This is a genomic window from Chryseobacterium sp. WLY505 (genome assembly GCF_030846215.1).
Classification (GTDB): domain Bacteria; phylum Bacteroidota; class Bacteroidia; order Flavobacteriales; family Weeksellaceae; genus Chryseobacterium.
In genome coordinates this window covers 1-115343 of sequence record NZ_JAVCWI010000005.1, presented here as the reverse complement: position 1 = coordinate 115343, position 115343 = coordinate 1, and the positions used below count along the sequence as shown (strand labels likewise).

Annotated in this window: 120 protein-coding genes and 1 riboswitch (1 of these 121 running past the window's edge); of the genes, 92 read left to right on the top strand and 28 right to left on the bottom strand. The window is 36.5% G+C overall.

Features of this window, described 5'->3' with window-relative positions:
- The 5 genes from RAH34_RS12565 to RAH34_RS12545 form a co-directional block, all read left to right on the top strand.
- On the top strand, window positions 1-204 hold the end of the coding sequence (locus tag RAH34_RS12565) for a response regulator transcription factor (RefSeq protein ID WP_306596365.1). Its footprint begins 471 nt before the window's first position; 204 of the gene's 675 nt are visible here — the last part of the coding sequence; the start codon falls outside the window, past its left edge; it ends in the stop codon at window positions 202-204.
- A gap of 2 nt (window positions 205-206) precedes the next feature.
- Window positions 207-1571: a HAMP domain-containing sensor histidine kinase gene (locus RAH34_RS12560; protein ID WP_306596364.1), complete on the top strand. Its 1365-nt coding sequence runs from the start codon at window positions 207-209 to the stop codon at window positions 1569-1571.
- A gap of 330 nt (window positions 1572-1901) precedes the next feature.
- Window positions 1902-3176: a TolC family protein gene (locus tag RAH34_RS12555; protein ID WP_306596363.1), complete on the top strand. Its 1275-nt coding sequence runs from the start codon at window positions 1902-1904 to the stop codon at window positions 3174-3176.
- Window positions 3177-3179: 3 nt separating this feature from the next.
- Complete coding sequence (locus RAH34_RS12550; protein WP_306596362.1) at window positions 3180-4295, top strand: efflux RND transporter periplasmic adaptor subunit; 1116 nt, start codon at window positions 3180-3182, stop codon at window positions 4293-4295.
- Window positions 4295-7393: an efflux RND transporter permease subunit gene (locus RAH34_RS12545; protein WP_306596361.1), complete on the top strand. Its 3099-nt coding sequence runs from the start codon at window positions 4295-4297 to the stop codon at window positions 7391-7393. The genes RAH34_RS12550 and RAH34_RS12545 overlap by 1 nt, the downstream gene beginning before the upstream one ends.
- Before the next feature lie 59 nt (window positions 7394-7452).
- Here the strand turns inward: RAH34_RS12545 and RAH34_RS12540 are convergent, their stop codons facing one another.
- Together RAH34_RS12540 and RAH34_RS12535 are read right to left on the bottom strand one after the other, a co-directional pair.
- Window positions 7453-8208, bottom strand: coding sequence for a DUF5995 family protein (locus RAH34_RS12540; protein ID WP_306596360.1), 756 nt, complete (start codon window positions 8206-8208; stop codon window positions 7453-7455).
- A gap of 205 nt (window positions 8209-8413) precedes the next feature.
- Window positions 8414-8668 (bottom strand): hypothetical protein, encoded by a 255-nt coding sequence (locus RAH34_RS12535; RefSeq protein WP_114819934.1) that lies wholly within the window; start codon window positions 8666-8668, stop codon window positions 8414-8416.
- A gap of 317 nt (window positions 8669-8985) precedes the next feature.
- Between RAH34_RS12535 and RAH34_RS12530 the strand changes: the two genes are divergently transcribed.
- Window positions 8986-10386, top strand: coding sequence for an MAC/perforin domain-containing protein (locus RAH34_RS12530; protein WP_306596359.1), 1401 nt, complete (start codon window positions 8986-8988; stop codon window positions 10384-10386).
- 144 nt (window positions 10387-10530) lie between these two features.
- On the opposite strand, the gene RAH34_RS12525 is transcribed toward RAH34_RS12530, so the two are convergent.
- From RAH34_RS12525 to RAH34_RS12515, 3 genes are all read right to left on the bottom strand, one after another.
- Window positions 10531-11001: a YciI family protein gene (locus RAH34_RS12525; RefSeq protein ID WP_306596358.1), complete on the bottom strand. Its 471-nt coding sequence runs from the start codon at window positions 10999-11001 to the stop codon at window positions 10531-10533.
- 127 nt (window positions 11002-11128) lie between these two features.
- A complete protein-coding gene (gene pncB, locus RAH34_RS12520) occupies window positions 11129-12307 on the bottom strand; it encodes a nicotinate phosphoribosyltransferase (RefSeq protein WP_306596357.1) in 1179 nt (392 codons plus the stop codon).
- 95 nt (window positions 12308-12402) lie between these two features.
- Window positions 12403-12879, bottom strand: a complete 477-nt coding sequence (locus tag RAH34_RS12515; RefSeq protein ID WP_114819938.1) for a Dps family protein — start codon at window positions 12877-12879, stop codon at window positions 12403-12405.
- Between the two features lie 442 nt (window positions 12880-13321).
- Here RAH34_RS12515 and rpsL point away from each other — a divergent pair, with 442 nt between their 5' ends.
- The 8 genes from rpsL to RAH34_RS12475 all read left to right on the top strand — a co-directional run bounded on the left by rpsL (window position 13322) and on the right by RAH34_RS12475 (window position 22626).
- A complete protein-coding gene (rpsL, locus tag RAH34_RS12510; RefSeq protein WP_002983146.1) occupies window positions 13322-13735 on the top strand; it encodes a 30S ribosomal protein S12 in 414 nt (137 codons plus the stop codon).
- Between the two features lie 23 nt (window positions 13736-13758).
- Window positions 13759-14235, top strand: a complete 477-nt coding sequence (gene rpsG, locus RAH34_RS12505) for a 30S ribosomal protein S7 (protein ID WP_062673583.1) — start codon at window positions 13759-13761, stop codon at window positions 14233-14235.
- Window positions 14236-14241: 6 nt separating this feature from the next.
- A complete protein-coding gene (fusA, locus tag RAH34_RS12500; protein WP_114819939.1) occupies window positions 14242-16359 on the top strand; it encodes an elongation factor G in 2118 nt (705 codons plus the stop codon).
- A gap of 16 nt (window positions 16360-16375) precedes the next feature.
- Window positions 16376-16681, top strand: a complete 306-nt coding sequence (rpsJ, locus tag RAH34_RS12495; RefSeq protein WP_002661363.1) for a 30S ribosomal protein S10 — start codon at window positions 16376-16378, stop codon at window positions 16679-16681.
- Between the two features lie 321 nt (window positions 16682-17002).
- Window positions 17003-19258 carry a TonB-dependent siderophore receptor gene (locus RAH34_RS12490; protein ID WP_114820019.1) on the top strand — a complete coding sequence of 752 codons (2256 nt, stop codon included), beginning with the start codon at window positions 17003-17005 and terminating at the stop codon, window positions 19256-19258.
- A 15-nt stretch (window positions 19259-19273) separates the two neighbouring features.
- Window positions 19274-19561: a hypothetical protein gene (locus tag RAH34_RS12485; RefSeq protein WP_306596356.1), complete on the top strand. Its 288-nt coding sequence runs from the start codon at window positions 19274-19276 to the stop codon at window positions 19559-19561.
- Between the two features lie 145 nt (window positions 19562-19706).
- Complete coding sequence (locus tag RAH34_RS12480) at window positions 19707-20204, top strand: low affinity iron permease family protein (protein ID WP_114819941.1); 498 nt, start codon at window positions 19707-19709, stop codon at window positions 20202-20204.
- Between the two features lie 142 nt (window positions 20205-20346).
- Window positions 20347-22626, top strand: a complete 2280-nt coding sequence (locus RAH34_RS12475; RefSeq protein ID WP_306596355.1) for a zinc-dependent metalloprotease — start codon at window positions 20347-20349, stop codon at window positions 22624-22626.
- A 60-nt stretch (window positions 22627-22686) separates the two neighbouring features.
- Here the strand turns inward: RAH34_RS12475 and RAH34_RS12470 are convergent, their stop codons facing one another.
- The 7 genes from RAH34_RS12470 to RAH34_RS12440 form a co-directional block, all read right to left on the bottom strand.
- Window positions 22687-25407: a hypothetical protein gene (locus RAH34_RS12470; RefSeq protein ID WP_306596354.1), complete on the bottom strand. Its 2721-nt coding sequence runs from the start codon at window positions 25405-25407 to the stop codon at window positions 22687-22689.
- Between the two features lie 76 nt (window positions 25408-25483).
- Window positions 25484-26461 (bottom strand): hypothetical protein, encoded by a 978-nt coding sequence (locus RAH34_RS12465; protein ID WP_306596353.1) that lies wholly within the window; start codon window positions 26459-26461, stop codon window positions 25484-25486.
- 242 nt (window positions 26462-26703) lie between these two features.
- A complete protein-coding gene (locus tag RAH34_RS12460) occupies window positions 26704-27126 on the bottom strand; it encodes a hypothetical protein (RefSeq protein ID WP_306596352.1) in 423 nt (140 codons plus the stop codon).
- A gap of 170 nt (window positions 27127-27296) precedes the next feature.
- Window positions 27297-28106 carry a hypothetical protein gene (locus tag RAH34_RS12455; protein WP_306596351.1) on the bottom strand — a complete coding sequence of 270 codons (810 nt, stop codon included), beginning with the start codon at window positions 28104-28106 and terminating at the stop codon, window positions 27297-27299.
- Between the two features lie 8 nt (window positions 28107-28114).
- Window positions 28115-28846, bottom strand: a complete 732-nt coding sequence (locus RAH34_RS12450; RefSeq protein ID WP_306596350.1) for an MIP/aquaporin family protein — start codon at window positions 28844-28846, stop codon at window positions 28115-28117.
- Window positions 28847-28869: 23 nt separating this feature from the next.
- Window positions 28870-30366 (bottom strand): glycerol kinase GlpK, encoded by a 1497-nt coding sequence (glpK, locus tag RAH34_RS12445; RefSeq protein ID WP_306596349.1) that lies wholly within the window; start codon window positions 30364-30366, stop codon window positions 28870-28872.
- A 10-nt stretch (window positions 30367-30376) separates the two neighbouring features.
- Window positions 30377-31975, bottom strand: coding sequence for a glycerol-3-phosphate dehydrogenase/oxidase (locus RAH34_RS12440; RefSeq protein WP_306596348.1), 1599 nt, complete (start codon window positions 31973-31975; stop codon window positions 30377-30379).
- 116 nt (window positions 31976-32091) lie between these two features.
- Between RAH34_RS12440 and RAH34_RS12435 the strand changes: the two genes are divergently transcribed.
- The 29 genes from RAH34_RS12435 to rplQ all read left to right on the top strand — a co-directional run bounded on the left by RAH34_RS12435 (window position 32092) and on the right by rplQ (window position 46909).
- Window positions 32092-32856, top strand: coding sequence for a DeoR/GlpR family DNA-binding transcription regulator (locus RAH34_RS12435; protein WP_306596347.1), 765 nt, complete (start codon window positions 32092-32094; stop codon window positions 32854-32856).
- 249 nt (window positions 32857-33105) lie between these two features.
- On the top strand, window positions 33106-33729 hold the full coding sequence (rplC, locus tag RAH34_RS12430; protein WP_047427595.1) for a 50S ribosomal protein L3: 624 nt from the start codon (window positions 33106-33108) through the stop codon (window positions 33727-33729).
- Complete coding sequence (gene rplD, locus RAH34_RS12425; protein WP_034694672.1) at window positions 33720-34349, top strand: 50S ribosomal protein L4; 630 nt, start codon at window positions 33720-33722, stop codon at window positions 34347-34349. Before rplC ends, rplD begins: the two co-directional genes overlap by 10 nt.
- Window positions 34350-34352: 3 nt before the next feature.
- Complete coding sequence (rplW, locus tag RAH34_RS12420; RefSeq protein WP_002983204.1) at window positions 34353-34643, top strand: 50S ribosomal protein L23; 291 nt, start codon at window positions 34353-34355, stop codon at window positions 34641-34643.
- A gap of 22 nt (window positions 34644-34665) precedes the next feature.
- Complete coding sequence (gene rplB / locus RAH34_RS12415; protein WP_027381305.1) at window positions 34666-35487, top strand: 50S ribosomal protein L2; 822 nt, start codon at window positions 34666-34668, stop codon at window positions 35485-35487.
- Window positions 35488-35489: 2 nt separating this feature from the next.
- Window positions 35490-35768, top strand: a complete 279-nt coding sequence (rpsS, locus tag RAH34_RS12410) for a 30S ribosomal protein S19 (protein ID WP_002983209.1) — start codon at window positions 35490-35492, stop codon at window positions 35766-35768.
- Window positions 35769-35770: 2 nt separating this feature from the next.
- Entirely contained in the window at window positions 35771-36169 is a 399-nt protein-coding gene (gene rplV, locus RAH34_RS12405; RefSeq protein ID WP_002983214.1) for a 50S ribosomal protein L22, read from the top strand.
- 7 nt (window positions 36170-36176) lie between these two features.
- Window positions 36177-36926 (top strand): 30S ribosomal protein S3, encoded by a 750-nt coding sequence (rpsC, locus tag RAH34_RS12400; protein ID WP_034694675.1) that lies wholly within the window; start codon window positions 36177-36179, stop codon window positions 36924-36926.
- 98 nt (window positions 36927-37024) lie between these two features.
- Window positions 37025-37450, top strand: a complete 426-nt coding sequence (rplP, locus tag RAH34_RS12395; protein ID WP_076596996.1) for a 50S ribosomal protein L16 — start codon at window positions 37025-37027, stop codon at window positions 37448-37450.
- Between the two features lie 12 nt (window positions 37451-37462).
- Window positions 37463-37648, top strand: a complete 186-nt coding sequence (gene rpmC, locus RAH34_RS12390) for a 50S ribosomal protein L29 (RefSeq protein WP_034694678.1) — start codon at window positions 37463-37465, stop codon at window positions 37646-37648.
- A 12-nt stretch (window positions 37649-37660) separates the two neighbouring features.
- Entirely contained in the window at window positions 37661-37915 is a 255-nt protein-coding gene (gene rpsQ, locus RAH34_RS12385; protein WP_027371715.1) for a 30S ribosomal protein S17, read from the top strand.
- A 2-nt stretch (window positions 37916-37917) separates the two neighbouring features.
- Window positions 37918-38286 (top strand): 50S ribosomal protein L14, encoded by a 369-nt coding sequence (rplN, locus tag RAH34_RS12380; RefSeq protein WP_002983226.1) that lies wholly within the window; start codon window positions 37918-37920, stop codon window positions 38284-38286.
- Between the two features lie 21 nt (window positions 38287-38307).
- On the top strand, window positions 38308-38634 hold the full coding sequence (gene rplX, locus RAH34_RS12375) for a 50S ribosomal protein L24 (protein ID WP_047427597.1): 327 nt from the start codon (window positions 38308-38310) through the stop codon (window positions 38632-38634).
- Between the two features lie 11 nt (window positions 38635-38645).
- Window positions 38646-39197 (top strand): 50S ribosomal protein L5, encoded by a 552-nt coding sequence (gene rplE, locus RAH34_RS12370; protein ID WP_034694682.1) that lies wholly within the window; start codon window positions 38646-38648, stop codon window positions 39195-39197.
- 3 nt (window positions 39198-39200) lie between these two features.
- Window positions 39201-39470 (top strand): 30S ribosomal protein S14, encoded by a 270-nt coding sequence (rpsN, locus tag RAH34_RS12365; RefSeq protein WP_002983233.1) that lies wholly within the window; start codon window positions 39201-39203, stop codon window positions 39468-39470.
- A gap of 147 nt (window positions 39471-39617) precedes the next feature.
- Window positions 39618-40016, top strand: coding sequence for a 30S ribosomal protein S8 (gene rpsH / locus RAH34_RS12360; protein WP_002983236.1), 399 nt, complete (start codon window positions 39618-39620; stop codon window positions 40014-40016).
- Window positions 40017-40033: 17 nt separating this feature from the next.
- Window positions 40034-40579, top strand: coding sequence for a 50S ribosomal protein L6 (gene rplF / locus RAH34_RS12355; protein WP_110008552.1), 546 nt, complete (start codon window positions 40034-40036; stop codon window positions 40577-40579).
- Window positions 40580-40594: 15 nt separating this feature from the next.
- Complete coding sequence (rplR, locus tag RAH34_RS12350) at window positions 40595-40948, top strand: 50S ribosomal protein L18 (protein ID WP_034694689.1); 354 nt, start codon at window positions 40595-40597, stop codon at window positions 40946-40948.
- Between the two features lie 19 nt (window positions 40949-40967).
- Window positions 40968-41489, top strand: coding sequence for a 30S ribosomal protein S5 (gene rpsE, locus RAH34_RS12345; protein WP_002983245.1), 522 nt, complete (start codon window positions 40968-40970; stop codon window positions 41487-41489).
- An 11-nt stretch (window positions 41490-41500) separates the two neighbouring features.
- Window positions 41501-41677 (top strand): 50S ribosomal protein L30, encoded by a 177-nt coding sequence (gene rpmD / locus RAH34_RS12340; protein WP_027371710.1) that lies wholly within the window; start codon window positions 41501-41503, stop codon window positions 41675-41677.
- A gap of 21 nt (window positions 41678-41698) precedes the next feature.
- The gene (gene rplO / locus RAH34_RS12335; RefSeq protein WP_114819950.1) at window positions 41699-42148 is read left to right on the top strand and encodes a 50S ribosomal protein L15; all 450 of its coding nucleotides are present in this window, start codon (window positions 41699-41701) and stop codon (window positions 42146-42148) included.
- A gap of 9 nt (window positions 42149-42157) precedes the next feature.
- A complete protein-coding gene (gene secY / locus RAH34_RS12330; protein WP_034694694.1) occupies window positions 42158-43537 on the top strand; it encodes a preprotein translocase subunit SecY in 1380 nt (459 codons plus the stop codon).
- Between the two features lie 3 nt (window positions 43538-43540).
- The gene (gene infA, locus RAH34_RS12325) at window positions 43541-43756 is read left to right on the top strand and encodes a translation initiation factor IF-1 (RefSeq protein ID WP_027381317.1); all 216 of its coding nucleotides are present in this window, start codon (window positions 43541-43543) and stop codon (window positions 43754-43756) included.
- Window positions 43757-43820: 64 nt separating this feature from the next.
- On the top strand, window positions 43821-43937 hold the full coding sequence (gene rpmJ / locus RAH34_RS12320; RefSeq protein ID WP_007839480.1) for a 50S ribosomal protein L36: 117 nt from the start codon (window positions 43821-43823) through the stop codon (window positions 43935-43937).
- Between the two features lie 7 nt (window positions 43938-43944).
- Window positions 43945-44322: a 30S ribosomal protein S13 gene (gene rpsM, locus RAH34_RS12315; protein ID WP_034694696.1), complete on the top strand. Its 378-nt coding sequence runs from the start codon at window positions 43945-43947 to the stop codon at window positions 44320-44322.
- A gap of 12 nt (window positions 44323-44334) precedes the next feature.
- Entirely contained in the window at window positions 44335-44724 is a 390-nt protein-coding gene (rpsK, locus tag RAH34_RS12310) for a 30S ribosomal protein S11 (protein ID WP_034694697.1), read from the top strand.
- Between the two features lie 19 nt (window positions 44725-44743).
- Window positions 44744-45352, top strand: a complete 609-nt coding sequence (gene rpsD, locus RAH34_RS12305) for a 30S ribosomal protein S4 (RefSeq protein WP_062673615.1) — start codon at window positions 44744-44746, stop codon at window positions 45350-45352.
- Between the two features lie 33 nt (window positions 45353-45385).
- Window positions 45386-46381: a DNA-directed RNA polymerase subunit alpha gene (locus tag RAH34_RS12300; RefSeq protein ID WP_047376582.1), complete on the top strand. Its 996-nt coding sequence runs from the start codon at window positions 45386-45388 to the stop codon at window positions 46379-46381.
- 6 nt (window positions 46382-46387) lie between these two features.
- Window positions 46388-46909, top strand: a complete 522-nt coding sequence (gene rplQ, locus RAH34_RS12295) for a 50S ribosomal protein L17 (RefSeq protein ID WP_062673619.1) — start codon at window positions 46388-46390, stop codon at window positions 46907-46909.
- Window positions 46910-47012: 103 nt separating this feature from the next.
- Here rplQ and RAH34_RS12290 read toward each other — a convergent pair whose 3' ends face one another.
- Window positions 47013-47447 (bottom strand): hypothetical protein, encoded by a 435-nt coding sequence (locus RAH34_RS12290; protein ID WP_306596346.1) that lies wholly within the window; start codon window positions 47445-47447, stop codon window positions 47013-47015.
- Window positions 47448-47535: 88 nt separating this feature from the next.
- On the opposite strand from RAH34_RS12290, the gene RAH34_RS12285 reads away from it, so the two are divergent.
- The 9 genes from RAH34_RS12285 (at window position 47536) to RAH34_RS12245 (ending at window position 55943) form a co-directional block, all read left to right on the top strand.
- Entirely contained in the window at window positions 47536-47748 is a 213-nt protein-coding gene (locus RAH34_RS12285; protein ID WP_306596345.1) for a hypothetical protein, read from the top strand.
- A 257-nt stretch (window positions 47749-48005) separates the two neighbouring features.
- The gene (locus RAH34_RS12280; RefSeq protein ID WP_114819952.1) at window positions 48006-48638 is read left to right on the top strand and encodes a response regulator transcription factor; all 633 of its coding nucleotides are present in this window, start codon (window positions 48006-48008) and stop codon (window positions 48636-48638) included.
- A gap of 4 nt (window positions 48639-48642) precedes the next feature.
- Complete coding sequence (locus RAH34_RS12275; RefSeq protein WP_114819953.1) at window positions 48643-49473, top strand: hypothetical protein; 831 nt, start codon at window positions 48643-48645, stop codon at window positions 49471-49473.
- Between the two features lie 618 nt (window positions 49474-50091).
- Window positions 50092-50880, top strand: coding sequence for a sensor histidine kinase (locus tag RAH34_RS12270; RefSeq protein WP_306596344.1), 789 nt, complete (start codon window positions 50092-50094; stop codon window positions 50878-50880).
- Window positions 50881-50951: 71 nt separating this feature from the next.
- On the top strand, window positions 50952-51281 hold the full coding sequence (locus tag RAH34_RS12265; protein WP_114819956.1) for a hypothetical protein: 330 nt from the start codon (window positions 50952-50954) through the stop codon (window positions 51279-51281).
- Window positions 51282-51306: 25 nt separating this feature from the next.
- Entirely contained in the window at window positions 51307-51798 is a 492-nt protein-coding gene (locus RAH34_RS12260; protein ID WP_114819957.1) for a hypothetical protein, read from the top strand.
- A gap of 15 nt (window positions 51799-51813) precedes the next feature.
- On the top strand, window positions 51814-53025 hold the full coding sequence (locus RAH34_RS12255; RefSeq protein WP_306596343.1) for a hypothetical protein: 1212 nt from the start codon (window positions 51814-51816) through the stop codon (window positions 53023-53025).
- Window positions 53026-53275: 250 nt separating this feature from the next.
- The gene (gene eno, locus RAH34_RS12250; protein WP_114819959.1) at window positions 53276-54568 is read left to right on the top strand and encodes a phosphopyruvate hydratase; all 1293 of its coding nucleotides are present in this window, start codon (window positions 53276-53278) and stop codon (window positions 54566-54568) included.
- 88 nt (window positions 54569-54656) lie between these two features.
- Window positions 54657-55943 (top strand): citrate synthase, encoded by a 1287-nt coding sequence (locus RAH34_RS12245; RefSeq protein ID WP_034694713.1) that lies wholly within the window; start codon window positions 54657-54659, stop codon window positions 55941-55943.
- Between the two features lie 100 nt (window positions 55944-56043).
- On the opposite strand, the gene RAH34_RS12240 is transcribed toward RAH34_RS12245, so the two are convergent.
- Window positions 56044-56208, bottom strand: coding sequence for a hypothetical protein (locus tag RAH34_RS12240; protein WP_162800874.1), 165 nt, complete (start codon window positions 56206-56208; stop codon window positions 56044-56046).
- Between the two features lie 290 nt (window positions 56209-56498).
- Between RAH34_RS12240 and RAH34_RS12235 the strand changes: the two genes are divergently transcribed.
- From RAH34_RS12235 to RAH34_RS12185, 11 genes are all read left to right on the top strand, one after another.
- Entirely contained in the window at window positions 56499-57413 is a 915-nt protein-coding gene (locus RAH34_RS12235; protein WP_306596342.1) for a dimethylarginine dimethylaminohydrolase family protein, read from the top strand.
- A 106-nt stretch (window positions 57414-57519) separates the two neighbouring features.
- On the top strand, window positions 57520-57795 hold the full coding sequence (locus RAH34_RS12230; RefSeq protein ID WP_306596341.1) for a four helix bundle protein: 276 nt from the start codon (window positions 57520-57522) through the stop codon (window positions 57793-57795).
- A 186-nt stretch (window positions 57796-57981) separates the two neighbouring features.
- Entirely contained in the window at window positions 57982-58905 is a 924-nt protein-coding gene (ctlX, locus tag RAH34_RS12225; protein ID WP_306596340.1) for a citrulline utilization hydrolase CtlX, read from the top strand.
- Between the two features lie 20 nt (window positions 58906-58925).
- Window positions 58926-59285, top strand: coding sequence for an S-adenosylmethionine decarboxylase family protein (locus tag RAH34_RS12220; RefSeq protein ID WP_306596339.1), 360 nt, complete (start codon window positions 58926-58928; stop codon window positions 59283-59285).
- A gap of 3 nt (window positions 59286-59288) precedes the next feature.
- Entirely contained in the window at window positions 59289-60749 is a 1461-nt protein-coding gene (locus RAH34_RS12215) for a DUF4178 domain-containing protein (protein ID WP_306596338.1), read from the top strand.
- Window positions 60749-60940 carry a hypothetical protein gene (locus RAH34_RS12210; protein ID WP_306596337.1) on the top strand — a complete coding sequence of 64 codons (192 nt, stop codon included), beginning with the start codon at window positions 60749-60751 and terminating at the stop codon, window positions 60938-60940. The genes RAH34_RS12215 and RAH34_RS12210 overlap by 1 nt, the downstream gene beginning before the upstream one ends.
- A 13-nt stretch (window positions 60941-60953) precedes the next feature.
- Window positions 60954-61169 carry a DUF350 domain-containing protein gene (locus RAH34_RS12205; RefSeq protein WP_045491052.1) on the top strand — a complete coding sequence of 72 codons (216 nt, stop codon included), beginning with the start codon at window positions 60954-60956 and terminating at the stop codon, window positions 61167-61169.
- Window positions 61162-62676, top strand: a complete 1515-nt coding sequence (locus tag RAH34_RS12200) for a polyamine aminopropyltransferase (RefSeq protein ID WP_306596336.1) — start codon at window positions 61162-61164, stop codon at window positions 62674-62676. The genes RAH34_RS12205 and RAH34_RS12200 overlap by 8 nt, the downstream gene beginning before the upstream one ends.
- A gap of 37 nt (window positions 62677-62713) precedes the next feature.
- Window positions 62714-64243 carry an NAD(P)/FAD-dependent oxidoreductase gene (locus RAH34_RS12195; protein WP_306596335.1) on the top strand — a complete coding sequence of 510 codons (1530 nt, stop codon included), beginning with the start codon at window positions 62714-62716 and terminating at the stop codon, window positions 64241-64243.
- Between the two features lie 4 nt (window positions 64244-64247).
- The gene (locus RAH34_RS12190; protein WP_306596334.1) at window positions 64248-65273 is read left to right on the top strand and encodes a hypothetical protein; all 1026 of its coding nucleotides are present in this window, start codon (window positions 64248-64250) and stop codon (window positions 65271-65273) included.
- Between the two features lie 27 nt (window positions 65274-65300).
- On the top strand, window positions 65301-67055 hold the full coding sequence (locus RAH34_RS12185; RefSeq protein ID WP_306596333.1) for a discoidin domain-containing protein: 1755 nt from the start codon (window positions 65301-65303) through the stop codon (window positions 67053-67055).
- A gap of 49 nt (window positions 67056-67104) precedes the next feature.
- On the opposite strand, the gene RAH34_RS12180 is transcribed toward RAH34_RS12185, so the two are convergent.
- From RAH34_RS12180 to recJ, 6 genes are all read right to left on the bottom strand, one after another.
- The gene (locus RAH34_RS12180; RefSeq protein WP_306596332.1) at window positions 67105-67965 is read right to left on the bottom strand and encodes an alpha/beta hydrolase; all 861 of its coding nucleotides are present in this window, start codon (window positions 67963-67965) and stop codon (window positions 67105-67107) included.
- Between the two features lie 79 nt (window positions 67966-68044).
- On the bottom strand, window positions 68045-70303 hold the full coding sequence (locus RAH34_RS12175) for a TonB-dependent receptor domain-containing protein (RefSeq protein WP_114819972.1): 2259 nt from the start codon (window positions 70301-70303) through the stop codon (window positions 68045-68047).
- Between the two features lie 46 nt (window positions 70304-70349).
- Window positions 70350-72611: an outer membrane beta-barrel family protein gene (locus RAH34_RS12170; RefSeq protein ID WP_306596331.1), complete on the bottom strand. Its 2262-nt coding sequence runs from the start codon at window positions 72609-72611 to the stop codon at window positions 70350-70352.
- A gap of 374 nt (window positions 72612-72985) precedes the next feature.
- Window positions 72986-73324 carry a DUF3817 domain-containing protein gene (locus RAH34_RS12165; protein WP_062673669.1) on the bottom strand — a complete coding sequence of 113 codons (339 nt, stop codon included), beginning with the start codon at window positions 73322-73324 and terminating at the stop codon, window positions 72986-72988.
- Window positions 73325-73404: 80 nt separating this feature from the next.
- A complete protein-coding gene (nadD, locus tag RAH34_RS12160) occupies window positions 73405-73989 on the bottom strand; it encodes a nicotinate (nicotinamide) nucleotide adenylyltransferase (RefSeq protein WP_306596330.1) in 585 nt (194 codons plus the stop codon).
- A 120-nt stretch (window positions 73990-74109) separates the two neighbouring features.
- Window positions 74110-75822, bottom strand: a complete 1713-nt coding sequence (gene recJ / locus RAH34_RS12155; protein WP_114819979.1) for a single-stranded-DNA-specific exonuclease RecJ — start codon at window positions 75820-75822, stop codon at window positions 74110-74112.
- 332 nt (window positions 75823-76154) lie between these two features.
- Between recJ and RAH34_RS12150 the strand changes: the two genes are divergently transcribed.
- The 3 genes from RAH34_RS12150 to RAH34_RS12140 all read left to right on the top strand — a co-directional run bounded on the left by RAH34_RS12150 (window position 76155) and on the right by RAH34_RS12140 (window position 78156).
- Window positions 76155-76967 carry a M48 family metalloprotease gene (locus RAH34_RS12150; RefSeq protein ID WP_114819989.1) on the top strand — a complete coding sequence of 271 codons (813 nt, stop codon included), beginning with the start codon at window positions 76155-76157 and terminating at the stop codon, window positions 76965-76967.
- Window positions 76968-77359: 392 nt separating this feature from the next.
- Complete coding sequence (locus tag RAH34_RS12145) at window positions 77360-77704, top strand: SDR family NAD(P)-dependent oxidoreductase (RefSeq protein WP_306596329.1); 345 nt, start codon at window positions 77360-77362, stop codon at window positions 77702-77704.
- Complete coding sequence (locus tag RAH34_RS12140; protein ID WP_306596328.1) at window positions 77653-78156, top strand: SDR family NAD(P)-dependent oxidoreductase; 504 nt, start codon at window positions 77653-77655, stop codon at window positions 78154-78156. Before RAH34_RS12145 ends, RAH34_RS12140 begins: the two co-directional genes overlap by 52 nt.
- Window positions 78157-78230: 74 nt before the next feature.
- Here RAH34_RS12140 and RAH34_RS12135 read toward each other — a convergent pair whose 3' ends face one another.
- Window positions 78231-79853 (bottom strand): ABC-F family ATP-binding cassette domain-containing protein, encoded by a 1623-nt coding sequence (locus RAH34_RS12135; protein WP_034694751.1) that lies wholly within the window; start codon window positions 79851-79853, stop codon window positions 78231-78233.
- A 121-nt stretch (window positions 79854-79974) separates the two neighbouring features.
- On the opposite strand from RAH34_RS12135, the gene smpB reads away from it, so the two are divergent.
- The 5 genes from smpB to RAH34_RS12110 all read left to right on the top strand — a co-directional run bounded on the left by smpB (window position 79975) and on the right by RAH34_RS12110 (window position 84712).
- Window positions 79975-80433 carry an SsrA-binding protein SmpB gene (gene smpB, locus RAH34_RS12130; RefSeq protein ID WP_034694839.1) on the top strand — a complete coding sequence of 153 codons (459 nt, stop codon included), beginning with the start codon at window positions 79975-79977 and terminating at the stop codon, window positions 80431-80433.
- A 77-nt stretch (window positions 80434-80510) separates the two neighbouring features.
- The gene (locus RAH34_RS12125) at window positions 80511-82022 is read left to right on the top strand and encodes an OmpA family protein (protein WP_306596327.1); all 1512 of its coding nucleotides are present in this window, start codon (window positions 80511-80513) and stop codon (window positions 82020-82022) included.
- A gap of 95 nt (window positions 82023-82117) precedes the next feature.
- Window positions 82118-82858 (top strand): YebC/PmpR family DNA-binding transcriptional regulator, encoded by a 741-nt coding sequence (locus RAH34_RS12120; protein WP_034694756.1) that lies wholly within the window; start codon window positions 82118-82120, stop codon window positions 82856-82858.
- Window positions 82859-82915: 57 nt separating this feature from the next.
- Window positions 82916-83740, top strand: a complete 825-nt coding sequence (locus RAH34_RS12115) for a UDP-2,3-diacylglucosamine diphosphatase (RefSeq protein WP_114819992.1) — start codon at window positions 82916-82918, stop codon at window positions 83738-83740.
- Window positions 83741-84712 (top strand): glycosyltransferase family protein, encoded by a 972-nt coding sequence (locus RAH34_RS12110; RefSeq protein WP_306596326.1) that lies wholly within the window; start codon window positions 83741-83743, stop codon window positions 84710-84712.
- On the opposite strand, the gene RAH34_RS12105 is transcribed toward RAH34_RS12110, so the two are convergent.
- Complete coding sequence (locus RAH34_RS12105; RefSeq protein WP_105683371.1) at window positions 84701-84991, bottom strand: GNAT family N-acetyltransferase; 291 nt, start codon at window positions 84989-84991, stop codon at window positions 84701-84703. The genes RAH34_RS12110 and RAH34_RS12105 overlap by 12 nt on opposite strands.
- Window positions 84992-85009: 18 nt before the next feature.
- Window positions 85010-85381 carry a helix-turn-helix transcriptional regulator gene (locus tag RAH34_RS12100; RefSeq protein ID WP_306596325.1) on the bottom strand — a complete coding sequence of 124 codons (372 nt, stop codon included), beginning with the start codon at window positions 85379-85381 and terminating at the stop codon, window positions 85010-85012.
- Between the two features lie 532 nt (window positions 85382-85913).
- On the opposite strand from RAH34_RS12100, the gene RAH34_RS12095 reads away from it, so the two are divergent.
- Window positions 85914-86738, top strand: a complete 825-nt coding sequence (locus RAH34_RS12095) for a GLPGLI family protein (RefSeq protein WP_306596324.1) — start codon at window positions 85914-85916, stop codon at window positions 86736-86738.
- A gap of 199 nt (window positions 86739-86937) precedes the next feature.
- Here the strand turns inward: RAH34_RS12095 and RAH34_RS12090 are convergent, their stop codons facing one another.
- Complete coding sequence (locus RAH34_RS12090; RefSeq protein ID WP_306596323.1) at window positions 86938-87156, bottom strand: hypothetical protein; 219 nt, start codon at window positions 87154-87156, stop codon at window positions 86938-86940.
- A gap of 129 nt (window positions 87157-87285) precedes the next feature.
- Between RAH34_RS12090 and RAH34_RS12085 the strand changes: the two genes are divergently transcribed.
- Window positions 87286-88167 (top strand): hypothetical protein, encoded by an 882-nt coding sequence (locus RAH34_RS12085; protein ID WP_306596322.1) that lies wholly within the window; start codon window positions 87286-87288, stop codon window positions 88165-88167.
- Window positions 88164-89012, top strand: coding sequence for a hypothetical protein (locus RAH34_RS12080; protein ID WP_306596321.1), 849 nt, complete (start codon window positions 88164-88166; stop codon window positions 89010-89012). Before RAH34_RS12085 ends, RAH34_RS12080 begins: the two co-directional genes overlap by 4 nt.
- A gap of 30 nt (window positions 89013-89042) precedes the next feature.
- Here the strand turns inward: RAH34_RS12080 and RAH34_RS12075 are convergent, their stop codons facing one another.
- On the bottom strand, window positions 89043-89792 hold the full coding sequence (locus RAH34_RS12075) for an RDD family protein (RefSeq protein WP_114819995.1): 750 nt from the start codon (window positions 89790-89792) through the stop codon (window positions 89043-89045).
- Between the two features lie 28 nt (window positions 89793-89820).
- Here RAH34_RS12075 and RAH34_RS12070 point away from each other — a divergent pair, with 28 nt between their 5' ends.
- The 8 genes from RAH34_RS12070 to RAH34_RS12035 all read left to right on the top strand — a co-directional run bounded on the left by RAH34_RS12070 (window position 89821) and on the right by RAH34_RS12035 (window position 97099).
- Window positions 89821-90804, top strand: a complete 984-nt coding sequence (locus tag RAH34_RS12070; protein WP_114819996.1) for a stage II sporulation protein M — start codon at window positions 89821-89823, stop codon at window positions 90802-90804.
- On the top strand, window positions 90788-91750 hold the full coding sequence (locus tag RAH34_RS12065; protein ID WP_306596320.1) for a DUF4013 domain-containing protein: 963 nt from the start codon (window positions 90788-90790) through the stop codon (window positions 91748-91750). Before RAH34_RS12070 ends, RAH34_RS12065 begins: the two co-directional genes overlap by 17 nt.
- Window positions 91743-92534 carry a DUF4129 domain-containing protein gene (locus RAH34_RS12060; protein ID WP_114819998.1) on the top strand — a complete coding sequence of 264 codons (792 nt, stop codon included), beginning with the start codon at window positions 91743-91745 and terminating at the stop codon, window positions 92532-92534. The genes RAH34_RS12065 and RAH34_RS12060 overlap by 8 nt, the downstream gene beginning before the upstream one ends.
- A gap of 12 nt (window positions 92535-92546) precedes the next feature.
- Entirely contained in the window at window positions 92547-93704 is a 1158-nt protein-coding gene (locus RAH34_RS12055; RefSeq protein WP_306596319.1) for a hypothetical protein, read from the top strand.
- 113 nt (window positions 93705-93817) lie between these two features.
- The gene (locus tag RAH34_RS12050; RefSeq protein ID WP_306596318.1) at window positions 93818-94849 is read left to right on the top strand and encodes a MoxR family ATPase; all 1032 of its coding nucleotides are present in this window, start codon (window positions 93818-93820) and stop codon (window positions 94847-94849) included.
- Window positions 94850-94911: 62 nt separating this feature from the next.
- A complete protein-coding gene (locus tag RAH34_RS12045; protein ID WP_306596317.1) occupies window positions 94912-95262 on the top strand; it encodes a four helix bundle protein in 351 nt (116 codons plus the stop codon).
- 67 nt (window positions 95263-95329) lie between these two features.
- A complete protein-coding gene (locus RAH34_RS12040) occupies window positions 95330-96652 on the top strand; it encodes a DUF58 domain-containing protein (RefSeq protein ID WP_306596316.1) in 1323 nt (440 codons plus the stop codon).
- 27 nt (window positions 96653-96679) lie between these two features.
- Window positions 96680-97099 carry an OsmC family protein gene (locus tag RAH34_RS12035; protein WP_002983375.1) on the top strand — a complete coding sequence of 140 codons (420 nt, stop codon included), beginning with the start codon at window positions 96680-96682 and terminating at the stop codon, window positions 97097-97099.
- Between the two features lie 76 nt (window positions 97100-97175).
- Here the strand turns inward: RAH34_RS12035 and RAH34_RS12030 are convergent, their stop codons facing one another.
- Entirely contained in the window at window positions 97176-99791 is a 2616-nt protein-coding gene (locus RAH34_RS12030) for a glucosidase (protein ID WP_306596315.1), read from the bottom strand.
- A 188-nt stretch (window positions 99792-99979) separates the two neighbouring features.
- Window positions 99980-100086: riboswitch (SAM riboswitch) on the top strand.
- A gap of 60 nt (window positions 100087-100146) precedes the next feature.
- Here RAH34_RS12030 and RAH34_RS12025 point away from each other — a divergent pair.
- The 7 genes from RAH34_RS12025 (at window position 100147) to metF (ending at window position 109754) form a co-directional block, all read left to right on the top strand.
- The gene (locus tag RAH34_RS12025; protein WP_306596314.1) at window positions 100147-101085 is read left to right on the top strand and encodes an alpha/beta fold hydrolase; all 939 of its coding nucleotides are present in this window, start codon (window positions 100147-100149) and stop codon (window positions 101083-101085) included.
- Window positions 101086-101090: 5 nt separating this feature from the next.
- A complete protein-coding gene (locus RAH34_RS12020; protein WP_306596313.1) occupies window positions 101091-102629 on the top strand; it encodes a homoserine dehydrogenase in 1539 nt (512 codons plus the stop codon).
- A 114-nt stretch (window positions 102630-102743) separates the two neighbouring features.
- Window positions 102744-103904, top strand: coding sequence for an O-succinylhomoserine sulfhydrylase (locus tag RAH34_RS12015; RefSeq protein WP_306596312.1), 1161 nt, complete (start codon window positions 102744-102746; stop codon window positions 103902-103904).
- Window positions 103905-103941: 37 nt separating this feature from the next.
- Window positions 103942-104952: a homocysteine S-methyltransferase family protein gene (locus tag RAH34_RS12010; protein ID WP_306596311.1), complete on the top strand. Its 1011-nt coding sequence runs from the start codon at window positions 103942-103944 to the stop codon at window positions 104950-104952.
- A gap of 81 nt (window positions 104953-105033) precedes the next feature.
- The gene (locus RAH34_RS12005) at window positions 105034-106125 is read left to right on the top strand and encodes a fatty acid desaturase (protein ID WP_306596310.1); all 1092 of its coding nucleotides are present in this window, start codon (window positions 105034-105036) and stop codon (window positions 106123-106125) included.
- Between the two features lies 1 nt (window position 106126).
- Window positions 106127-108787: a methionine synthase gene (gene metH, locus RAH34_RS12000; protein WP_306596309.1), complete on the top strand. Its 2661-nt coding sequence runs from the start codon at window positions 106127-106129 to the stop codon at window positions 108785-108787.
- A gap of 7 nt (window positions 108788-108794) precedes the next feature.
- The gene (gene metF / locus RAH34_RS11995; RefSeq protein ID WP_114820008.1) at window positions 108795-109754 is read left to right on the top strand and encodes a methylenetetrahydrofolate reductase [NAD(P)H]; all 960 of its coding nucleotides are present in this window, start codon (window positions 108795-108797) and stop codon (window positions 109752-109754) included.
- 51 nt (window positions 109755-109805) lie between these two features.
- Here metF and RAH34_RS11990 read toward each other — a convergent pair whose 3' ends face one another.
- Window positions 109806-110483, bottom strand: a complete 678-nt coding sequence (locus RAH34_RS11990) for a hypothetical protein (RefSeq protein ID WP_306596308.1) — start codon at window positions 110481-110483, stop codon at window positions 109806-109808.
- 71 nt (window positions 110484-110554) lie between these two features.
- Entirely contained in the window at window positions 110555-111706 is a 1152-nt protein-coding gene (locus tag RAH34_RS11985) for a hypothetical protein (protein ID WP_306596307.1), read from the bottom strand.
- A 101-nt stretch (window positions 111707-111807) separates the two neighbouring features.
- On the opposite strand from RAH34_RS11985, the gene folE reads away from it, so the two are divergent.
- The 3 genes from folE (at window position 111808) to cysS (ending at window position 114503) form a co-directional block, all read left to right on the top strand.
- Window positions 111808-112473 carry a GTP cyclohydrolase I FolE gene (gene folE / locus RAH34_RS11980; RefSeq protein WP_034694807.1) on the top strand — a complete coding sequence of 222 codons (666 nt, stop codon included), beginning with the start codon at window positions 111808-111810 and terminating at the stop codon, window positions 112471-112473.
- A gap of 6 nt (window positions 112474-112479) precedes the next feature.
- Complete coding sequence (locus RAH34_RS11975; RefSeq protein WP_306596306.1) at window positions 112480-112911, top strand: DinB family protein; 432 nt, start codon at window positions 112480-112482, stop codon at window positions 112909-112911.
- Between the two features lie 125 nt (window positions 112912-113036).
- Window positions 113037-114503, top strand: coding sequence for a cysteine--tRNA ligase (gene cysS / locus RAH34_RS11970; protein ID WP_306596305.1), 1467 nt, complete (start codon window positions 113037-113039; stop codon window positions 114501-114503).
- Window positions 114504-115343: the final 840 nt, after the last annotated feature.

Genomic DNA, 115343 nt, shown 5'->3' with positions numbered 1-115343 from the left:
TACAAATTGTTTACTTTCCTGATGGAGAATAAAAATAAAGTATTGAGCAGAACCCAGATTTTACATAAAGTATGGGGAATTGATTTCGATAATACAACGAATGTAGTGGATGTTTATATTTCCTATGTCCGTAATAAGATTGATGAGACCGAACAGAAAATTATTCATACAGTAAAAGGAACCGGATATTTGATCAAAGACTGAAAATGACGCTCAGAAACAGATTTACCCTTATTTCAAGCCTGTCATTCGGCATTGTTTCTATCATCACATCTGCGGTGATATTTTTTGCCTACTATGACAGTACCAAGATTTTTTATTTTGAAAAACTGAGAAATACGGCTCTTATCTCTGCTATTTATTATCTCGAAAAAGACGAACTCCCGAAAGACCGACATGCCCAGATCAAAAAAGAATACAATCATCTGATTCAGAATAACAGGGTAGCGGTTTATAATCAGAATAATGAAGTTACTTTTGGACATAACCTGAATGATAAGAATATAAAACTTTCCCATTTGCAGTCTGTACGAAGCAATAAAGGAATACAGTTTATGTCTGATAATCAATTCTACTACGGGATTTTTTATCCGGATAATCAGGGAGATTTTGTTGTTTTTGTGAAATCTTCCAACGATTCTTTCCAGTCGCAGATCCTGAGATTGGCTATTATCATGCTTTCGGTGCTTGTAATTGGACTGCTTGCCATCTATTTTCTGAGCAGATATCTTTCCAAGGTGGTTTATAAACCTATTTCCAATGTGGTAGAACGGATCAATAAAGTGGAGTATAATAACATTTCTACGGCAATTATTACTTCCACCAATACCAATGATGAAATTGAAGATCTCATTAAATCTTATAATAAACTGTTGGGCAGAATTTCCGAAAATGTGCTTTTACAGCAGAACTTCATCAATTATGTTTCCCATGAATTTAAAACACCCTTAGCTGCAATTTCCGGAAATCTGGAAGTGTTTGCCCAAAAAGACCGTACGCCGCAAGAATATAGAGAAGTAGCAAAAGAGTCATTGGAAAACGTGTATGAGATTGAAAATATTCTGAACAACCTTTTACTGATGTCCGGAATGACAAAGCTGGAATCTTCTCACAAACCCATGAGAGTAGATGAGCTGATCTGGAAGATTTATGAAAAACTGGAGCCCAAAGCAAAGGAAAGCCATTCATCCATTAAAATACAGCTTCAGGTAACAAAACCTGCTTTGCTGGAATTTCCGGGAAACGAAACACTTCTCTATCTGGCGTTATATAATATTGTAGAAAATGCCATCAAATATTCCTATGACAAACCTATAGTGATTATATTATCAGAAAAATACAACCAGTTGTATATTGAGGTCAGAGATGAAGGAAGAGGAATCCCGGCAGATGATCTTGTGAAAATATCTGAAACTTTCTACAGAGGAAAAAACGTAGATACTGTGAAAGGAAGTGGAATTGGCTTGTCTCTTTCAAAAAGTATCTTTGATCATCATCATATTGTAATGAAAATTGATTCTACAGTCAATGTGGGAACCAATGTCCTTCTTGAATTTCCTGTTCATTCCTGATTTTTTTCTCGCAGATTTTGCTGATTGAGCAGATTCATAATCTTAGATTAATTTAAAATCTTATTAAGAACATATTCATAATAACGAAATCTGCGTTATCTGCAAAATCTGCGCGAGAGTAAAAATATTCAATCGGAGCGGGTTTTAACCCGCTTACAAAATACAATCAAAATCCTTCGGCTTTAGCCAAAACATACCAATTCAAACACAATTCCCAGGAATAAAAAAAGTTCTAATCAAACTCTAATGTTGAACTAACCGAATTTTAATTTTCTTTACAATTCCCTCTAATATTAGACAAATAGCTTTGTGGTCTTAAAATAAGAGACTTTGAAAAAGCTATTTTTTACACTATTTTATATTCATTGTTTCAGTTTCTTTTCCGCACAGATTTCAGATACCCTGAAAATTGGAAGGAAGGAAGCTGAAACTATTTTTCTGGCTAAAAACCTTGACCTGATTGCTCAGAAGCTGGAAATTTCACAAGCTGAAGCAAGGGCAGTACAGGCGAAATACTGGCCTAATCCTACATTAAGCATCAGTGAAGTCAATCTATGGAGAACTTATGACATAGAAGAGCAGCCTGCCCTTATCGGAAACTGGGGAAAGAATACCCAGATTTCTGCGGAAATAGAACAGGTAATTCAGACTGCGGGTAAAAGACGAAAAAATATTGAACTCCAGAAAATAGAAGTGGAAGGAGAGAAGTATGAACTGCAGGAAGTTCTGCGTGAACTTAAAAAGACCCTCAGAAATACCATTACTGAAATTCTTTATAATCAGGAACAGCAGAAAATTTATCTGGGACAGATTGCTTCCATTGAAAAATTAACAGAATCCTATAATAATCAATTAAACCTCGGGAATATCAGTAAAGCTGAATATGTCCGCTTAAAAGCCCAGGAGATTGAATTCAAAAAGAAACTGGTTTCATTGAAGCAGGAAATCGAAGAGCAGCAGGTAGAACTGAAAGCTTTATTAATGCTGCCTTCTCAAACACATCTGGAGATTTCAGATTCATTTGTCATGCCCGAAAAACAACTATCAGAACTGGAAGTGAACCAATGGATAGACAAGGCAAAAGAAAACCGCCCTGATATCATGATCTCGAAAAATAAAGAGAAACATGCTGCCAAAAACCTGGAAATTCAAAATGCAATGAAAACTCCTGACGTTGTGGTTTCCATAGGGTACGACCGCGGAGGAAATATTATGAAAGACTTTATAGGATTAGGAGTTTCTATGGATCTGCCCATTTTCGACCGTAACAAAGGAAATATCCAGGAAGCTAAGCTCGAAATTGAGAAAAGTAAACTGGAGACCCGCAAAAACATGCTGAAATCCGAGAACGAAATTGTCTCTGTTTTCAGAAATTATATCAGAACACAACAGGTTTCAGAAGAGATTGATGATGATTATGAATCTACACTGGACGGTCTGCTGGTAAGCCATGAGAAGAATTTCAGACTAAGAAATATCAGCATGCTGGAGTACATGGATTTTCTGGATACCTACATCGGAAATAAAATGATCATACTGGACACTAAAAAAGAATTGAATCAATACTACGAAAACCTGCAGTATGTTGTAGGACAAGATTTATAAGATATGAACAAAAATATTACTAAATACACTGCTGCAGCTTATCTGTCTGCCCTCATCATTTTTACAGGCTGTGCCGGAAAACAGGAAAATAAGGAAGCCGAAAAAGGCTACTGCATCAGCAAAGAACTCAAAAAAGATATTAAACTGGCCAAAGCAGAAATGCTTCCCATAGAAGAAAGTATCACCCTTACAGGAGAAGTGGAAAGCAATTCTGATAAAACAGTTCCTTTTGTAAGCCTTGTAGACGGAGTGGTGATAGATACTTACTTCTCACTGGGTGATTATGTGAAAAAAGGACAAACGCTGGCAAGTGTAAAAAGTACAGCTGTGAATGAAATGCAGGATGATACTCAAACTTTACAGGCTCAGCTGGCAGTGGCGAAAAGAAAGCTGTCTTCCGTAGAAGCCATGTATAAAGATGATATTGCCTCTCAGAAAGATTTGCAGGAAGCGCGTTCTGAAGTAGCCATACTGCAATCCAATATTTCCAAGACACAGAAAAATATGCAGCTGTATTCCGCAGGAGGAAATACCATTCAGATAAAAGCTCCGGCAGACGGATACGTTATTTCAAAAAATATTTCCAAAGGAATGCCTGTTACTGCAGGAGGAGATCAGCTGTTTACGATTTCCAATCTGGATAAAGTATGGGTAATGGCCAATGTGTATGCTACCAATATGAGACACGTGTATGTAGATCAGCCGGTAGTGGTGAAAACACTTGCTTATCCTGATGACAGCTTTTCAGGAAAAATCAATAATATTTCTCAGGTTTTTAATGAAAATGAAAGAGTACTGAAGGCTAAAATCATTATGGATAATAACGGAATGAAGCTAAGGCCGGGAATGTCTGCAGATGTTGTATTGCCAGTGAATTCACAAAATAAAAGCGCCCTGGCTATTCCTGCGAAATCTTTAATCTTTGATAACAACCAAGGCTATGTAGTGGTGTATAAAAAAGACTGTGAACTGGAGATCAGACCCGTAACAGAGATTGCTTCCAACAGCCAGTATATTTATGTAGAAGGCAATTTAAAACCAGGTGAAAATATCATTGCTTCCAACGGACTATTGATTTATGAAAACCTGAAAAACCAATTAAATAATTCCACGAAGTAATGCGAAAATTTGTACAGAATATAGTTTCCTTCTCGTTAAAAAACTCACTGATTGTTCTTTTGGGAACTTTTCTTTTGCTGGCCGGAGGAATCTATTCCTATATGCATACGCCCATTGAAGCATTTCCGGATGTTACCAATACAAGGGTAAGAGTGATTACCCAGTGGCCGGGAAGAAGTGCTGAAGAAATAGAAAAATTCGTCACTTTACCCATTTCCAAGGAAATGAATGCCATTCCGAATAAAACATCGGTGCGTTCCATTTCCTTATTTGGATTGTCTGTGGTGACGGTTATTTTTGATGATCATGTGAATGATTTTTATGCCCAGCAATATGCTTCCAATAAACTCGGAAATGTAGAACTTCCAGTCGGAGCAGAATATAGTATTGAGCCTCCTTCGGGAGCTACCGGTGAAATTTACAGATATATTATTAAAAGTAAACTTCCCATCAAAGAAGTAACCGCTATTCAGGATTGGGTAGTGGAAAGAGAATTGCTTGCCGTTCCCGGAGTGGCGGATGTGGTGAGCTTTGGTGGAGAAGAGAAGACCTATGAAATAAAAATTAATCCTACGGAATTACATAATTACGACCTTTCCCCCCTGGATGTGTATGAAGCGGTTTCGAAGAGTAATATCAATGTAGGAGGTGATGTAGTGGCAAAAGGTGATCAGGCTTATGTAGTGCGGGGGATCGGTCTTTTGGAGAAAAAAGAAGATATTGAGAATATTCAGATCGAGGTCAAAGGTTCTACGCCTATTCTGGTGAAACACGTAGCGGAAGTAAAAGTTTCTGCAAAACCTAGATTGGGGCAGGTAGGATACAACAAAGAAAATGATGTTGTAGAAGGAATTGTGATCATGCTTCGAGGTGAAAACCCTAGTGAAGTCATTGCAAGACTGAAAGACAGAATAGAAGAATTAAATGGTGGAGAGCTTCCCGGTGACGTTCAGATTGTTCCGATTATCGACCGTACAGAGCTTGTGAACACAACGGTTCATACCGTTTCCAAAAACCTTATTGAAGGAGTTATTCTGGTTTCCATCATTGTATTTATTTTCCTTTACAACTGGAGAACCACTTTTATTGTAGCATCAGTGATTCCTCTGGCTTTCCTGTTTGCTATTATTATGTTGAAAATTCAGGGTCTGCCGGCCAACCTGATTTCCATGGGAGCGCTGGACTTTGGATTGCTTCTGGAAGGAACACTGGTTATTGTCGAACACGTCTTTGTCGCCCTTGAACTTAAAGCAAAAAAGATTGGACTGCGGAGATTCAATAAAATTTCAAAACTGGGAATCATCAAGAAAAGCGCAGGAAGCGTAGCAAGCTATATTTTCTTTGCCCTGTTGATTCTGATTGTTGCCCTGATGCCGATTTTCTCTTTCCAGAAAGTAGAAGGTAAAATGTTCTCACCATTAGCTTTTACACTAGGGTATGCATTATTGGGTTCATTGATTTTAAGTTTGACTTACGTTCCGGCAATGTGTAAGCTGCTGTTGACTAAAAATATTGAAGAGAAAGAAAACTTTATTTCAAGATTCTTCAGAGTTAATATTTATAGGATCTATGAATTCAGTGACCGTCACAAAAAAGGATTCATCATTGGTTTCGTTGCCTTGCTTGTTGTTTGTGGATGTAGATTTTCCAATTACGGATCCGAATTCTTACCCAAACTGAATGAAGGTGCTATCTACGTAAGAGCCACTCTTCCCAACAGTGTCAACCTGGATGAATCTGTACGATTAACTAAAGAGATGAAGGAGATTCTCATGAAATACGACGAAGTGAAATTTGTGATGACCCAGACAGGCCGTCCCAATGACGGAACCGATCCCACCGGATTCTTTAATATCGAATTTAATATTCAGCTGAAACCGGAAAATGAATGGAAGAAAAAAATATCCAAAGAAGAGCTCCTTGAAGAAATGAGAGTTTCCCTTGAAAGATTTCCAGGTATCAATTTTGGATTCAGCCAGCCGATTCAGGATAATGTGGAAGAATATGTAGCAGGAGTAAAAGCTCCGCTGGTCATTAAAATTTTTGGGAATGATCTTTTCGAACTTGAAAATTATGCCAATAAAGTAGCCAACTCTATCAGAACCGTTCCGGGAATATCGGATGTGAATGTTTTTAAAAATATAGGACTTCCGGAGTTGAGAATACAGCTTCACGATTCCAAAATGGCAAAATATGGTGTTTCCACAGCAGATGCCCAGGCAGTCATCGAAATGACGATCGGAGGGCAGGCTGCCACCAAATTTTACGAAGAAGAAAGAATGTTTGACGTAATGCTTAGGTTCGAAAAAGATTACAGAGATACGCCGGAAAAGATGGGAAACATTCTCATTCCGACTCAGGATAATAAAAAGGTTCCATTGAAAGAAATTGCAACCATTGATTATCATACCGGTCCGTCATTTATTTACCGTGAAGGAAACAGCAGATATATCGGAGTTGGATTTAATATTGAAGGACGTGATTTAGGAAGCACCATCAAAGAAGCAAAAGCCAAGGTAGATAAGGAAGTAAAGCTTCCGAAGAACCATAAAATGACCTGGGCCGGAGAGTTTGAAAGTAAAGAAAGAGCCGCAAAACAACTGGCTATGGTGGTACCGATTTCTTTAGTTCTTATTCTGATGCTGTTGTATTTCAACTTCGGAAACATCAAAGACACGCTGATTTCTTCCATTACATTGGCATTTGCGTTTATCGGAGGATTCTTATCCCTTTGGTTTACGGGAACCATCTTTGGAATTTCAGCAGGAATTGGTTTCATTATCCTTTTCGGAGTGGCCACCATTGATGGTATCGTTCTGATCGGAGTGATGAAGGAAAATCTGCAAAACAGGATGTCACTTAAAGAATCCATAGCCCAGGGAGTGAAAAGCAGAATCCGTCCTGTGGTAATGATTGCCCTGATGGGATCCATGGGGCTTCTTCCGGCAGCCATGTCAAACGGAATGGGTTCGGAAATTCAGAAACCTTTAGCCATTATGATTGTTGGCGGGCTGATCGTCTGTATGCTGCTGTCATTTACAATACTACCTATCATTTTCCATTATGCTTACCGTAAAAAGCATAAGGAAGCAATATAGTTTTTTTCATTTTGTTCATTATGAGGCCGGGATCCGTGAGGAAGATCCCGGCCTTTTTGTTATGAGTTTTTTGTAGCTTCTAAAATCTCAATATTTTTTACCACATCATTACTTTCGCAATTTTTAAGTTCTTTTAAAAGAGCAGGAGTGAGTATTTTCGGATTCAGAATTTGGGTGGCAACTTTAGCGGCTGCGTAATCAACAATACCAATCACGGATTCTTTTAAAAAATTCGGTGTATTGGAGGCAATGACTGCCGTTGCCCAGGAAGTGTCTCTTGCCTTGGAGATGGCAAAATCAAGTACAGCATTATCTTTTCCGTTAGAAAGTTTGTCAACAAGATTTACAGGATAACAGATTTTGTTTAAAGAATCCTGTACGTTCTGATTAATGGAAGCAATGACATTATTAATGTTCTCAAAATCTTTTTTTAGAGGATTTATTTTCCTGTAAGGCATAATAGAAGCGGCAGCTACGCCCAGGTCAAGATTGATGTGTGCATTCATCCCAAGGAATATATGCTGTAATATCAAAAGATTCTTGTTTTTGGTGGCTTCAAAAGCGGTATACCAGGAATTGGTGCATCTTTCTCCTTTGCTATAGCTTTCCCATGCCTGAAGATATCTTTGTGCGAAAGCAATATCAAGCAATGTCATTCTGGGATTATCTTCAAATCTTTTCTGCTGAATTCCTTTCAGAACCTGTGCGGTCATGATTCGGTAAGTACAGGCAAAATATCCAGCGGGACTCTTGTTTTCCTTACACCAGATAATAATTTCATCCAGTTTTTTCAGAACTTCCTCAATGGTTTTCATGATGGTTTTGTTTACTTGAAGATACTAAAAAAGAGGCTGTCTCAAAATTGTCATTCTGAACGAAATGTAATGTAGTGAAGAATCTCATGTAGTTGTTTATCAATAAAATTGTTCCTTCGTCAGAAATCGAAGATTCGACGTAGTCAATGACAAAAGCCAATTGTTTGACTTTTGAGACAGCCTCTTTATGTATTGTTCATTCTGATTATGGGGTGATGGTTATCGGATCAGTGATGATAATCGGATCAGGAAAAGGTTCAAGAATAAGTGGCTTGCACATCGCTGCCGGTTGGCAGGTTCCTCCCATGCATATAAAGTTAGTCATTGTGGTAGTGCCGTCAGGACATCTGATCATGCCTTCGCCATGGCATCCTCCGGGACATTCTGCCGGATACAGGGTTCCTCCGAATACATCTTTCAGCTCCGTTCTCGAAAGTTTTGTAATGTTTAATTTTTTCATGAGTTCAATTTTTAATTATGGTATTGGTTTGTTGTAACCCGCTCACAATTAATAGAGTGAGGTGAGTTGTTAATAAGCTAAAATAATTAAATTAATTCATTGGCAAAAGAAATAAGGTTTAAATTTTAAATTTTTTATATGTGTAATCAGTTGAAATGAAATAGGTTGTGTTTTAAATGATATACTTATTTCTATGTAAAGAGATATAAGTTGTTGTAGTTTTCTATTGTTAATTGTTTATTAATTCCCTTATTCATGATTTATGTCATTCTGGTTTTGAATGCAAAGAATTAAGTTTGTGCACTTAAAATAAAAATATGAAAAAACTAAGTTTCTTTTTTACCAGTATTGTTTTGCTGTTTTTAACATCCTGCTCTACTGAAGAATTTGAAAATTCTAACCAAAATGAAAACTCAAAAAAAAGCTCAGGGAGAAATTTTGCTAAATTTGCTGGTGATGGCGCTTATGACATCTTAGGATACGGTTATAACGCAACAGGAGAATATGCAAATTCAAACTCCTCAGGATATCAGGTAATTGATCTTGAAAAGTTCAAAAATGAACAGGCAGGAAGATTGATTAGTGATAATGTATTTTCTCAGGAATATCTTGAAGAATATGGAGAAAATGCAGAAGCGTATTCAAAAATGGTTTCCACAAAGGTAGGAGCAACAGCAGGATTCTCTTTATTCAAAAAGCTTATTTCGGTTACTTTTAGCTCTTCAGTGAGTAACACGACAACCAATAAATTTGATGCTAAATATATTTATGGAAGCTATAATCTTTTAATTAAACAAAGAAGATTCAGATTTAATGCAACTCCTGTTTTATTATCAGATTATTTGACTCCGGAGTTTATGAGTGATCTACAGACCAATAGCCCTGCGCAGATTGTAAACGATTATGGAACCCATGTTGCCGTAGATATTTATACAGGTGCTAAGATGGATGTTATGTTTCAGTCTGAAACAACCAATCAAAGCCGTGAAAAAGCAGCCAGAGTGGGAGTTAAAGTAGGGGTGAAAAGTATTTTTGATGCCAATGTTGATAACGACATAGATACTTCAGAATCCAATAAAAACTTTTCCAGAAAATTATCCTTTAAAACCAGAGGAGGAGATCCATCGAAGAGTTTGGTAGGAGAATTGAACCTTGATCAGACGAATCCTAAAATTAATATTTCAAGCTGGCAGAACAGCTCAACACCCACTAATGCGGTATTGGTAGAATTTGGAAGCAATGGTTTGATCCCTCTTTATGAATTTATTAAAGATCCTGTGAAGCAAGCTCAACTGAAAGCTTATATCAATCAATATTTAATTGATAATCAGGTGAGGTTAGATTATACCAATACGGCTAATCTTGTGAATGGTAATTTTGTTAGAAATCCTGCGACCAACCAGATCTTTTTTATGTTTGAAAACAAATTGAGATATATTCAAAGTCCCATGACCCTTTACGGATTATTTAATATTACCAGTGGTGAAATCGCTACAGTGAGCCCAAGTAATTTGTCAACGGTGGAACGCGGAGCAGATTTAACTCCTGATAATGATCTTAAACAGGATAATTATACCAATAAGATCTATATGAGAGAAGGTAATACTTTAAGATATATTCCCAATATTGGTATTTATAATAAATATAGATTTAATAATAATGCAGTTAAAAAAATAAATGGTACCAATGGTTATACAATAGGTAGCGATATTTTTTAATTTAAAATTAGAACTGTAAAAAGAGACTGTCACCAAAGGCAGTCTCTTTTTATTTCTCAAATGTTTGCGGATAATTATTTGAATGCAGACGGAATATTTTATGTGTTTATTCCATGAAAGAAGTTAATTCTTTTCCTGCTTTATTTAAGGATTTTCTTTCGAGATTTCATCATGATGCTTAAGATACAATGGCAACGCTGCAGAACCGTACCAAGGGAAAATTTCATAGCTGAATACACCGGCCTGAACTGCAGGATCTGTTTTTACCCATTGTTCAGCTTCTTCTTTAGATTTGGTATTGAAAATAAACATACCGCGGTAGTTTTCCTTATTCTTTTCAAGGAAAGGGCCGGCAACAACAATTTTGCCTTCATTTGCCAGCTTGCCGATATTGGCCATGTGCCCTTTCATGAGTTCGCCCATTTTGGCTTTATCTTCAATTTTAGTAGTGCCTGATGTCAGCATAACAATCGTATAGGGTTTCATCCCATATTTGTCCGCTCCTAAAGAAGTTGCCAGTTCCTGGTTATATTTAGGCTTTTCTGCTTTCTTTTCCTGAGAAAAGGAAAATGCTGATAGGAGAAGACCTGCAAGTAGTAAAGTTCTTGATTTCATCTTGTTTTATTTTGATAAATATAATAAATCCTTACAGATTTCTGAAAACTGAATTTTTAAGTGGTGATATGAAACAAAAAAACCTCGATGATTTCGAGGTTTATATGTAATTGTTCTGATGAGGTCATTAATCTTTTATTCTTAAAAATTCTTTCGCCAGTTCGATCATCTTTGGATCACCGGTATATTTACCGTGCTCATCGGAAAGTTTTACTGTAGGAATCCACTCTTTATTGGGAGCCTGTACGCCAATAAGTTTCATGACGATATTCATGGGCTTTAATCCCACATCATTCGTAAGGTTGGTGCCGATTCCGAATGAGATACCAATTTTTCCTCTGCAATAATTAGTGATTTCCTCTACTTTTTCCAGATTTAAAGCATCCGAAAAAATAATATATTTAAACATAGGATTGATGCCATTTCTTTGATAGTGGGCAATGGTTTTATCTGCAAATTCCAGAGCATCACCACTATCATGACGAACGCCATCAAAAAGCTTAGCAAATTTTTTGTCAAACTGCTGGAAGAAAACATCGGTAGTATAAGTGTCAGACAAGGCTACTCCAAGATCACCTCTGTAAACATCTACCCAGTGTTCCAGTGCCAACTCATTGGCCATCTTGAATCCATATTCAGCTGCGTGGAACATAAACCATTCATGAGCATGCGTTCCGATGGGTTTTACTCCATATTTCATAGCAAAATGAACGTTGGAACTTCCGATAAAAGTAGAGTCTTTTTTCTGGGTTAAAGCTTCCATCACCAGATTTTGTACCTTATAAGAGTGTCTTCTTCTGGTTCCGAATTCTGCAAATGTTACTCCAAGTCTGCCCAATGAATCTGCTTTTTCTATCGTTTTACTCATTACCACCTCGTTGGAATCTCTTTCCATGTGGTTCATTTCGTAATGGAGTTCGCTGATGAGTGCCAGCAGTGGAACTTCCCAAAGAATGGTTCTGTACCAAAGCCCTTCCACAATGACGGAAAGGTCTCCTCCTTCCTGGTGGATTTTTACTTCAGACGGATCATAATGATAACCTTCCAAAAAATCAAGATAGGGAAGATCTATATAAGGACATATTCTTGCCATGAACTTTTTTTCATCTTTTGTAAGTTTAAGCTCGGCCATTTTATTGACCGCTTCTCTTAAAGCAGCGTCAAACCCTTCCGGAAAGTGGTGTTTTCCCCTGTTGATAAATTCGTATTTTACAATAGAACTCGGGAATAGTTTTACCACAGCATTCTGCATGGTTATTTTATAGAAATCATTATCAAGGATAGAGTTTAATCTGACGTCGTTCATAATATGTGTAATTTTAACGCAAATATAGAAATAAAAAATAAAATCGCCTAAATGTAAGGCGATTTTTTTGAAATATTTCCATGCTTTTGACGGAGTTATTTTCCAAGATAAGAATTGTACATCCAAACTTCTTTTTCCTGCTCGGTAATATAGTCGCTCATTTGCGAATTTGTACCTTCATCTCCCGCTTGATCTGTAATATCTAAAAGTTCTCTCTGCAGATCAATTACCACTTTGAATGAACTTAGAATCTGTTCCACACTTTTAGTGCCGTCAGTTACTTCTTTACTTTCTTTAATGGTTGCCACCTTTAGGTAATCTGAATAATTATGTGCAGGAGTAGCTCCTAACGTAAGGATTCTTTCTGCAATTTCGTCAATCTTTAATACAAGGCTGTTGTATAATTCTTCAAACTTTGGGTGAAGCGTGAAGAACTGATCACCTTTAATGTTCCAGTGAGAACCTCTTGTGTTCTGGTAGAATACAGAATAGTTGGCTAACAGTACATTTAATTTTTCTGAAATGTTCTTACAGTCGGCTTCTTTAAGACCGATAATACTCGCGTTTTTCATATGTATATATTTATTTTTAAAATGAGATACAATCATCACTTCAGTTCAGTAGAGTATGAAACTTTTTTATGATGACTGATGTGTTTATCATTTGTATATCCCAAATTTACGAAATATCGTGCCGAACTCGCTTGATTATTAATAGATCATAACTATTAGAAAGTTTCTAATTATAGTTTGGTTGTATCAGATAAAAACCACAAATCCCTTTATAATTGAAATTGTATTAAATAATAAATTTCATAATTATTTAATATTCATTTTTTAAGCGGTAAGCTCTATTTCTTTTTATCACTTTCCCTCATGTATATTATGGTTCTGCGATGATACTTATGAAAAGCGTTTGATTTGAGATGTAAGTATTTGATTTTAATTTTTATATAAGTGTTTGCAGATTAAAAAAATATTACTATTTTTGCACCCTAAAATAAAAAGCAATTAAATGCCTACTATTCAACAATTAGTAAGAAAAGGAAGAGCCACGCTTGCCAAGAAGAGCAAATCGGCTGCCCTTGATTCTTGTCCACAAAGACGTGGTGTATGTACGAGAGTATATACAACTACACCGAAGAAACCTAACTCTGCACTTAGAAAAGTAGCAAGGGTAAGACTTTCTAACGGTAAAGAAGTTAATGCCTATATCCCGGGCGAAGGACACAATCTTCAGGAGCACTCGATAGTATTGGTTAGAGGCGGAAGGGTGAAAGACCTACCGGGAGTACGTTACCACATCGTAAGAGGTGCATTAGACACCGCTGGTGTAAATGGAAGAACTCAGAGAAGATCTAAGTACGGAGCTAAGAGACCTAAACCAGGACAAGCAGCTGCTGCTCCTGCAAAAGGAAAGAAAAAATAATCATTAAATAAGGTACAAAAGCAATGAGAAAGACAAAAGCGAAAAAAAGACCGTTGTTACCAGATCCGAAATTTAATGATCAATTGGTAACGAGATTCGTAAACAACTTAATGCTTGACGGTAAGAAGTCAATCGCATTCAAAATTTTCTATGATGCATTGGATATCGTAGAAACTAAAAAAGGAGATAACGAAAAAACTGCACTTGAAATCTGGAAAGATGCACTTACAAATGTAATGCCTCACGTAGAAGTACGTTCTAGAAGAGTAGGTGGAGCTAACTTCCAAATCCCTATGCCAATCAGAGCTGATAGAAAAATTTCTATGGCAATGAAATGGTTAATCAAGTATTCTAAAGCTAGAAATGATAAGTCTATGGCTTTGAAATTAGCTAACGAAGTTGTAGCTGCTTCAAGAGAAGAAGGTGCTGCTTTCAAAAAGAAATCTGATACTCACAAAATGGCGGAAGCTAACAAGGCTTTCTCACACTTCAAATTCTAATCTGAAATGGGAAGAGATCTTAAATTTACAAGAAATATTGGTATCGCTGCTCACATTGATGCAGGTAAAACTACCACTACAGAAAGGATTTTATTCTATACAGGGGTAAACCACAAAATTGGAGAGGTTCACGATGGTGCTTCTACAATGGACTGGATGGAGCAGGAAGCAGAAAGAGGTATTACTATTACTTCTGCTGCAACTACTTGTTCTTGGAACTTTCCAACAGATCAAGGAAAACCTGTTGCTGATACTAAGCCTTACCACTTCAACATTATCGATACACCGGGACACGTTGACTTCACTGTAGAGGTAAACAGATCTTTAAGAGTATTAGATGGATTGGTATTCTTATTCTCTGCAGTAGATGGAGTAGAGCCTCAGTCTGAAACAAACTGGAGACTTGCTGACAACTACAAAGTTGCAAGAATGGGATTCGTAAACAAAATGGACAGACAAGGTGCTGACTTCCTTAACGTGGTAAACCAGGTTAAAGAAATGTTAGGATCTAACGCAGTTCCAATCGTTTTACCAATCGGTGCTGAAGAAGATTTCAAAGGAGTTGTTGACTTAATTAAAAACAGAGCGATCATCTGGGATGAAGCAGGACAAGGAGCTACTTTCGAAGTAGTGCCAATTCCTGAAGATATGAAAGATGAAGTTCTTGAATATAGAGAGAAACTAGTAGAAGCTGTTTCTGAATATGACGAAACTTTGATGGAGAAATTCTTCGAAGATCCGGATTCAATTACAGAAGAAGAAATCAATGCTGCATTGAGAGCTGCTACTATCGATTTATCTATTATCCCAATGACTTGTGGTTCTTCATTCAAGAATAAAGGAGTACAGTTTATGTTGGATGCGGTATGTAAATACCTTCCTTCTCCATTGGATAAAGATGATATCAAAGGTACTGATCCAAGAACAGACGCTGAGATCACAAGAAAGCCATCTGTAGATGAGCCTTTCTCTGCTCTAGCATTTAAGATTGCTACTGACCCGTTCGTGGGAAGATTAGCATTCTTCAGAGCATATTCTGGAAGACTGGATGCTGGTTCTTATATCTTGAACACTCGTTCAGGAGATAAAGAAAGAATCTCTAGAATCTATCAGATGCACGCTAACAAGCAAAATCCAGTAGAATATATTGAAGCTGGTGATATTGGTGCAGCGGTAGGATTCAAGTCTATCAAAACTGGTGATACGATGTGTGACGAGAAAAACCCGATCATTCTTGAATCTATGGTTTTCCCTGATCCGGTAATTGGTATCGCTGTTGAGCCTAAAACTAAAGCTGACCAGGATAAAATGGGTAACGCTTTAGCTAAATTGGCAGAAGAAGATCCTACGTTTACTGTTAGAACTGACGAAGCTTCTGGACAAACGATTATCTCTGGTATGGGTGAGCTTCACTTAGATATCATTGTTGACCGTATGAAGAGAGAGTTCAAAGTTGAAGTAAACCAGGGACAACCTCAGGTAGAGTACAAAGAAAACTTAACAAAAGTTGCTCAACACAGAGAAGTTTACAAAAAACAATCTGGTGGTAAAGGTAAATTTGCTGACATTGTATTTGAACTAGGACCTGCAGACGAAGGTAAAGTTGGTTTAGAATTCATCAATGAGATCAAAGGTGGTAACGTTCCTAGAGAATTTGTTCCTGCAATTGAAAAAGGATTTAAAGCTGCAATGAAGAACGGTCCTTTGGCTGGTTTCGAAGTTGAAGGTATTAAAGTTACTCTTAAAGATGGATCTTTCCACGCGGTGGATTCTGATGCTCTTTCATTTGAAATGGCTGCTAAATTAGGATTTAAAGAAGCGGGACGTGCTGCTAAGCCAGTAATCATGGAGCCTATTATGAAACTGGAAGTTGTAACTCCGGAAGAATATATGGGTAACATCATTGGTGACCTTAACAAGAGAAGAGGTACTATCAGTGGTCAGGAAGAGAAAAATGGAGCTGTTGTAATCAAAGGTTCTGTTCCACTTTCTGAAATGTTTGGATATGTAACTACTCTAAGAACACTTTCATCAGGAAGAGCTACTTCTTCTATGGAATTAGAGAAGTACCAGGCTACTCCACAAAACGTTGCTGAAGAAATCATAGCTAAAGCAAAAGGTTAATTTTTAAATTAAAGAAATGTCACAAAGAATCAGAATAAAACTAAAATCTTACGATTACAACTTGGTAGACAAGTCTGCTGAGAAAATCGTAAAAACGGTAAAGGCTACTGGTGCTGTTGTAAACGGTCCAATTCCATTACCAACGAACAAGAGAATCTTCACAGTGTTGAGATCTCCGCACGTAAACAAGAAAGCAAGAGAGCAGTTCCAATTATCAGCTCACAAGAGACTAATGGATATCTACTCTTCTTCTTCTAAGACTGTTGATGCTCTAATGAAATTAGAACTTCCTTCAGGTGTAGACGTTGAAATTAAAGTGTGATAAATGCATACTTTGCAATGATTATACAATCCGTTCCTTTTAAGGGACGGATTTTTTTATGCACCAAATCTAACACACCAACACAAGAGTGATGGTGTGTATATCACTAAACCGGCTTTTTTTTGCATTGTAATTTCTGTAATCATAAAAGGCCTCGAATCAATAGCCTTTAATGATGCTACGGATCTGTTTGGAGATTGTAATGGGCTGTAGGATATGATTAATGATCTGATATTACTGGTTGTTTCCAGGGTGACATATGTCACACTTATTAATTTATTTAGAATTAATAAAAATAATAATTTTGCTAAAAATTATCAGATGAATAAAGTAGTATCCTTTTCTCTGCTATTATTGGGTGGGGTTCTTGCCAATGCGCAGAAAGTAAATGATTCAGTAAAACACAAGAAAATTGAAGAAGTAGAACTGTTTGGTGAGAAAAAGAAACAACCGCAAGGTCTTGATGCCATTACAAGATTGCCTTTGAAAACCAGAGATCAGATTCAGAGTATTTCAATAATCTCCCATAAAGCCATTGAGGAATTAGGAGCACTTACAGTCACTGATGTTGCCAAAAACGTTCCTGGGGTAACTTTGTTTTCAAGCTACGGCGGAGGAAACGAAAGTATGTCCATCCGGGGATATCGTGGAGTTCCGGTATTAAAAAACGGGGTTCAGCTGGATTCAGATTTCCGTACTGCAGGGATGATTACAGATATGCAGGGCGTAGAAAGTATTCAGGTGATTAAAGGATCTGCTGCAATTGGTCAGGGAATCGGAAATGGTTTGGGATCTGCAGGAGGAGTTATCAATGTTGTAACAAAAAGACCTCAGTTTGTTGATCAGACGAATGTAGGATTCCGTTACGGAAGCTGGGATTTTTACAGACCTACAGTAGATTTCCAGAGAGTATTGGATTCTCAGGGAAAAGTAGCCGTAAGATTCAACGGAGCGTACCAGAATAATAATTCATTCAGAAGCCATGTGCAGGGCGAAAGAATTTATGTAAACCCATCTGTAGCTTTCCGTCCGGATGATAAAACATTAATCAATGTGGAAATGGATTATCTTCATGATAAAAGAACACCGGACAGAGGAACCATCAACCTTGCTCCTGGAACTGTTGAAGCATTATATCACATGCCAAAAGGAAAATTTCTAGGATATACATCTGATTATTCAAAAACAGAAACTTTCAACTTTGCTACGACAATCGTTCGTAACCTTACCGATAAATTAAAAGTAAGAGCAGCTTTCGTTAATTCCGTAAGCAATACGGATTCTGAAGCTTCTTCAGTTTCATTACCGGCTGGTGAAACAAACTATAATATCAGACAGCGTACCATAGGAAAATCACAAGGAGAAGATATCAATAAAGTACTACAGCTGGACTTCATCGGAGAGCAGATAAAGACAGGATTTATCAACCATACCTTCCAGGTCGGTTTCGATTGGAGAGAAACAGAAACTTCATCCACAACTTACGAAGCTTATAAAAATTCAATTGCACCCGGGAATTTAATTACGGCACGTGCTACAAAAATTGGTAATACAACTTACACTGCCAATCCACTGGATATTTTTGATGTAGTGAACGGGAGTATTCCCAATCAACTTCCTGTAAACGTTATTTATAAAAACCTGGGAAGGTCAAACGCTGTTTTAACTCCAAGTATCGGGGCTATGGCTCAGGATGTCATGACGATCGGGAAATATGTAAAAGCCCATTTAGGACTTCGTTACAGCAGATTAAATGGCTCAGCCAATGAATCTGTAGATACGTGGAATCCTAATTTCGGATTGATCGTTTCTCCACTTCCAAATGTGAATGTATTTGGATCATATACAACAACAACTTCTTTAAGATCTTCTAACAACTTCCTGTTAGACGGGGGAAGAGTAGGACCGTCCATGACTAAACAGTGGGAAGCAGGAATTAAATCAGATTGGTTCAATGAGCGCTTAAGATTTAACGTTACTGTATTTGATATTAAAACAGACCACCTTTCATTCACTATTCTTGACGAAAATTATAACCCTGTTGTGATCGACAAACAAACAATGTATGGTCTTGCAGGAAATCTTAGAAGAAAAGGAGTTGAAGTAGAATTGATCGGAAGAATTCTACCCAACCTTCAGGTAATGTCAGGATGGGCTTATCTCGATGCGCAATATCAGGACAGCCCTGCTTACATGAACGGATCTGCACCTATGAATGCACCTAAACATACTGCAAACGGATGGTTGAATTATAAATTCAATAAAGGTACTTTATCAGGACTTGATGTAGGTGCAGGAATTTATTATGTTGGAAAAAGACCGGTTGATGAATGGACTCAGAAAACATTTACAGCGGGCCACCTGAACAGTGTGAAGCCTGGAGATAAACCTTTCGATATGCCGGAATATACAACAGTAGATGCTCAGGTCGGTTATTCTCTGAAAAATGGAATGGGATTAAGAGTATTCTTCAATAATATTTTTGACAGCGTAGGATACAGTTCTTATTTCAGAGGAGGATACATTGATCAGATTCAGCCAAGAAACTTTGCCGTGCAAGTAAATTACAAATTCTAACCCCAAAAAAATAGTATGAAAATTATCAGAACAGTATCCTTAGTATTCATTGCCATTGCTGGTTTAACTTCATGTTCCGAAGAACATTTATCCGAAGAAGAACTGAAAACAGCAAGAGAAAATATAGAAAGACATTACACAAATCCCAGAAGTATATATTCCTGGGGTAATATTTCTCCCTGGAAAGATCATTGGAATAATATCTCTTATCCAAAAACTTTTTCACCTGGACATGTAGGAAGGAGCATCATAGCAGAAGAAAAGCTAAATGTTGAAAACCGTTTTTCAGGAAAAATCAAATAACATACTATCAAACATTCATATCAATTTTAATTTAAAAACATTAGGACAATACTTTGTCTTAATGTTTTTTTGTTAGTATTTACTATTTATTATTCGCGATTCCCGTTAATTTTATACATTTAATCCATCATATAAAATGACGACCATGGGAAAAAAGAACCATAGCTTTTTTGAGAAATTTTCAAACTGGGCTGTAAAATTTACAGGAAGTCCATATGCCTTTATAGGAGCTTTTCTTATCGTAGTAGTATGGGCGGTTTCCGGACCTTTTTTTGACTATTCCGAAACCTGGCAGCTGGTAATCAATACCGGAACAACAATCATTACTTTTCTGATGGTATTCCTTATTCAGAAAGCTCAGAATAAAGACTCGAAAGCCATACAGATTAAGCTCAATGAAATTATTGCCGCTCATGAAAAAGCAAGCAACCGTATTGTGGATATTGAAGATCTTACAGAAGCGGAACTGGATCAGCTTCACATCTATTATGAAAAGCTGGGCGAACTTGCCAAAAAAGATGCGGATATCCATATGTCGCATTCTATTGATGCAGCACAAAGAAATCATGACTACAAATTCGAGTTTTTTAAAAGAAAACATGAAGAGTGGATACAGAAAAAAGAACAAAAAAGGATTGATTAATAATATTTTATAATATTTTAAATATTGTTATTTTTTTTATAACACACTATAGGCATTATAGGTAATTTGCTGTTTTTTCTTATTTTTTTATTTGATTTTTAGCGTTTTTTTTGTTAAATATCTAGATTTATTGAAAAAAAACATGAAAAAAAAATTATTTTGCTTGCCGGTATTTCTATTAGCAATATCAGCAAATGCCCAATGGAGCAGAGGGGTGCCTCAACAAAAAATAATAAAGAAAAGTGAGCATTCTGTTTATTATCAGCTTGATATTGATCAAATAAGAACACAGCTGCTAAGAGCTCCTAAAATAGGTGAAGGTTCTCCCATCACGATTAATATTCCCACTCTTGAAGGAAAAATAGAGAAATTTGCAGTTAACAGTTTCCCGGTAATGGATGAGACGTTGGCTAACAAATATCAGCTGGGATCCTACGTTGGAACCGGAGTAGACGACCCAACCAAATACATCAGGTTCAGTGTTGCCCCCAATGATTTTCAGTCCATGATCATTGGTGCCGACGGCCAATATGAGTTTATAGAGCCGGCAACATCTGATAAGTCCTTTTATTCCGTACATGGAAAAACTAATAAAAACGGGTATGCATTTACATGTTCTACAAAGGAAAATAAGGAATCTGTTGCCAATCTTCAAAAGTTGAAAAATGCAGGTATTACTGCAAGATCTAATAATAAAACTTTTCACACCTTAAGGCTGGCTATGTCAGTGACCGGTGAATACACTACCTATTTCGGAGGAGTTGCTGGCGCACTTACTCAGATTAATGCTACTTTGTCAAGAGTAAATGGTGTGTTTGAACAAGAATTTAATGTACATGTCAATGCAATAAATGCTCCTGGCCTGATCTTTACCAATTCTGCTAATGATCCCTACAGTGATTCCGACCAGATGTGTAAATGGAATTATGAACTGATGAATACATTGCATGGAGGAGCTTATGGTGTTACTGATAATGATTTTGATATAGGACACTTGTTCGGTGCTACAGGTGGTGGCGGAAATGCAGGTTGTATTGGCTGTATCGGAAGTAATGATACATCTACAACTGATGATCCTGATTGTAATAATTTACCACATCCAGATAACTACAAAGGAAGTGGATATACCTCTCCAGGAATTGATTATTACGCGAGTGGAACATGGAATAGCAACAGTACAGCTCAATTACCACCAAGTGGAGACGCCTTTGATATTGATTTTGTAACCCATGAAATGGGACATCAGTTGGGAGATAACCATACCTATAGTTATAATGAAAATATAGGAGCTACTACCTATATGGAACCGGGATCAGGATCTACGATTATGGGCTATGCAGGAATTACAGGTGACAATACAGACGTTCAGAAACATTCTGATGCCTATTTTCATAGTGTAAGCATTGACCAGGTGCAGGATAATCTTGCTGCAGTAACTGCTGATGTGGAAACACCTATCACCAATAATCCACCAGTTGTAGCAGCAATGAATACAACCTATACCATTCCTAAATCTACAGCATTTGTACTGACAGCATCAGCAACAGATCCGGATGGAGATGCCCTGACTTATTGCTGGGAACAGGTAAATTCCAGTTTATTAGCTAATGGTATTGGTAAATCAGCGGGTACAGGTGATAGCGCTTCAGCTATAGGTGGTACATCATCTGGAGCTAATTTCAGATCCTGGGCACCTACAACAAGTCCTACCAGATATTTCCCTAAGCTGGCAACCGTATTGGGAGGAGCTGTAAAAAATACAACGGATTTTGAAGCTGCAAGTAAAGTAGCTAGAACTACAAACTTCCGCGTGACGGTGAGAGATAATAAGCCGGGTGGACAGGCTCAGACTGCTTATGCTACTCAGACTGTAGTTGTAGGATCTGCAGCCGCGTTTACTGTAAATACAACATCATTAACACCCAATGCCAATTCTGCAATTGCATGGACTGTTTCAGGAACCACTGCTTCTCCATATAATGTAGCTAATGTAAAAATTGATTATACAGAAGATGCCGGAGTTACCTGGAATGACCTTGCTGCATCAGTTCCAAACACTGGATCAGCGAATGTTTTTATCCCGGCATCTTTAGCAGGAAAAACCATTTACCTGAGAGTTTCTGCCATTGGAAACGTTTTCTATGCTGTGAAGAAGGCTACAGTATCCGGATTATTGGCAGTGGCTGAAGCCGGAAATGTGAAATCTGTTAAAATCTATCCAAATCCTGCAGAAGATGTACTGAACGTCACGAATATTTCTTCAGGTGCTTCTTATGAAATTTTCAGTGCTCCTGGACAGGTGATTGCAAAGGGAACGATAGAAGATGGAAAAATTAATGTAAGAACTCTTGTGAAAGGAGTCTACTTTATTACCATCAATAATAAGGAAGAGAAAAGCACAACCAAATTTGTGAAAAAGTAACCCCGTAAAAAACCTATAAAAAAAACCTCTGAGTCATCAGAGGTTTTTTTATGGGTTGTATTATCTCATAAAATAGTTGAAATAACTACAGCTTCCCATTAAGTTCTTCGTTGTTTCAGTATCAGAATACTGAGCTTTTAACTGAGCGAAATAGGTTCTGTATTTCTGGTTTTTAAGATTATCCATTTCCTTTTGTCTGGCATCTTCTTTTTCAGACCATTTAGGATCAGAATAATCAAAGTCTTTTGGAGCTTTCGCTTCATATTGGTAATACTTACCTTGTTCAGCACTTGCCATCTGGAATAAGATTCTTGCTTTTTCCTCTTTGTTATTGGAAAGCTTAAGTGCTTTTTGATAATAATTGATTGACAGGTCAAAATTATCAGGTTCAATATAAGACGTATCAAGGAAGTTTTTATAATAATACTTGTATGGATTTTTTCTGTCCGTATTCCAGAAATCGTATTTCCCGCCATTACTATTGTCGATATCCATAACAAACAATTCGCGGTAGTATCCTAAAATAGAAGTATTGTACAATAAGTTTCCGATAAGCTGATTGGCTTTTGCTGCTTTTTCACCTGTGCCGTTTCCAATCTTTTTCAATTGAATCAATGCGTCAGCAAGTTGAAGCTTATCCATGCTTGTTGTAATGAAAGGGAAATCAGTGTAGTTTTCTGCTTTCATACTTTCACTATCCGGGCTTCCGAAACTTTCCCAAACATTATGCCCGAAGACAAGGTTTGAAATATTTTTAAATCCGTTGTACTCTGCAGGAGCATATTGTTTTGGAGTGATGGTCTGGCCATTCTTTTCTGTCCATTCATAATTTTGTCTTGGAATCCCAGCAAAGCTTTTGGCTTTTTCATAATAAGATTTCGCCTTTTCAAAATCGGCAAGTCTCATGGCTCGGTCTCCATAAATCGTATTGAAGAAGGCATCAATATTACCTACACTGTCCATGTTTTTGGCGATGATCTGCTGTTCAAACCGTGTTTTATTTGGCTTTCTGTAAAATTCTTCTACGCTTTTTACCAGACTGGAGTTCGGGTTGTACTGCAGATCTGAAAGTTTATTGTTCATCAGGAATGATTTTCCGTCCTCTCCCTGAAGAAAATAACGGTTAGCAATAACGTCTTTAAGGAAATCTGCAGTAGAAGGTACTTCACCATAATAATCAAAATTATCTGTAGTGGCAGTATCTTTCTCTACTTTTTTCTCTACAAAGTATTCTGCATACTCTTTCATCAGATGGTCTTCATAGTCTGCATCAATTTTCGGCTGGGAAACAATATCATTAAGAACTTTCATTCTTTTGATTTCCTCCAGATATTCCGGATTGGTCGTTTTGATGTCATTCAGAATTTCAGAACTTTGTTTATAGTCTTTCTTTAAAAACTTAAGATAAGCATCTGCAATCTGCCAGTATTCATCCTTAGACTTTTCTTTTGTTTTGTCTGTGAATTTTTCCAGGTCATTAAGGAAGTCCTGTGTCTTCTCATCGTAATAATACCCTGTTCTGTTATAGAATGGAATTCTGTCCGGATTGCTGAACAACTCATCATCACTTTGGTCTGCTTTAGCATTGTCACCTTTTTTGTCAGATTTGGAACCTCCGAAAAGATTTTTAAAGAACCTTACAATTTTCTGCCAGAAAGAAAGCTTTTCTTCCTTTACCTCAGTTTTGGCTTGATCTGTTGATTTATCTTTTGAAGTGTTATCTTTAGAATTTTCTTTTGCTTCTGCTTTTTGAGCATCGGAAGTGTAATAGTAGGTAGGCAGATAGCTTCTTTCAAGTTCATTGATACTTCTGGCAGCCATTACCTTCAGAATCTCAGAATCAGGATTGATTTCATACATCTTTTCCATCATCGGAATAGGATTGTTGAAGTCTTCGTAGCCTAGCAGGAAATACGCCATATTCTTTTCCTCATTCGTGTTGGCTCTTTTCATGATATTGCTGAAAGAGGCCGTGTCTGAAAGCTTCATAGAAACAAATGCAGATTCCTTACGGTCTTTGCTGTTCATGAATACCTGAAAAAAGTTCCAGTTGGCATCACTGTTCATTTCCAGTCCTCTTTGAGCTCCTGCCAATTGGTCCAGAGACATGAAGTAGACCGTTCCTTTCAGTTTGATGGGAGCAACATATGTTTTGAAAGCCTGCACAGCAGAATCGTAATTTCTTGTATAATGATTCAAGCGTACCAGCTGATATCCGTAACGTTGTTTGATTTCAGGATTTCTCGCTGCATTGTATAAAGAGGTTAAAGCTGAGATCGTTTTATGGTAATCAAGAGCAGTAGCATTTTTTCTGTTGGCATCCCTGTCGTAATAGAATGAGTTTTCACTTTCTATATAATTGATGCTCATATAAGGCTCAAGATATTTGGCTTCAATCAAATAATCAATACCTTCTTTGTATTTTTGATAAAATCCGGTACCTAGTTTCTGCAAAAGAGGGTTGGTTGGATTTCCGTTCTTTAAAGCATTCAGGTCGTTCATACTGATCTTGTACACCAGATTCTGGGTTTCAGAATAGCTCAGCTGATTGTTGAAGAACTTTTTCCAGGTTTCCACATTGTCATCAGGAATCAATGCCGAGTTATATCCTCCATAAAATCTGCTTGAATAATTGTGCAGAAAAGGAAGATAAGCCTTGTCCTTGATGATGGTTTGCGTAAAAAGGTTGAAGTAATCATAATCAGGATCTGACCACGCGCACGCGTCAGATTGGGTATAGAAAAGTGATACAACCGCAAGTGAAAGAATATACTTTTTCATAGGGTGTGCAGTGTTTTTTTAGTTTTAATATTGTATGATGTAGTGTTCTGGCAAGTGTGCCTCTATCTCCAGGAGATTAAAATTTTCGGTCTAAGACAAATTTACTATCTAATTGATAATAAATAATATTAAAATGTGGGATTTTTTTCTGTAAAAACGCAATGACATCGTTAAGCTGTTCTTCGGTGATTTCTTCTACCTTTATTTTGAAACCTTTGTTTAAATAACTTCCAAAGTAGAATCCGTCTTTCATGACTTCAGCTTCGTGATCTGAAATTTTTTTGAAATCGGAGTTTTCGAGATCTCTTTTCGATAAGGCATTAATAAGTTTATGTTTTCCTAAATGATTGGTAACAATTCCCCACGAATAAATAGGAAGTGCCACTTCAACATTCTTGATAGGATAGTCTTCCATTTTTGAAAGGTAGCTTTTCAGAATATTCACATCCAGAATAGAATTCTTATCAGACTTTTCCAAAGGCGATGAAGTAGAGTAGCACATCAGATATACCTTTTCCACAGGAGGAATTCCGGTCTGCTTTTTATCTTTCACCTGATGAAGGCGAAGTGTACAGGTAATTTCTTTTCCTGAAATTTTTTTGAGTTCTTTCAGAAATTTAAAATAATCATTTCTTGTTCCGGCTGTCCAGTCACAGTCGATTTGAATTTCATGATTGGTTTTGAGGTGATATTCTTCTGCTTTCTTTTGAATTAAAAGATGAATGCTTTCTGCCAGAAATCTGATCTCTTCTGATGAGATACCCAACAAGGTCTGATTGGTAATGAAAACCGTAGGAACAACCTGTTTGTCTGTCTGAAAACTTGCGTCTTTAGTGATTACAGCAACGGGTTGAAATTTCCCGTTCACTTTATCTACATCAAAGAATCTGGTGTACAAATAAGGAACCGCAGCTTTATCTAATGCTTTCTTTTCTGCATTGTCAAGCTTCAGTTTGGTTTTCCAGTAATAGAAAGTGTAAGGATGATTCTCTTTCCTGTTGCATGATACAGTAAGAAAGATAAGAAGTAGAAATAAAATTTTTAAATGTCTCATTGGTGTAAATCACCCTTCAAAATTAAAGATATTTTGGCAGAATATAAACCGTAAAATCCCTGTGATTAAAGGTAAGAAGCAAAAAAATATCGTATTTACGTATTATGACTTGTTTAAATGCAGTAGATGGTATAACTATTCCCCTCCTCCGGAGGGGCGGTAAATTTATAATTTGACGGGGTGGTTTCCCAACAACAAGAAAACCACCCCTGATGGAATGGCTTTCTCTATATATTATTGTACTACTTAAAAAATTCGCTTTCGCAGGTGCAGGTTTCTTTATTGAGGCTCTCACTGGCTGAGCAGCAGCCTTCAAGATTTTTAACGTTACCTTTTTCATCGGTAAGGTAGATTTTATCCTTATCGAATTTCACGAAAAACGTTTCTTCAAATTTTTTAAAAACTACTTTCATTACCTTATTGGGTGCGTATTTACCAACATTGATTTCTTCTGTGGTTTCTTCTCCGCTGGCCTGATTCACCTGGACGTATCCAAAATGTACATCACCATTATTTTTAAGATCCAGATAATAATGAGGAGTTCCTGTGCCACTATATCCTTTCATGATATCAAAAGCTCTGTATCCAATAAAAGGAAGCTCTGTCTGCTGTGCCCACGTAAAAATGCTGATGCACAGAATTATTACACTGAAAAACTTTTTCATAGATTATTTTTTTCAAAAGTAAAGATATTTAAGCAAAACAGCTACCGTAAAAAAACGGTTATTATACTTTAGAATAAATGTTGAATTAAATATAGTAATCTCGTGATCACAACATCATGATAAAGCCACCCCAAAAGGAGTGGCTTCTCTATAATTGAGTTAAAATCAGATTAAAAAACAGTTGCTGCAAGCTGAATCCTTGCAAACTTATTCGATGGGTTCCACATCGCCATCATGGATACCGGAAGGCTGTAATGATCAGTAATCTTAACAACCTTTCCAGCCTTTACCCCTACATTTACGATGTCAAAGCTGTTTTGGCCATTGCCATATAAAAAGGTTTTGTCGTTGAGAGCGAATCCTGCTCCTACGAATGCATCGAGATTGACTTTCTGTCCTTTGATGACAGGATAGCTTGCCTGTACATAGGTAGAATATCTGTTCTTTTTATAACTTCCATCAGCTTCCAGAATTACTTCTCCTGCATTGGCTCCTCCATACAGCATGATATCAGCCTCAATATTGATCGGGAATGATGGCCCGAAAGTATAGTTGGTTCTTAAATCAATAATATGGGCAGTTCTTCTCTGTGAGTAACTAAAGATGTCATCTGCAGCTACTGCAGTATTGATGTTTCTGGAGTTATAAAGATCCCATAGTCCGATATAAAAACGTCCGTCAGAATATTGAATATAATAATTGATCTCTTTATAATGGGTGTTGTCTTTATCATCTGCCAGTGCAGATGCTCCCCAGATTCCTACCTTCCATTTCTTCTCCGCATCCAGGGCATATGACAGATTTCCCATTACAACAGGTTTATCGGTGATGATAAGGCCTCTCCACAAGTGATTATTCTGAATATTGGCTGTAAAATCAAGTCTGCCTTCTCTGGATTCCTTGTTTTCACCACTTTCCTGCGAAAATAACCTTCCTGTGCCCAAAACAAGAAAGAAGATTCCTTTTAAGATTTTTTTCATCGTGTGTTTTATTTTAAGAATCCATATAATACTGCTGCGATAATGGCTCCTGTAACCGGACCTACTACAGGAATCCACGCATAGCTCCAGTCACTGCTCCCTTTTACAGGTAAAATTGCGTGCATAATTCTTGGTGCAAGATCTCTTGCCGGGTTAATGGCATAGCCCGTAGTTCCTCCCAGGGATAAACCAATTGCCCATACTACAAACGTAACAGGAATGGCTCCAATAGAACCCAATCCTACTTTGGCTGTTGGATCTGCGTGCAAAGAAATACTTGGATCTGCAAAGTAGAAAACACAGAATACCAGTACAAAAGTTCCGATGATCTCACTGATAAGATTGGAAGATGTTTTTCTGATAGCCGGGCCTGTACTGAAACATGCCAGTTTTGCTCCTTCATCTTCCGTAATGGCAAAATGATCTTTATGAAACAGCCATACTAAAAATGCACCCAGCATTCCTCCGATCATTTGCGCTGCAATATAAGAGGGAACCAGGTCCCACGAAAACTTTCCTGCAGTCGCAAGACCAATGGTTACAGCCGGATTCAGATGGGCCCCACTTATTGGCCCTGCAACGGTTACTCCCACAAATACGGCCAATGCCCATGCGGTAGTAATAACAATCCATCCGGAATTATTTCCTTTCGTATCTTTTAAGACAACATTGGCTACAACACCGTTGCCTAACAATATAAGAAGCATCGTTCCGATTACTTCTGCAATAAATGGGGTCATATAAGTTTTTTTTGATGAGTGAGTTAATCTTCTATCCAGCTTTGAGCGCTTTTTACAGCTTTCTTCCAGAAATGGGTCATTTTATCCACCTGTTCTCTGTTTAATTGAGGGTGGAAATCTTTATCTACAATCCATTGTTCCTGGATTTCGTCTATACTTTTCCAGTATCCTACTGCAAGTCCTGCAAGGTAGGCGGCTCCAAGAGCTGTAGTTTCCAGTGTTTTCGGTCTTGTGATTTTAAATCCGAAAAGGTCAGATTGTATTTGCATCAGAAGGTCACTGGCAGAAGCACCACCGTCTACTCTTAATTCAAGACTTGCTCTTCCGGAATCGGCTTCCATTGCTTTTACAATATCATAAACCTGAAATGCAATTCCTTCCAGGGTTGCTCTTGCGATATGGGCATCGGTCGTTCCGCGGGTAATTCCTACAATAGTTCCACGGGCATACTGATCCCAGTAAGGAGCACCAAGGCCAGTTAATGCAGGAACAAAATAAACGCCTCCATTATCTTCTACTGAAGCGGCCAGTTCATTCACCTGATCAGAAGAATGAATAAGCTTAAGACCATCTCTTAGCCATTGGATGGCGGCACCTCCTACGAATACACTTCCTTCGAGAGCGTAGTTGACTTCTCCATTGATTTTCCAGGCTACTGTTGTTAGAAGATTGTTTTTAGAAGAAACAGCTTCTGTTCCTGTATTCATTAGCAAGAAGCATCCTGTTCCGTAAGTGTTTTTTACCATTCCCGGAGTGGTGCACATCTGTCCGAATAAAGCAGCCTGCTGGTCGCCGGCAATACCCGCAATTGGAATTTTGGTAGAGAATAGAGTAGTAGCGGTCTCTCCGTATATCTCACTGCTTTGTTTTACTTCAGGAAGAATGTTTTTAGGAATGTCGAACAATTCTAATAAATCATTATCCCATTCTAAAGTATGAATATTAAGAAGCATTGTTCTGCTGGCGTTGGAAACATCAGTGATAAACATTTTTCCACGAGTCAGTTTCCATACAAGCCATGTATCAACAGTTCCGAAACATAATTTTCCTTCTTCAGCTTTCTGTCTTGCTCCTTCTACGTTATCAAGAATCCATTTTAGCTTAGTGGCTGAAAAGTAAGCATCCAGAACCAATCCTGTTTTTTCTTTGATCTTTTCTGCATGTCCTTGTTCTTTCAGTTCGTCGCAGTATTTTGAAGTTCTTCGGTCCTGCCATACAATAGCATTGTAGATAGGTTCGCCGGTTTCCTTATCCCAAACAATGGTAGTTTCACGTTGGTTGGTAATTCCGATAGCGGCAACTTCCAATCCGGAGATTCCTGCTTTTGCTATAATTTCTGCTGCTACGGAGATCTGCGAAGACCAGATTTCGTTTGGATCGTGCTCTACCCAGCCTGGGGTAGGAAATATTTGTCTGAAATCTTTTTGAGATACATATTCTATTTCTCCACTATGGTTGAAGAGAATCGCTCTGGAGGAAGTTGTTCCCTGATCTAGAGCGAGGATAAGCTTTTCATTCATGTATATAGTGCTAATTTAGGTTGATAACTTTAGGGGAGTAAGGTGTTAATAAATACCCTCTTGCCAATTCAATGAATTCATTTTCCTGCTGCTGCGCCCATTCTTCAGAATATCCTTTCTCTTCAGCAATGATTCTTGCTACGTTATGAGCACTGTCTATAGCTGCTCTGGCATCCAGGAACAGTAGACGTACTCTTCTTGCCAGAATATCTTCAATGGTTTCTGCCATTTCGGCTCTTACAGCCCATACTACTTCTGCTACGGTGAAAGGGTGATCCGGATGGATTTTCTGAGCGTAACGCGGATTGCTTTGTTGTAATGCTTTGATAGCAGGAATATCAGATCCATACACGTAGAGATGGTTGGTTCGGTCTACCTGTTCCGGTTTTATATTTCCATGAATAGAAAGATGCTCCGTTTTAGATGGGTTATTTCCCAGCCTGTGAACTTTCATTGCTTCGTCTACGGTGTCTTCTGCCATTTTACGGTAGGTAGTCCATTTTCCTCCGATAATAGAAACTAATCCGGTTTCTGAAGTAATAACTTTATGGCTTCGGGAAACTTCTTTGGTACTTTTGCTTCCGTCTTTAGGAGCTGCAAGCGGACGAAGACCCGCGAAAACAGATTTTACATCTTCACGCGTTGGCTTTTTAGCCAAATATTGTCTTGCTGTATTTAAAACAAAGCTGATTTCTTCTTCCAGTGCACGAGGCTCAAAGCTTTCGTCCTTCAAAAGAGTATCGGTAGTTCCTACCAAGGCTCTGTCATGCCATGGCACAACAAATAAAACCCTGCCGTCCGATGTTTTCGGAATCATGATGGCATCATCGCTTTTCAGGAAGGATTTATCCAGTACCAGGTGAATTCCCTGACTTGGTACTACCAGTTTACCATGCTTAGGGTTGTTCATATTAAGAATATCATTTGTAAATACACCGGTGGCGTTGATCACTACTTTACCGTGTATCTGATATTGCTGTTTAGAAAACTGGTCTTCTGCAACGACGCCTATTACTTTATCAGAAGCATCTTTCAAAAGGTTGATTACTTTCACATAGTTAACAGCACTTCCCCCTTTCTCAATGATCGTTTGGGTAAGGTTGATCGCAAGTCTGGCATCGTCAAACTGTCCGTCCTGGTAAACAACACCACTCATTAAATGATTTTGTTCAATAGTAGGAAGCTTTTCCACTGTTTTCGCTTTGCTGATGTATTTCGTTTTACCCAGGCTTAGTTTTCCCGCAAGGAAATCATAAACAGATAAACCTATCTTATAGTAGATTCCTCCCCACCATGTGTAGTTGGGGATAATGAAAGACTGATTTTTTACGATATGAGCTGCGTTCTTTGCTAAGAGTCCTCTTTCCTTTAATGCTTCTTTTACCAATCCGACATCTCCCTGAGCGAGATATCTAACTCCGCCGTGTACCAATTTGGTACTTCTGCTGGATGTTGCTTTTGCGAAGTCATGAGATTCAAGCAATAAAGTTTTGAATCCCCTGCTTACCGCATCTAATGCTGAACCTAAACCACTGGCTCCTCCTCCTATGACAATAAAGTCCCATTCTTTTACATTGGTTAACTTACTGAGTTCTTCGTTTCGTTTCATAAATGTTTCGTTTATGTTTCGTTTTCAAATATATAAATTAAAAATGAAAGCAAAAAGAAAATAAATGAAATTTTAGGATGTCGAAAAAAAACGGTAATTTTGATGAAACGAATAAAATGGAAAAGCTATTACCAAGGCAGGATGCAATACTTAAAGAGCTGGATGAGAAAGGACATGTGCTTGTTCAGGATCTGTGTGAAAGGCTCAATGTTTCTTCAGTTACGATCCGAAAGGATCTGAACTATCTCGAAAGCCTGGGGCTTCTTTTCAGAAATCATGGAGGAGCAAGCAAGCAGGTAAGGTATGCTTATGAAAAAAATGTAGGGGAGAAAGAAAGCATCAATGTGGAGGCGAAACAGGTGATTGCCAAAGCAGCATTGTCATTGATTCAGGAAAACGACTGTATTATACTGGCATCCGGGACAACAATGCATTACCTTGCCAGAATGCTGGTGAATTTTGGGCCGCTTACGGTATTGACATCTTCTTTACGGGTGGCAATTGAACTTTGTAATAATCCTAACATTAATATTATACAATTGGGAGGCGAGGTACGAAAAAGCTCTACTTCTATAGTGGGTTCTATTTCTGAAGGAATTCTAAAACAGTTTTCTTGCAATAAACTTTTTCTGGGCGTAGATGGAATTGATCCTGAGTTCGGAATCAGTACTTCCAATGCTGCAGAAGCTCATCTGAATCAGATTATGATGGAATGTGCAGATCAGACGGTGATTCTTGCGGATTCTTCCAAACTAAATAAGAAAGGATTCGGAAAGATTGCAGCCTTGGATCAGGTGGATTATCTTATTACGGATAGTGGCATTTGTGCTGAGGACAGGGCCGGGCTGGAAGAAGTGGGAGTGAAGGTAATGGCTCAGTAAGGTCTTCATCTTAATTTCTTTTTAAAAATCAAAATAAATCTTTGGGAAATTGGTTCTGAATTTTTTCAAAATTATCTAATTGATTAAAAATCAAAATATTTTAGTCGAAATATTTGTCAGTTACAAAATTATTCATAAATTTGCACACTCATTTTAGGGGCGTAGTATGCCTATATCAAAAGTAGAAATTACTTCAGACTTCCGAAAAATGGTGATAAATAAAGGATAAATTTTATTATAATATAAACAATGTCAGGTATTATTGGTAAAAAAATCGGTATGACATCTTTGTTTAACGAAGAAGGGAAAAACATTCCTTGTACAGTTATTCAAGCTGGTCCATGCTCGGTTTTACAGGTCAGAACCTTAGAAAACGACGGTTATACAGCTGTTCAGTTAGGTTTCGATGACAAGAGTGAGAAGAACGTTGGTAAAGCGTTAGCTGGCCATTTTAAAAAGGCTGGTTCTGCTCCTAAAGCTAAATTAGTAGAATTCCACAACGGATTCGCTGAAGTGAAAGTAGGAGAAGAAGTAAAAGTTGATTTATTCGCTGAAGGTGAATATGTTGACGTAACAGGAACTTCAAAAGGTAAAGGCTTCCAGGGTGTTGTTAAGAGACACGGATTTGGAGGTGTAATGCAGGCAACTCATGGTCAGCACAACAGACTTAGAGCTCCAGGTTCTATCGGTGCTGGTTCAGACCCTTCAAGAGTATTCAAAGGGATGAGAATGGCTGGAAGAATGGGAGGTAAGCAGGTAACTGTTCAAAACCTTCAAGTGTTAAAAGTTGATCAAGAACAAAATCTTTTAGTAGTAAAAGGTGCTGTTCCGGGAGCTAAAAATTCTTATGTAATTATCAGAAAATGGAACTAGTAGTATTAAATACATCAGGAAAGGAGACCGGAAGAAAAGTAACTCTAGACGAAACAGTATTCGGAATTGAGCCAAATCAGCACGCGGTTTACTTAGAAGTTAAACAGTATCTTGCTGCTCAAAGACAAGGTACTCATAAAGCAAAAGAAAGAAGCGAAATTACTGCTTCTACTAAAAAGCTTAAGAAGCAAAAAGGATCAGGATCTGCTAGATACGGAGATATCAAATCTCCAGTATTCAGAGGTGGAGGTAGAGTATTCGGACCAAAACCAAGAGATTACAGATTCAAACTGAACAAAGCTCTTAAGAGATTGGCTAAAAAATCTGTTTTATCTCAAAAAATGAGAGACAACAGCATTAAAGTTTTAGAAGATGTGAGCTTTGACGCTCCTAAGACTAAAGATTTCATCAATGTATTAAATGCATTGGAACTTAACGGTAAAAAATCTTTATTCGTTCTTCCTGAAGCTAACAAGAATGTGTATTTATCTTCAAGAAACTTACCTAAAACTAAAGTAATGAACTTCAACGAGATCAGTTCTTACGATTTAGTAAACGCTGGTGAGATCATTTTCTTCGAAGGTGCAGTTGAAAAATTCCAGGAAAATTTAAAGAAATAAATCATGTCAGTTATTATTAAACCAGTTATTTCAGAAAAGGCTAATTACCTTACAGATTTAAGAGGTTCTTATTCTTTCTTAGTGAATCCTAAGGCGAATAAAATCGAGATCAAAAAAGCTGTTGAAGCAGCTTACGGTGTAAAAGTAGCAGACGTTAACACAATGATTTATGCTCCGAAGGTTTCTTCAAAGTACACTAAAAAAGGTCTTCAAGTAGGAAAGACAAATAAATTGAAAAAAGCGGTAATCAAACTTGCTGAAGGTGAGGTTATCGATATTTTTGCTGTAAATTAATTATTAATTATAAATAATAGTAATGTCTGTTAGAAAATTAAAACCTATCACCCCGGGACAGAGATTCAGAATTGTAAACAATTTTGAGGAAATTACTACCAACAAACCAGAGAAATCTCTAACAGTTGGTATTAAAAAGTCAGGTGGACGTAACCAAACAGGTAAAATGACCATGCGTTACACCGGAGGTGGACACAAAAAGAAATACAGAATTATTGACTTCAAAAGAAACAAAGCAAACGTTGAAGCCACTGTAAAATCTGTAGAATACGATCCAAACAGAACTGCATTTATCGCTTTATTAGAGTACGCAGACGGAGAGAAGAGATATATCATCGCTCCAAACGGTATCAAAGTTGATCAGAAAGTAGTATCAGGAGAAAGCGTTGAACCAAACGTAGGTAACGCAATGAAATTGAAAAACATTCCATTGGGTACTGTAATCTCTTGTGTTGAAATGAAGCCTGGACAAGGTGCAATTTTAGCAAGAAGTGCTGGTTCTTCAGCTCAATTAACTTCCAGAGATGGTAAATATGCAATCATCAAGTTGCCTTCAGGAGAATCAAGAATGATCCTTACTGAATGTATGGCAATGATTGGTTCTGTTTCCAACTCAGATCACCAATTAACTGTATCAGGTAAGGCTGGTAGAAGCAGATGGTTAGGTAGAAGACCAAGAACAAGAGCGGTTGTAATGAACCCAGTAGATCACCCAATGGGTGGTGGTGAAGGACGTTCTTCAGGAGGTCACCCAAGATCTAGAAACGGTAAACCAGCTAAAGGTTACAAAACTAGAAAGAAAAACAAAGTGTCTAACCGTTACATCGTATCTAAAAGAAAATAATTATGGCAAGATCACTTAAGAAAGGACCGTTCATTCATCATACTTTAGATAAGAAGGTTCAGGCAAATATAGAGTCTGGTAAGAAGACAGTTATCAAAACTTGGTCTAGAGCATCTATGATCTCTCCGGACTTCGTAGGACAAACTATTGCTGTACACAACGGGAAATCTTTTATCCCGGTTTACGTTACAGAAAACATGGTTGGTCACAAGTTAGGCGAATTTTCTCCAACAAGATCTTTCAGAGGTCATGGTGGTAACAAAAACAAAGGAAGCAGATAATCATGGGATCAAGAAAACAAGATAGTTCAATCGCAAGAAAAGAAGCTAACAAAGACGTTGTAAAAGCTTCATTAAATAATTGCCCGTCTTCTCCAAGAAAAATGAGATTAGTTGCTGATATCATTAGAGGAGAGCAGGTAGACAAAGCACTTTATATCCTAAAATATTCTAAGAAGGATGCTTCTAACAAGTTAGAGAAATTACTTCTTTCTGCTATGGCTAACTGGCAAGTGAAAAACGAAGGTGCTGACATCGAGGAAGCAAACCTTATCGTTAAAGAAATATTTGTGGATAGTGCAAGACAATTGAAGAGACTAAGACCAGCTCCGCAAGGTAGAGGGTATAGAATCAGAAAAAGATCTAACCACGTTACATTAATCTTAGGTAACAAAGAAAATTAATCAAGGTATGGGACAGAAGACAAATCCAATTGGTAACAGATTAGGTATCATCAGAGGATGGGATTCTAACTGGTTTGGTGGAAACGATTATGGAGACAGAATCGCTGAAGACTACAAAATCAGAAGATACCTTGAAGCTAGATTATCTAAAGGTGGTATTTCAAAAATTTATATTGAAAGAACTTTAAAATTAGTTACAGTAACTATTACTACTGCTAGACCGGGACTTATCATCGGTAAAGGAGGTCAGGAAGTTGATAAATTGAAAGAAGAGTTGAAGAAACTTACAGGTAAGGATATTCAAATCAACATTTTCGAAATCAAAAGACCTGAATTAGATGCTGTACTAGTTGCTGATAGTATTTCTAAGCAAATTGAAAACAGAATTTCTTACAGAAGAGCTGTTAAAATGGCAATGGCAAGTACTATGAGAATGGGTGCTGAAGGTATCAAAGTTCAGATTTCTGGTAGATTAAACGGAGCTGAAATGGCAAGATCAGAATCTTTCAAAGAAGGAAGAATTCCATTGTCAACTTTCAGAGCTGATATCGATTACCACTGGGCAGAAGCTCACACTACTTACGGTAGACTAGGAGTTAAAGTTTGGATCATGAAAGGTGAAGTTTACGGTAAAAGAGAACTTTCTCCACTAGTGGGACAACAGAAAAAAGGAGGTCAGTCAGACAGAGGAAACAGAGGAGGAGACAGAGACAACAGAAGACCTAGAAAAAACAACAACAATAACAATAATAATTAAAATTTTAGATTAGAAATTTTGAATTTTAAATTACCGTTACTTTTTTAAAATTAAAAAAAATCTAAAATCTAAAATCTAAAATCTAAAATTTAGAAATTATGTTACAACCAAAAAGAACCAAATTCCGTAGAGTTCACAAGATGAAGATGAAGGGGAATGCCCAAAGAGGTAGTCAACTTGCATACGGAACTTTTGGGATCAAAGCAACGGAAGGAGCTTGGATCACTGCAAGACAGATTGAAGCAGCTCGTATCGCTGCGACAAGATATATGAAGAGAGAAGGTCAACTATGGATCAAAATCTTCCCGGATAAGCCAATTACTAAGAAACCAGCGGAAGTACGTATGGGTAAAGGTAAGGGTGCTGTTGAATACTGGGTAGCTGTAGTAAAACCAGGTAAAATTATGTTCGAAGTTGGAGGTGTACCTTACGATATCGCTAAGGAAGCTCTTAGACTTGCTGCACAAAAATTACCAGTAGTTACTAAATTCATCGTTGCTAACGATTTTGTTAAACCTCTATAATCTTTGAATACAATGAAAAATGCTGATATTAAAAATTTAAGCGCGGGTGATATTCAAGCTCAATTAACTGAAGCAAAAGCTCAATATTCTAAATTGAAATTGGCTCATGCAATCAGCCCAATTGAAAACCCGATTCAAATCAGAGATTTGAGAAAAACAATCGCAAGACTAAACACTGAGTTAACTAACAAACAATAATTTCATTTTACAATGGATAGAAATTTAAGAAAAGAAAGAATCGGAGTGGTTTCCAGCAATAAAATGGAAAAAACTATTGTTGTTAGTGAAACTACAAGAGTAAAGCACCCGATGTACGGTAAATTCGTTTTGAAAACGAAAAAATATACTGCACACGACGAGAACAACGAATGCACAGAAGGTGATACAGTTTTGATCCAGGAAACTAGACCTTTGAGCAAGAGCAAGAGATGGAGATTAGTAAGAATCATTGAAAAAGCTAAGTAATAATGTTACAAACAGAATCAAGATTAAAAGTTGCTGATAACACAGGTGCTAAAGAAGTACTAGTTATCAGAGTTCTGGGAGGAACCAGAAGAAGATATGCTTCAGTTGGTGATAAAATCGTTGTTACGATCAAGGATTCTACGCCATCTGGAAACGCAAAAAAAGGTCAGGTATCTAAAGCTGTAGTAGTAAGAACTAAAAAAGCAGTAAGAAGAAAAGATGGTTCATACATCAAATTCGACGACAATGCTTGTGTATTACTAAACGCAGCGGGAGAAATGAGAGGAACGCGTGTTTTCGGACCAGTTGCTCGTGAGTTGAGAGACAAAGAATATATGAAAATCATTTCATTAGCTCCTGAAGTACTTTAATTTTAAAAATTTTTAAAAGAAATGTCAAAGTTAAAAATAAAAAGAGGAGATAACGTAATCATTACTACTGGTAAGAAAGATATCAAAGGTAAGACTGGTGAAGTTATTGAAGTGATCAAGAAAGAAGGTAGAGACCCAAGAGTAATCGTTGCAGGACTTAACATCGTTAAAAAACACGTTAAGCCTTCAGCTTCTAATCCTCAAGGAGGAATTACTGAGAAGGAAGCTTCTATTCATATCTCAAACGTAGCTTTAGTTGGTAAAGACGGAAAAGCTATCAAAATCGGTTACAAAATCGAAGGAGATAAGAAAGTAAGAATTAACAAAAAAACGGGTGAAACTTTATAATTTGAATTAACATGGAATATATAGCAAGACCCAAAAAAGCATATAAAGAGACAATTGTTCCTGCAATGATGGAAGAATTCGGGTATAAGTCAGTAATGCAAGTACCTAAATTAGAGAAAATCGTTGTATCACAAGGTTTAGGTGATGCTACTGCAGACAAAAAAATCATTGATTATGCTGTAGAAGAGCTTACAAATATCACAGGTCAAAAAGCTGTTGGTACAATCTCTAAGAAAGACGAAGCTGCTTTCAAATTGAGAAAAGGTATGCCAGTAGGTGCAAAGGTTACCCTAAGAGGAAACCAGATGTATGAATTCTTAGACAGACTTACTGCTTCTGCTTTGCCTCGTATCAGAGATTTCTCTGGAATCAAAGCTGATGGTTTCGATGGTAGAGGTAACTACAACTTAGGTATTACTGAGCAGATTATCTTCCCTGAAATCGTAATTGACAAAGTGAAAAAAATCCAGGGGATGGACATCACTTTCGTTACTACTGCGAAAACAGATAAAGAAGCTAAAGCATTATTAACTCACTTCGGTTTACCATTTAAAAAGAACTAAGAAATGGCTAAAGAATCAATGAAAGCGCGTGAGCGCAAAAGAGAAGCACTAGTTGCTAAATACGCTGCTAAAAGACAAGCTCTTAAAGAAGCTGGTGATTACGAAGGACTTCAAAAATTGCCTAAAAATGCTTCTCCTGTAAGATTACACAACAGATGTAAACTAACAGGTAGACCAAGAGGATACATGAGAACGTTCGGTATTTCCAGAGTAACTTTCAGAGAAATGGCAAACAACGGTCTTATCCCAGGTGTAAGAAAAGCTAGTTGGTAATTATTACTAATTAAAAAATCGGAACAATTAAGTTGTTCAGATACTAAAGATAAAAATATCAGACCGAAGATTTCTGAAGTCTGATATTTTACTCTTCAAGTCTTTGCAAAACTGATTGTTCTTTAACCAATAATTTATAAAAGAAAAATGGTAACAGATCCAATTTCAGATTTCCTAACTAGAGTAAGGAACGCACAAAGCGCAGGCCACAAAGTGGTGGAAATTCCTGCATCGAAAATCAAAAAGGAGATTACTAAGATCCTATTTGATCAAGGGTATATCTTAAACTACAAGTTTGAAGATAACGCTGTTCAAGGAGTGATCAAAATCGCTTTAAAGTATGATAAGCAAACTAACAAACCGGCTATCAAGTCTATCCAAAGAGCTTCTAGACCAGGTTTGAGACAGTACAAAGGTTCAGCTGAGCTTCCAAGAGTACTAAACGGTTTGGGTATTTCTATCATCTCTACTTCTAAAGGAGTAATGACTGACAAGAAAGCTAGAGAAGAGAAAGTAGGCGGTGAAGTAATCTGCTATGTTTATTAATTTTTAATCAGAGGAAAATGTCAAGAATTGGTAAAGCAATTATAACAATTCCAGCAGGAGTTACAATCACTGAAAACAACGGTGTAGTAACTGTAAAAGGAGCTAAAGGAGAACTTTCTCAGGAGCTTACTGCAGGAATTACTATAGAACAAAAAGATGGTGAACTTAACGTAAACAGACCATCTGATTCTAAACAACACAAAGCGCTTCACGGTTTATACAGAGCGTTAATCAACAACATGATTGTTGGTGTAAGTGCAGGTTTCGAAAAGAAACTTGAACTAGTAGGGGTAGGATATAGAGCTTCACACGCAGGTCAAAAACTTGAGTTGGCTTTAGGATTCTCTCACGGTATCGTATTAGAACTTCCAAGTGAAGTAAAAGTTGATACATTGACTGAAAAAGGTAAAAACCCAATTATTACTTTAACGTCTCACGACAACCAACTTCTAGGAATGGTAGCTGCAAAGATCCGTTCTTTCAGAAAACCTGAACCATACAAAGGAAAAGGTGTAAGATTCGTAGGAGAAATTGTTAGACGTAAAGCTGGTAAATCTGCTTAATAAATTATAAGTATTATGGCATTAAGTAAATTAGAAAAAAGAATAAGAATCAAAAGAAGAGTAAGAGGGAAAATCTCTGGATCTTCTGAATTGCCAAGATTATCTGTATACAAAAGTAATAAGGAAATTTACGCTCAGTTAATCGACGATAAAAATGGTAAAACTTTAGCATCAGCTTCTTCAAGAGAGAAAGGTGTAGACGCTAAAGGTACTAAGACTGAAGTTTCTGCTGCTGTTGGTAAAGCTATCGCTGCTAAAGCTATCGCTGCAGGAATCGAAAGTATTGTATTTGACAGAAACGGATTCGTATACCACGGTAGAGTAAAAGCTCTGGCTGATGGTGCAAGAGAAGGTGGACTTAAATTCTAATCATTAAATTTCGGAAAATATGTTAGGACTAGATAATATAGAAAGAGTAAAACCGGGAGGATTAGAATTAAAAGATCGTCTCGTAGCTGTTAACAGAGTAACAAAAGTAACCAAAGGAGGTAGAGCTTTCGGATTTTCTGCTATTGTTGTAGTAGGTAACGAAGAAGGTGTTATCGGTTTCGGTTTAGGAAAATCTAAAGAGGTTGCTTCTGCAATTGCTAAAGCAGTTGAAGACGCTAAGAAAAACCTTGTGAAAGTTCCTGTAATGAACCATACTATCCCTCACCAAACTACTGCTAGATACGGTGGTGCAGATATCTTCTTAAGACCTGCTTCTCACGGTACAGGATTGATCGCCGGAGGTGCGGTAAGAGCGGTATTGGAATCTGCTGGTATTCACGATATCCTTTCAAAATCTAAAGGATCTTCTAACCCTCACAACGTGGTGAAAGCTACTTTCAAAGCGTTATTAGACATCAGAAGACCTGAAGAAATCGCTAGAATGAGAGGGATTTCTCTAAGTAAAGTGTTTAACGGTTAATAATTAAAGCAATGGCAACAATTAAAGTAAAGCAAGTAAGAAGCGCTATTGGTAGAACAAAAACCCAAAAGAGAACGCTTGAAGCATTAGGATTAAAAAAACTTCACCAAGTTGTAGAACATGAAGCTACTCCTTCCATCTTAGGAATGATCGCTGCTGTAGGACACTTACTTGAAGTTCAAAAATAATTTTATAAAAGAGAAATTAAAATGAATTTAAATAACATAAAACCTGCTGCAGGATCTACTTTCAACTCAAAGAGAATTGGTAGAGGTCAAGGTAGTGGAAAAGGAGGTACTTCAACAAAAGGACACAAAGGTCAGAAAGCTAGAGCTGGTTATTCTCAAAAAATCGGTTTCGAAGGTGGACAGATGCCTTTACAAAGAAGATTACCTAAATTCGGATTCAAAAACGTAAACAGAAAAGAGTTTAGAGGAGTTAACCTTGATACTATCCAAACTTTAATCGAGAACAAATCCATCACTGGAGAAATCACGAAAGAAGTTCTAATAGCAAACGGGATAATTTCTAAAAACGAATTAGTGAAAATTATGGGTAGAGGAGAATTGAAATCTGCGGTTTCAATCTCTGCTGACAAATTCACTAAATCTGCTGAAGAGCTTATTGCTAAAGCAGGTGGAAAAGCAATTACCTTATAATACTTACTAATGAAAGAATTTATACAAACACTTAAAAATATTTGGAGTCTTAAAGAACTTAGAGATAAAATTCTCTTTACTTTAGGTATTATCCTTGTGTATAGATTCGCATCTTATATCTCGCTTCCTGCAATTAACCTTGCAGAGGTGGGAGATCTCTTAGAGCATTATAAAAATCAAGGCGGTAACAAGCAAGGAGCAGGTCTCCTTGGCTTGCTTTCGTCGTTTACGGGGGGAGCTTTCAGCCACGCTTCCGTAATGGCGTTAGGAATCATGCCTTATATTTCTGCTTCTATTATTGTTCAGTTGATGGGGATGGCTATTCCTTATCTTCAGAAGCTTCAGAAAGATGGAGAGTCAGGTAGAAATACATTGAACCAAATTACAAGATGGTTAACGATTGGAGTTTGTCTGGTACAGGCGCCTTCTTACTTAACTTCTATTACTCAATTATTCTTACCATATGCTCAGTTCCAGTCTGCATACTATGTAGAGCCAAATTCAATCATGTTCTGGTTACCAAGTATTGTTATTTTGGTTGCCGGTTCAGTATTTGCAATGTGGCTAGGTGAAAAGATTACCGATAAAGGAATCGGAAATGGTATCTCTATCCTTATTATGGTGGGGATCCTTTCAAGATTGCCTGAGGCATTCGTACAGGAGATGGCCGTGCAGAACGGAAAAGGAGGAATGGGATCTATCATGATCCTTATTGAAGTATTATTCTGGATGGTGGTTGTTCTTTTAGCAGTGATCTTATCAGTTGCTGTTAGAAAAATCCCAATTCAGTATGTAAGCAGAGCTCAAGCAAGAGGAGGTGTAAACAGAAATCTTATGCAGGGAGCAAGACAATGGATTCCATTGAAAGTAAATGCTGCTGGTGTAATGCCGATTATCTTTGCTCAGGCATTGATGTTCGTACCAGGATTATTAACAAAATTCGATGAGTCTAATACTTTTCTTGCAGGTTTCAAGAATGTTTTTAGCTGGCAGTACAACGTATTGTTTGCGCTATTAATTATTATCTTCTCATTTTTCTATACTGCGATTACAATTCCGGTAAACCAGATGGCTGATGATTTGAAGAGAAATGGAGGTTTAGTACCAAAAGTAAGACCAGGAAAAGAGACCGCTGATTATTTAGATGATATTTTATCAAAAATTACCTTGCCAGGTGCAATATTTTTGTCTATCTTTGCAATCCTTCCGGCAATTGTGCATGGAACCTTTGTTCAGACAGATGCGTTTGCCCTATTTTTTGGGGGAACGTCCCTATTAATTATGGTGGGTGTAATTTTAGATACAGTTCAACAGATTAATACATATCTGCTGAACCATCATTATGATGGCTTAATGCAGTCTAAATTATCAAGAACGACTGGATATTAATTTATGGCAAAACAAAAACATATTGAACAAGACGGCGTTATAACGGAAGCACTTTCGAACGCTCAGTTCCGTGTAGAACTAGAAAATGGGCATATTCTTATCGCTCATATTTCTGGTAAAATGAGAATGCATTATATTAAACTTTTACCTGGTGATAAGGTAAAACTAGAAATGTCTCCTTATGATTTATCAAAAGGGAGAATCACATTTAGATATTAAACAAACGCCAAATGGAATCTTCGGATCTCCATTTGGCTCTTGTTAAAAAATAAATACTATCAAAATGAAAGTAAGAGCATCAATTAAAAAAAGAAGCGCTGATTGCAAAATCGTACGCAGAAAAGGTGTACTGTTCGTAATCAACAAGAAGAACCCAAAATTTAAACAAAGACAAGGTTAATTAAATTATGGCGAGAATTGCAGGTATTGATTTACCAAAAAACAAAAGAGGAGTTATCGGTTTAACTTACATTTATGGTGTTGGAAGAAGTACTTCTTCTGAAATCCTTAAAGCTGCCGGTATCAGCGAAGACAAAAAAGTCAACGAATGGAATGACGATGAATTGGCTGCCATCAGAACTTATATCTTAGAAAACGTAAAAGTTGAAGGAGAATTAAGATCTGAAGTGCAATTGAACATCAAGAGATTGATGGACATAGGATGCCAACGAGGAATACGTCACAGACTTGGATTACCTTTAAGAGGCCAGAGAACGAAAAACAACTCTAGAACCAGAAAAGGAAAGAGAAAAACTGTTGCTAACAAGAAAAAAGCTAGTAAATAATCGTTAGGAATTATGGCAAAACAAACTAAAGTAGTTAAGAAGAGAAAAGTAAAAGTTGAAGCTATTGGAGAAGCGCATATTCAGGCTTCTTTCAATAACATCATCATTTCTTTAACAAATAAAAACGGAGAGGTTATCTCTTGGGCTTCTGCCGGTAAAATGGGTTTCAGAGGTTCTAAAAAGAATACTCCATTTGCTGCTCAGATGGCAGCTGAAAATTGCTCTGCTGTAGCTCACGAAGCTGGTTTAAGAAGAGTAAAGGTGTTTGTGAAAGGTCCAGGTGCAGGTAGAGAATCTGCTATCAGATCTATTCACAATTCAGGAATTGAAGTTAGCGAAATCGTTGATGTGACTCCAATGCCACACAACGGATGTAGACCACCAAAAAGAAGAAGAGTTTAATTTTTAGAATTTACCCATTATGGCAAGATATATTGGACCTAAAACTAAGATTGCTAGAAAGTTTGGTGCTGCAATCTACGGAGATGACAAAAACTTCGAAAAGAGAAAAAACCAACCGCCAGGACAACACGGTCCTAACAAAAGAAGAGGTGCTAAAAAATCAGAATATGCAGTTCAGTTAGCTGAAAAACAAAAAGCTAAATATACTTACGGTATTTTAGAAAGACAGTTTGCTAACTTATTTGACAAGGCACACAGAAGTAAAGGTGTAACAGGGGAAGTTCTATTACAACTTTGTGAATCAAGATTGGATAACGTAGTGTTCAGATTAGGTTTTGCTAAAACAAGATCTGGAGCGAGACAATTAGTTTCTCACAGACACATCACTGTGAACGGAGAGATTCTTAATATCCCTTCTTACTTGGTAAAAGCTGGTGATGTAATCGCTGTAAGAGAAAAGTCTAAGTCTCTTGAAGTTGTTACCAATGCATTGGCTTCTAAGTCAAACTATGAGTGGTTACAATTCAACGATGAGAAGAAAGAAGGTACCTTCATTTCTGCTCCTGAAAGAATCCAGATTCCGGAGGACATTAAGGAGAACCTTATCGTCGAACTTTACTCTAAATAATTTTTTAATCAAATTTTTGCTCAACCCAATAATATGGCAATTTTACAATTCATAAAACCCGATAAAGTAATTTTACTTAACTCTGATGAATTTAAAGGTCAATTTGAATTCAGACCTTTAGAACCAGGTTTCGGGCTTACAATCGGTAATGCTTTGAGAAGAGTGTTGCTTTCTTCTCTGGAAGGATACGCTATTTCATCTATCAAAATAGAAGGTGTAGAGCACGAATTTTCAACTATTCCAGGAGTAATCGAAGACGTTACCGAAATTATTCTTAACCTTAAGCAGGTAAGATTAAAAGCTGCAGCAGAAGGCCAGGCTAACGAGCAGGTTGTTGCTAAAGTTTCAGGTCAAACGGTTATTACTGCTGGTGATTTAGGAAAGTCTATCAATGGATTTGAGGTTCTGAACCCGGATCTAGTGATCTGCAACCTAAACAGTGATGTAACTTTCGAAATTACTTTCAATATTGAAAAAGGAAGAGGGTATGTTCCTTCTGAACAAAATAAGTCAAACAATGCTCCTGTAGGAACTATTGCTATCGACTCTATTTTCACGCCGATCAAGAAAGTACAATACAGCATTGAAAATTATCGTGTAGAGCAAAAAACAGACTACGAAAAACTTGTATTAGATATAGAAACTGACGGGTCTATCAGCCCTCAGAATGCTTTAACTGAAGCTTCTAAGATATTAATTTATCACTTCATGTTATTCTCTGATGAGAGAATCACGCTTGAAACTGAAGCTGTAAAAGCATCTATCCAGTACGATGAAGAAACTCTTCACACAAGACAACTTCTTAAGTCTAAATTAGCAGATATGGATCTTTCTGTAAGAGCCCTTAACTGTCTGAAAGCGGCTGAAGTAGAAACTCTTGGAGAACTGGTTTCTTACAGTAAGTCTGATTTGATGAAATTCAGAAATTTTGGTAAAAAATCTTTGACAGAACTAGAAGAATTAGTGCATTCAAAAGGTCTTAACTTCGGTTTCGACGTTGCAAAATATAAGTTAGACGCTGATAAATAATTAATAATGAGACACGGTAAAAAATTCAATCACTTAGGAAGAACAGCTTCTCACAGAAGTGCTTTACTTTCTAATATGGCTTGTTCTCTAATTGAGCATAAAAGAATCAACACTACTGTAGCTAAAGCTAAAGCTTTAAGAGTATATGTTGAGCCTCTATTAACAAAAGCAAAAGAAGATACTACACACAACAGAAGAGTAGTATTCTCTTACCTTCAAAATAAATTTGCGGTTGCTGAATTATTCAGAACTGTAGCTCCTAAAATCGCTGAAAGAAACGGTGGTTATACAAGAATCATCAAGACAGGATTCAGACCAGGTGATGCTGCTGATACTGCTCTTATCGAACTAGTAGATTTCAACGAGCTTTACAACCCTAATGCTGAAGAGAAAAAAGCTACAAGAAGAAGCAGAAGATCAACTGCTACTACTAAAAAAGCGGAAGCAGTAGTTGCTGATGCTCCTGTAGTAGAAGAAAAAGTAGAAGAAGCTAAAGCTGATACTACTGAAGAAAAAACTGAAGAATAATATTCATTCAGATATATAAAAAAAACCATCCGGATTCCGGATGGTTTTTTTGTTTAGTGTTCTTTACATAAAATGTCCCTCAGTAATGAAGGACAATTTTTATTTAGATTTTAGTTCTTTTCAGCTCAATAATATTATTACCCTGTTCAAGGTGAAGGCTGTCTCCTTTTACCCTTGCAGTCATATCATCTTTCTTGTAAATCGTTTCATCACCTTTGGTTTCCGATTTAGGTAATGTAAATGTTTTCTTATTGCTGGTAATGGCTACTGTATTTTCTTTCGGATCATTTTTAAATACTACTTTTACCAATGTGCCGTCGGTAGCTTTGTAAACAAAATCGGTTTTCTCAATTTTCTTTCCGTTGATATCTACTGTTGAAGAACTTTGTGTTACCGAATCTAGCTTTCCATTATGGTCTGTCACTACAGTTTCTGAACTGTCTGTTTTGATAATGCTTTTGTTTCCGCTTTCACTTTTTTTACAGCTGACTACAGCTAGTGCCAATACAGCGCTTAGTGCTAAAAGACTTTTTTTCATGATTATATTATTTGATATTCAATATGATTTTATAATTTGATTTTACAAAAATCATGCCTTACAATATGAGAAAATTTAATGGTTATTCATGCATATTTCTTTTGTTTTTCTCTCTGAATACTTGGCTTGGGAAAAAGAAAATTTTGAAATTAAAGAGAGGCAGTTTTTCCAATCAAAAAATTCTGAGAGACGTTGGAATATTACAGCAGGTCATCAGCGGGCACTTTATATTGCTGGAATAGGATTGGAAAGAAAAAAACAGATTGATCTTTTAAGAAAATCAAATTCCATAGTGAAGTAAGCAGGCTGATCAGCAAATTCTCAATCATATTATGAAATAATTGTTAATTTAAGGTGATTTATTGTGTCTTATTTGTTTTTGTTTTTAATTTATTGTGAAATATTTATACGTATATGGTTTTTGGAAACAAAAATTGATTAAATTTAATAAAACTAAAAAACTGAACCATCACCTCAAACTCAAACATTCATATTACACAAAAGTGTAATTGATTTGAAACTGTTTTCTGTTGAAATTTGCTTCAAACAAACAAAGTCATGAGCATTTCCATAGCCATAGTAGAAGATGAGAAAAACTACAACAATGCGTTGAAGAAGGTCATCGATTATCAGAAGGATATGAAAGTGATTGCTCAGTTCTTTGATGGTAATGATGCCATAACAAATCTACCCGATATTTCTCCTGATGTTGTGATGATGGATATTCAATTACAGGATATGCTAGGAATCGAAATCATTGAAAAATTACGGAAAGAAATGCCCAATACACAGTTTATCATGTGTACCAGTTTTGATGATGATGAAAAGATTTTTAATTCGCTAAAAGCTGGTGCTATGGGATATCTGGTAAAAGGTGAAAGTATGGATAAAATTCTTTCTTCCATACGGGATGTATACAGTGGCGGTGCACCCATGAGTTTTTCTATTGCAAGGAAAGTACTCAGCCATTTTGAAAAAAAACTTCCGGAAATCAGAGGCTTCGATGAACTGACAGAACGCGAAAAGGAAATCCTTGAACTTCTTTCGCAGGGACTCCTTTACAAAGAAATTGCGGATAAAAAATTCATTAGTATCGATACTGTTAAAAAACACGTCGGAAATATCTACAGAAAACTCCACGTCAACAATAAAGTGGAAGCAGTTAATAAATTTAATCAATCAAAAAACTAAAAAAATGGAAAAAGAACTTTACGATTTTAAATGTGCCCTGGAAGCAACCATCGTTGCTATGCAGAAAGCAGGAACAATTAGAGATTTCTATGAAATGACCGAGTTTACTGAACAGGAACAATGGATAAAGGATTATATTGTAAAAAATGGTGTGAAATTTTTTGTCACGCATCCTATTGGTGATGAAGAATTTCGGGTAAACAGTGGCGTATTCCAGCAACGGGTTCCCAACCTTGCACAGGAGTTATATGTCGACTTCCGTTTATTTGAAACCCTTGTCAGAGACCGTTTAAATGAAGGTTATACATTGATGAAAATCTCTTTCAGAGAAATTACAGACAGTAACATAAGTGAATATTCCAGAATACTGGGCGAAGAGAATCAAATGTTCTTAAAAAGTAAAAAAGAATATTTATATGCAACGCTTTCCTTCCACGTTGAAACGGAGACAGAGGCTAAACCCGCCAAACATTATTTTATATTTAATTTGGATACTTATTATGAGATTAATGTTAATTCATTTGGGGACTTCAATAGAACTCGCGTAGGCCAAATTCTTATCAATGCATCAAGCGATGCATATGTCGCCGAATGTATACGTTATGATTTGATTCTCGTAAAACAATACATCGATAGAATACACATGTATTTGGAGGGCTGTCTTAGAAAAAATGTTGTTAGACTTGATTTTATACCATGCATTGGAAGGAAAAAGACTATGACTTTTGCGACTGGAAAAGAGTCACTATATCTTGCAACCATGCCTTCAGATAATAATAAACAATTGCTCAGTGCAGATTTTCCATATTATGATCAGGGAAGCCTAGAGCCATAAAATGCTTATTACAGCCTACTATATTATTTCTTTTATGGTATTGATAAAAGGAATCATAGTTTTGAGAGGAAGCAAATTGTCCTCTCAAGACTATTTTTTGTTGTATTTAATCGTCAATTTTACTGTAGATTTTTTTTCAGAAATTAATCTTATTTCAACGAAATCAATTCAGTATAATTATCTGAATCTTTTCAATAGCTTTTATTTTATCATCTTTTATTTCAGGTACATTAAAAATAAGAAGATAGCGGTTGTAGTATCCATAATAGTTGTAATAGCTATACTCCTGAATATTGAGCTTTTTTATGTTGATAAGTATAATCTGAATATTGCGATTACCTATTGCGTCATCAATATACTCCAGGTATTGTACTGGTGCAGTTATAAATTAAACAATATCAGTAAATCGAAAATTACGGAAGATCCTGTCTTTTGGATTTCAACTTCAATACTTTTATGGAGCTGTTTTTTTCTTTTCAGAATTACTCCTATGTATCTGCTGGATGAAATTGATAAACCATTTCTCAAATTGTTGAAACAGATATTGAATATAATCAATATCGTATGCTGTGGCTTATTCTTTATTGCTTTACACAAATATAAATTGATGGATAGAAAATGAAGTCTTTACCTTCAGAAATAAAACTTATTTTTTTAATAGCATTACTCCTGGTTGTGCTTTTAGTTGCTTTTACTATTTTCATTGTACTAATGTACAACCGGAAACAGCTTTTATACCTTAAAGAACAACAACTCAAAGAATCCGAACATCAAAACCAGCTTCTTCAGAAAGAACTCGAGAAACAAAAAGTGCTGGAACAGGAACGGGAGCGTATTTCACACGATATGCATGATGATCTGGGAGCAGGAATTTCTGCATTGAAACTTCAGGCAGAATTTCTGAAACAGAAGGCTGGAGACGATGATCTGCAAAGTGATATCGATGAACTTTTGAAAACCTCCGAAGAAATGAACATCTCCATGAGAGAAATGCTCTGGAGCCTGAATTCAGGAAATGACACCTTAGGAAGCTTTATCGAGTATGCTATCCTTTATACCGGAAACTTTTTGAAGAAAACAAGAATAATGGTGTATTCAGAATGTGAAGATATCATCGTAGAAACGCCTATCTCCACAGAAATGAGACGTAATCTTTTTCTCTGCTTAAAAGAAGCTGTCAATAACGTGTACAAACACAGTCAGGCAAATACGGTGAAACTTTCCTTCTCGCAGGAAGACAATAATTTCTCTATGAAAATCTCTGATAACGGAAACGGAATCCCCGATGGGCAGAAAGAAGGTAACGGCCTTAGAAATATGAAACGAAGAATGAACGAGTTATCCGGCGAATATACAATTATACCCGAAACTCCGGGAACCTGTCTGGTGTTTAAAATAGCCCTATAAATAAATTACCCTTTTGTGTAATTGACTGGTCCTTTTTTTAGAAGGAAATTTGATATATAAAATTAAAAGCCATGAAAACTCTTATTAACGACAGTATTGGAGATTTGGAAGCTGCTTTGAAAAACAACACGGATCTTCAGGAGAAGTTCAAAACCAATCCGATAGAGGCTATTAAAAATGTAGAAATAAAAAACCCGAAAGACACAGACTATTGGATCTACAGAATTATTGTACTTATGCTCGGGTTGGCAGTTATTACCATTATAGCAGGGCTTATTCTCATTGCTTACTGGAATGATGGTGCCGCTAAAGATAATCAGCTGGTCACTATTTTTGCGACCATTTCTTCAGGTGCAATAGGAGCCTTAGCCGGACTTTTATCGCCTACACCGAGAAAATAATAAAAAACTTAAAAAACGAAATGTCATGAAAGCTAAAAAAAATCAAACAGAAAAAATTTTAAAAGCCCAAAATCATCTATTAAACTATAAAATTTTGGAAATGCAGATGATAAATAGTTCATTATTGGATGTTCTTGGGGGAGATAGTAGATATGTTGCTGGGAAGAACCTGGAATTACCAGATGATAATTCAGAAGTTACAGTGTCAATATATTTTGGAGGAGAAAATCAATTTGGTTCGGCAAGACTTAAAGTTTTAAGAACTAATAAACCTTCAATATATATTGAAACATCGGAAGATGATATTGTAATTGGTACGTGTAAAGAATTGATTGGAAACGCTTTTGTTATAGGTGCCGAAATTACAGATTCAAATAGAGATCCCGAAAATAATAATACTATTCTAAAAATAAAAATAAAACAGAATAACAAGATAATTTATCAAGATAGCCACACTATAGATGTAGGTAATGAAGGAGCTACAGCTACTTTTACATATAATATTACATTTTATTAACTTCAAATAAGGATCATGAAAACAATACAATTACTAATATGTTGGATATGCATGTTGTGTTCTCATCTTTATTTTAGCCAAGAAAAGGATGAGATAGATTTAGATTTATTGCGTGCGCAAGCGTCGCCTGCTGCAAATTTATTGGGTATTGCAAATTCCGATATTGAAAAACCTACTGATTTAAAAAGCGTAATGGTTTCTTTGAGGGAAGGAACCGGTAATTTTTCCGGTTTACCAACATCTTTTGCAATGGATATCGCTCCCTTTAAGTTAAATGGGAAATATCAAAATTTAATTGATAGCGCTAGCTTTAGTGAAAAATTTAAACAGAGTTTTATTATATCTCTAGGTTTTAGAGGCATCGAAAAAGATGATGAGCTAAATATTGAAGATAAATCCAGGTTAGGTTTTGGAGCTAAGTTTTCTTTACTAAGAGGAAGGTTTGATGAAAACACGAGAAAAATTTTAGGAGAGGTCTATCAATATCATATTGCACGCCAGAAGAGAATAGATCTTATAGAAAATGATAAACTAATAATAGAATATCACACTTCTAAAATGGAACTGTTAAAAAAGAAAAAGGCTTTAAAAAATACAACAAGTAAAGAATATTTAGAACTTCAGGAAGCGATAGAAAGACTAGATCATCTTGAATTGCAGCGTATTGATTTATTAACGAGAGAACACAATTTAGGACTTGCTGAATTGGATGATAAGATAAGAAAAGATGTTCAAGAAATTAAACTAGAGCGTTATGGGCCTTTTTTGGATATGTCAATGGGAACAGTTTTAGATTTCAGAAGTAATAAATTTAATAATTCACAAATAAGTAAAGTCGGAGTCTGGCTGACCGGGGGGTACAATTGGGAGAAGCATCCATCAACATTTATTTTTATGGCTAGATATCTGTACAATCCAGATTCATCTTTAGCAAACCCATCACTGAAAAAAGAAAATTTACACACTTTAGATTTTGGATCACGACTGGTATTCAAAATATTTGAAGAAAAATTTCTTTTAAGTGGAGAATGTATTTATAGAAGTATACTTAATAAATCAGATTTTGAAGCTTCCTGGAAGTACCTTCTTAATTTTGAATATGAATTGACAAAAAACCAAAGATTAACATTCTCCTTCGGTAAGGATTTTAATGGAGATTATGAGAAGAAAGGGAATCTTATTGTAGCATTAAACCTATTAGTTGGGCTAGGTAAAATAAAACTATAAATAAAGAGGTAAGCTACAACAAAAACTAATATTAAATAATTTTTTTAAGCTCCAGCATTTTATAGTGTCTGGAGTTTTTTCGTAAGATTGTTTTACCATTTTAAAAACCTGGTTCTTCACAAAGAATTTGTCGTATTATCATAATATAAATTAACTAAAATTTAACTCGGATTTATCTCAAAAAAATCCCGTGAAATACCCCTGAAAGTTAAATTTTGATTAAATTTGTCTAAACTAAAAAAAATAAAAAATGAGTGCAATTTCTTACATAGAAGCAAGACAGATTTTAGATTCCAGAGGAAATCCTACCATTGAAGTAGATGTATTTACAGAAAGCGGGGCAATGGGCCGTGCAGCTGTACCTTCAGGAGCATCTACAGGAGAACACGAAGCGGTAGAATTACGTGATGGTGGTTCAGAATATCAGGGGAAAGGAGTTCTGAAAGCTGTTGAAAATGTAAAAGAAGTAATTGCAGAGAATTTAGTGGGACAACCGGTTTTCGAACAAAACTATATCGATCAGATTATGATTGATCTTGACGGAACGTCTAACAAAGGTAATCTTGGTGCTAATGCTATTCTTGGTGTTTCTCTAGCGGTAGCCAGAGCTGCTGCTGCTGAATTGGGAATGCCTCTTTATAAATATGTTGGTGGAGTAAATGCCAATACACTTCCGGTTCCAATGATGAATGTAATCAACGGTGGATCTCACTCAGATGCGCCTATCGCATTCCAGGAATTTATGATCATGCCGGTAAAAGCAGATTCTTTCTCTCACGCTTTGAGAAAAGGAACTGAAATTTTCCACAACCTAAAATCCATCCTTAAAGGTAGAGGTCTTTCTACAGCAGTAGGAGACGAAGGAGGTTTTGCTCCTACTTTCAACGGAACAGAAGATGCTTTGGATACATTACTTCAGGCGATCGAAAAAGCTGGATACAAGCCTGGTGACGACATCATGCTGGCATTAGACTGTGCTGCTTCAGAATTCTACAAAGACGGAACTTACGATTACAGAAAATTCGAAGGAGACAAAGGTGCTCACAGATCAAGAGAAGAGCAGGTTTCTTACCTTGCAGAACTGGCTGCTAAATATCCGATCATCTCTATCGAAGACGGTATGCAGGAAGATGACTGGGAAGGATGGAAAATGCTTACAGATAAAATCGGTGACAGAGTACAGCTGGTAGGGGACGATTTATTCGTAACAAACGTAGACAGATTATCAAGAGGAGTAAAAGAAGGTATTGCCAACTCAATCCTTGTAAAAGTAAACCAGATCGGTTCTCTCTCTGAAACAATGGCTGCTGTACAAATGGCTCAGAATAACAAATTCACTTCAGTAATGTCTCACAGATCAGGAGAAACTGAAGATTCTACAATTGCTGATTTAGCGGTAGCAATGAACTGTGGACAGATCAAAACAGGTTCAGCATCAAGATCAGACAGAATGGCAAAATACAACCAGTTATTGAGAATTGAAGAAGCTTTAGGTGAAACTGCAATTTTCCCAGGGTTGGAAGCTTTTAAAATCAAAAGATAATTAATCGAATTTATAAATAACGGCAAGCGAAATTTTTAGTTTGCCGTATTTTATGGAAAGTGGTATATTTAAAAAAAATAAATAAATAATGTCAGACAACAAAGTAATATTGAATTACGACGGTAATTCATATGAATATCCAATCGTGGATAGTACTATCGGAGACAGAGGGATTGATATTTCAAAATTAAGAGACCAGACAGGTTTGATCACTCTGGATTTAGGTTACAAAAATACAGGAGCTACCATTAGCGACATCACTTACTTAGACGGAGATAAAGGAGAATTATTCTACAGAGGTTATCCAATCGAACAGATTGCTGAGAAATCTAACTTCACTGAAGTAATGTATCTTTTATTACATGGAGAATTACCTACTCAGGATCAGTTTACTTCATTCGACAACAACATTAAAAAATATAACTTCATCGCAGACGAAATGAAAAAGATCATTGATGTTTTTCCTCGTTCTGCTCACCCTATGGGAGTTTTATCTTCTATGACTTCTGCTTTGACAGCTTTCAACCCGAAAGCAGTGAACGTAAACTCTAAAGAAGAAATGGATCATGCTGCTGAGCTTATGATCGCTAAGTTCTCTCACCTTTGTGCCTGGACTTACAGAAAAACTCAAGGTTTACCATTAAACCACGGTGATAACAACCTGAACTACGTAGAGAACTTCTACAAAATGGCATTCAGATTACCAAACGCTGATTTCGAAATCGATCCGGTAGTAGTAAATGCTCTAGATAAATTATTAATCCTTCACGCAGACCACGAACAAAACTGTTCTACTTCTACAGTAAGAATGGTAGGTTCTGCTCACACAGGTCTTTTCGCTTCTATCTCTGCCGGAGTATCTGCACTTTGGGGACCACTTCACGGTGGTGCTAATCAGGCTGTAATCGAAATGCTTGAATTGATTGAAAAAGATGGAGGTGACGTATCTAAATATGTTGCTAAAGCTAAAGATAAAGGGGATAGCTTCCGTCTAATGGGATTCGGACACAGAGTGTACAAAAACTTCGACCCAAGAGCGAAAATCATCAAGAAAGCTGCTGATGATATCCTTAAAGCATTAGGGATTCAGGATAAAGCTCTTGACATTGCAATGCAGTTAGAAAGAGTAGCGCTGGAAGACGAGTACTTCGTAGAAAGAAAACTATATCCAAACGTAGACTTCTACTCAGGTATCATCTACAGAGCATTAGGAATTCCTACAGAAATGTTTACTGTAATGTTTGCATTAGGAAGACTTCCGGGATGGATTTCTCAGTGGAAAGAAATGAGACTGAAAGGAGACCCGATCGGAAGACCAAGACAGGTTTACCAAGGTGCTCAGGAAAGAAATTACATCGATATCGCAAGCAGATAATATTTGCTTATACCATAAAAGAATCCCAAAGCTTGCTTTGGGATTCTTTATTTATCATAGAATAAGAAAACCCGCTTAAAAAAGCAGGTTTTCATTTTTATTAAGGACATACACATCTGTCGCAAGTCCAGATATAACAGTTTCCTGCATCATCCCATTCGCAGCATCTTCTGCCAGTTGAAATCGGAGCGCCTCCCATTACAGATTTTTGTTGATCTCTTCCCAATTTTTGTGCGTTTTTCAGCACCGGATTGTTCTTGTTCATAACTTTGATTTTTGGTGTTAATAGTTAAGTTTTATGATCTATAATTTCGCGAAAATTATATCACTAATATAGGAAATTAAATAATATAATTATCTGTTTTTTTGTTCTTATGTAGATGGAAAATAGTAAGTTGTAGATGTTTTTGGGACTATTCACTGCAGTTGGCCGGCCAGACAAGGAAATTTTGTTGAAGGGTGCTGATTTTAGAAATCAAATTTCACACATAAAATAATCGAAAAGTTTTACAGGTAGAGACCTTTACTTATATTTGTAGTATTGCATAAATCTTTATGAGACTAAATATTAAAAACGAAACGGGTAGGCTGAAGTCAGTAGTTCTAGGCCAGCCTAATTCATTGGGACCAGTTCCCACACTAGAGGAAAGTTATGACGCCAAGTCATATTACTCAATCGAACACAACATTTATCCTAAAGAAGAGGATATTATCAATGAAATGAATGCTTTTGAAGCAGTTTTAAAAAAGTATGGTGTTGAAGTTCTGCGTCCTAGTATCATCCAGGACTACAATCAGGTTTTTTCAAGAGATGTAGCCTTTGTCATTGATGATAAGATGATCATTTCCAATGTGATTGCAGACAGAGCAGATGAGCAGGAAGCCTACAAAAGTGTTTTTGAAAAAGTAGCATGGAGAAAGATCATTAATCTTCCCGAAACAGCACACATTGAAGGAGGTGATGTAATCGTATGGAATGACTTTATTTTCATCGGAACCTGTTTCAGTGAAGATTACAGAAACTATAAAACGGCAAGAACCAATGAGTATGCCATTGAAATCCTGAAAGAATATTTTCCCAAGAAAAGAATTATCGACCTGGAACTGAAGAAAAACGATAAAGTTCCGTTTGAAGGGATTCTTCATCTGGATTGTACATTTAATCCTGTAGGAGAAGACAAGTGTATCATTTATAAGAACGGATTTGTAGATGAAAGCGATTACCGCTTAATCATTGATATTTTCGGAGAAGAAAACTGCTTCCACATCAATGATGAAGAAATGTTTGAAATGTTCCCGAATATTTTCTCTATTTCTCCTGATGTAGTGGTTTCAGACAAAGCATTCACCAGAATGAATGACCATTTAAGAAACGAGTGGGGAATGACGGTAGAAGAAATCCCTTACAGAGAAATCTCCAAAATGGGAGGCTTGCTGAGATGCTCTACAATGCCGCTTGTAAGAGAATAATGGAGTGGGAGAGTTTTAGGGTTTGAGATTGAGAGAGTTTTAGAGTCTGAGCGTTAGAGTGTTGGTGAGTTTGAATATTTTTTTAATTTTAAAAAAATATTTGGGTATGTCGACAATTAAATTTCATCAGGACTTAAAAGTTTATCAACAATCATTTGAAACAGCTCAGTTGATTTATGAACTCTCAAAATCCTTTTCAAAAGAAGAACTTTACTCACTTACAGATCAGATAAGAAGATCATCAAGATCTGTAACGGCAAATATTAGTGAGGCTTGGGGGAAAAGAAAATATGAAAAATCCTTCATCGCTAAGCTTACAGATTCGGAGGGAGAAGCGAGAGAAACCCAAACATGGCTTCAGTTTGCCTTTGCCTGCCATTAGATGAATGAAGAGCAATATAATAATTTGCACAACAAGTATAACCAAATAATAGGGATGTTAGTTAACATGATGAGCCAGTCAGAAAAGTGGTGTTCATTTTCTTCGGTGAATAAAGAAGATAATAATTTGTAAAACGCTGTTCAGACTCTCAAACTCTTATACGCTAATACCCTCAAACTTATAAAAATGCAAACAACAGATACCGTATTAATGATAGAACCGATTGCATTCGGTTACAACGCTGAAACAGCGAAAAATAATTATTTCCAGGTAGAACAGACAGGTTCTGATATCCAGTCAAAAGCGTTGGCTGAATTCAATACTTTTGTTGGAAAACTGAGAGAAAAAGGAATCAATGTGATTACTATAAAAGATACCTTAGACCCACACACACCGGATTCTATCTTCCCAAACAACTGGGTAAGTTTCCATAAAGATGGGAAGGTGGTTTTATATCCAATGTTCGCCTCCAACAGAAGAGTAGAAAGAAGAGAGGATATTATTGAAAGCATCCGGAATCAGGGATTCGAGGTAGCTGAGATTGATGATTGGTCCTTTTCAGAAACTCAGGGGCATTTTCTGGAAGGAACGGGAAGTATGATTTTTGATCATGATAACAAAATTGCTTACGGTTCTGTTTCTTTGAGACTGGATGAAAAACTGTTCAGAGAATTCTGTACCAAATACGGATTTACTCCCGTTGTTTTCCATTCTTTCCAAACAGTAGGAACAGAAAGACTTCCTATCTACCATACCAATGTAATGATGTGTGTAGCAGATCAATTTGTTGTAATCTGCCTTGACTGTATCGATGATGAGCTGGAAAGAGAAAAAGTAGTGGAAACGATTAAAGGCTCAGGAAAAGAAATCATCGAAATTTCTGAAGAGCAGATGCAGCAGTTTGCAGGAAATATGCTTCAGGTTCAGAATAACGATGGTGAAAAATTCCTGGTAATGAGCCAGACAGCCTATCAGTCTTTATCTTCAGAACAGGTAGCCGCTATTGAAAAATACTGCGAAATTATCTATTCAGATCTGAATACTATTGAAGTAAATGGTGGAGGAAGCGCAAGATGTATGCTTGCTGAGATTTTTCTTCCAAAAAAATAATATATTTACGAAAAAATTAATTGAACCCATTATCAAGTAAAGGTTTACATATTCTTCTGACTTTGGAAACAGAGTCAGAAGATTTGTTATTAGACAGCAAAGGTTTTCTGGCGTTTACAGAAGAAATTCTGAAAACCAAAGAGGTAGAAATTGTAGGAGTAACCAATCATATTTTTGAAAATGAGAGTTTTACTTCCGCAGTCATCCTGAAAGAGTCTCACCTTTGTATCCACACGTGGCCGGAGTTTAAACAGCTTACTTTTGATGTTTTTCTTTGCAATTATTCGCAGGATAATACCACTAAAGTAGAGCAGATTGCAGATGAAGTGGTTCAGTATTTTCAAGCTAATACCATTCAGAAACACAAAATTTACAGATAAAAAATGCACTACGTCTGCCCAGCATGCGAATCAGAAAATACATTAGATCTCACTTTTCCTATTGAGGAATATGTTTGTAAAACCTGCTCTCATCTCATTGATGTTGCAGGAAATAAAAAGATTAAACATTTGAAAATACCGACAGAAAACGTTGTGTTGGACGTCGAACAGAAAGGAAAAATTGAAGGTGTAGAATATACGGTCGTTGCGATTACCATCAAAAAATACGGAAACAGTATTTTCTGGCGGGAATATTCTTTAAAAGACAGCAAAGGAAATGACGCTTTCCTGAGCGAGAGTGACGGGCATTGGGTTTTCCTGATTTCTATACATCCTGATGATTTTAAAGGCAAAGATTCGAAATTACCCACCTATGCCGGACGAACGTATCGCTGGTATGAAAACACTCCATGCACTATTGATGCGGCTGCCGGTTTTTTTGATGAACACCTGGATTTCAGCATTGCGACCTACAAAGAATATGTCAATGGAACCCGTATGATCTCTCAGGAGAAGACCGCTAAGAAAAGCCAGTATTTTTATGGAGTTCACATTTCAAAATATGACGTTAAAAGAGCTTTTAAAATAGCTCACATGCCGTATTATACAGGGGTTGGAATTGTTCAGCCTTATTATTTTGATATGAAACAGGCTGTAAACATTTTTTGTGTGGGCGCATTAATGATATGTCTGCTTCAGCTGTATGTGTACATCTCAAGAACAAACGAAACTGTTTTTGCGGAGACCATCAATTTTGCTGATGTAAAAGACAAAGAAATGGTCAGCAAAAGTTTTACCCTTTCAGGTGGTTCTGCACCATTAAAAGTGAATGCATTTTCCGGTGTTGATAATTCCTGGGCTAATGTTCAGCTAAGCCTTGTCAATGAAAATACCAATGAAATTGTCTATACCTCGAAAGATATCGAACAATATCATGGGTACGAAGATGGGGAAAGCTGGTCAGAAGGAAGTCAGTCTGAAGAATTTAATCTTTGTGGAGTAAGTTCTGGGCAATATCACTTTCTTATTTCAGCAGAAAAAGAAGGATCTTTATTGCCTGCGTTTTCTGGTCTTCAGTCACCGGATTCAAGGGTATTAATCTCCAGGGATAAATCAGGAACAGTACAGGTAACCGATATCTATAAAGGACAGCCTATCACTTTCATAGACGGAAAGACTTTAGAAAAAGATACGACAGAACTAGGTAAACTGGTGAAAGCTTCCTTTGGAACTTCAAAAATAGACTCTCTTATCAATGCTGAAGGGCTAAGACTTACAACAGATCCTATTTCAAATAATACCTATATACAGCTCAAAGCAACCTGGCTTCCTGTTTCATTCTGGAACTTCGGATTCATTTTATTCCTAATGATTATTCTGTTTGTAGCGATGCTTATGGGTAAACATGCCTTTGACGTGAGGAAATGGAAGAATAGCTCAAATACCCCTTATACTGCATCATAATGATTAATATTATAAACTATATAAAGCAAAACTGGAAACTCTGCCTGATTGGAGGATTTTTCATGACCTGGTTTGTATACCTTACTTACCGGGGAAATCAGATGTGCGATTGTGCCAAAACGGAAACATACCGCGACGGAACTACAAGAAGCCATTCCAGAGTAGGATTCTACAGATACTATCACAAATAAAAATATAAAAACTATGGACAACATCAATTTCTTACCCATATTGAACTCGGTTCTTTACTCATTCTTAGGAATCGCAATTCTGCTTGTATGCTATTTCATTATTGAAAAGCTTACCCCGGAGAAAACATGGCATGAGATCGCTCAGAACAAAAACATAGCACTGGCTATTGTTTTCGGAGCATTTATCATCGGAATTTCAATGATCATAAGCGCGGCAATTCATGGATAAGAAGAGGATTCCTCTTGAGCTGCTTTTATTGTTTTCAGTATTTGTCATTGCTACATGTGGATTGATTTATGAGCTGGTGGCCGGAGCTCTGGCGAGCTATCTTTTAGGAGACTCTGTAAAGCAGTTTTCTTTCATTATCGGGGTATATCTTTTTTCAATGGGCGTAGGTTCCTATCTTGCGAAATTCATCAAAGGAAATCTTATTGATAAATTCATTGAGATCGAAATCCTGGTAGGAATCGTAGGAGGAATCAGCTCTGTAGTGCTGTTTATTTTATTTAATACCCTCGCACATTTTGAAAGCGTTTTATATCTTTTTGTCTTTTTCACGGGATGTCTTGTCGGAGTAGAAATTCCGCTTCTGATGAACATTCTGAAAGACAGAGTTCAGTTTAAAGATTTAGTTTCAAATGTCTTTGCATTCGATTATATCGGAGCTTTATTAGCATCGATTCTTTTTCCATTAGTTTTGATTCCAAAGCTTGGGATTGTAAAGACACCTTTATTTTTCGGATTGATCAATATCTCTATTGCGATATTTCTATGCTATTACCTTACGAAGGAATTATCAAAACCTTTATCTCTCAAAGTAAAATCTATAGCAGCATTTGCATTCTTGCTGGGACTTTTCTTTTTCTCAGATACGATTCTGTCTTATTCTGAAGAAAAATTGTACGGTGAAAATGTAGTCTATACCAAAAGTTCACCCTATCAAAGAATCGTTTTAACGAGGAATACACACGAGTTTCGTTTATATCTGAATAACAACTTACAGTTTTCTTCCACTGATGAATACCGTTATCATGAAGCTTTAGTACATCCGGCGATGTCTATGGCAAAAAATATTGATAACGTTCTGATTTTGGGAGGAGGTGATGGCTTTGCAGCCAGAGAGGTATTGAAATACAAAGACGTTAAAAAAGTAACCCTTGTGGATCTTGACGGGGAAATGACTCAGTTTTTCAAGACGAATGAAACCATGCGCAGGCTGAATCAAAATTCTTTTTCCAATCCAAAAGTAGAGATCATCAATAAAGACGCGTACATCTGGGTAAAAGACAGCAAAAAGAAATTTGACGTTATCATCATAGACTTTCCGGATCCGTCCAATTACAGCTTAGGAAAACTTTATTCCCTGCAGTTTTATAAAGAACTGGAGAAGCTGACAACGCTTGATACGAAAATTGTGGTTCAGACCACCTCTCCGTATTTTGCTCCGAAATCTTTCTGGTGTATTGAGAAAACAATCAATCAGATTTTTCCTTTCACAGCGGCATATCATACCTATGTTCCGTCTTTTGGAGAATGGGGATTTTCGATGGCTTCATTTGAGCCCATCAACAACAGAGTCTACAGAAAGCTTCCCGGCTTAAAATATTATGATTATAACTTTTCACAGATGTCTTATTTTAATAAAGATATGAAAGTGAAAGACATAGAAGTTAACCGTCTGGACAACCAGATATTAGTTCGTTATTTCGATGAAGAGTGGGGGAAAGTACAGTAGAAAGGATTTTCTTACAACTATATTTTTAGGTAGCCTTATGCTTCCCTTTTTGCAGTATTGCGGAAAGAAAGTAAAAGCTTTGCTGTTGAAAATTACCGGGACAAACCATGTTCTTGGTCACAAGTTATGGGCAAAAGATTTTCCACAGTTTTCAGAAGTTATCCACACAAAATATCTTATCGTGGGTGGTGGGATTTCCGGACTTTCGGCATGTAGATTTTTTAACCAGAATAATGAACAGGATTATCTTCTCCTTGAAATGGAAAACCATCTGGGAGGAAACTCTTCCAACGGACAGAATTCATTTTCAAAATTTCCTTTGGGAGCCCATTATTTGCCTTTACCCAATAAGGAAAACGTAGAAATAATAGATTTCCTGAAAGAATGTAAAATCTATCTCGGAACAGAACAAAGCGGAGAACCCATTCTTGATGAATACCAAATGACTTTTCCACAGCAGGAAAGACTTTTCTATAAAAACTCCTGGCAAAATGATATTGTGCCTCAAAGAGGAATTTCAGCAGAAACACAACAGGAGCTTAGCCGTTTTTTTAAGCTGATGGATGATTTTCGCGTAAAGAAAGATCCACAGGGGAAATACTGGTTTGCCATTCCCGTACATGATTCCAGCAGAGAAAATGACGTGGTGAAACTTGAAAAAATCATTTTTAAAGATTGGCTTAAGGAAAATAACTACCAGTCGGAAGAACTTCTCTGGTTGCTGGATTATTCCTGCAGAGACGATTTCGGATTAGGAATTGACTATGTTTCAGCTTGGGCAGGTATTCATTATTTTGCCGGAAGAAAAAATAACTGGAGTACGAAATATAAAGATCAGGTATTCACCTGGCCGGAAGGAAATGCAAGGTTGGCTAAACATTTTTCAAAATATACAGAGGAAAAACACATGCCCGAAAATCTTGTTTTTGATGTAAAAATCAATGATAAAGTTGAGGTATTGAGTTTTGATAATGCCCAAAAGAAAACAAAAAAGATCATTGCCGAAAAAGTATTGTTTGCAACCCCACAATTTGTAAATGAAAGAATTCTTAATCAAAAAAGAGCATCATCATTTCATTATGTGCCGTGGCTTTTAACAACGATCACGTTAAAGAATGAATTTGGTGGAGATGAAGAACTGGCCTGGGATAATGTAATCTATGGGACTTCAGGATTAGGTTATATCTTTGATCAACATCAGAATCTGAACCAGATCATAGGTGAAAAAGTAATTACCCATTACAAGAGCTTTTCAACGGCAGACTGCAAAAAAGCGAGGAAAAAACTATATGCTATGAAAGAATCTGAACTGAAAGATTTAGTTTTGGATGATTTGAAGAAAGCCCATCCATTGATAGAAGATTTCATCCTGGAAATGCAGTTTCATAAAATAGGACATGCGATGATTGCTCCCGTTCCCAATCAGATTTTTGGTGAAGAAACCCAAAAAGTAAAAGAGTCCATAGAAGGAAAAATTTTCTTCGCTCATTCTGATCTTTCGGGAATCTCTATTTTTGAAGAAGCCTTTTATCAGGGAAGCCGGACTGCAGGACAAATGATACAATAATACAATGAAACAGCCGTGGATACATAATGCAAAAACAGACTGGTGGTTTATTTTATCACCACCTTTTGTTGTATTGCTGATTATATTTATTTTTCAGAAACAGATTCAGGGGCTGGAAAATCACTATTCCTTTTACACATGGCTTTTCCTGATCGTTTTTGTGGATGTGGCTCACGTTTATTCTACGCTGTTCAAAACGTATTTCGTAAAGGGAGAAATACAGAAAAATAGATGGCTTTATCTCGGAATTCCTGCGGTAAGCTGGATTTTAGGGATTATTCTTTTTCAGTTGGGGAGTCTGACATTCTGGTCGGCACTGGCACTGGTTGCCGTTTTTCATTTTATACGCCAGCAGTATGGCTTTATGAGAATCTATGCCCGCTTTGAACCGAATAACTGGAGCAAAAAAATAGATGAGGTTGCCGTTTATTCCGCAACTATTTTTCCCATGTTGTACTGGTTTAAAACTCCCCGTGCCTTCACATGGTTCGTCAACAACGAGTTTGACTGGCTTCAGAATCTTCCGGATTATGTTCCTTTAATTACCGTTATTTATTTTGCCATTCTGATTATTTGGATTATTAAAACTGTTGTTGAAGCCTTTAAAACAAAAAAAATTAACATTCCGAAAACAGCACTGATCACCGGAACTTTTCTTTCCTGGTATTTCGGGATTGTTTACTTCAATAATGATCTTCTGTTTACTTTTCTGAATGTGGTTTCTCATGGTATTCCTTATATAGCGTTGATTTATATCCGGGAAATACAGCAAAAAGAAAATCATCAGCTGAGCTGGATGCATATTTTTAAATCTTTTTCAGGAATATTTCTCTTTGTCGGCGTCATTTTATTGTTCGCTTTTCTGGAAGAATTTTTATGGGAAACTCTGGTCTGGAATGAACATTTTTCCTTGAATTTGATGATCTCTGAAAATCTGTTTCAGTTCCTTGTTCCGTTGTTAGTTGTTCCTCAGCTTACCCATTATCTTCTGGATGGCTTTATTTGGAGAAAACCCAAAAAAGTTGCCTAACTTTGTCTCAATCTTTAAAATCTAAAAATGAGACAATATTTTCTGTCACTGGCAATCTTTCTCGGAATGATTGTAGGTGCTCAGCAGAAAACATTCTGCAATCCCATCAATATCGATTATGGGTATACTCCGTTTGAAGTTTTTTCAAAACAAGGGAAACACCGTGCTACAGCAGATCCGGTGATTGTTAATTTTAAAAATAAACTGTTTCTTTTTTCTACCAACCAGGAAGGATACTGGTATAGTGATGATATGCTGGACTGGAAGTTTGTGAAAAGAAAGTTTTTAAGAGATAATAAATACATTCATGACCTTAATGCTCCGGCGGTATGGGCAATGAAAGACACTCTATATGTATATGGTTCTACCTGGGAACAGGATTTTCCAATCTGGAAAAGTACAAACCCCACCAAAGATGACTGGAAAATTGCAGTGGATACTTTAAAAGTAGGAGCGTGGGATCCGGCATTTCATTATGATGAAGATAAAAATAAACTGTATCTCTACTGGGGCTCAAGTAATGAATGGCCATTGCTGGGAACAGAAGTAAAAGTGAAAAATCTTCAGTCTGAAGGTTTCGTTAAGCCCATTATTAAACTAAAACCTGAAGATCACGGATGGGAACGCTTCGGGGAATACAATGACAATGTTTTTCTTCAACCTTTTGTAGAAGGAGCGTGGATGACGAAACACAACGGAAAATATTATATGCAGTATGGTGCTCCGGCAACAGAATTCAGCGGATATTCCGATGGAGTATATGTCAGCAAAAATCCGTTGGAAGGGTTCGAATATCAACAGCATAATCCATTCTCTTATAAACCGGGAGGCTTTGCCAGAGGAGCGGGACACGGAGCTACATTTGAAGACAATTACAAAAACTGGTGGCACATCTCCACCATTTTTATCTCTACCAAAAATAATTTTGAAAGAAGGCTGGGAATCTGGCCTGCTGGGTTTGATAAAGACGATGTGATGTATTGTAACACAGCTTATGGGGATTATCCTACTTACCTTCCGCAGTATGCACAAGGGAAAGATTTTACAAAAGGTCTTTTTGCCGGATGGATGCTGCTGAATTATAATAAACCGGTTCAGGTTTCATCTACTTTGGGAGGGTATCAGCCTAATTATGCTGTAGATGAAGATATCAAAACGTACTGGAGTGCCAAAACCGGAAATTCCGGGGAATGGTTTCAGACAGATTTAGGGGAGGTTTCCACGATCAATGCCATTCAGATCAATTACGCAGATCAGGATGCTGAGTTTATGGGGAAAACTTTTGGAAAAATGCATCAGTATAAAATCTATGGTTCTAATGATGGAAAGAAATGGAATGTAATTGTGGATAAAAGCAAGAATACAAAGGACGTACCTCACGACTATGTGGAACTTGAACAACCTGCAAAAGCCCGTTTCCTTAAAATGGAAAATCTGAAAATGCCAACAGGAAAATTTGCATTAAGCGGCTTCAGAGTATTCGGAAAAGGAGCAGGAAAACAGCCTGCTAAAGTGGAAGGGTTTGTACCTTTAAGAGCCGATCCGAAAAAGTACGGTGAAAGAAGAAGTATCTGGATGAAATGGCAGCAGAATCCTGAAGCGGATGGCTATGTAATCTATTTCGGAAAGACTCCTGATAAATTGTACGGAAGCATTATGGTCTACGGAAAGAATGAATATTTCTTTACAGGGGCAGACAGAACAGATGCCTATTACTTCCAGATTGAAGCTTTCAATGCCAATGGTGTTTCTGAAAGAACAGCCGTTGCAAAATCTGAATAAAATTCAATTTTAAAATAAAAAATAACACGTTTTGGAGAATCGGAACGTGTTATTTTTTGCCAATATTTTTAATTAAGGTTTCAATTTTATCAATAAGAAATACATCATTTGGATGTTTATCCCAATCCAGATGTCCTCCATTGAATTGATAAGATTCATGCATAACATGGCTGGCAGTCAATGCTGAATCAAGTCTTTTTTCCTGTGTAGACGGAATTACACGATCTGAATTTCCATAGTACGACAAAGTAGGAGGGGAATCGCTTTTTATCCATTTCACAGGACTGGCAAAACCTATCTTTGATATTCCGGTTTTAGTTATTCCCGGATCCACAAGTCTGCTTTCCACAAAAGAATATTCCTGATAATTTTTAAAACCCGGGTCCGCAAGATCTGCAGGACCTACAATATTAATGACAGCTTTTACTTTTTTATCTGTATCAAACTTGTAGGCATACAGCATCGATAAATGGGCTCCGGCGCTGTTGCCTAATAAAATCACATTGGGATGGTAGCCTAGTTTATTTTTTAATAATTCAGTTACTTTTTTAATATCATCAGTTTGGTTTGGAAGTCCAAATTGAGTAGCTGAAGCTAGTCTGTAGTTCATATTAACGAAAATATGATCTGGAAATTTCTGCATCATAGAGAGTGTGAAAAAGGTGAGCTGCGATTTATCTCCAGCCCTCCAGCCTCCACCATGAATTACAATAAAAACATCCTTTTCTTTATCCGTTTTTTTATGTGGAATATAGAGATCCATAATCTGCTTTGGATTGTTTCCATAGTGAATATTTTCCTCCTTATCAAAATGGATATCATGGCCAAGCTTTATCTTTTTTTCTTTGCAACCTGTCCATATAAAAAGGAAACTGAGGGATATCAAAATAATTTTTATATCTTTTTTCATAATGATTAAATATAAAAAATCCGCTGAAAAGAATCAGCGGATACCGTAAGAATAATTAAATATGAAGAAAGATAATTCTCTATCTTGTTCTGCTTTTGATGGCATCTGATGCCCCTTCGATGTCTCTTACCTTTTTCACTTTCTGGTTTCCGAAATTGTAGGTAAGGCTTACGATTAAACTTCTGTTGTAACGGTTTTGGTGGATGTAATTATAATTTCCGTTCTCCTGAAAGTCTTCAATTTTAACAATATTGGTATTCAGTACATCATTGACATTCACTGCAAACGTCCAGTCGTTCCACATTTTCTTAAGGCTAAGGTCTAAACTCATCAGGTTTTTCAATGAACCAAGCTCAATCTGCTGTTTGTCTACGAAGAAATAATTAAGTCCGAAGAACCATGTTTTCTTTTTATCAAGACGAATGGTGTTGTTGGTTTGGATCAGAAGACTGGTAGAATTGGTTTTATTGGTGTAGGTAATAAAGTTTCCATTAGGCCCTTTTTGATCTTTGAAGCGGTCTCCGGTCGTAGGATCAGTATCAAGACTTCCATTGTTAATATTATGCTGCACTCCGATATTGAAGTTGGTTGTCCAGTACTGTTTGAAAAACGACTTCTGAATACCTACCATGGCCGACATTTCCTGTTTATTTCCAAAATTGGTTCTGATGTATCTCAATGCCGGGTTATCACCAATTTTACCATCCGGCGATACCGGATATCCCTGAAGCGGAACCTGGGTGATCACATCATGAATGTAAGAGTGGTTTAAAATCAGGAAATACGAATTTTTGAACATATAAGTAAGCTCCTGATTATAAGTAGAAGATGCTTTTACAAACGGGTCATTCTGAGTATAATTATCATCTGTAAGAATATTCCTTACCGGATTAAGTTCCCAGAAACTGGGTCTTCTCATTCTGCTTGAAAAGGAATAGGAAATATTGTTTTTATCATTAATTGCATAATTCAGGCTTAGGTAGGGAAGAAGGTTTTTGTAATTTCTCTCAATTCTTCTAAGGGCTTCTGTGGGAGCATTGTCAGAAGTTCCAAGACTGTTGGTGATCTCGTATCGGGCCCCAACTTTTCCTGAAAGTTTGTCGGAAATCTTTTTCTCAACGGTAAGATACATTCCGTAGATGTTTTCATCATAGATAAAATGGTTGGGTTTTGAATCCGGTGCTGTTACAGGATTAAAAGAGTAAGTGATGTTTTTAGAATCGTTATCTGTTTTTGTTTTGTTATAATTTCCACCGATGGAAACGGTAAGATCATTTTTAAACTTTTGATTATAATCCACCATTCCGGAGAAGTTATTAATGATCTGTGGAAGGTCCTGAATAACTTGTTTTGTTCTTGCTCCCACAACTCTGTCAATATCTGAAGCAAAGGTTTGGTTATCTGTGAACTGAAATCTTCTGTAGTTAAGATAAGCAGCATTTACATTCAGTTTACTGCCTAAAGAATCTGTTTTTAATTCATAATTTAAATTCACAGAATTGTTATAAGATCTTGTATTCTCTCTGTTTTTAGACCACGTATATTCCGTTTTCGTTTTTTTTATGGTATTGAATAAATCTACCGTTGAATTATAACTTTTATTGGCCCATGTATTCCATGATAACGCAAGATTGCTTTTGTCGTTCAGCTGATAATCAATATTCAGATAACCTCCTATATTTTTATTCGGATCGTCAATATCTCCAGTAGATTCGTTGGAAGTTGTTGAAGTTCCATTTCTTAATGTATATGTTTGTGCCTCTATATTTTCACCACCGCTAAGACTGGCACTTACTCCCAGCTTGTTTTTTCTGTAGTTGGCCGAGAAACTCGCCTGGCTTCCATTGTATTTGTTGGTAGTGTTAGACATTCTCATGTTTCCGTTGAGACCGTCACTCATTTTCTTCTTTAAAACGATATTGATGATTCCATCAGAAGATTCTACCTGGTACTCGCTGCCGGGAACAGTAATCACTTCAATTTTCTGGATATTTTCCGCCGGAGTATTTTTCAGAAACTGAGCCAGAGACTCAGAATCCATATTGCTTTTTCTTCCGTTGATATAGATCAGTGCATTATTCTTTCCTGCGATTTTCAATGTTTTATCATCTGTGGAAGATAATAATGGGGTCTGCTTCAGAAGATCAAAAGTGGTGTTTCCTTTGGCAACTGGTGATGCTGCGACATCGTATACAAAACGGTCGCTTTGCTTTTTGAAAACCTGCTTGGTGATGGTAACACCTTCTATGTTTTTTGTTTTTGCCGTATCAGATTTCTTCTCTTGTGCAAATGCACAGGTACCGAATACAATAGCCATTGACAAAATTATACGTTTCATGTTGTTTTTATTTAAGAGTGGATTTAGTGAAATAAGTGGTTATAGATTAGGTTCTTGATTTTACAGCATCGTTAGCTGATTTCATTTCCCTTGCTTTTTTCAGTTTCTGATTCCCGAAGTTATAGGTAACCCCGATGCTCATGAGTCTTGGATAGTTGAAGTTGGCGATATTATTGTATTTTCCATTTGGCTGTACTCCTTTAATGCTGTAGAAACTTTGATTAAATAAGTCGCTCACCTCTGCTACGATAGTCCAGTCTCCTGCAATTTTTTTCAGACTGAAATCAAAGCTTTGTCTTGCTCCTATCATCCCTCCTTCCATGGCAGTCTGGCTGGCAAAGAAGTAATTCACTCCCAGGAACCAGTCTTTTTTAGAGGACAGTCTGATCACATTATTGATGGTTGCAGACATATTGTAATTTTTAACATCAATGATATAAGGATCTACTACTTCCGTTTCTCCCGGAGCAGGCATGGAAGTAGGATCTTCAAATACTCCGCCTTTGTAGGTAACATATCCTAAATTGACAGAATAGTTGGTTGTCCATATATCTTTGAACCAGGATTTGTTCATTCCAAGAGTAAGAGCAATTTCTCTGTTTTTACCATAATTGGTTCTGATGTACCTCAGGAATCTGGTAGTTTCCATAATTGGATTTCCTTTGATATCCTTGATGATTTTCCCCTCAGCATCTTTTTTAGGAGCTGTTACCGTTCCCTGCAATGGAATCAGGTCTGAAGCTGCTGCATCTTCCACCATATTAAAACTAAGATTGGCATAGAATGCATTTTTGTACATATAATTTAACTCCTGATTATAGTACTTGGAAGCCAGTATAAATGGATTGTTCTGTGTATAATTGGTTGGAGTAAAATAAGTTCTTGAAGGATTCAGTTCCCAGAATCTCGGTCTTCTGATTCTGCTGGAAAAAGTATAGCTCAGATTATGGTCGGAATTGATGGCGTAATTTAAATTCAGGTAAGGCAGAAGGTTGTTGTAATTTCTTTCAAATCCTGTTTTATCTACAATATCACCTGTACTTCTTGTCATTTCGTAGCGGGCACCTATTTTTCCGGATATTTTCTCAGTCAGTTTTCTTTCATAGTTCAGGTAAATTCCAAGAATATTTTCTTTATAAATGAAGTGATTGGTTTGGTTGGGATCGATGATAAATTCTCCCTTTATTAGTTTATCCTGTCTGGTGTCGTTATCTGTATTGGTATGATTGTAACTGATTCCCATTAACCAGGTGGCTCCTTTAGCTGTCTTTTTCAGATAATCGATATTGGCAGCGTAATTATTAATGATTTGTGGTACCGCCTGATGCAATGCTGAATATTTATTGATGGTATCATTCGTTAAAGGAAAACTTTCATTGAAACTTACTTTATCTCTGTTGAACCATAGGTAAGAAACGTTGGATGTAAGCTTACTTCCCAGAGAATCTGTTTTCATCTCATAATTCAAATTGAAAGAATGATTTCTGGTTTGTGCATCCTCGTTATTCACTGTTCTGTTGTTTAAGACTCCGTTTTGCCAGTTGGTAATATCCAGTACAGAATTGAAACTTTTATTGTATCTCATGTTGTAGGAGAATCCAAGGCTGTGCTTTTTATTAATCTCATAATCAACATTGAAACCGCCTCCAAAATTTTTGTTAGGATCATCATTAAACCCAAAGGATTCATTTCTGAAAGTAGGATCTCCGTTGGACAGCGTATACCTTTGTCTGTCTGTCCAGCTTCCCGTTCTGAAATTGGAATTACCAGACCACTTTCCCTGTCTGAAGTTAAAAGAAGCTCCTGCATTAGGGTTATTGTAATATGCCTGTTCGTTTTGCATTTTCAACGTTCCGTTGTAGCCGTTGTTTTTGCTTTTTTTCATCACAATATTAATCACCCCTTCTTTAGATTCAACCTGAAATTCACTTCCGGGAACTGTAATGACTTCTATTTTCTGGATATCCTCAGAGGGAGTAGACTTCAGCATTTCAATCAATGCCTCGGAATCCATATTGGTTTTTTTATTGTTGATGTAAATGATTGCATCATTTTTTCCCAAAATCTTCAGCGTTTTTCCGTCAATGCTGGAAATCATCGGTGTTTGTTTCAAAAGAGTGAAGGTATTGGTTCCTTTAGCAATAGATGAAGAAGCTACATCATATACCAAACGGTCACCTTGCTTTTTGAAAACCTGCTTCTTGAGAGTCACTGCATCAATAGCATTTACTTTCATACTGTCTTTTTTCTGCTGGGCAGTGACAAGTCCACTGAAAAATAGTGCTGCAATAAGAATTTGAGTCTTCATGATTATTCTTTTTTAATTAATAGCTTGTATGGTTTGTTATTTAACATTACAAAGATATATAATAAATTTAGTATTATGCAATACAAAGTACTTAAAAATATTTTTAAATCATTATAATCAGTTGATTATCAATTAATAAAAATTTACATTAAAATATTGATTGCTTGACCTTTCTGTATAATAAGACAAATAAATGATGTTAAATGTTACATCAATGAAAGAAATTATGAAAGATTTTTTTTAAAATATATAATGATTACTGAAATTTATTCCCATACTTCACGAGTTATGCTTCACAAAAAACCACAGGTGAAACAGGATGCATAATAACTGTAAAAATAAAAAGGACCGAAAAGGTCCTTTTATTATATTGTTTATTCTCTGTCGAATCGGGCGAGCTTTTTATCTACCCAAACTGTTGCAAAAGGGAAGAATGCCGATAATAGGGCAAAAACAAAATCTTCATCATCCCAGTTATAAATTTTTCTGGCAGGAAGGCATAACAAAAGATAAAGCGTAAAAAATAATCCGTGTAAACTACCAATAACGCTGATGAAGATAATCGAATATAAATTTTCATCATACCGGATCCAGATCATCGCAACACCATACAACAAAAGACATGAAATGGCCTCCGCAAGACAAATCTGCTTAAACCATCTGATGATTTTTTCCTGAGAATATTTTGAGAATATTTTTTCGATGAAGTCCATTTCTAAAGATTGAGGTGAGAATTAAAAGGTAAGAGTCTTTCTCCCGCTTTTGGTTAATCTCTCATTTCTGATGTACAAAATTACTTATAAAAATTGCTACCATCCAAATATTCAAAAACTTCTGGTGGCAGCATAGGTCTTACATTTTTACTATCCCTTATCATATTACGGATTTCCGTAGCTGAAAGTTCTATTACCGGAGCTTTGATCATGGAGATATTTTCATGCTGTAAATACTCAGAATCTTTTTTCTCACCTTCAAATACTCTGGGATACACAATAATATGATGATTTTTGATCAGTATATCAGAGTTTTTCCATTTGTGAAGGCTTTTCAGGTTATCCTCTCCCATGATGAGACTGAAAGAATAAGCAGGGTATTTTTCATGAAGATACGTTAAGGTATCAATAGTATAACTTGGTTTCGGAAGAGAGAACTCCACATTGGAAGCTCTCATATTGGGATAATTCTTTACTGCCAGCTGTACCATATCCAGCCTGTTATGATCATTCAGTAAAGATTTTTTGTCTTTAAAAGGATTTTGCGGACTTACTACAAACCAAAGTTCATCCATATCAGAATTTTCAAGAATATAATTAGCCAGAATAAGATGCCCGATATGAATAGGATTGAATGATCCGAAAAATAAACCGATTTTTTTCATTTTTTGTTAGGTAATAGGTAGCGGATGGCAGGTAGCAGTAGTTTAAATATCAATATTTTGATCAGAACTTCAAATTAGTTCAGGCTTTTATTACCTGCAACCTAAATCCTGCAACCTCACTTACTCTCTGAATTTTACATCCTTGATATTAAGATAATGGGTGACATTGCCTTTCCAGTGATTTTCTTCCAGGGTAAAAGCAAGATCAAAGTTTTTATTTTTAAAATCGTCAACAAACTGTCCCAGTTTGAATCCGACACATTCAATATTTCGTCCTGTAGATTCCTGTTTGATATAAAACTTCAGGTGATTATTATCTTTTCCCATTGTTTTTACATATCCGGAAAGCTTCTGATCCGTTAAGGTAAAAATAGGTTTCATATTATGAGGTCCAAATGGAGCCAGCTTTCTGTGGAAATTGATAAACTCTCTGTTGATCTCATCTACTTTAATCTCCGTATCAATCGTAATAGAAGGTTCCTTTTGATGATCCTTGATTTTTTCAGAAACTATTCTTTCAAATTTTTCTTTGAATGCTGCAAACTTCTCTTTCTCCATTGAAAGTCCCGCAGCAGCATGATGCCCCCCGAATTTTAGAAAATATTCGGAACACAAATCAAGAGCTTCATGGACATCAAAGTCAGAAACAGATCTTGCGGAAGCTACCATTTCCCCATTATTACCATCGGTAAAAACAAGGGTAGGTTTGTAATAGGTTTCAATAAGCCTTGAGGCAACAATACCGATTACACCTTTATTCCATTCCGGATGATAAACAATTGTAGTATGCTTGGTTTCCTGCTGGGATTCTATAATCTGATTGAGGGCCGAAAGAGTGGAATTCATATCCAGTTCACGCCTTTCATCGTTGAGGTTCATAATATCATTTACAATCTGATTGGCATGTTTCAGATTATCAGAAACCATTAGCTCCACAGCTGCTTTGCCATGAGAAATTCTTCCGGCAGCATTGATCTTAGGAGCGATTTCAAAAACAATATTGGAAATTTCAAAATGAGAAAGCTTATCCTCAGGAATCAATAATCTTAAACCAAGATTTCTGGTCTTTCTGAGGGTTTTTAATCCCATTTTAGCCAGAACTCTGTTTTCTCCTGTCATAGAAACGATATCAGCAGCAATGGAAATTGCCAGAAGGTCTGTCAGTTCAAATAATTCTGCTTCCGGTAATTTGTAAATGGTATTAAGTCCCTGGCAGAGTTTAAAACCAACGCCACATCCGGAAAGTTCTTTGAAAGGATATCGGCAGTCGCTTCTTTTAGGATCAAGCACAGCCGCCGCATTAGGAATCTCTTCCCCCGGAAGGTGATGGTCACAGATAATAAAGTCTATCCCAAGATTGCTGGCATAGTTGATCATATCCAGAGCTTTAATTCCACAGTCCAGAGCAATGATTAATGAAAAACCATTTTCTTTGGCAAAATCAATTCCTTCTGTGGAAATTCCATATCCTTCAGAATTCCTGTCCGGAATATAATAATCCAGATATTTTTTCTCAACAATTTTGCTGAGATACAGGTACATCAGGGCAACTGCTGTAGTTCCGTCCACATCATAGTCACCATATACCAATATTTTTTCTCCATTTTCAATGGCGGTGGCAATACGCTCTACAGCTTTTTGCATGTCTGCCATTAAAAAAGGATTGTGTATATCGTTAAGGTTCGGTTTGAAGAATTCTCTGGCCTTTTGATAATTGTCAATTCCCCTTAGAACGAGGATTTTAGATTCAAAAGTACCAAAACCAAGTGACGAACTTAGTCTGTCAACAACTTCCTCATCGGGTTCGGGCTTGTAAATCCATTTTTGACTCATTTCACAAAAATAAGGAAAAAAGTTCTAAAAGCGTCTTTAAAAATCAGCAAATTAGATTTTAAAATGGGTGTTACAATCCTTGGCAAAATTTATACTTGCTTGTTAAATTGATCAGATTAATTATTTTTTTATCCATTTTAAAAATGATTTCTACAGGAAAATTATCCTCAGTCAGACTATATTTCTCGGGTCTTTTTCATGATTGTTTTATTGGAGATAAGGGTATATATTTTCGATAATTAAAAAAATAATATTCAAAAAAGATATGGTAGAATTTTTAACTCAATAATTGTTAAAAATGGCTATCTTCGTGCTCCAAATTTTAAATGACTATGAAAAAAATTATGATAAGCCTTATGCTATTAGGGGCTATGTATTCGATTAATGCGCAGAAAATTAACCTCGGAAAAGCTGCCGGAATGGTTTCAAATGGTGCAAAAGCCTTAACATTTACCAACGAAGATGCTATTAAATTATCCAAAGAATCAGTAGAATGGATGGATAAAAACAATCCTGTAGCGGGACCTAAAGACCCTTACACTGTGAGACTGAATAAACTGTTCGGAAAGCATAAATCTCAGGATGGACTGAACTTAAATTATAAAGTTTATAAAGTAAAAGATATTAATGCCTTTGCCTGTGCAGACGGAAGTGTACGTGTCTTCTCTTCATTAATGGATATTATGACGGATAATGAATTACTTGCTGTAATCGGTCATGAAATCGGACACGTAAAGAATCAGGATACCAAAGATGCTATGAAATCAGCCTATCTGAAGGCAGCTGCATTAGATGCTGCTTCCTCAGCTTCGTCAGATGTAGCCGCACTAAATGAAAGTCAGGTAGGGAAGATGGCGAATGCGTTTTTAGATGCTTCGCACAGCAAAAAGCAGGAATCTGAAGCAGATACTTATTCATATGACTTCATGAAAGCCAATAAGTATGATGTGGTAGGAGCGTATACAGCTTTTAAAAAGTTAGCCTTACTTTCGCAGGGAAGCACACAGACTAATTTTGAAAAGATGTTCAACTCTCACCCTGATAGCAATAAAAGAGCGGAAGCGATTAAAAAAAGAGCTGAAAAAGACGGTTTGTGGAAAGACCCCGGAACCGTTTCTTTACCTGCATCCAAATTAACAAAGTAGGTTTTAATTAACTATTTAAAATAATACAACTGTTTTAAAAGTCAAAATTTTCTGAGCTGTTGTTTGATCATTTCAAGCATCACGTAATCTTAGAATAGGCTTTTAAGACAGTTTTATTTTTTCTTACCTGTTGATTGCAAAAATTGAAATTTTCATTGCTGCCTTATAAGCCTGCAATATGATCTGAGGTGGATCAGGATATCCATTTTCCTTATTTTCTTTCAATATTTCCAATATAAATGGGCTTTTCAACAAAGCGATTTTGAGCTTTTAGACAAAACGAGATCGTGATGGGCTATGTAATTTTGCTTTATCGGGAATACAGGATAAAGTAAAAATATTTTTTGAATAAACTCCCGGCAAAAAATTAAATAAATTAAAACTAGTTCAAAATGGATTTACAATTAAAAGGAAAAAAGGCTCTCGTTACCGGCTCAAGCTCAGGTTTAGGCGAAGCTATTGCAAAATTACTGGCAGACGAAGGGGCTGCTGTGATTATTCATGGCAGAGACAAGGATCGCGCAGAAAAAGTTATGCATTCTATATTGAAGAAAGGAGGCAGCGCCGAAATTGCTGTAGGTGACCTTTCAACGGATGATGGTGCAGATCAGGTTGCATCTGCGGCTTTGAAGTCCGGGAAGATTGATATCCTCATTAATAATGCAGGCACTACCTCTCACAAATCATGGGGGAAGCTAGTGCTGAGGATTGGCTGGACATTTATAATACTAATGTAGTTTCATATGTCCGGATGATTCAACGCATTGTTCCTCAGATGAAAAAATTAGGTTGGGGAAGGGTGATACATATTGGTGGAGGACTTGGTATACAGCCTATTAAAGAGCAGCCTCATTATAATGCTACTTTGGCGGCCCGCCACAATATGTCTGTTTCTCTTGCCAGATCAGTTAAAGATACGGGAATTACCTCTAATGTAGTTTCACCAGGAGCAATCATGAATCCAATGGTTGAAGAGTGGCTAAAAAATGCTGCACCGAAGTTTAATTGGGGTACTGATCCGAAGGAAATTAAATACAAAGCTGTACAGGAGCTCATTCCTAATGATACGGGCAGATTCGGTGAACCTGAAGAAATTGCAGGAGCTGTGGCCTATCTTTGTAGTCCTTTTGCTGATTATATCAGTGGTTCTGTACTTAGGGTTGATGGCGGTACAATCCGTTGCTTGTAAAAACAACAGATATGATTATAAAAAAGGCTGTCCTGAAAGACAGCCTTTGATTTTTATCTGATATTCTTGAATGATTAAGAATACATTTTTTCTCTCAATTCTTTTACTTTTTTATCAGCAAGGTACTCGTCATAGGTCATTTCTCTGTCGATGATTCCGGTAGGAGTCAGCTCAATGATTCTGTTACAGACTGTTGAAAGCATTTCGTGGTCATGAGATGCCAGTAAAAGGTTTCCTTTGAAGTTAGATAAAGAGTTGTTCAAGGTTGTGATACTCTCAAGGTCTAAGTGGTTGGTAGGTTCATCCAATAAAAGAACATTGGCTTTTTGAAGCATCATTCTACTGAACATACATCTCATTTTTTCACCTCCTGAAAGTACTTTACAAGATTTCAAAGCTTCATCTCCTGAGAATAACATTCTTCCTAAGAATCCTCTTACGAATTCTTCATGGCGCTCTTCGTCATTCTTTGTAAACTGTCTCAACCAGTCAACTAAGCTTAAGTCTTCCTGGAAGAAGTTGGTGTTGTCTAAAGGCATGTGAGACTGGTTTGTTGTCACTCCCCATGCAACTGTTCCTTTATCAGCTTCTACATTTCCAGCCAGAATTTCGAAGAATTCGGTAATAGCTAAAGAGTTTTTGGAAAGGACAGCTACTTTATCTCCTTTTTTAAGATTTAAATCAACATTAGAGAATAATAATTCTCCGTCTTTTGTTTTCTCAAGACCTTTTACATCAAGGATCTGATCTCCAGCTTCTCTTTCCATTTCGAAAATAATAGCAGGATATCTTCTTGAAGAAGGCTTAATATCATCAATATTTAATTTGTCGATCATTTTCTTTCTTGCAGTTGCCTGTTTTGCCTTAGCAACGTTAGAACTGAATCTAGCAATGAAGTCCTGAAGTTCTTTTTTCTTCTCTTCAGCTTTTTTGTTGGCCTGAGCTCTTTGTCTAGTTGCCAATTGAGATGCCTGATACCAGAAAGAGTAGTTACCCGTGTACAGGTTAAGCTTAGAATAATCAAGGTCACCGATGTGTGTACAAACCGTATCAAGGAAGTGACGGTCGTGAGATACAACAATTACTGTGTTTTCATAATCAGCAAGGAAGTCTTCCAGCCATGAGATAGTGTCAATGTCAAGGTCGTTGGTAGGCTCATCCAGAATCAAAACATCAGGGTTTCCGAAAAGTGCCTGAGCCAAAAGAACTTTTACTTTGTCTTTGTTCTCAAGTTCACTCATCAGCTGCCAGTGCATATCATCTGTGATTCCTACGTTAGAAAGCATGGTCTGAGCATCAGATTCTGCAGTCCATCCACCCATTTCGTCATAAATTACACCCAATTCTCCGGCTTTGATACCGTCTTCGTCAGAGAAATCTTCTTTTGCGTATAACGCATCCATTTCCTCTTTTATCTCAAATAATTTCTTATTACCTCTTAAAACAGCTTCAAGAACTGTAAACTGATCGTAAGCAAAGTGATCCTGCTCCAAAACTGACATTCTCTTCCCTGGTTCCAGAGATACATGCCCTGTTGTAGGATCCTGCTTTCCTGTTAGTATTTTCAGGAATGTAGACTTTCCCGCACCGTTTGCTCCGATGATCCCGTAGCAGTTTCCTTTGGTAAACATAATATTTACCTCGTCAAAAAGAACTCTTTTCCCGAATTGTAAAGATAAGTTAGATACTGTTAACATATAGTTTTGTAAATTTGGCGCAAAAATACGAAAAGAATTTGGGTATTTTGTAATAATATAATAGTCAAGTTTTTAAATGTATGGTATTTTTTATATATTTCATTAACGAAATTTTAAAATGATGAAGATTGAGAAAACAGTTAGCATATTAAATAAAAGAGCCCGTTTTGAATATGAAATTCTGGAAGAATACGAAGCCGGAATGGTTTTGACGGGTACGGAAATAAAATCTTTACGTTCATCCAAAGCATCCATTACAGAATCCTTCTGTCAGTTTATTGATGGGGAATTGTACATCATCAACATGATGATTGATGAGTATAAATTGGGAACTTTTTACAACCACAAAACAAAAAGGGAACGGAAATTGCTCTTGCACAAAAAAGAATTACAAAAACTTGAAAAAAAGTTAAAGGATGCCGGGAACACCATAATACCTTTAAAATTATATATCACTGACCGAGGGAAAGCAAAGGTGCTGATAGCGCTTGGTAGAGGGAAAAAACTTTTCGATAAAAGAGAGGCGATAAAAGATAGAGAAAATAAACGGAACCTCGACAGAATATTAAAGAAAAGTTAAAAATCATTTGAAAAACTTTGTATATAAAGAAAAATTATATTTATTTTGCATTATCAATTATTTAATCATTTAATTCTATGAAAAATCTAAAATTAGGAATTTCAGCATTGGCGCTTACTGTTGCCTCTACTGTTTTCGCACAGACTACCAACAATCCGTGGTTAATCGGAGTTGGTGCTCATGCTGAAAACCACGTAGCAGCAAGAGGTAACTTCAGTAATACGTTCTCTGCTAACAATTTGACAAAAAGTATGTTCAATGTGAACAACTTTTCTATTACACCTCCACTATCTAAGTTAACAGTTGCTAGAAACGTTGGTAAAGGTTTAGTAATTGACTGGCAAACTTCTGTTGGAAATGTTGAAAACAAAAGATTCAACATGGGGAAAGAATTTTTCCTAATGACAGGTCTTGGTTTCCAGGCTCACGCTGCAGGTCTTTTATGGAACGAAGAATCTTGGTTTGATCCATATTTAAGAGTTGGTGCTAACTACTTAAGACATGACTATACAGCTCTTACTTTCCCTAGAACATCTGTTGATGCTAACGGTAACGCAATCGAAACTGTAACAAACGGTAAGGATGGTAACGAAAACGGTAAAGCTAACCACTTTACTGTAGCTACAGGTGCTGGTGCTAACTTCTGGGTAACTAAGAACTTCGGTCTTGGTATTCAGGGAGATTATGTATCAACTCCAGGTGATAAATCTACTGTTGCTAACTTCTGGCAAGCTTCTGCTTCCATCTTATTCAGATTCGGAAACAGAGACAGAGATAAGGATGGTATCCTAGATAAAGATGACCTTTGTCCAGATACTCCAGGTTTACCAGAATTCCAAGGATGTCCTGATACTGACGGTGACGGAGTTCCAGATAAAGACGATCAATGTCCAGAAGTGGCAGGTCCAGTTGAAAACAACGGATGCCCTTGGCCAGATACTGACGGTGATGGTGTAATCGACAAAGATGACGCTTGTCCTACAGTAGCAGGTCCTGCTGAAAACAACGGTTGTCCTTGGCCAGATACAGACGGTGACGGTATCTTAGATAAAGATGATGCTTGTCCTACTGTTCCAGGTCTTCCAGAATACAACGGATGTCCTAAGCCAAAAGATGTAATCGCTAAAGAAGCTACAGGAGCTCTTAAAGATATCTTATTTGATTTCAATAAAGCTACTATCAGACCTGAATCTAGTGCTAAATTAGATCAAGCGGCTACAATCATTAAGCAATCTAACGATGGTACATTCTTAGTAACTGGTCACACAGATAAGAAAGGTGCTGATGCTTACAACTTGAAACTTTCTAGACAAAGAGCTGCTTCAGTAGTAGGTGCTCTAGAATCTAGAGGAGTTAATGCTAACCAGTTAAAATCTGTAGGAGTTGGAGAAAGAGACGCTACTGTTTCTGAAAAAGCTTCTGATGCAGAAAGAATGGTTGACAGAAAAGTAGTTGTTGAAGCTGTAAACGGTGCTGCTTGGGATGCACTTAAGAAATCTGATCTAGAAGTTGTAGAGAAGAAGACTGTAGTGAAGAAAGCTAAAAAAGCTCCAGCTAAGAAAAAAGCTGCTGCTAAAAAGAAAAAATAATTAATTTTTCTAAATAATGAATACCTCCAATTTGATTGGAGGTATTTTTTTTTTGTGGACTTTTGAGTAATTTTGTTGGAAATTTAAAAATTAAAATGGGAAGAGCATTTGAATATAGAAAAGCTTCTAAAATGGCCAGATGGGATAAGATGGCCAAAACATTCTCTAAAATTGGAAAAGATATTGCTTTAGCAGTGAAAGCTGGTGGAACAGATCCTGAATCCAATCCTGCATTGAGAAGATGTATCCAAAACGCAAAAGGTGCCAATATGCCTAAGGATAATGTTGAAAGAGCAATTAAAAAGGCAAGTGGTGCGGATGCAGAAAACTATGAAGAAATCACTTATGAAGGTTATGGGCAAGGCGGTGTTGCTTTTTTTGTGGAATGTACTACAAACAATACAACAAGAACGGTAGCTAACGTAAGAGCTGTTTTCAATAAGTTTGACGGTAACCTTGGTAAAAATGGTGAACTGGCATTTATCTTCGACAGAAAAGGAATTTTCACCATAGATTTAGCCCAGATCAAAATGGATTGGGATGATTTCGAAATGGAAATGATTGACGGAGGAGCAGAAGATGTAGAAAAGGATGAAGAAGAAGTAATGATTACAACTGCTTTTGAAGATTTCGGTTCTTTATCTCACAAATTAGATGCGCTCGGAATTGAAGCAAAAAGTGCAGAACTTCAGAGAATTCCAAACAATACAAAAGAAGTAAACGCAGAACAGTTCAAAGCGAACATGAAAATGCTTGAGCGTTTCGAAGAAGATGATGACGTGCAAAACGTTTACCACAACATGGAAATCACAGAAGAGCTGATGAACTCTTTATAAAAAATAATATAGCATTCATATACAGTTAATTTTCAATTAGTTTCTTTGTATAAAACTATGAAAAGAAACGTTGAATTAGTTGTTATATCGGATGTTCATTTGGGAACTTATGGATGTAAGGCTAAAGAATTGTTGAGATATCTCAATTCTATCCAACCTAAAACGTTAGTTTTAAACGGTGATATTATTGATATCTGGCAGTTTAAAAAGTCTTACTTCCCTAAACCTCATTTGAAGGTAATCAGAAAGATACTTTCACTGGCTACCAAAAACACAGATGTCTATTACATTACAGGCAATCACGATGAAATGTTCCGCAAGTTCACCGATTTTGAACTGGGAAATCTTAAAGTCTGCAATAAAATCTGTCTGAACATTGATCAGAAAAAAACCTGGATATTTCACGGTGATGTTTTCGATGCATCCGTCCAGCATTCCAAATGGATCGCCAAACTCGGCGGAAAAGGTTACGACCTCCTTATTATTATCAATAATGTTGTAAATTGGTTCTTAGAAAAAATGGGTAAAGAAAAATATTCGTTTTCCAAAAAGATCAAAAACAATGTGAAAAAAGCAGTAAAATATATCGGGGATTTTGAATTGACAGCTTCTGAGCTGGCCATTGATAACCAATATGATTATGTGGTATGTGGGCATATTCACCAGCCACAGATCCGTGAGGTTGTTAATAAAAAAGGATCCTGTACTTACCTGAATTCCGGTGACTGGATAGAAAATCTTTCTGCTTTGGAATATCATGATAAACAATGGAAGATCTTTTATTACGATGAGCATAAGCATTTGCTGAAAGATGATGAAGCAGAAGAAATCCCGGAAATGGATAATTCTGCTCTTTTAAAAATTGTAACCAACTTTTCCTAAATGAAGATTTTGTATGCATTCCAGGGTACTGGAAACGGGCATGTTGCCAGAGCACAGGAAATTATTCTTCTTCTCAAAAAGCATGCATCTGTGGATACCTTAATAAGCGGTCATCAATCGCAATTGAAGGCTGATTTTGACATTAACTTTCAATACAGAGGCATTTCCCTTCTTTATAATAAAACAGGAGGCCTGTCTTACCGAAAAACATTCACCGAAAATAAATTCTTTGAAGCAGCTAAAACCATCAGAGAATTGGAGCTGTCACAGTATGATTTAATTATTAACGATTATGAACCTCTGACAGGCTGGGCTTCGAAACTTAAAAAGCTTCCGTTGATAGAACTCAGCCACCAGGCTTCCATGAGTTTTCCTGAAACACCCAAACCAAAGGAAAAAGATTTTCTTGGAGAAATGATTTTGAAATATTACGTTCCCAGTGAAAGGAAAATCGGGTTTCATTTTGAAAATTATCATCCACAGATCAAAAAACCGGTGATCAGGAGAAAGATCAGAAATCTGAATCCTTATCAACAGGGGTATTATCTTGTTTACCTGCCTAGTTTTGCAGATGAGAATATCATCAAGGTTTTAAGAAAAATTCCTGTGGAGTGGAAAGTGTTTTCAAAATACAGCAAAGTACAGGTGAAAGTAAAAAATGTGGAAGTATTTCCCATTGATGAAAGCCAGTATCTGAAATACTTTGAAGGCTGTGACGGAATTTTGTGCAATGCAGGTTTTGAAACTCCGGCAGAAGCACTATTTATGGATAAGAAACTATTTGTGATACCTATTCACAATCAATATGAGCAGGAATGCAATGCATGTGCTCTGGATAAAATGGGAATTCCCAATTCCAAGGTTTTAAATCTTCAGGAAATAATGGAATGGGTAGCATCAGATCATCATCTCAGAGTAGATTATCCGGATGATATTGAAGATATCCTGGTAAACGAGGTATTAATTCTTTAAAAAGATATCGTCCACATCACTCATTCTCATCATCACAGACCTTGCATAGGAACAGTGCGGATATACTTTCCAGTTATTTTCTCTGGCAAATCTGATGGCTTCTTCCACTAAAAACTTTCCCATTCCTCTGCCTTCAAATTCGGGATGTACCAATACAAAAGAAATAATAAATTTATGGTCTTCAGGGAAAATAGTGTAGGTAAGCCTTCCGACTTCTTTTATTTCGTTATTTAAAGTGAGAACTCCACCGTTCCCGGATTTATTGTTTTCAAATTTCATTGCAGTAAAAATTTGTTATTATTGTTTTTCCAATATTTTTATACGCTTTGTAAGTTCCTGAATTTCTTTTTTCAGAAGGTTAATATATTCCTGCTGATTTTGAAAAAGAAATTCAGGAATGTTATAAAAGTAATTGTTACTAGCGGAATAATTACCAGAAATATTGTCGTAATTATTCACATGATGAATATTAGCTGGATCATCCTCTTTTATATCCTCTACAGAAGTATTCAGAACTTTTGCCATACGCTCCCATTCTTCATCTGAAATCTTAATTTCACCCTTTTCTCTTCTATGGTATTGTGATTGCGTCATATGCAGTATTTTGGCTATACTTTCCTGTGTGTATTCTTTGTCCTTTCGGGCTTTGATAAGTTTGTTTTTGATCATCTTTGTGTTTTTATGTTGATACAAATATAGTATTTTACGGATTAGATAAATATAAAAACAGTCATACCTATATCTTTTTTAATAATTCATGAGGGGGTGGTTTTATTACAGAAAAAAATATTATTTAATAATTATAATTAGTATTTATGTGGTGAAATCACATAAAATTCACATAAAAATCATAGATTTATTTCATTCTTGTTTGATATATTTGGAATGGTAAAAACACACAAAAACAATTTTAAAAAAATTATTATGAGAAAAATTAAATTACAAAAGGTGCATTTGCATGATGCAAAACCATTATTCAGAACAGAATTGAAAAACGTTTTTGGAGGTAATACTCCGACATCTCCTCAATACAATGACGGAAGCAGTTACATGTGCTGTAACCGTAATGGTTGTAGTGCATGTGTAAATAATGCTATACCAGCATGTGTTGAAGGAGCCTGGCCAGTTCCATGTTAATTTGATAAATATGGAAAGGGGTTAATGACCTGATTTCCCCCTTTCCTTTATATATTTCAAATCAATGAAAAATATTCTATTTTTTCTTCTTATCATAATAAATATTAATGCTCAAAAGAAGAGATTTATATATGACTATCAATATGTTTCCGATTCTACAAAACACTCAGAAGTAAAATCTGAAACCATGTATCTGGATATTGGGTCAAAAGGGTCTGTCTATTATAGCAGTAGTGCTTATGTGAATGATTCAACTATGATTGCTGATGCAAAACTGGGAAAAATGACTATGCCTGCTGAAGGAAAAATTAATGAGCGTGTATGCAAAAATTACCCTGATTATAAAACTTTTCTTTGTACGAAATTCTATATAGAAAAATATAAGGTTTTAGACGAAAGGCAGCAAAATTGGAAAATACATAAAGAGAAGGATAAAATAAGCGGTTTTAATGTCCAAAAGGCCAGTCTGGAATTTGCGGGAAGAAAATGGATAGCTTGGTTTAGCACAGAAATCCCAATTCAAGATGGACCTTATAAATTTCATGGATTACCTGGTTTAATATTGAAAATTGAAGATGAGACGAAAAGCCATTGTTTTGTATTGAAGGGCATGAGGTCGTTATCTAACAATACGGTTTATCCTAATATTGATCAATCAAAAAAAGAAATAGAGATTAATCAAAGGAAATATGGGACGTTATTTAAAGAATACAGACAAGATCCTGTAAAAGATTTAAAACAGTTATTTAATGAAGGAAAAATGGTGAGTTATACTGACAGATCCGGAAATATAGTTACTCCTTCACAAATAATTAAAAATTTAGAATCTGAGCGTAAGAGGATGATTTTAAAGGACAATAATATTATAGAGCTTGACTTATTACAATAATTTTCTTTCAGTTACAGATAAGATAATTCAATCAGATTTTATTTTGAAGAAACAGTAACAGTTGGAACTTAATATAATCCGACGGGGTTAGACGGTCGTTAAATACACAAAAATGATATTTCTTTCGGCGCAACCAGATGACACATACTTTATATGGCAGCTGGAAATACAACTGAGAAACTTTCGTTCCTTAGGAATTTTAAAAGAAAAAATTCATATTGTGATTGGTTACCATCCAATAGTAGGATTGAAGTCTGATTTTAAGGTGTTCATTCATAATAATAAGGATTTTGCTCTTTTTTTTCTTTACCCCGATACAAGGAAAAGGAAGAAATACCTTTCTTCCATAAGACCTCATTTGCTGAAAAAGCATTGGAAACAATTTCCATTTCTGGAAAATCATTATATTTTTTATCATGACTCTGATATTTTGTTAAGCAGGATTCCAGTTGTTGATACTAATGCTATGAATTATGTTTCCGATACACGCTCTTACCTGAACTGTCAATATATTACCTCAAGAGCCGATACTGATCTTCTGTATAAAATGGCTGAGTTGGTAGGAATTACGGTAGAGACAGTCTTTAAAAATGATGATCATATGGGTGGAGCCCAATATCTTTTACATGATATGTCGTCTGAATTCTGGGATAAAGTAGAGGAAGATTCTGAAAATATTTTTAATTTACTTACTCAGTATAATACAAAAGAAAAGCAAAAAAAAATAAATCTTCCAGATTATCTGCCAAAAGAAATCCATGCATGGTATGCTGATATGTGGTCTGTACTCTGGAATCTATGGTTTTTTAATAAAGAAGTCCGGATACATGAAGAAATGAATTTTTCATGGCCCACTTATCCTATTGAATATTGGAAGATCAATCCAATTCTCCATTATGCTGGTGAACATGAAGATAAAAAACAATTTTTTTATAAGAGGGACTATGTACATTATCCTCCATGGTATGATGAAAATTTAGATTTTATTCCTGATACAAACTGTAGTTTCCCAATTATAGAACTTATAAAAAAAAGAAGAGAAGAATGTGATGCTCAAAGACTGGAATTAAGGAATATTACATTGTATTTTAAGGAAGATACTGGAAAGAAATATTATGATAAATATTTTGTCACCAGAGAAAATAAGAACATCATTGAAATCTTCAATTCTGTAATAATTCCTGAAAGTTTAGTAAAAGAGATAGATACTCTATTAAAAGATGAAAGCTATACAGAAATACAATTTACTAAAGTGTATATGGTAGATGAGCTCTTTACAGAAGCCTTTAAAAGAGTATTGGATACTATGATTTTAGAATTAAATAGGGGGAAATTTTCCTTACATCATACAGACTGGATTATAAAAGTTAAAGAAAGTTACAATATAACCCCTCTTAGAATTACTAAAGAAATCTACCTTTTACAATGAATGTTGGCTTGATCAATGGCTTATCAGGAGAAGCTCTACGACTATTTTTAAGTGAGAATGACACTTGTCATAAAAAAGGTCTGGCTTTGTTGGATTTTATTGCTGAAAAAATATTTTCTTGTAAAGATTATAGTTTTGAAAATGGGATTACGGGATTCGGCTGGCTAATCGCTTTTTTGCATCAAAAAAAATACTTGAACATTAACAGCGATGAAATTTTAGAAGATGTGGATGATCAGATTTACAAAATAACACTTGCTGATCTTGGACAAGATGAACCAAGTATTGATAAAATATTGGGTTTAGTCAACTATTTTTTGATGAGATATAGGAATGACAATTTGGGTGAAAATTATTATAGGAAATTTGCTCATTCGGAATGCCTAAATTTACTCTTCAATTATCTTATAAATTATATTGAAAATTGTATTCGTGATACAAATATTACACCGTATGATTTTAACTGTTGCTGTAAAATTTTACTGAAGCTAGGATATAGCATCGAGTATTTAAGCTTTAAAAATGTAAATGATCAGTTAATTGAATTCCATATTTATTTTATTCTTTTTTATGAGGCAAAAAGAATAACATCAAAAGACTTTGAAAACGAAATATATACAGAAGGATTGCTTTATCTTCTTATGTCTGCTAAACAAAAAAAGTATGAAATTCTCGAGCAAAGACTTCTTTATATAGGCAAAAAAGCGGGGGAATTATTCCTGCAGCATTTTATATACAAAATATATTCTAAGCGAAAATGTGATTATTCTTTATTAAAGGATGAAAGATTATTGTTTATACTCACTAATTATATAGAGGAAGAAATACAATTATTTAAACATTAACTATGGTAAATATTTATTGTTGGGTAGTTACTAATTATCTTTCCCCGTGTAATAGTTATAATCTTTGATAATAACATTGATAAACTGCCTTTCCGTCATTTTAGTGGGATCTATTTCCAGCTTCAGAATACTTTTGATTTTTTCGGATAGTTTACTGATGATCTGTCGGTCATCCACTTTCAGAGCTTTGGTATAATTATCTTTGATGATTCTCATATCATTATCACTCAAAGCAATCACCTGCGGAAAAGAAGGAACATAATTCTCATGGATATTCTCCAGGATTGTATGAGAAATATTAATGTTATTTTTTAGGGAGATCACAGCCGTTCCGGAAGCAATGTCGCCTAAACGCTGGTTGTTTTTAGAAACAATCATAGAAATAAGCCCGACTACTCCGGCAAATGAAACATCTACAATTCTGAAAACCCAGCGGATCATATAATCTGCGAAGCTGGCCTGGTAACCATCTATTTTCACCACTTTTATTTTCATCAGTTTCTTACCGGGAGTCTGCCCTTCCATTAAGCTTTCCAATACAAGAGGATAAATATAAATAGGAAAGGTAAGGACAAGGTAGACAGCCCGTATCGACCAACCGTCAAGACCATTCAGAAGATATCCCAAATCGAAAATATTAAAGAACAGATACAGGATAATGACTACGTAAGCAATCCTGATCAAAAGATCAATAATGAAGGCAAGCATTCTTTCTCCTACACCTGCAATATTAAAATTAATATTTACATTTTGTGAGGTATTTATCGCAATTTGAGACATATTTTTTATTATTTTAGCCTTAACAATTATGAGAGAAGTTTATTTCATTAAACAAAATAAAGAAAAATGGTTGGGAATAGAACAGGTTATTCAAGGGAAAATTAAAAAAAATCCTGATGACCTGTCTTCGTTGTATATAAATCTCATCAACGATCTTTCTTTTGCCCAGACTTATTACCCCAAAAGTAATACTACCGTTTATCTGAACCATTTATCTGCCCAGATTTTTCAGAAAATTTATAAAACCAAAAGGGTAGAGGAAAACAGATTGGTTTACTTTTTCAAAACAGAAGTTCCGTTGTTGATGTATCAGTACCGGAGATATCTGATGTATGCCTTTCTCTTTTTTATTTTATTTACTTCAATAGGAGTACTTTCGGCCATTTATGATAAGAACTTTGTGAATATTATTCTCGGAGAAGGATATGTGAATGAAACTATCGAAAATATTAAAAATAATAATGCGGTAGGTGTTTATCAGAGTGGAAGTACCTGGGGAAGCACCATCGGAATTATTTTTAATAATATCCAGGTAGGAGCAAAATTATATATTTACGGTATTGCCGGAGGAGTGGGAACATTGTTTGCATTGCTTTCCAATAGTGTAATGTTGGGAGCCTTTCAATATTTCTTCTATGATTACGGAGCATTGAAAGACAGCGCCAGAGGAATATGGCTTCACGGAGTTTTTGAAATTTTTGCCATGGTGGTAGAAGCCATGTGTGGATTGATTCTGGGAGCTTCTATCTTATTTCCGAGAACGTTTTCAAGATTTAATTCGTTTAAAAAAGGATTTAAAGATTCATTTAAAATATTTTTAAGTACTGTTCCTTTCACCATTTGTGCCGGGATTATAGAAGGATATGTCACCAGACACGCATTGAAGATGCCTTTACTATTGAACCTAATCATCATTTTTGGCTCACTGGCAATTATTGGATACTACTATTTTGTATATCCGTCTGTTGTTTACAAAAAAACTAATAAACACATCAATGATACAATTTTATAAAAAAAGAGACTTCGGAACTTTTATCAGTGATAGTTTCAATTTTTTCAAATTATACGGAAAGAATTATTTTAAAAACTATATTTTGATCAACGGCTTGCTTTTGATCTTAATGGTTACAGTTGTTATTTTCGGCTATAAAGAACTTTTTTCACAGATATTCGGATCCAATTTGGGAGGAGAAACCTATTATTTTGAGCAGTATTTTTCTGAAAACTCAGGGATGCTGATTACAGTGGGATTATTAACTTTCCTGCTTTTCATGGTTCTGATGATTGTCAATTATCTGTATCCTGTTTTTTACTTAAAAAGAATTGCACAAGGTGCAGAAAAAATAAAGACTGATGAAATTCTGGGAGACTTTAAAAACAATGCCGGAAGAATTGGGAAACTATGTCTGGGAATGATCTTTATCGTTACCCCGGCCATTTTATTTGTAGTGGGCTTTTCTTATATCCTGGTTCTTATCATTATCGGATTCTTCCTTATCCTGCTTCTTTATCCTACGATATTTAATTTTACAACATTTCTGATGTATGATTATTTTAATTCGGACAGAGGTTTCTGGGGAAGTTTGAGCTATGCTTTGCGTTCTCAGTTTTCTTACCCGAATGGAAGTGAAAAATCGCCGTTCTGGAAATATTGGGGATCTGCATTTGTGATGTTTATTATTATGTATATGATAACATCCATATTCACATTGATCCCCATGATGTTTTTTTACGGATCGCTTCTTACGTCTACACCGGATGGAAATTTTGAGCAGAATCCTTTTACCGGAGCTGCAGGAATTGTATTTTTTGTATTCTATGGATTTTCTATGCTGCTTTCTTTTTTCCTTTCCAATCTGATGTATGTAAATGCGGGGTTGATGTATTATGACAGCAGAACAGATCTCCACCAGAGAGTAGAATTGGCAGAAATAGACACGATTGGAATCAATGAATAAAATTCTTTTTTTCATACTGCTTTTTTTCTCTCTTGGGCTGGTTAAAGCTCAGGAAGATAATCCTGCTTCTGATGATCTGGTAGATTCATTGTATACCACCGGACATTACAGGAATATGCTGCGTGCGGATTCTGTGCTGATGAAATACCCGGTATCGGAGAATGAGGTTTATCCCAAAACATTTAAAGAAAATATTCCGTCAAGATATAAAGGAAATGAATTTGATTATTCCGTATCAAAGCCGAGAGAATCTTTTTTTCAGAAGCTGATGCGAAAAATCAATCAGATTATACAGAGTATTTTTGGGGAAACAGCATTCACTAAATCGGCAGAGCTGACCACGATCCTTATTCGTCTGTTTGCGATTATTCTTGTAGGCTTTCTGCTTTATTTCATCATTAAATACATCATGGGGAAGGATGGAAACTTTATTTTTGGCAGGAAGAATAAAAAACTGGATCTTAATGTGCAGGAGCTCCATGAGAATATCCACGAAATCAATTTCCCTGATAGTATCGCGAAATTTGAACTTGCAGGAGATTACCGCTCTGCAGTTCGCTACCAATTCCTGTTTGTTCTTAAAAAACTAAGTGACAAAAAACTGATCAACTGGAATCCGGAAAAGACCAACAAGGATTATGCTGCAGAACTTAAGGCTCCTCATCTGAAAAATGAATTTTATAATCTTTCTTATATCTTTGATTATGTCTGGTACGGTGAATTTAATATTGAAGAAGAGAGCTATCAGAAATTTAAAAACCAGTATCAGGCCTTTAAACCATAACAAATAGTAACCATGAATAAAACTTTCAAAACATATGCTGTAATTTTCGTCATTGTGATGATTATTCTGGCGTTGCTTGAAGTTAACAAAAAAGAAACGACAGACTGGCGGAAGAATTTTGATATCAACGAAAAGTCTCCGTTTGGATTATTTGTTTTTAATAATGAAGCGAAAGATCTTTTTAAAAATAACCTGAAGAAAATTGAGCAGGTTCCTTACGAATATTACAGCCAGCACAAAAAAGGAGCTCACAATATTGTAGTCATTGAAAATAACCTTGACGGTGAGTCGTGGAAAAAAATCCTGTCTCAGGTATCTGAAGGTTCAGACGCATTTCTGATGGTAACCCGTATGCCTAAAGAAATTTCAGACAGTATCGGATATTACGATTCTGAAATTTCTTTTGAAGAAGAAAATGTCCTGAAACTTACCGATAAAAAATTTCAGAATGATTTTCTTAAATTAGATAAATTTCCATCGGGTAGACGTTTTTCATTCATTAAGCCTAAAGTGGAAGTACTGGGGAAAACCGTTGAGAAAAAGAATACAGATCAGGCCAATTTTATTAAAGTAAAGTTTGGGAAAGGATACATCTATGCTCATACAGAACCGCTTTTCCTGACCAATTATTATCTTCTGAAACCCGGCAATGTAAAATATGCACAGGATGTGTTTTCATATCTTCAGGATAGGGAAACCCTTTGGTTTGTCTCAAATAAAAGCTCTGAATCACGCTTTTTCATGAGATTTATATTGTCAAATCCACCTTTAAAATATGCATGGTGGGTATTTTTAGGAGGACTTATTCTTTTTATCTTCTTTAATGCAAAAAGGAAACAGAGAATCGTCCCTGTAGAAGAACCATTAAGAAATACTTCCCTGGATTTTGTGAAAAGCATTGGAAATCTGTATCTTCAGGAAGGCGATTTTCATGACATGATGGCCAAGAAGGCTCAGTACTTTCTGAACAAAGTGAGAATGGATCTGTTGATAGATACTCAGAATGTAGATGAAGAGTTTGCAAAAAAATTACATCTGAAAACTGGTAAACCCGTAGAAATGATTGACGAAGCAATAGCACTTATCAAAAAAGCTCAGGATCCTTACGCCAGTGTAATGAAGGAAGATCTTACAAGGATCAATAAGCTCCTTGATGAAATACTTAAATAATATAACAATAGAATAACCTAACCATATAACAGTTTTTCAATGCTAAAATGTCTGTTCGTTAGAATAAATGTAATTGTAGATAGTCATTGTTAAACTAGCAAATTAAAATTATTATGGAAAACTTTGATAACCCGAATATAGAAAACCAAAACGCTATCAATCTTAATAAACAGGAAGAGCAGTTTCAGTCGAGAATTGATATGATTGAACTTCGTGCGAGTTTAGAGAAAGTAAAATCTGAGATCGGAAAAGTAATTGTAGGACAGGAGAAGATGATTGAACATCTTTTGGCTGCATTACTTTCAAACGGACACGTACTTATTGAAGGCGTTCCGGGAGTAGCGAAAACAATCACGGCAAAATTATTAGCCAAAACCATTGACGTAGGGTTTAGCAGAATTCAGTTTACTCCGGACCTGATGCCTTCTGATATTTTGGGGACTTCCGTATTTAATGTGAAAAATTCAGAATTTGAATTCAAAAAAGGTCCTATCTTCTCCAACTTCATACTGATTGATGAGATCAACAGATCGCCTGCCAAAACGCAGTCTGCATTATTTGAAGTGATGGAAGAAAGACAGATCACAATGGATGGTATACGTTATACGATGGAAGAACCTTTCCTTGTTATTGCTACCCAAAACCCAATTGAACATGAAGGAACATACAGACTTCCTGAAGCACAACTGGACCGTTTTCTATTCAAAATCAATGTAGGATATCCTAACCTTGAGCAGGAAATTGCGATCATTAAAAATCAACACGAAAGCAAAAAAGAAGATAAAACAGAAGGAATTAACCGTGTGATCAGTGCAGAACAGTTGAAAAACTATCAGCATCTGGTAAAAGAAATCATTGTGGAAGCCCAATTGATGGAATACATTGCAAAGATTATCATCAATACCAGAGAAAACCAATTCTTATATCTGGGAGCATCTCCAAGAGCTTCCCTGGCTCTTCTTACCGCTTCAAAAGCATTTGCTGCCATAAGAGGGAGAGATTTTGTAACTCCTGAAGATATTAAAGAAGCAAGTTATGCTGTTTTAAGACATAGAGTCATTGTATCTCCCGAAAGAGAAATGGAAGGTCTTACTGCAGATGAAATTATCCGTCAGATTTTAGAAGGAATAGAGATTCCAAGGTAGGTAGTAGATAATAGGCGGCAGGTAGCAGTTGATAGTAAGTGAAACTGACAAAATCATTATATATGCCAAATTTTAAAGAGCTTTTAGTTTGGCAGAAATCAATTGATTTTGTTACTGAAATGTATAGAATTACAGAAACTTTTCCTAAAGCCGAAATCTACGGATTAGTATCACAAATCAGAAGAGCAGCTGTTTCTATCCCTTCCAATATTGCTGAGGGAAACTCGAGACGAAGTAAACCTGATTACCTACAATTTTTAAAAATAGCAAGAGGCAGTTGTGCAGAGGTAGAAACACAATTAATCATTTCAAAAAATCTCGGTTTTTTAAATGAGGATGGTTATTTGAAACTCAATGACAGTATTATAGAAATATCCAAAATGTTGAACGGACTTATTAATTCCTTACAATAATAATGAATGTAAAAAAGCTAATAAACGACCACCTAAAACCTTTCATCTGCAACCTGCCACCTAACCAATGAAAAACTTATACATCAATACACGTTTCTTTTTTACACTCATCGGAGTGGGGATTCTGTATGTCCTTGCATTTTTCTTTCCGGTGCTGATGTGGGTTGCCCATATTGCACTCCTGATTTGCTTTCTGGCGGCAATGGTAGATTTTCTGTTGCTTTTCAACCAAAAGAATGCATTGCAGGTTCAAAGAATTCTGCCAGAAAAACTGTCCAACGGAGATGAGAATTTTGTAAAAATTGACATCAAGAATAATTACAGCTTTACCATAGCCACTAAAATTATTGATGAAATTCCGTTTCAGTTTCAAAAAAGAGATTTTCTGATTGAAAAACAGATCGCTTCAGGAGCAAATACATTTTTTCAATACTCATTGGAACCTAAAGAAAGAGGAGAATATCATTTCGGAGGTCTGAATGTGTATGCATCATCACCATTGGGATTCATCTCAAAAAGATTTATTTTCCAGAAAGATGCTATGCTTCCTTCTTATCCATCCTTTATTCATCTCAGAAAATATGAGCTGATGGCTATTCAGAGTGAATTTTTATTAGGCGGAATCAAGAAAGTCAGAAAGCTGGGACATACTATGGAATTTGAGCAGATCAAAGAATATGTTCCCGGAGATGATATCAGAACAATCAACTGGAAAGCTACTTCAAAGACGAACCGTTTGATGGTAAATCAATTTCAGGATGAAAAATCACAGCGTATTTTTATGCTGATTGATAAAGGACGAACCATGAAAATGCCTTTCAACGGATTGAGCTTACTGGATTATTCTATCAATGCTACAATGGCGCTCTCCCATATTATTTTGAGAAAAGGAGACAGAGCCGGAATGATGACATTTTCCAAGAAGGCAGAAAATAAAATTGCTGCTGATAACAAATCCGGACAGCTGAAGAAAATCTCTGAAGCTCTTTATAATATCAAAACAGATTTCTTCGAAAGTGATTTCAACAGATTGTATCAGGATGTAAAATATTCCATCAACCAAAGAAGTTTAATTCTGCTTTTTACCAATTTTGAAACTCTTGACGGATTGAACCGACAGTTGAAATATCTTCGTGGAATTGCTAAAAATCACTTGTTGGTAGTAGTATTCTTCAAAAATTCAGAACTGCAGACACTGATCAACAAAAATCCTGAAAATATGCAGGAAATTTATGATGAAATTATTGCTGAAAAATTTGAATTTGAAAAGAAACTGATCATCCAGGAACTTCGTAAATACGGAATCTATACCGTCTATACACTTCCTGAAAATTTGAATATCGATGTTATCAATAAATATCTGGAGATAAAAGCGAGAGGAATTTTATAACTTTGTAGAAGCAATAAGCAATAAATAATGAAAATTACACTTAACAGAATAAACGACGATTTTTTATTTGAATGTACCAACGCTCAGGGAAATTCTATTCTTTTGGATAACACTTCCCAGCCGGGAGCAAAAGGAGTTTCTCCAATGGAAAGCGTATTGATGGCTGTGGCCGGCTGCAGCGGAATTGATGTGGTGTCTATTCTGAAGAAGCAACGTCAGGAAATTAAAAGCTTTCAGGCAGAAGTAGAAGGAGAAAGAGTGCAGGTAGAAGATGCAAAACCTTTTAAATCAATTAATGTTAAGTTCCTTTTGGAAGGAGAAATTGATCCTAAAAAAGCATTAAAGGCTGCAGAACTTTCTTTTGAAAAATACTGCTCTGTATCAAAAACGTTAGAACCGAATGTAGAAATCGGATACGAAGTGTATGTGAACGGAGAAAAAATTTAATCTCTTACGTAAAATAGCAAAAGCCGGATGTTTCATCCGGCTTTTATATTACTCATTACCAATTACTCATTGCTTATTAAAAGGTGAGTCTTGGTTTTATCAGTTTCGCCACAGTAGCTGTCCATCCCGTTTGGTGGGAAGCACCCACACCACGGCCATTATCTCCATGGAAATATTCAAAAAACGTAATATAATCTCTGAAGTGTTCATCATAATTGAACTTTGGATTACCTCCGTTGAAAGCTCTTTGTCCATGTTCATCCTTTAAAAATAGAGAGCAGAGTCTTTTACTTATATTTTGAGCCACTTCATCAAGATTTCTTTTATCACCACTTCCTGTGGGAAGTTCTACTTTCAGACTATTTCCATAATAATAATGGAAGCGCTGCAGACTTTCAACAATCAGAAAATTGATAGGAAACCAGATAGGCCCACGCCAGTTGCTGTTTCCGCCAAACATACGGCTGTCACTTTCTGCAGGTGTATAGTAGACCATATTTTCAGACCCATGTACAGAGAAAACAAAAGGATTTTCCTCATATACCTTAGACATAGCACGGATTCCGTAAGAACTCAGAAACTCATTTTCATCAAGCATTCTGGTCAGAACCTTTGTCAATCTGTTTTTGCGGAGGATACTCATCAGGTGTTTTCGGCCTTGTCCTTCCTCGTCCCAGTGAGAAACAAGTTTGGTCAGTTCCGGTTTGTTTTTTAAGATCCATTCCATTCGGGTTCTGAAATTCGGCATCTTTTCCAGTAGGCGGTGGTCTACAATTTCAACAGCAAACAAAGGAATCAAACCGACAATACTTCTTAATTTTAAAGAAACACTGTCTCCGTTTCCAAGCTGCAATACATCATAAAAGAATCCATCTTCTTCATTCCAAAGCCCTTTCGTTCCTTCACCCAGGTTTTCCATAGCTTCAGCGATATAAAGATAATGTTCAAAAAACTTGATCGCCATATCCTCATATACCTGATAATATTGGGCAAGCTCCATGGCAATACGCATCATATTCAGTGCATACATCGCCATCCAGCTTGTGCCGTCTGCCTGTTCAAGGTGCTGGCCATCCTTTAATTCCATATTCCGGTCAAAAGCTCCGATATTATCGAGACCAAGGAAACCACCACCAAAGATATTTTTCCCGTTTTTATCCTTTCGGTTCACCCACCAGGTGAAATTAAGAAGCAGTTTCTGGAATACTTTTTCCAAGAATAATAAATCCGGCTTTCCATTGGTTTTTTCATCAATTTTAAAAACACGGAAGCATGACCAGGCGTGTACTGGCGGATTCACATCACTCATATTCCATTCATAGGCTGGAAGCTGTCCGTTAGGATGCATATACCATTCCTTCGTAAGGAGCAAAAGTTGTCCCTTGGCAAATTCCGCATCGATGATGGAAAAAGGAACACAGTGAAATGCCAGATCCCATGTGGCATACCAAGGATATTCCCATTTATCGGGCATTGAAATGATATCCTTGTTGTGGAGATGATTCCATTCCGTATTTCTTACATATTCGTTGAAATTTCTTGGGGCTTCAAAGTTGGGATCACCTTTCAGCCATTTCCCGATATTGTAGTGATAAAACTGCTTATTCCATAGAAGCCCTGCAAAAGCCTGTCTCTGAACATTTCTTTCATCTTCATTCACGGTGTCGTTCTGAATTTCTTTATAAAACTCTTCAGCTTCAGCCTCTCTCGTATTGAATATTTCATCAAACTTTTCAAAAGGTTCATCAGCTTGATCCGGACATAACCTGAACTCAAAAACTTTAGATTCTCCGGCTCCGATAAACTCATCAATCAGAAAAGAAGCTTTTGTACCCTTTTTTTCAGGATTTACCGTATTCGTCTGATGGATAATAAAATTATTGATTCCATCTTTGAAATAAGTATTTTCAGCTGCAGGAGCTCCGTAAAGCTTAGAATTATTGGTTTCATTATCACAAAATACGCTTTGCGCATTGGTATTTCGGGAATAGAGTTTCTTGATTGAAATACTGTCGTGTTCAATGTTGATACTTCCGTCATGAGAAGCATTGACTTCTGCTTTATAGGTATTGTATCCCCATTTCCAGTTGTTTCTGAACCATACAGTAGGCGCTACCATAATAGGTGCTTCATGCTGACTTCGGTTGCATACCGTGACTCTGGCAAGAATATCATTGTGATCTGCTTTGCAGTATTCTATGAAAATATCAAAATATTCATCATTATCGAAAATTCCGGTATCGAAAATTTCATATTCCGGTTCCTTTTTACTGCGTTTCCCGTTTTCTGCAACAAGCTCATCGTAAGGAAATTCATTGATCGGATATTTATACACCATTTTCATATAACTATGGGTAGGTGTATTATCCAGATAATAAAAGATTTCTTTGATGTCTTCCCCATGATTCCCCTGAGGATTGCTCAATCCAAAGAATCTTTCTTTTACCATTTTATCTTTCTTGTTCCAGAACGAAAAAGCAAAACATAAAAGCTGCTTTACATCAGAAATTCCGGCAATACCTTCTTCACCCCAGCGGTAGGCATAGCTTTCTGCATTATTATGATTGGTAAAATTCCAGGCATTCCCGTTCGGGCTATAATCTTCGCGTACATTTCCCCACTGCCGGTTGCTTACATAAGGTCCCCAGTTTTTCCATTTGATATCTTGTAATCTATCTTTTTCGGCGGTCATATCTCATCACTTTTCCATACGAAGTTAGTTTTTTTGAGAAGTAATTCCAATTTTTTTCATCTGAATAATTATTAATATACTCTTGAAATACTTGTGTTTAAGGGCTTTTTGAAATATTAAAATAATTTTTTTTTGAAATTAAAAGAAAAGAACTACCTTTGCACCATTCGTTCATTCAAATATTGAAAATGTTATCAAGAAAGGTTGAGGGATTAGACCCTATGAAACCTTAGCAACCCTTTGCGCAAGCAAAGAAGGTGCTACGTTCTACCAAAGTATTTTGGACAGATAACTTACTGAAGTTCTTTTCAGCCATTTCCTGTGGCATTTTCAATTGTATTAAAATTTAATAGAATTGAAAACAGAACTAAACTATATTAATCTTACGTATCAAACTTATTCCCAAAAGGAATACCATATCTCATTAAGCTATCAGCTTTTTGGGAAAGATCTGTTTACAGCCCCAATCATTTTAATCAATCATGCTCTTACCGGAAATTCAAATGTATCCGGAGAAAAAGGCTGGTGGAAACAATTGGTGGGAGAAAATCAGATTGTTGATACCGATCAATATACCGTTCTGTGTTTCAACATACCAGGAAACGGATACGACGATTTTTTAATTGAAGACTATGAAGACTTCACACCTTCAGATATCGCAGGGATATTTCTGAAAGGACTTGAAGCATTACATATTAAAAATTTATATGCCATTATCGGAGGCTCTCTGGGAGGAGGGATTGCCTGGGAAATGCTTGCCAAGCAGCCAGATCTCGCAGAAATATTTATTCCCATAGCCTGTGATTACAGAACACACGACTGGCTTCATGCACAATGTCTGGTTCAGAAATTTTTATTGAATGATAAAGAAGAACCATTACAGAAAGCGAGAATTCATGCCATGTTGTGTTACAGAACTCCGCAGTCGCTCAATGACAGATTTCAAAACCAATATAATCAGGACAAACAACGCCTGGAATCAGAAGACTGGTTGGTTTATCATGGTAACGCACTAAACGAAAGGTTTAGTTTAAAGAGTTACAAGCTGATGAACCATCTCCTGATGAATATCAACGTTGCTGAAGAAGCACTGGAGAACATACAGGCACGAATGCACATGATCTCCGTAGATACAGACTTATTCTTCCCGGCTTCCGAAATCCGGATGTGTTTTGAAAACTTAAAAGAGAAAAATAAGGATGTTTCTTATCACGAGATCCAATCTATACACGGGCATGATGCCTTCCTAATGGAATATCAACAATTAAATAATATCATTAAAAACATTTTATAGAAGTAATGAAAAATGCTAACGAAATAAAATTTTTGAAGAACAGATCAATCGTCAAATTTGAAGGAGAAGATTTCCTGGGAGAAATCGGGATTGACGGACGAATTTTTAAAGCGCTCACTTTGGCGCGTATCAGTGTAGGCGTAATTTCTCAACAGGCCATAGAAAACGGAATTTCTATTCTGGTTCATGAAAATGATGCAGAAAAAGCAGTGGCTTGTCTTATTGATGAATTTGAGGCAGAAAGAAAATCTGGAAAAGTTTCCCAGATTTATAGTATCAATAATGTTTCTGTGATTGGTTTTGTAGCAGAAGATTTCAATAAAGTCTTTGCAGAACTGGCAAGAAACAATGTTTTTCCATTGCTTTTAAACCAGGTGGCAGGAGAAAACAGAGTGAACATCGTTGTGACTTCTTCACAGGATGAAAAAACAAGAAACATCATAGAATCCGAAATTTTCAAAAAGCCGAAGACCGTTCATCTGGCCATCATTGGCCACGGAAACGTCGGAAAGACATTGATACAACAGGTTTTAGAATCGGCAGAAGAAATAAAAAAACGTAAAAAAATAGACCTTAAAGTAGTTGCAGTAGCTAACTCTAAGAAAATTGCCTTCAACAAAAAAGGATTTGATGCGAATTGGGGTGATGAGGTTTTGACAGCAGAACATCCATCGAACGTTGAAGAATTGATCAACTTCTCTAATGAAAATCAACTGGAAAATCTGATCGTTGTGGATAACACCGCAAGTAAGGATTTTGTGAAAAACTATCACGCTTTGGCAGAGAACGGATTCGATTTGGTGTCTTCCAACAAGATCTTCAATACCCTTCCGATCGAAGAATACAGAAAACTAAGATATACGTTGAGTAAAAACAACAGACGTTATCTGTATGAAACCAACGTGGGTGCAGGATTGCCGTTAATTGATACGATTAAATTATTACACCTTTCAGGAGAAAATATCACAAGAATCAAAGGCGTATTCTCAGGAACATTGAGCTATGTGTTCAATAATTTTTCTTTGAGAGACGATAAATTTTCAACCATTATCAACGAAGCTCTGGAAAAAGGCTACACAGAACCGGATCCGAGAGAAGACTTATCAGGAAATGATGTAGCAAGAAAATTATTGATCCTGGCGCGGGAACTAGACTTAATCAACGAATTCGGAGATATCAATATTCAAAATCTTGTTCCAGAAAGCCTTCTTGAAGTTTCAAAATCAGAATTCCTTTCAAGATTGGAAGAGCTGGACGAAGAATATCAGAAAATAAAAGAAAATCAGGAACCCGGACATGTATTGAGATATGTAGGTGATCTGCACGGAGACTTACAGAAAGATAAAGGTGAACTGGATGTAAAACTGGTTTCTGTTCCTGCCACATCCGCATTAGGACAGCTGAAAGGCTCAGACTCGATCTTTGAAATCTATACAGAAAGCTATGGTGAAAATCCAATTGTGATTATGGGAGCCGGAGCTGGTGCAAAGGTAACCGCAAGAGGAGTATTCGGAGATATTTTAAGAGTAAGTGAAACTAAATAATAATGTAACAATCTACCAATCTGGCAGTGTAACCATTATTGCATATTGCAATTGTCATTCTGAGCATAGCGAAGAATCTAATGGTTACCCTGCTGAATGGACAATTAAAACTATATGGAAAATTTTGAAACATCAGCAATAAGAACCCAGACGGAAAGATCTCAGTTTGATGAGCATTCCACACCGTTATATCTTACCTCCAGCTTTATATTTCAGGATGCGGAAGATATGAGAGCAAGCTTTGCAGAAGAAAAACCTAAAAATCTTTACAGCCGTTTCTCTAATCCAAACGTAACCGAATTTACAGATAAAATCGCTAAAATGGAAGGTGCAGAAGCAGGATATGCCTTTGCAACAGGAATGGCAGCCATCTATTCTACATTTGCCACATTACTGAATGCCGGAGATCATATCGTAAGCTGCCAGTCAGTATTTGGATCTACCCATACTTTGTTTACCAAATATTTCCCGAAATGGAATATTGAAACCTCTTATTTCAAAGCAGAAGACGCAGCGAATGTGGAGCAATATATTAAACCCAATACAAAGATCTTATATCTTGAAACGCCTACCAATCCCGCTATTGAAATTCTGGATCTTGAGTTTTTCGGGCAGATTGCTAAAAAACATAATCTTATCTTTATTGTAGACAACTGTTTTGCAACCCCTTATCTTCAGCAGCCTATCAAATACGGTGCAGATATTGTGGTACACTCAGCAACGAAACTGATTGACGGACAGGGAAGAGTTTTAGGGGGAATAGCAGTAGGAAAGGAAGACCTGATTAGAGAAATTTATCTTTTCGCAAGAAATACAGGACCAGCATTATCTCCTTTTAATGCATGGGTATTATCAAAGAGCCTTGAAACATTGGCAATCCGTGTGGAAAAGCACTGTGAGAATGCATTGAAGGTAGCTGAGTTTTTAGAGGGTCATCCTAATGTAGAATTGGTAAAATATCCATTCCTGAAATCTCACCCAAGTTATGAAGTAGCCAAAAAGCAAATGAAACTTGGAGGAAATATCGTAGCCTTTGAAATAAAAGGCGGAATAGAAGGTGGAAGAAACTTTTTAGACAAGATACAAATGTGTTCATTGTCCGCCAACTTAGGTGATACAAGAACGATCGTTACCCATCCGGCATCTACAACGCATTCCAAATTATCAGACGAAGAAAGAAATGAAGTAGGTATTACGGCAGGACTGGTACGTTGTTCAGTAGGATTGGAAAATGTGGATGATATCATTGCAGATTTAAAACAAGCTCTGGATTAATCCAAATAGCCACTGGTTTTAGCCAAAATAGATTAAAATGAAAAATTCAGAACAATTATATAAAGCTTTATCCGAAAGAATTTTAATTCTCGACGGAGCGATGGGAACCATGCTTCAGAGATATAAATTCGAAGAAGAAGATTACCGTGGAGAGCGTTTCAAAGACTGGGAACATCCGGTAAAAGGAAACAATGACCTGCTTTCTCTGACACAGCCTCAGGCGATTGAAGAAGTTCACAAGAAATATCTGGAAGCCGGAGCTGATATCATTGAAACCAATACCTTTTCAGGAACTACCATTGCGATGGCAGATTATCACATGGAAGATCTGGTATACGACCTGAACTTTGAGTCAGCAAAAATTGCCAGAAAAGCCTGTGACGAGTATACTGCGAAAAATCCGGACAAACCAAGATTCGTAGCGGGATCTATCGGACCTACAAACAGAACAGCTAGTTTAAGCCCTGATGTTAATGATCCAGGATACAGAGCCATCACTTTTGAAGAATTGAGAGTCGCTTACAAACAGCAGTGTGAAGCTTTGCTGGATGGAGGTTCAGATATCCTTCTGGTAGAAACCATTTTTGATACCCTGAATGCAAAAGCAGCTTTGTTTGCCATTGACGAACTGCAGGATGAGAGAGGAATAAAAATTCCAATCATGGTTTCAGGAACCATTACCGATGCTTCAGGAAGAACATTGAGCGGACAGACCGCAGAAGCTTTTTTGATCTCAGTTTCCCACCTGAACTTATTAAGTGTAGGTTTCAATTGTGCATTGGGAGCGGATCAGCTGACTCCTTATCTTGAAACACTGGCTCATAATTCAGAATTCTATGTTTCAGCATATCCGAATGCCGGTTTACCGAATGCTTTTGGAAAATATGACGAAACTCCGGAAGATATGGCGAGACAGATCAAAGAATATGTTGAGAAGGGATTAATCAATATTATCGGAGGATGTTGTGGAACAACGCCTGAGCATATTAAAGCAATTGCTGATCTGGTTGAAAAATATGAGCCAAGGAAATTGAAGAAATTTGTGTGATTTGATAGATTTTTTTAATTAAAATCAAAGATGAAGGCTGAAATATTAATGTTAACTTTAAGTGAACCACAAAGTTATAATATGGAAAAGCCAATTTACTTAAAAGATTCCGAGGATGTCAGATTATTTAATGAGCTGAGAAAGAAAGTGAACCAGAGAGTAGAAAACATTTCTGAAAACAGAGATATCTACATTCAGATTAAAGCGGTACTACTTCCACTGATCTATATAGGCTTATATATTCTGGCTGTTCTGAATGCCGAAAAGCATTGGATCTATATTATGAGTTTTGTTTTAATGGGAATTTCTCTGGTTTTGATTTATTTGAACTTAATCCACGAAGCAGCCCATAACAACATTTATAAAAGTAAAAGACTGAACGGGCTGGTTCTTCACATTTTTGATTTTATAGGCGCCAATTCCTATATCTGGAAAAAAAGACATATCGCAAGCCATCACGCCTATCCGAACGTAGATGGATGGGACACGGATATCGAACAGAGCGGGCTGCTTTTAATCGTACCGTGGATCAAAGCGAAAGGAGTACAGAAGTATCAGGATAAGTTTTTCTTTTTAGTCTATCCGTTGTATTTGTTCAACTGGATGTTTATAAGAGACTTCCGTGACTTCTTTGATAAGGAAAGGGTGATTTTAAAAACCCAGGGAAAGATACCCACCATTGAAAAAGTAAAAATGATAAGCTATAAACTGTTCTATTTCTTTTATCAGATTGTGGTTCCTGTAATGTTCTTTAAAGTATCAATAGGATTGGCTTTAGGAGCGTGGTTTTTACAGGTGATATCAGCAAGTATTTTTGCATTGTTTGTTTTACTGCCTTTGCATCCGCTTCCTGATAATGCCTTTCCAAAATTAAATAAAGAAAAAGGTCTTCCATTCAGCTGGCTTCGTCATCAGTTTGAGGTGACCAATGATTTAAAAGAAAATAACTGGTTAGTAAGAAATGTGTTGGGAAACTTCAATTTTCATGTGGCCCATCATCTTTTTCCCAATTACAGTTATATGTATTACAATGAAATAACAGAAGAAATAGAGGAATTTGCTAGAGAACATGATTTAGCATACAAAAGATTTCCACTGATTACAGCTTTAAGTAAGCATAGGGATTTATTGAAGCAGAATGCCAATAATGCCTACTATATTTTAGAAGAATAAAATGAAGTATTTAAGATTATCAGGCCTTGAGCCTCTTATCATAACCCCGGAGAGTAATTTCATCAACGTTGGTGAAAGGACCAATGTTGCCGGTTCCAAAAAGTTTTTAAGACTGATCAAAGAGGAGAAATTCTCTGAAGCCTTGGATATTGCCCGCCATCAGGTAGAAGGAGGTGCCCAGATCCTGGATGTCAACTTTGATGATGGTTTGATCGATGGAAAAGCATCGATGATCAAATTCCTGAACTTAATTGCGTCAGAACCGGATATCGCAAGAATTCCGATCATGGTAGACTCTTCCAAATGGGAAATCCTTGAAGCAGGTCTCCAGGTAGCTCAGGGGAAATGTGTAGTGAATTCTATTAGCTTAAAAGAAGGTGAAGCAGAATTTATCAAACATGCCAAAGCCATTAAAAGATATGGTGCTGCAGTGATTGTCATGGCATTTGATGAAGTAGGGCAGGCTGACAGTTTTGAACGAAGAATTGAAATTTCAAAACGTTCCTATGATATTTTGGTGAACCAGATTGGTTTCCCTGCAGAAGATATCATTTTCGACTTAAATATCTTTCCGGTGGCAACCGGAATGGATGAGCACAGAAGAAATGCCATCGATTTTATTGAAGCTACACGCTGGGTAAGACAAAACCTTCCATACGCATCCGTGAGTGGAGGAGTGAGTAATGTTTCATTCTCTTTCCGTGGAAATGATACGGTGAGAGAAGCCATGCACTCTGTATTCCTTTACCATGCGATTCAGGCAGGAATGAACATCGGTATCGTGAATCCGGCCATGCTTGAGGTTTACGACGAGATTAATAAAGAATTACTGGAGCTTGTAGAAGATGTCATTCTGGATAAAAGAGAAGATGCTACAGAAAGACTTCTCGACTATTCCGAAAAGCATAAATCAGTTAAGAAAGAAAAAACTGAAGACTTAGAATGGAGAAACAATCCTTTACAGGAAAGAATTACCCATGCTTTGGTAAAAGGAATAGACCGTTTTATTGAAGAAGATGTAGAAGAAGCAAGACAATTGGCAGAAAGACCACTTCATGTTATCGAAGTTAATCTGATGACCGGAATGGGAGTGGTAGGAGATTTATTCGGAAGCGGTAAAATGTTTCTTCCCCAGGTAGTAAAATCCGCAAGGGTAATGAAAAAAGCAGTAGCTTATTTACAGCCTTTCATTGAAGAAGAAAAAGACGGAACAAAACCTGCTAACGGAAAAATCTTAATGGCAACGGTAAAAGGAGACGTACATGATATCGGTAAAAATATTGTGAGTGTTGTCCTTGGTTGTAACAACTATGAAATTGTTGACCTTGGTGTAATGGTTCCGGCTGAAAAGATTATCCAGACAGCTATTGAAGAAAAAGTAGATGTTATTGGTTTAAGCGGACTGATTACCCCAAGTTTGGATGAAATGGTCTATATCGCTTCAGAATTAGAAAGACAGAATTTAGATTTTCCATTATTAATCGGTGGTGCTACAACTTCAAAGGCACACACTGCAGTGAAAATCGATTTAAAATATAAAAATGCAGTCGTTCACGTAAATGATGCCTCAAGAGCTGTAAATGTTGTGAGTTCATTATTAGGCGACCGAAATAAAGAATATGTTTCGGATTTAAAGAATGACTATTCTGATTTCAGAGAAAAATTCCTGAACAGACAAGTGGATAAAGATTATGTCTCCATTGAAGAAGCAAGAGAAAACAATTTTAAAATTGATTGGGAAAACGAAGATATTTTCACTCCGAATACTGTAGGAATAAAAGTAATCGAGAATCAGGATTTAAGAGAACTTCTTCCTTTTATCGACTGGTCTCCGTTTTTCAGAAGCTGGGATCTTCACGGGAAATATCCGAATATCTTAGAAGATGAGGTTGTAGGAGTTCAGGCAAAAGAACTATTCAAAGATGCTCAGGTCATTTTGAATAGAATTCTGGATGAGAAACTGTTGACCGCAAAAGCCATTTTCGGAATCTTTAAAGCCAATTCCAATGAATCTGATGATATCTTGATTTTTGATGAAAATAATAATGAGCAGGCGAAGTTTTTAACCCTTAGACAGCAGGCTCAGAGATCAAAAGGAAAAGACTATCTCGCACTAAGCGACTTCATTGCTCCTCAAAGCTCTGGAAAAACCGATTATGTGGGAGCATTCTGCGTAACCACCGGATTTGGAACCGATGAACTGTCTGCAGAATACGAAAAAGCCAATGATGATTACAATTCCATCATGGTAAAAGCTCTGGCAGACCGTTTTGCAGAAGCTTATGCCGAATTCTTACATAAAAAAGTCAGAACGGAATACTGGGGATACGCGAATCAGGAAAACTTAAGCAATGAAGAATTGATCGCCGAAAAATACAAAGGAATCCGTCCCGCTCCAGGTTATCCGGCTTGCCCTGATCATTTGGAAAAGAAAACCATCTGGGATCTTTTAAAAGTAGAAGAAAATACAGGTGTTTTCCTTACAGAAAGCCTTGCCATGTTCCCAACAGCATCTGTTTCCGGATATTATTTCGGAAGCCCCCATGCCAAATATTTCGGATTAGGAAAAATTACAGAAGACCAGCTTGAAGATTATGCAGCAAGAAGAAGTTGTAGCATCCAGGAAGCGAGAAAATGGTTGTCGCCAAATTTAGCAGATTAAAATTAACATGAAGATAACAGAACACATTAAAAATGCAAATGGAAAAACTTTATTCTCCTTAGAAGTTGTTCCGCCACAGAAAGGAATCGGGATTGAAGATCTTTATACCAATATAGATCCGTTGATGGAGTTCAAACCACCTTTCATAGATGTTACCACCTCCAGAGAAGAATATATTTATTTAGACAAAGGAAATGGTTTGATGGAACGTCGTATTACAAGAATGCGCCCGGGAACACTGGGAATTTGCGCTGCTATTCAGCATAAATATAATGTAGATACAGTACCACACCTTCTTTGCGGAGGTTTTACAAAAGAAGAAACAGAATATCTGTTGGTAGACTGTATGTACCTTGGGATAGATAATGTAATGGCTTTAAGAGGAGATGCCATGAAAGGGCATCAGTACTTTGAACCCACTCAGGGAGGCCACGCAAGTGCGATGGATCTTGTGGGACAGATTAATAATCTGGGAAGAGGAAAATATCTTCATAACGAAGAACAGGTTTGTGATGAACTGAACAAATTCTGCATCGGAGTAGCAGGATATCCTGAAAAGCATATGGAAGCCCCTTCCATGAACTATGATCTGAAGTGGCTGAAACAAAAAGTAGATGCCGGAGCAGATTATATCGTAACCCAAATGTTTTTTGACAATAAAAAGTATATTGAATTCGTTCAGAAAGCAAGAGAAATGGGAATCACGGTTCCTATTATTCCGGGAATCAAACCTATTGCAACAAAGAAACACTTAAAAATCCTGCCTCAGGTATTCAAAATAGATCTTCCTGAAGAACTGATCAATGAGGTAGAAAATGCAAAAAATAATGAAGCCGTAAAGCAGATCGGAATAGAGTGGTCCATCGCTCAATGCAAAGAACTACTGGATTTTGGAGTTCCTGTTCTGCACTTCTACTCAATGGGAAAGAGTGATAATATTAAAAAAGTAGCCGGTGAGCTATTCTAATAAAAGTACCAAAATGAAGGAACCCCTGTGAATTTGCACAGGGGTTTATTTTTATTGATTTAAGAATTTAACCAGTTTAATAAGGTCTTCTTCTTTATTTATTTTGATATTATTAGATTTCGCAAACTTTTCGATCTCATCTTTTTTTGCTGGAAAAGCTTCAGTTATATCTTTTATTTTTTTTGGCTTTTTGATGTAACCTGATTCTGTTTTAATATAATATACCGGGTCTAATGTTTTAAAAGATGCCGGTCTATCGGTAGCATAAGAGTTTGCTGCAGGAACCGCATCAATAAATTTTGTTTTTATTTTTTTATATAATCCCGTTTTATCTTTAACTAATTCAAAAAAATATCCACTTAAATCATCTTGTGTGTCTAAGCGAACTAAAGTCATTTTAGGAGAGAATATTTCAATTCTTGAGAATTTTTCTTCCTTAGGAAGAGCTAAAGTCGTCCCATTTTTTTGAAACTCTATTTCATCGTTAAATGTATTATATCTAACAGGTGCTTTTTCATAATCATTAGCAACTTGGGCAATATTAAAGCTTTTACTTAAATAAGGTGAACCAATAATTTCATCATAATTTAAAGCTCTTCCGGCACCTTCTGATTTAATTTTAAAGAAAACCTCCCGTGTTCCCCCTCCTGAAGTCAATCCAATTGTGTTTGCTTGGCTAAACAGAAAGGATGACATCCCCAATAATGTAATTAATGTAATCTTTTTCATGAGTTATTGATATGTTTTTAATTAAGTTACCAAAAGTACAAATATTATTGTATCTGCCGACAAAAAATAATTTATAAAACAGAATGTTTTTCAAATTCCTTACTTCTGTCGAACAAATATCTATAGGTAGCCAGCTTCCGGGTAACCGTTGTTTCCAGAACTTCTGCAATCTTGATCATTTTCGGATTAAAATCACCAATCCACTGCAGCTCCGTAACCGTAAAATCCGTATATTTTCTCAAATGCTGGGTTCCTTCCCAGATCATATACCCGTCAATGCCTTTCTTCTGCCATTCGGGGACAACCCCAAATACAAGCCCAACCATTTTTTCATTCTTTTTAAAACGCTTTAAAAACAAAAATTTGAGCTTTTCAAAAATCCCGAATTTCCCATTCAGGTATTTGAACCACTGGTTGAGGTCCGGCATATTGATCCACATCGCAATAGGGGTCTCATTTTCATATACAAACCATGAAATATTCTCATTAATAATAGGTTTCATGGTGTTGAACATTTTCAGAACTTTTGCTTCTTCCAGATGCTTTCCTTCTCCATGAGAAGCCCATGCTTTATTATACACTTCTGTAAAGTCCCTGGCAAACTTGGGAAGATTATTCTTTTTCATAGGTTGGGCTGAGATTGCAGGATTTCTTCTGTTCTTTTCATGGGCAATGGTAAAGATCCTGGAAACCTCTGCAAAAACAGGTCTGGTAAAACATAGCTGCTCAAAATAAATCTGAAAGCCATATTTTTCAAAAAGATCTTTGTAATAAGGGAAGTTATAATTCATCCCAAACAAAGGTTCAGCAAAACCCTCAATCAAAAGACCCCAGAATTTATCCCGTTCCCCAAAATTAATAGGACCGTCCATTGCCTCCATTCCTTTCTCCTGAAGCCACTTTTTACAATGGTCAAAAATAAAATTGGCCGTTTCCTGATCATTGATACAGTCAAAAAAGCCAATTCCTCCAGTTGGTTGCTTTTGCTCATAACAACCGTTCACAAAAACAGCTATTTTCCCAACGGTGTTGCCATTCTTTTTAAACAGAAACCTTTTACATTCTCCATTTTTAAAGAATTTATTCTTGGCAGGATCAAAAATCTCCTCAATATGTTTATCTAAAGGACGGATATAATTTTTGTCGTGTTCATAAAGGCGGGCCGGGAATTCCAGAAATTCCCTTTTATGGAGTTGGTTTTGTACTTCTTCGACAATAATCATATGTTTTTTTATCAGAAATGGCTATAAAAGATAATGTTTTTCATCTCATTTGAAATAGACAAAAAGATATTATCCGTATTTTTGCTGCAAATTAAATAAAAATGGTTGATTTTACTGATAACGACGATGATATTTTCACTGGAAAAGAACATACGCCTATAAGGGAAGATGCTTTTGATAAATCGCCACAGGAAAAAATTGAAAAAATTACTGAGCTTTTTGGCGAGATTATGGAAACGCTGGGAATGGATATGACAGATGATTCTCTGAAAGACTCTCCAAGACGTGTTGCCAAAATGTATGTGAACGAGATCTTCGGAGGACTTCTTCCTGAAAATAAACCAGGAATCTCCACGTTCTCCAACAAATACAAGTACCGTCAGATGTTGGTAGAGAAGGATATCACCGTATATTCTTTCTGCGAACACCACTTTCTACCCATCATAGGAAGAGCGCATGTTGCTTATATTTCCAATGGGGAAGTAATCGGCCTTTCAAAAATTAACAGAATTGTAGATTACTACGCGAAAAGGCCACAGGTTCAGGAAAGACTTACCATGCAGATTGTAGATGCTTTGAAAGAAGCTTTGGGAACGAAAGATGTGGCATGTATCATTGATGCAAAACACCTTTGTGTAAACTGCAGAGGAATAAAAGATACGGCAAGTTCTACCATTACTGCAGAATTGAGTGGTATTTTCAGAACAAACCCTATTACAAGACAGGAATTCTTACATTACGTAGGAAGCCATGCAAAACTGGATTAATAAACAATGAACTACCAGATTCTTAGAAATATTATCGATGCCGAGCTTCAGAGATTTAAAAATATCACCGAAGAAGAATGGTCGCGTAAGGGTTCTTCAGAAAAATGGTCCAAAAAAGAAATTATTGGCCATCTTTGTGACAGCGCTTTTACAAATATCCGTAGATTTGTTGTGACACAATATAAAGAGAACGAAAATATTGTATATGACCAGAATTTTTGGGTAAAAGCTCAGAACTATCAGAATGTTCCCACTTCAGATCTTATTGATCTGTGGAAATCTTTGAACTATCAGATTGTTCATATCGTAGAAAATATCCCGGACGATGCATTACAGAGAACCTGTGATACGACCAAAACAGAGCCTCGGGTCTATACATTGGAGTTTATTATCGATGATTATGTAGATCATTTACAGCATCATTTAAAAGCGATTTAATTATGATAAAATTTAAAAAAGTTTCAGATAAGATTTTTATCACGACAATTATTTGTTGTGACAGATGTAATTTTTAACTCAATTTTGAATCTTTAAAATCATTAAATCTTTTAACTTAAAAATAAATGCAATTAAAAATATATAACTCGCTTACAGCAGAAAAAGAAATATTCAAACCTATCTTAGAAGGAAACGTCGGAATGTATGTCTGCGGACCTACCGTGTACAGCAATGTACATTTAGGGAATGTAAGAACTTTCCTTTCTTTCGATTTTATCTATCGTACCCTGATGCATTTGGGATACAAAGTAAGATATGTAAGAAATATTACTGATGCAGGTCACCTTACCGATGATGGAAATGTTGATAACGACAGATTCGTAAAACAGACCAGACTTGAAAAGCTGGAACCTATGGAAATTGTACAGAAATACACCGTAGACTTCCACAAAGTGCTGGATATGTTCAATTTACTTCCTCCAAACATCGAACCTACTGCTACAGGACATATTGTAGAGCAGATCGAGTTAACTCAAAAACTAATTGAAAGAGGATTTGCTTACGAAAGCAACGGTTCAGTATACTTTGATGTTTTGGAGTACAACAAAAGAGGATTGAACTATGGTGAACTTTCAAAACGTAACATAGAAGAGCTTTTCGCCAATACCAGAGACCTTGACGGACAGGGTGAAAAGAAAAACCCACAGGATTTTGCATTGTGGAAAAAAGCTTCCCCAGCCCACATCATGAGATGGAATTCCCCTTGGGGAGAAGGTTTCCCGGGATGGCATCTTGAATGTACTGCAATGAGTACAAAATATCTTGGCGAAACATTCGATATCCATGGAGGAGGAATGGACCTTAAATTCCCTCACCACGAATGTGAGATTGCACAAGGAAAAGCTTGCAACGATACCGCACCGGTAAATTACTGGATGCACGCCAATATGCTGACGATGAATTCTCAGCGTATGAGTAAATCTACAGGAAACTATATCCTTCCGATGCAGCTGGTTACAGGTGATAATGACTTCTTTGAAAAACCTTTCCATCCTTCAATTGTACGTTTCTGCTTCCTGCAGGCTCACTACAGAAGTGTTCTGGATATTTCAAACGATGCCATGATAGCCAGCGAAAAAGGATTTATCAGATTAATGGAAGCAGTGAAAGTATTGAATTCTATTACCCCTGATGATACCAAACAATCCGGTTTCAGCCTGAAAGAATGGAAAAATAAAGCATATGAAGCTTTAACAGACGATTTCAATTCACCAATCCTGATCGCTCACCTGTTTGAAGCGGTGAAATACATCTTTGCCTTGAATGATGGTAAGGAAACCATCTCAACAGATGACCTTGAAGATTTGAAAACTACACTCAATGCTTTTATCTTTGATGTTCTTGGACTACAGACCGTAGAAGAGAATAACAATGAAAAGCTGGATCAGACCCTGAAAGTTTTGATCGAATTGAGAAATCAGGCAAGAAAATCAAAAAATTTCGAACTTTCAGACCAGATCAGAGATAAACTGCTTGCAGAAGGTATTGAATTAAAAGACGGAAGAGACGGAACATCATACGTTCTGAACTAGAAAATATAACTTCGTTTTATCCCCATTCCGTAGGAGTCACTTATTATAAGGATTTTTACGGAATGTTTTTTTATCCTTTCTAGAGAATATGTCCCTATTTCAGATTATGCCTCTTTGTCCTTCATTTATCTCTCAAACCCTCTTACGCAACCACAAACTCTGCAACCCTCCAACTCTCAAACTCTCCAACCCAATAATCAGGAGCTAATTCCTGCTATCCATTCATACTCCTCGCGCCCGCGCACTCCCACGCTCTCACCCTGAGCGAAGCCGAAGGGTCTTCTGAACCCACCCACTCTCCAACCCAAGCTGCGGGGTAACCATTACTATCAGGGCTAGGGGAGGAGCTGTAAATGATGAATGATGAATGATGAATGATGAATGATGAATGATGAGATTCGGGTTATTGAGTTTCGGGTTTCGAGGTATAAAAGGAACATTGGAGTTCTATGGAAACAGGGTATTGAGTACAAATCTCTATTCCTATTGTGTCATTCCGCAGGAATCCCAACTTCTTTACGAGAGTCTTAAAGAAAGTAAAATAACAGTATAGTGTCTCAGACCTTTTAGTCGTTAGTATAAGCAATGTCATGCTGAGCAGAGTCGAAGCATTTTAATTAATTACTTTATACGAGTTAAATTTTATCACTCTATATTATATATATAAATATATCCTTTAGCATTTCCCATCCTTCCCATTCTATATATAATATAAAAGCAAACATCTTCTCTGTGTCAATCTGCGTATTCTAAGACATATGCAAATTATATCGTATTAAATTTACAAAAGGTTGTTCTCTTTTTACTACAGCAAACATTCTATACACGAGCTTACAACAT

Bases quoted from the DNA above. Each gene is read 5' to 3' on its own strand.
- glpK (WP_306596349.1), bottom strand. From the start codon at position 30,366: ATGAATGAAAAGCTTATCCTCGCTCTAGATCAGGGAACAACTTCCTCC.
- RAH34_RS12135 (WP_034694751.1), bottom strand. From the start codon at position 79,853: ATGTTAACAGTATCTAACTTATCTTTACAATTCGGGAAAAGAGTTCTT.
- metF (WP_114820008.1), top strand. From the start codon at position 108,795: ATGAAGATAACAGAACACATTAAAAATGCAAATGGAAAAACTTTATTC.
- RAH34_RS12465 (WP_306596353.1), bottom strand. From the start codon at position 26,461: ATGAGACATTTAAAAATTTTATTTCTACTTCTTATCTTTCTTACTGTA.
- rplP (WP_076596996.1), top strand. From the start codon at position 37,025: ATGTTACAACCAAAAAGAACCAAATTCCGTAGAGTTCACAAGATGAAG.
- rplB (WP_027381305.1), top strand. From the start codon at position 34,666: ATGTCTGTTAGAAAATTAAAACCTATCACCCCGGGACAGAGATTCAGA.
- rpsK (WP_034694697.1), top strand. From the start codon at position 44,335: ATGGCAAAACAAACTAAAGTAGTTAAGAAGAGAAAAGTAAAAGTTGAA.
- rpsL (WP_002983146.1), top strand. From the start codon at position 13,322: ATGCCTACTATTCAACAATTAGTAAGAAAAGGAAGAGCCACGCTTGCC.
- rplX (WP_047427597.1), top strand. From the start codon at position 38,308: ATGTCAAAGTTAAAAATAAAAAGAGGAGATAACGTAATCATTACTACT.
- rpmD (WP_027371710.1), top strand. From the start codon at position 41,501: ATGGCAACAATTAAAGTAAAGCAAGTAAGAAGCGCTATTGGTAGAACA.
- RAH34_RS12035 (WP_002983375.1), top strand. From the start codon at position 96,680: ATGAAAATTACACTTAACAGAATAAACGACGATTTTTTATTTGAATGT.
- RAH34_RS12075 (WP_114819995.1), bottom strand. From the start codon at position 89,792: ATGTCTCAAATTGCGATAAATACCTCACAAAATGTAAATATTAATTTT.
- ctlX (WP_306596340.1), top strand. From the start codon at position 57,982: ATGCAAACAACAGATACCGTATTAATGATAGAACCGATTGCATTCGGT.
- RAH34_RS12515 (WP_114819938.1), bottom strand. From the start codon at position 12,879: ATGAAAAACGCGAGTATTATCGGTCTTAAAGAAGCCGACTGTAAGAAC.
- RAH34_RS12065 (WP_306596320.1), top strand. From the start codon at position 90,788: ATGATACAATTTTATAAAAAAAGAGACTTCGGAACTTTTATCAGTGAT.
- RAH34_RS12230 (WP_306596341.1), top strand. From the start codon at position 57,520: ATGTCGACAATTAAATTTCATCAGGACTTAAAAGTTTATCAACAATCA.
- rpsC (WP_034694675.1), top strand. From the start codon at position 36,177: ATGGGACAGAAGACAAATCCAATTGGTAACAGATTAGGTATCATCAGA.
- rplF (WP_110008552.1), top strand. From the start codon at position 40,034: ATGTCAAGAATTGGTAAAGCAATTATAACAATTCCAGCAGGAGTTACA.
- RAH34_RS12095 (WP_306596324.1), top strand. From the start codon at position 85,914: ATGAAAAATATTCTATTTTTTCTTCTTATCATAATAAATATTAATGCT.
- RAH34_RS12435 (WP_306596347.1), top strand. From the start codon at position 32,092: ATGGAAAAGCTATTACCAAGGCAGGATGCAATACTTAAAGAGCTGGAT.
- rpsQ (WP_027371715.1), top strand. From the start codon at position 37,661: ATGGATAGAAATTTAAGAAAAGAAAGAATCGGAGTGGTTTCCAGCAAT.
- RAH34_RS12545 (WP_306596361.1), top strand. From the start codon at position 4,295: ATGCGAAAATTTGTACAGAATATAGTTTCCTTCTCGTTAAAAAACTCA.
- RAH34_RS12530 (WP_306596359.1), top strand. From the start codon at position 8,986: ATGAAAAAACTAAGTTTCTTTTTTACCAGTATTGTTTTGCTGTTTTTA.
- rpsG (WP_062673583.1), top strand. From the start codon at position 13,759: ATGAGAAAGACAAAAGCGAAAAAAAGACCGTTGTTACCAGATCCGAAA.
- RAH34_RS12240 (WP_162800874.1), bottom strand. From the start codon at position 56,208: ATGAACAAGAACAATCCGGTGCTGAAAAACGCACAAAAATTGGGAAGA.
- fusA (WP_114819939.1), top strand. From the start codon at position 14,242: ATGGGAAGAGATCTTAAATTTACAAGAAATATTGGTATCGCTGCTCAC.
- RAH34_RS12170 (WP_306596331.1), bottom strand. From the start codon at position 72,611: ATGAAGACTCAAATTCTTATTGCAGCACTATTTTTCAGTGGACTTGTC.
- RAH34_RS12090 (WP_306596323.1), bottom strand. From the start codon at position 87,156: ATGATAAAAAATATAATGATTTTCCAGAAATGGAAATTGTTTCCAATG.
- RAH34_RS12525 (WP_306596358.1), bottom strand. From the start codon at position 11,001: ATGAAATCAAGAACTTTACTACTTGCAGGTCTTCTCCTATCAGCATTT.
- folE (WP_034694807.1), top strand. From the start codon at position 111,808: ATGGTTGATTTTACTGATAACGACGATGATATTTTCACTGGAAAAGAA.
- RAH34_RS11985 (WP_306596307.1), bottom strand. From the start codon at position 111,706: ATGATTATTGTCGAAGAAGTACAAAACCAACTCCATAAAAGGGAATTT.
- RAH34_RS12560 (WP_306596364.1), top strand. From the start codon at position 207: ATGACGCTCAGAAACAGATTTACCCTTATTTCAAGCCTGTCATTCGGC.
- RAH34_RS12300 (WP_047376582.1), top strand. From the start codon at position 45,386: ATGGCAATTTTACAATTCATAAAACCCGATAAAGTAATTTTACTTAAC.
- RAH34_RS12080 (WP_306596321.1), top strand. From the start codon at position 88,164: ATGAATGTTGGCTTGATCAATGGCTTATCAGGAGAAGCTCTACGACTA.
- RAH34_RS12260 (WP_114819957.1), top strand. From the start codon at position 51,307: ATGAAAGCTAAAAAAAATCAAACAGAAAAAATTTTAAAAGCCCAAAAT.
- rplR (WP_034694689.1), top strand. From the start codon at position 40,595: ATGGCATTAAGTAAATTAGAAAAAAGAATAAGAATCAAAAGAAGAGTA.
- nadD (WP_306596330.1), bottom strand. From the start codon at position 73,989: ATGAAAAAAATCGGTTTATTTTTCGGATCATTCAATCCTATTCATATC.
- RAH34_RS12030 (WP_306596315.1), bottom strand. From the start codon at position 99,791: ATGACCGCCGAAAAAGATAGATTACAAGATATCAAATGGAAAAACTGG.
- RAH34_RS12200 (WP_306596336.1), top strand. From the start codon at position 61,162: ATGGATAAGAAGAGGATTCCTCTTGAGCTGCTTTTATTGTTTTCAGTA.
- RAH34_RS12290 (WP_306596346.1), bottom strand. From the start codon at position 47,447: ATGAAAAAAAGTCTTTTAGCACTAAGCGCTGTATTGGCACTAGCTGTA.
- rpmJ (WP_007839480.1), top strand. From the start codon at position 43,821: ATGAAAGTAAGAGCATCAATTAAAAAAAGAAGCGCTGATTGCAAAATC.
- rplD (WP_034694672.1), top strand. From the start codon at position 33,720: ATGGAACTAGTAGTATTAAATACATCAGGAAAGGAGACCGGAAGAAAA.
- RAH34_RS12255 (WP_306596343.1), top strand. From the start codon at position 51,814: ATGAAAACAATACAATTACTAATATGTTGGATATGCATGTTGTGTTCT.
- rpsM (WP_034694696.1), top strand. From the start codon at position 43,945: ATGGCGAGAATTGCAGGTATTGATTTACCAAAAAACAAAAGAGGAGTT.
- RAH34_RS12285 (WP_306596345.1), top strand. From the start codon at position 47,536: ATGCATATTTCTTTTGTTTTTCTCTCTGAATACTTGGCTTGGGAAAAA.
- RAH34_RS12045 (WP_306596317.1), top strand. From the start codon at position 94,912: ATGCCAAATTTTAAAGAGCTTTTAGTTTGGCAGAAATCAATTGATTTT.
- RAH34_RS12175 (WP_114819972.1), bottom strand. From the start codon at position 70,303: ATGAAACGTATAATTTTGTCAATGGCTATTGTATTCGGTACCTGTGCA.
- eno (WP_114819959.1), top strand. From the start codon at position 53,276: ATGAGTGCAATTTCTTACATAGAAGCAAGACAGATTTTAGATTCCAGA.
- RAH34_RS12550 (WP_306596362.1), top strand. From the start codon at position 3,180: ATGAACAAAAATATTACTAAATACACTGCTGCAGCTTATCTGTCTGCC.
- RAH34_RS12265 (WP_114819956.1), top strand. From the start codon at position 50,952: ATGAAAACTCTTATTAACGACAGTATTGGAGATTTGGAAGCTGCTTTG.
- RAH34_RS12165 (WP_062673669.1), bottom strand. From the start codon at position 73,324: ATGGACTTCATCGAAAAAATATTCTCAAAATATTCTCAGGAAAAAATC.
- RAH34_RS12235 (WP_306596342.1), top strand. From the start codon at position 56,499: ATGAGACTAAATATTAAAAACGAAACGGGTAGGCTGAAGTCAGTAGTT.
- pncB (WP_306596357.1), bottom strand. From the start codon at position 12,307: ATGAACGACGTCAGATTAAACTCTATCCTTGATAATGATTTCTATAAA.
- rplE (WP_034694682.1), top strand. From the start codon at position 38,646: ATGGAATATATAGCAAGACCCAAAAAAGCATATAAAGAGACAATTGTT.
- RAH34_RS12450 (WP_306596350.1), bottom strand. From the start codon at position 28,846: ATGACCCCATTTATTGCAGAAGTAATCGGAACGATGCTTCTTATATTG.
- recJ (WP_114819979.1), bottom strand. From the start codon at position 75,822: ATGAGTCAAAAATGGATTTACAAGCCCGAACCCGATGAGGAAGTTGTT.
- rpmC (WP_034694678.1), top strand. From the start codon at position 37,463: ATGAAAAATGCTGATATTAAAAATTTAAGCGCGGGTGATATTCAAGCT.
- rpsE (WP_002983245.1), top strand. From the start codon at position 40,968: ATGTTAGGACTAGATAATATAGAAAGAGTAAAACCGGGAGGATTAGAA.
- RAH34_RS12460 (WP_306596352.1), bottom strand. From the start codon at position 27,126: ATGAAAAAGTTTTTCAGTGTAATAATTCTGTGCATCAGCATTTTTACG.
- RAH34_RS12485 (WP_306596356.1), top strand. From the start codon at position 19,274: ATGAAAATTATCAGAACAGTATCCTTAGTATTCATTGCCATTGCTGGT.
- RAH34_RS12015 (WP_306596312.1), top strand. From the start codon at position 102,744: ATGGAAAATTTTGAAACATCAGCAATAAGAACCCAGACGGAAAGATCT.
- RAH34_RS12440 (WP_306596348.1), bottom strand. From the start codon at position 31,975: ATGAAACGAAACGAAGAACTCAGTAAGTTAACCAATGTAAAAGAATGG.
- RAH34_RS12050 (WP_306596318.1), top strand. From the start codon at position 93,818: ATGGAAAACTTTGATAACCCGAATATAGAAAACCAAAACGCTATCAAT.
- RAH34_RS12475 (WP_306596355.1), top strand. From the start codon at position 20,347: ATGAAAAAAAAATTATTTTGCTTGCCGGTATTTCTATTAGCAATATCA.
- rplN (WP_002983226.1), top strand. From the start codon at position 37,918: ATGTTACAAACAGAATCAAGATTAAAAGTTGCTGATAACACAGGTGCT.
- rplV (WP_002983214.1), top strand. From the start codon at position 35,771: ATGGGATCAAGAAAACAAGATAGTTCAATCGCAAGAAAAGAAGCTAAC.
- rpsJ (WP_002661363.1), top strand. From the start codon at position 16,376: ATGTCACAAAGAATCAGAATAAAACTAAAATCTTACGATTACAACTTG.
- RAH34_RS12210 (WP_306596337.1), top strand. From the start codon at position 60,749: ATGATTAATATTATAAACTATATAAAGCAAAACTGGAAACTCTGCCTG.
- RAH34_RS12215 (WP_306596338.1), top strand. From the start codon at position 59,289: ATGCACTACGTCTGCCCAGCATGCGAATCAGAAAATACATTAGATCTC.
- RAH34_RS12040 (WP_306596316.1), top strand. From the start codon at position 95,330: ATGAAAAACTTATACATCAATACACGTTTCTTTTTTACACTCATCGGA.
- rplC (WP_047427595.1), top strand. From the start codon at position 33,106: ATGTCAGGTATTATTGGTAAAAAAATCGGTATGACATCTTTGTTTAAC.
- RAH34_RS12115 (WP_114819992.1), top strand. From the start codon at position 82,916: ATGAAAAGAAACGTTGAATTAGTTGTTATATCGGATGTTCATTTGGGA.
- RAH34_RS12120 (WP_034694756.1), top strand. From the start codon at position 82,118: ATGGGAAGAGCATTTGAATATAGAAAAGCTTCTAAAATGGCCAGATGG.
- RAH34_RS12205 (WP_045491052.1), top strand. From the start codon at position 60,954: ATGGACAACATCAATTTCTTACCCATATTGAACTCGGTTCTTTACTCA.
- RAH34_RS11975 (WP_306596306.1), top strand. From the start codon at position 112,480: ATGAACTACCAGATTCTTAGAAATATTATCGATGCCGAGCTTCAGAGA.
- RAH34_RS12535 (WP_114819934.1), bottom strand. From the start codon at position 8,668: ATGAAAAAATTAAACATTACAAAACTTTCGAGAACGGAGCTGAAAGAT.
- RAH34_RS12540 (WP_306596360.1), bottom strand. From the start codon at position 8,208: ATGAAAACCATTGAGGAAGTTCTGAAAAAACTGGATGAAATTATTATC.
- RAH34_RS12470 (WP_306596354.1), bottom strand. From the start codon at position 25,407: ATGAAAAAGTATATTCTTTCACTTGCGGTTGTATCACTTTTCTATACC.
- RAH34_RS12010 (WP_306596311.1), top strand. From the start codon at position 103,942: ATGAAAAATTCAGAACAATTATATAAAGCTTTATCCGAAAGAATTTTA.
- rpsS (WP_002983209.1), top strand. From the start codon at position 35,490: ATGGCAAGATCACTTAAGAAAGGACCGTTCATTCATCATACTTTAGAT.
- RAH34_RS12105 (WP_105683371.1), bottom strand. From the start codon at position 84,991: ATGAAATTTGAAAACAATAAATCCGGGAACGGTGGAGTTCTCACTTTA.
- rplQ (WP_062673619.1), top strand. From the start codon at position 46,388: ATGAGACACGGTAAAAAATTCAATCACTTAGGAAGAACAGCTTCTCAC.
- RAH34_RS12020 (WP_306596313.1), top strand. From the start codon at position 101,091: ATGAAAAATGCTAACGAAATAAAATTTTTGAAGAACAGATCAATCGTC.
- RAH34_RS12195 (WP_306596335.1), top strand. From the start codon at position 62,714: ATGCTTCCCTTTTTGCAGTATTGCGGAAAGAAAGTAAAAGCTTTGCTG.
- RAH34_RS12270 (WP_306596344.1), top strand. From the start codon at position 50,092: ATGAAGTCTTTACCTTCAGAAATAAAACTTATTTTTTTAATAGCATTA.
- RAH34_RS12480 (WP_114819941.1), top strand. From the start codon at position 19,707: ATGGGAAAAAAGAACCATAGCTTTTTTGAGAAATTTTCAAACTGGGCT.
- rpsN (WP_002983233.1), top strand. From the start codon at position 39,201: ATGGCTAAAGAATCAATGAAAGCGCGTGAGCGCAAAAGAGAAGCACTA.
- RAH34_RS12490 (WP_114820019.1), top strand. From the start codon at position 17,003: ATGAATAAAGTAGTATCCTTTTCTCTGCTATTATTGGGTGGGGTTCTT.
- RAH34_RS12110 (WP_306596326.1), top strand. From the start codon at position 83,741: ATGAAGATTTTGTATGCATTCCAGGGTACTGGAAACGGGCATGTTGCC.
- RAH34_RS11990 (WP_306596308.1), bottom strand. From the start codon at position 110,483: ATGAAAAAGATTACATTAATTACATTATTGGGGATGTCATCCTTTCTG.
- RAH34_RS12070 (WP_114819996.1), top strand. From the start codon at position 89,821: ATGAGAGAAGTTTATTTCATTAAACAAAATAAAGAAAAATGGTTGGGA.
- RAH34_RS12085 (WP_306596322.1), top strand. From the start codon at position 87,286: ATGGCTGAGTTGGTAGGAATTACGGTAGAGACAGTCTTTAAAAATGAT.
- RAH34_RS12005 (WP_306596310.1), top strand. From the start codon at position 105,034: ATGGAAAAGCCAATTTACTTAAAAGATTCCGAGGATGTCAGATTATTT.
- secY (WP_034694694.1), top strand. From the start codon at position 42,158: ATGAAAGAATTTATACAAACACTTAAAAATATTTGGAGTCTTAAAGAA.
- RAH34_RS12140 (WP_306596328.1), top strand. From the start codon at position 77,653: ATGGGGGAAGCTAGTGCTGAGGATTGGCTGGACATTTATAATACTAAT.
- RAH34_RS12185 (WP_306596333.1), top strand. From the start codon at position 65,301: ATGAGACAATATTTTCTGTCACTGGCAATCTTTCTCGGAATGATTGTA.
- RAH34_RS12100 (WP_306596325.1), bottom strand. From the start codon at position 85,381: ATGATCAAAAACAAACTTATCAAAGCCCGAAAGGACAAAGAATACACA.
- RAH34_RS12060 (WP_114819998.1), top strand. From the start codon at position 91,743: ATGAATAAAATTCTTTTTTTCATACTGCTTTTTTTCTCTCTTGGGCTG.
- rplW (WP_002983204.1), top strand. From the start codon at position 34,353: ATGTCAGTTATTATTAAACCAGTTATTTCAGAAAAGGCTAATTACCTT.
- infA (WP_027381317.1), top strand. From the start codon at position 43,541: ATGGCAAAACAAAAACATATTGAACAAGACGGCGTTATAACGGAAGCA.
- RAH34_RS12055 (WP_306596319.1), top strand. From the start codon at position 92,547: ATGAATAAAACTTTCAAAACATATGCTGTAATTTTCGTCATTGTGATG.
- rplO (WP_114819950.1), top strand. From the start codon at position 41,699: ATGAATTTAAATAACATAAAACCTGCTGCAGGATCTACTTTCAACTCA.
- RAH34_RS12455 (WP_306596351.1), bottom strand. From the start codon at position 28,106: ATGAAAAAAATCTTAAAAGGAATCTTCTTTCTTGTTTTGGGCACAGGA.
- RAH34_RS12190 (WP_306596334.1), top strand. From the start codon at position 64,248: ATGAAACAGCCGTGGATACATAATGCAAAAACAGACTGGTGGTTTATT.
- RAH34_RS12280 (WP_114819952.1), top strand. From the start codon at position 48,006: ATGAGCATTTCCATAGCCATAGTAGAAGATGAGAAAAACTACAACAAT.
- RAH34_RS12150 (WP_114819989.1), top strand. From the start codon at position 76,155: ATGAAAAAAATTATGATAAGCCTTATGCTATTAGGGGCTATGTATTCG.
- RAH34_RS12180 (WP_306596332.1), bottom strand. From the start codon at position 67,965: ATGAAAAAAGATATAAAAATTATTTTGATATCCCTCAGTTTCCTTTTT.
- metH (WP_306596309.1), top strand. From the start codon at position 106,127: ATGAAGTATTTAAGATTATCAGGCCTTGAGCCTCTTATCATAACCCCG.
- RAH34_RS12275 (WP_114819953.1), top strand. From the start codon at position 48,643: ATGGAAAAAGAACTTTACGATTTTAAATGTGCCCTGGAAGCAACCATC.
- rpsD (WP_062673615.1), top strand. From the start codon at position 44,744: ATGGCAAGATATATTGGACCTAAAACTAAGATTGCTAGAAAGTTTGGT.
- RAH34_RS12125 (WP_306596327.1), top strand. From the start codon at position 80,511: ATGAAAAATCTAAAATTAGGAATTTCAGCATTGGCGCTTACTGTTGCC.
- RAH34_RS12245 (WP_034694713.1), top strand. From the start codon at position 54,657: ATGTCAGACAACAAAGTAATATTGAATTACGACGGTAATTCATATGAA.
- smpB (WP_034694839.1), top strand. From the start codon at position 79,975: ATGAAGATTGAGAAAACAGTTAGCATATTAAATAAAAGAGCCCGTTTT.
- cysS (WP_306596305.1), top strand. From the start codon at position 113,037: ATGCAATTAAAAATATATAACTCGCTTACAGCAGAAAAAGAAATATTC.
- RAH34_RS12145 (WP_306596329.1), top strand. From the start codon at position 77,360: ATGGATTTACAATTAAAAGGAAAAAAGGCTCTCGTTACCGGCTCAAGC.
- rpsH (WP_002983236.1), top strand. From the start codon at position 39,618: ATGGTAACAGATCCAATTTCAGATTTCCTAACTAGAGTAAGGAACGCA.